Raw genomic sequence first — 115,343 nt, forward strand, 5'->3', positions numbered from 1 at the left:
ACCTGTTCGGGTTCAAGGATGGAACGCGCAACATCAAGGCCGAGGAGGACGCCTCGGTCAACCAGTTCGTCTGGGTGGACCCGGCCGACGACCAGTCCTGGATGGGCGGCGGCTCCTACCTGGTGGCCCGGCGCATCCGAATGCTGATCGAGTCGTGGGACCGCACCGTGCTGACCGAACAGGAGCGGGTCATCGGCCGCGCCAAGGGCAGTGGCGCTCCGCTCGGACAGCAGGACGAGTTCGACGAGCTCGACCTCGACTCGAAGGGCCCGAAGGGCCCGCTCGTGGACGAGGCCGCGCACGTGCGCCTGGCATCGAAGGAGGAACTCGGCGGCATCGAAATCCTGCGCCGCGGATACAACTTCACCGACGGCTCCGACGGTTTCGGCCACCTCGACGCGGGACTGTTCTTCATCGCCTACTGCCGGGATCCGCAGAAGCAGTTCGTGCCGATGCAGCAGAACCTGGCCCGCAACGACGCGATGAACGAGTACATCAAGCACGTCGGCTCCGCAGTGTTCGCGGTGCCGCCGGGCGTCGAGGGCGACGCGTTCTGGGGGTCCTCGCTGTTCGGCGGCTCCCTCGCCCAGAACGGTCAGGCGGAGAAGTGAGCGGTCAGTAGGCGCCCTCGGCGCGGAACACGGCGGCGGCGGTCTTCCACAGGATCATCACGTCGAGCGCTATCGACCAGTTCTCGACGTACCGCAGGTCCATCCGTACCGATTCCTCCCAGGAGAGGTCGCTACGGCCGCTGACCTGCCACAGGCCCGTCAGACCGGGTTTGACGAGCATCCGCCTGCGCACACCGCCGTCGTCGTACTTCTCGACCTCGGCGATCAGCGGCGGCCGGGGGCCGACGAGGGACATGTGCCCGGCGACGACGTTGAACAACTGCGGCAGCTCGTCGATCGAGTACCGCCGGATGAAGTGACCGACCTTGGTCACGCGTGGATCGTCGCGGATCTTGAACAGGACACCGGCTCCCTCGTTGGCACGGGCCAGCTCGGCCAAGCGTGCGTCGGCGTTCCGAAACATGCTCCGAAACTTGATCATTTCGAATGTCGTGCCTGCACGTCCGACCCGGGTCTGCCGGTAGAACACGGGACCGGGACTGGTCAGCCGGACCGCACAGCCCACCGAGACCAGCAACGGCGACAGCGCGACCAGCAGTGCCAACGCCAGAACGCGATCCAGAACCGACTTGACCACCCACGCGGGTCCGGTGAAACGCGGCGCACTCAACTGCAGCAGCGGCGTGCCCGCCACCGGGCTGATGTGCAGCCGCGGCCCGACGATGTCCATGAGCGCGGGAGCGATGAGCAAATCCGCCCCCGTGCCCTCGAGGTCCCACGCGAGCCGCTGAGTGCGCGACTGCGACCACCCGATCGACGGCAACAGGGCCACGGCCGCGTAGCCGTGCAGGGTGACGATCCCGACGATGTCCCGTTCGGTGCCGACGACGGGAACCCCGGCGACGTCGACTGGCAGGTTCTCGGGCACAGCACCTCCGAGGCAGACCGCCTCGACGTTCCATCCGGCGTGCGCCGCCCCCTTGGTTCGGTGGATCAACTCCCGAACCGACGTCTCGTCACCCGCAGCGACCACCGACCGCAGGTACGCACCCGACCTGCGCCGGTGATGGAGCCATTTGCGCAGCAGGTAGCGGCCGACCAGCGACGACATCGCAGCGAGCGGCAGTGCCCCGAACACCCAGGAGTGTCCGCCCGAGGTCTCGGCGGCATACCCGACGACCGCCATCAGCGCGATCACCGTCACGAATGCCGACGCGACGCGGCGGAATTCGTCGGGACCACAGCCGAGGACCCGTGGATCCCATGCGTGATTGAGCGCCAGCGCCGACAGTGCCAGTGACGGAACCGCGAGCGCAACAGCGAGATTGGCCGGGAGGTCGAGGACCGACAGGTCGTGATAAATCGTGGACACGAACGCGTCCGCAGCCAGCAGGCTCAGCGCGTCGATGCCGAACGCCATCCTGCCGTATCGAGCTTCCCAACCCGGCCGTGCCGGTGCCGGGAGCGGTAACGGAAGTCGCCAGGCTCCGGATGCGCGGGCGGGTTCCACGAACGGCCGTCCACACACTGGACACACGAGGCTCGCCGTGTCTCGTGTGGTCGGCTTGGTCCCCGAACCGACCGTTGTGTTGCATTCGCACATCTGGAATGCCCAACCTGTTGCAATCCGCCCCAACAAACTTGGGCTAAAACATACTCCAAGTTGGTTCATGTGCTCAAGTGATACTCTTCCCCTTGTTTTAGAAGGTTCGCTAGACGTTGAGACTAGGGGGCGTGGGTAGAGACGCCGCCACCGGAATCCACCCGGTGCGGAGCAGGTCGCCGCAGCGTTCCACCGTCATGGGTGGGCTGAGCAGGTAACCCTGAGCACGGTTGCAGCCCAACCCCAGCAGCACTTTCGCGGCCGTCTCGGTCTCCACCCCTTCGGCCACCAGGTCGAGATCGAACGACTTGGCCAGTCCCACAATGGACTTGACGATCGCGAGGTCACCCGGAGAATTGCCCAGGTCGCGCACGAACTCGCGGTCGACCTTCAGCACGTTGAATCGTAGCTGTTTGAGTTGGGCCAGCGAGCTGTACCCGGTCCCGAAGTCGTCGATCGCCACCCGCACCCCGAGGTCGGCCAGCCCCTGGAGCGCGACACGGGTGCGATCGAGGTCGCCGACGACCGCATTCTCGGTGATCTCAAGGCACATCCGATCCCCTGTCACACCGTACTCGTCGAGGATCCGCGAGACGACGTCGAGGAACTCGAGCCCCACCAGTTGCGCCGGAGACACGTTCACCCGAAGCGTGACGTCGAGCCCAGGAATCTCCGCACGCCACCGCGCGTAGTCACTGCACGCCCGACGCAGCACCCACGCCCCCAGCTCACCCGCGAGATTGGTCGACTCGGCAACCGAGATGAACGACTGCGGCAAGAGCAGCCCCAGCGCCGGATGGTCCCACCGCGCCAGCGCTTCGACCGCAAGGATCTCACCGGTCCGCAGATCGACCTCCGGCTGGTACACGAGGTGGAGCCGGTCCTCGTCGATCGACGACCTGAGGCTCAGTTCGATGATGCTCCGAACCTCGATCTCCGCGCGCATGTCCTCAGTGAACGCAGCTATCGCGTTGCCGCCCCGCGCTTTCGCCGCAATAACGGCCTGGTCGGCTTGCCACAACAGGTCGACGGCCGTGCATTCGCCTGGCGTCCCCACGGCGATCCCGATACTCACACTGCGACCGAAAGACACGTTGCCTAGCGTGACCCGCTCGTTGACGAACTCACTGATCCGTTCCGCCTCGTCTCGCGCCTCATCCACGCCCGCATCTGCGCCGAGGACCACTACGAACTCGTCCCCACCCAACCGCGCCACCAGGTCATCGGGAGCGCATCTGCCCGCCAACCGGGCACCGATCTCGATGATGAACCGGTCGCCCGCGGTGTGGCCGAGGAAGTCGTTGAGGGTCTTCAGCCGATCCAGATCGAGGAACAGCATCGCCACCGGACCCCGCCCTCCGGACGCCATCCGGCGATCGAGCTGTTCGACGAGCGAGCGTCGGTTGGCCAACCCGGTCAGCGCGTCGTTGTGCGCCCAGTAGAGCAGCAGGCTCTCGGCACGCACCCGTTCCTGCACCTGGGTGAGAAGTGCGGCGATCGCCTTGAGCACATTGATTTCAGCCGAGGTCCAGTCCCGGTCACCGAATCGAACGAAACCCAACGTCCCGGTCGTCACGTCACCGGACAGCAACGGTATCGCCGCCAGTGTCACCGCCGGTATGCCCGAGCCCGCAGTCACGCGATCCTGATAGCCGGTGTCCTCCCCTCCTGGCCGGATGAAGCCGACCTCCTTGAGGTGCTCGGCTCTGGCAAATTCCGGGTCGGCATTCTCGAAGTAGACAACCGCGAGGGGATCCGGGTCGGGAACGTCCGTTCGGTGCGGCCATTCCGCGACGAGGACCGTCGCACGGATGTCGTGGTCGTTACGCCGCAGGAAACACGCGTCCAGTTCGAAGTAGTCGACCAGGTCGTGCAGAACCTCCTCGGCACTGTTCACCCAAGTCCGGGCGGTGGTCGCGGTCAAACGGGAGGCGACGCCGGTGACGAGCTCCTCGAGTGTGTGTGCTGACATGGCGAGCTCCTCAGGACGTGAACGCAGCCGGAGGGTCGGTGGAGGGCCGTCGGCGGCGACTCTGGACCGACGCGGATGCGCAGTGACTCAGACGCAGCACCAACGCGAGGGCGGAATCCCCATCGACCTCGAACAACTCGCGCCATGCTGCACTCCCCACGGCCAGTTCCGCCGTGTACGCGGGGGCCAACCCCGCCAGTTCATCCTCCTCCAGTCCATAGAGGAACACCGGCGAGATCGGTTGCACCGACAAGCCGTGAGCCTCGGCAGCGATCCACACGGACTCCACCGCGCACCCGCCTCGAACGAAATCCGCCGGATCTGTTCCGCTCACCACGACGGCCGCCAGGGCGGTGCTGGACCTGATCCGGTCCCGGCTGGCCGCGCCCAGCGACTGTCCCAGCCCCCAGTCGGCCAGCACCTCCATCGCGTCGGCCCGGCACAGCACCCGCAGAGCCGAGAGGTCGGCGTCGTCAAGTTCGAGCGATCGCACGTCGATGCCGGTGTCCATTCGATCCACACCGGGCCAACGCAATTCACCGATCATCTCGGCATGCAGCCGCGGGTCGAGAAACCGGATCCGCTCTGCGGAGGCGAACACCCTCGCCGCCGAGTCGATGGCAGACCGCTCGGTGACGACAGCCAGGCGCGCACCTTCGGCTCTCGCGGCTCCCGCCAGCGCCTCACGTACCTCACCGGGAAACGGTCGGCGTGAGCCTGCCCGCCGGTTGGTCCCTCGCCGAACCACGCCGTCGAAACGGCGGGCCAGCTCCGGGTCCGTGCCGGAGCCGAAGGTCATCGTCGCTACCAGGGCGGGCGTGGTGACGTCGCCGAACAGTTCGACCGGCCCGAGCAGTCCCTGGGTGGCGGCGGCGACTCGCGCGTTGAAGAGCGCCGCGCCGATCGCCACGTGGCTCCCGCGGTACTGCACATCCATCGCCGTCGACCGGCTGGGGTCGAGGTACAGCCGCAACTCGTCCGGCGTCACCACGACCCGCCACGGCTGGGCATTGCCTCCCGACGGGGCAAGGCAGGCGGCCCGCGCAACCGCGGTCGGACCGTCCGTCGGCAGGACCTCGACAGCCTGGTCCGAGACTGCGTCGCCGCCGGCCTCGACGATCGGGGCGCGCACGTCGTCGAGTCGCTCGTCGAGGTCGACCCGAACCCTCCCTGACTGCAGTGGACGCCCCAGACCGATCCGACGGACGGCCGCAGCCACGCTGGCGCCGCCGAGGAGGACGTCGCCGCCGAGCTGCGGCCAGGTGGAGATCGTGCTGCCGACCTCGATGAGGGAGGCAACCATCCTGGTCGACAGGTCCGCCGCGCCGAGGATTCGCAGGATGTGCGGGATCTTGTCCCGTGCCGACAGCCCGGACAGCTCCGCGCTGTCGCGTTCACCGAGCAGACCGTGGAACAGTGCGCGGCCAGGCTCCAGGTCGTATCGCTCGACATCGATCAGGCCCCGGTCGCTGGTCTCCATCAGAACCGGCAGGCGACGACGACGGGCCTCCTCCCGCACCGCCACCTTCACATCGAGCGAATCGCATTCCTCGACGACGAGGTCGAGACCGTCGAAGAAGGCACCGACCGTGTCCGCGGTGACCCCGTCCGGCCAGACGGACACCTGCAGGTACGGGTCGATCTCCGCGATCCGGCGCGCGGCTGCGATCGCCTTGTTCACGCCGAGATCGAACACCGTGGCGGGCACCCGGTTCAGGTTGGACAGCTCGAGGGTGTCGAAGTCCGCGAGCCGAATCGCGCCGACCGAGGACTCCAGGGCGAGGGCAAGGGCGACGGCGTGCCCGACGCTGAGCCCGACTATGCCGACGTGCAGCTCGGCCAGGCGCAACTGCTCGTCGTCGGTGATCTTGTTCCGGTTCCGGTCGAGCCGCAGCAGCCGGTAGCCGGTCGGGCCGAGGATCCGTACCGCCGCGCGCCGCCATGGGTAGTAGGCCCACCGGGCCGACTCGTCGAGAATCGACGGGTGCGGCTCCGGTACGAGTGCCCGGAGCGCTGCGCGCTGGGCCTCGAGCTCGTCGTGCCATCGCACCCCATCGCCCTCACGCAGCTCCACGATGTACGAGGAATCGGCAGGCGACCCCTCGTCGAGAAGCGTTGCCGTGTAGTCATCCTCATGCTCATGCACTGGCATCGCAGTCCTCGCCGGCCTGCCGGACCGCCCCGGACCGGCCCGGTTCGTGCACCGCCCACAGGCGGGCGAACTGCTGCGCCACCGCTCGGATACGGCGGCTGTCACGGTCCCACCACATCATTTGCGTGCGGTAGCGGTCGTCCGGATAGGCCGCCGGAGGAATCCGGGTGGCCACCACTCCCCCCGACGACGCCCACAGGTCCAGCACGTGATCGGCGGCCGATGCCATCAGGAACTGAACGTCGAGCAACTCGAGCGCGCACACCCCGACGGAGGCCAACGACTGGGTGAGGGCCCGCCGATTCGGTGCCCCGTCGCGAACCCAGGCCGCTTTCATCTCCACCACGCCGAATGGAATGCGGTCTGCGATCATCTCGCGCGCGGCACCCTCCCCGACCTGGTTCGACCATTCCTCCATCACGTGGGACTGTTCCGGAGCGTCGTACGGCCCCTGCGCCCGCAGGCCGCCGTTCACGGTGCCGTCCGCCGCGACTGCGACGAAGAACAGCGTGGTCGTCCTGCCGTCGCGGATGCGGTCGTACTCCAGTGCCTCGACCACACCGTGCTTCGAGTAACTCTCGAACGCACCGGCGAGATATGCCGACCACAACTCGGGTTCCTCGTCCGGTCGCGCCGCGACGAATCGACATTCCGACCTCGGATCCCACACACTGGTCTCTTCGAATTTCTTCTCGGCCCCCCGAATTGCACAGAAAAGTGCACGGGCCATCACTGCCTCCAGTTTCGGATTGTTCGAGTTCGGATTCGTACCGGAAACCCGACCATCCGCGGAGCGTGCGCCTAGGTCAGCGAGATGAAGAGTTCGAACCCGTTCGGCGCGCGGGTGATCTCGATTTCCTCGGCGAGGGCACGGTCGATCATCCCTTCCTTTGCCGCAACCTCCACCTGGTTCCACACATCGGCTATCGGATCGTCGACAGGTCCGTCCGGGACGAATCGCGCGAAGTAGCCGGCCGGAACCCGCACCATCACATCGCCTTCGACGAGGTGCTCCACACTGTCGCACCTGTACCCGACGACCGCGATCGAGTCGCCTTCCTTGTTCGGGGTGTACACCGTCACGATCTCGGTGATGCCGCGTTCACGTATGCGTTCGCGGGTGAATTCCATCAGCCCGCCCGCGCCCGACCGCTCCCCCGACGCTGGATCCACATTCGGCAGGACCAGTCCTCCGACGTCGACGACGCCGCACTTGACGATCTCAAAGCTCATGACCGGATCTCCGGGACGGGGCGTCGACCGCGATGTAGAGATCGATCCGGTACGCGTGCGGGTAGCACTCGTAAGCGCCGGCGGCGACCCTGCCGATCCGCCCCGCATCCTCCGCCTCCCGCACCTGCTGCCACAGGTTGCTCACTACGTCGGGGAATTCGCCGGTCGACACGAACCGGGCATACCGTCCGCCCGGAATCCTGGCCATGACATGACCGCGCATCACGTCCTCGATCGACTCGCAGCGGTAACCCACGACCTGGGTGTAGAAGGATCCGGCCTCGGCGGAATGATCCGTGTAGATCGACGCCAGCGGCCCTGGGGGATTCTGCTTGAGCACCGAGGACCAGGCTCGCTCGAGATTCGGATCCCGCAGCATCCCCAACGGACGCTTGGGACTTCGCACCGGCAGTCCCCCCACGAACGTCTGGCCGAGTTCGACGACTTCAATCTCCCCGGACCGCAATTCCACCACGCTCCCTCCCCGGAACGGGTTTCCCTTTGCTCGCAACGACACCCGGTCCGGTCACCGCAGATCCACCATAACCGCGAATTCGTGGCGTTGGGGAGACATGACCTGATGACGAAATCCCTATTCCCGCCAAACCATTCGAGCACCAAACTCGACGATTCAAAAGTCGGATATAAACAAACTTCAAGTACTTTATTGCCCTTGAAAGCGGGTGCAAAGTGTGGTTAGTTGGACGCAGTCCACCACTCGAAGGTCCGCACGAGGGGAAGACAGACCAATGCGGTGCAGACTGTGCGACTCGGACCGCCTCCTGAGCGTTCTCGACCTCGGCGCGACACCGCCGTGCGAGCGATTCCTCACCGCCGCTCAGTTGGACGCCCCTGAGCCGACGTATCCCCTACACCTACGCCTGTGCGAGGACTGCCTGCTCCTCCAAATCCCCGCATTGATCAGGCCCGAGGACACCTTCACCGAGTACGCCTACTTCGCGTCCTACTCCGACAGTTGGGTGGAGCACGCCCGGCGATTCGTCGAGGAGACCGTGCACCGTCTCGGACTCGACGCCCGCTCACGGGTGGTGGAAGTCGCGAGCAACGACGGCTACCTGCTCCAGCACGTCGTAGGCGCCGGCATTCCCTGTCTCGGGATCGAGCCGTCGATCAATGTGGGCGCCGCAGCCGTGCAGCGCGGCGTCCCGACTCGCTCGGCCTTCCTCGACATCGAGACAGCGGCCGCCGTGCGACACGAGTTCGGGCCAGCTGACCTGGTCGTTGCGAACAACGTGTACGCGCACGTCCCCGACCTGCTCGGATTCACCCAGTCGCTCCGCGCGCTGATGGCGGACACGGGGTGGCTCAGCATCGAGGTCCATCACGCGCTGAATCTCGTCGGACTCGGCCAGTTCGACACGGTCTATCACGAGCATTTCCAGTACTACACCGTGCTGTCGGCGGCCCGTGCGCTCTCGACCGCCGGGCTCGCCGTCGTCGACGTCGAGTTGCTCTCCACCCATGGCGGGTCCCTCCGGATCTGGGCGCGACCCGAACGGGTGGCCGAGTCGGCAAGCACACGAGTCCACGAGGTGCTCGCGAGTGAGGCAGCGGCGGGCCTGCACGAGGTGGACGGGTATCTCCACCTCGCCGACCAGGCACGGTCCGTCCGCCACCAGCTGCTGCGTTTCCTCCTCGACCGCCGGATGGAGGGCCGCTCCGTCGTCGGTTACGGCGCACCGGGCAAGGGCAACACCCTGCTGAACTACTGCGGCATCCGCCCCGACCTGCTCGAGTACACGGTGGACCGAAACCCGTACAAGCACGGACGGTTCACACCGGGGACCCGGATTCCGATCCTCGAGCCGGCCCAGATCGTCAAGGACCGACCGGACGTGGTGCTCGCGCTGCCGTGGAACCTCGAACCGGAGCTCACCACGCAACTTCGCTACATCAAGGAATGGGGTGGCGAGCTCGTATTTCCACTCCCCCGTCTGCACAAGGCCGCGGCGTGATCGCCCGGGTGGGCTCGCAAGGAGGGCGGACACCATGAAAGTCGTGCTGTTCTGCGGCGGTTACGGGATGCGCATGAGAAACACCCGTGACGACGAGATCCCCAAACCGATGCAAATGGTGGGCCCGAGACCGTTGCTGTGGCACATCATGCGCTACTACGCCCACTTCGGACACACCGAGTTCATCCTCTGCCTCGGATACGGCGCCGCCAAGATCAAGGACTACTTCCTCGACTATCACGAGGAGCAATCCAACGACTTCGTTCTCCACGGCAACCAGGTCGAGTTGCTGCACACCGACATCAGTGACTGGTCGATCACCTTCGCCGACACCGGACTCGAATCTCCGATAGGCGAACGGCTGCGCCGCGTCCGGCGGTATCTGAACGGGGATCGGTGCTTCCTGGCCAACTACGCGGATGTCCTCACCGACGCCCCGCTCGACCTCGTGATCGAGCGTTTCCACCAGTCGGGCGCGGTCGCCTCGCTGCTCGTGGTTCCGCCGCAGTCGTCCTTCCACTGCGTCGATGTGGCCGAGAACGGTGAGATCAAACAGTTGACGCCGATCGGGCAGTTCCCGATCTGGGAGAACGGCGGCTACTTCGTGCTCACGCAGGAGATCTTCGATCTGCTTCCCCCTGGTGGCGATCTCGTCGCGGACGTCTGTGGAACCCTCGCCGGCGAGGGCCGCCTGTTCGGCTACCGACACGAGGGCTTCTGGAAACCCGCCGACACGTTCAAAGAGCGGGCCGAGTTGGACGCCGGCTTCGCCCGCGGCGAGCACCCGTGGATGCTGTGGGCCGACGAGGAAGCGACGACGACCTCATGATCGACCTCCGCCCCACCCGCATCGACGAGGTGGCAGTCCTGGGAGCGCACTGCGACGACATCGCGATCGGTGCAGGCGGCACACTGCTCACCCTCGCCACCTCGCATCCTGGGCTGCGCGTACGCGCCCTGACGCTGTCCGGAACCGATACGGGTCGCGAGATCGAGGAACGGCATGCGCTGGCCGCACTCTGCCCCGACGCCGATCTCGAGGTGACGGTCCTCGATGTCCCCGACGGTCACGCGCCGGCCTACTGGGACCCGATCAAGCATGCTCTCGAGGCCTTTCGCGGCGCAGTCAGCCCGGACGTGGTGTTCGCTCCGCACCGAGGCGACGCGCACCAGGATCACCGGTTGCTCGCCGAGTTGGTCCCGACCGTGTTCCGTGACCACCTGGTGCTCGGATACGAGATCCTCAAGTGGGAGACCGACGCGCCCACCCCCACGGTGTTCCACCCGCTCCCGGTGAAGATCGCCGAGGAGAAGGCCCGAATCCTCCTCAAGCACTACCCGTCACAGGCCGACCACGACTGGTTCGACGAGCGCGCCTTCCTCGGACTGTCGCGGCTACGGGGTGTCCAGTGCCACCATCCGCACGCGGAGGCGTTCGTGGTGGAGAAGGCAACGTTGACGTTCAAGGGGGAATGACATGCGTGTCCTCGTCACGGGTCATCAGGGCTACCTGGGGACGGTCATGGTGCCGGTACTGCGTGCCAGAGGGCACGACGTGGTCGGGCTGGATTCCGGGTTGTTCGCGGACTGCATTCTCGGTCCACCACCGGACGACCCGCCGACGGTCGCCGTTGATCTGCGTGATGTGACGATGTCTCACCTGACGGGGTACGACGCCGTGATCCACCTGGCCGCCCTGTCGAACGACCCGCTCGGATCTCTCGCACCGCAGATCACCTACGACATCAACCATCTCGCATCGGTACGACTGGCGCGCCTGGCGAAGGATGCTGGTGTGCAACGGTTTCTGTACGCCTCCACCTGTTCGGTGTACGGGTCGGCCGGCGACGATCTCGTCACCGAGCAGGCGCCCTTACGCCCACTGACTCCCTATGCCGAGAGCAAGGTTCGGGTCGAGGACGACGTGATGGCGCTCGCCGATTCCGATTTCTCGCCGGTGTTTCTGCGCAACGCCACAGCCTTCGGGTTCTCACCCCGACTCCGTGCGGACATCGTGCTCAACAATCTGGTCGGGCTCGCACTGTTGACCGGCGAGGTGCGCGTCCTGTCCGACGGAACACCGTGGAGACCCCTCGTCCACGCGCGGGACATCGCGGCCGCGTTCGCCGCCGCACTCGAAGCCCCATCCCACCGAATTCACTGCGCCGCATACAATGTCGGAACAGAAGCGAACAACCTCACGGTCGCTCAGATTGCCGACGCAGTTGCCGGCGCAGTCCCCGGTTCCCGTGTCGTGATCACAGGGCAATCCGGGCCGGATACCCGTTCGTACCGCGTCGACTTCTCCGCAATCCGAACCATGCTGGGCGGATTCGAGGCCCGGTGGAGCGTTGCGGATGGAGCTGTCGAGTTGTTCGAGCAGTACACCCGGTGGGGCCTGAACGAGGCCGACTTCAATTCCAGGTTCACCAGACTCGCCCGCCTCGAGCTGCTTCGGAACAGCGGCGGCCTGGACGAGACGATGCGACCCCAGGCGATCGGGGCCGGGAATGGGTGAAGGCAAGTACTCAGAGCCGACCAATCAGATCGGCCCACGCGCCGGCACCGGCATCACGGGCGCTGACGACCGTCACAGGCAGCGGCCACGCGATGCCGAGGTCGGGGTCGTCGTACGCAACCGCGATGTCCTCATCCGGGTCGTGCTCGCGATCGATCCGGTAGCAGACGTCCGCGACCCGCGTCAGCGCCTGGAATCCGTGGAGGAAGCCGGGCGGAACGTAGAGATGCGCGAAGTCGACATCATCGAGGGTGAACGCCTGCTGCTCGCCGAAGGTTGGAGACTGTTTCCTGACGTCGACGAGCACGTCGTGAACCGCCCCGTGGGCACAACGCACCAGCTTCGCCTCACCGCGACCCGAACGGCCGTGCATTCCCCGGATCACGCCGAGCACCGACCGCGACTGGGAGTCCTGAACGAAATCCGCTGCCCGGATCCCCAACTGCTCTCCAACACGCGCGTCGAATGTCCGGGTGAACAGACCGCGCTCGTCCCGGTACGGTTCAGGCCGGAATACCAGAACGTCCTTCAGGTCGGTGGTCTCGACGCGCATGACGTCATCCTGCTCCGTCCCGGCACCGGAATCCACCGATTCGATGCCGCGGGGGTCGCGTGATGAAATGCCGGGGTTGCGGCGACACCAGCACCGAGCGGGTCCTCGACCTCGGTCGGGTGCCGGCCGCGGACCACTTCCCTCCCGCGTCGACGCCGGTGTCCGCGGACGAGACCTCCCATCCCCTCGCGATGGAACTGTGCCGCCGCTGCGGGCTGGCGCAGCTCGCCGAGGACGACACCACCGTGCAGGAGCCGCGGGGGGTCGAGCCACAGGTACTCAAAGAACAAGCAGCAGAGGCCGTTCGAATCCTCGACGGCGCCGGGTGGCTGCGCGGCGGAACAGCGATCGAGTTCGGCAGCCCACACGGGGGCAGCTGGCTCCCCCTCCTCGACGACCGTGGCTATCGGGCCCCCCGTACGGGAACACCGGCGTCGCTGGTCCTGGACTGCTTCGGCATCATGCACGAGCCGGACCAACGCCTCGCCTTCCAGGAGCGCGCGAAGGCCACAGCCGACGACGGCGTGCTACTCATCCAGTTCCATTCACTGGCCGCCATTCTCGAGCAGGGTCAGTGGAACGCCCTGCGCCACGGCCACTTCGCCTACTACTCGCTGACCGCACTGACGCGGCTGCTAACGAGCGTCGGGATGGCAATCAGCGACGCGTGGGAGTTCCCTCTGTACGGCGGAACGGTCCTGGTTTCCGCCCGTCACGGACGGGGTGCCTCCCAGTCGGGCACCGCCGAACGGATCCTGCAGAAAGAGCGGACTTTCGGCGCGACCGACCCGTCAGAGGTCCGGCAGTTGCAGCAATGCTGCGACAGGCAGGCCGCATCGCTTCGAGATTGGCTCGAGGCTATGGCCGCCGACGGACGACGTGTCTTCGCGTACAGCGCCGCATCACGTGCCGTGGCCTTGTTCGCCCGCGCCGGGATCGACCGCCACCTCGTCGCCGCCGTCGCCGATGCATCGAAGGCCAAGTGGGGCCGACGCATGCCAGGTACCGATGTCCCCATCGTCTCTCCACGACAACTGCTAGAAGCCGACCCCGATCGAGTGCTGGTCACCGTTCCCGACCTGCTCCCGGAACTATGGCACCGATACCCCGACCTTTCCGACAGGTGGATCGTCGAGATACCGGGTGCGAGCCGAGGGACGAAACACATCGGAACCGCGAGGGTGCCCCGACCACCCTGGCCCCGAATGGTCGTCGATCAGATTCCAGTGGATCTGCTCGATCGCGAGTCGGCCATCGAACTCATCTTCGATGCACTCGAGGCTGCCGGATCGCTGGCCGTGGCTTCCGCGAACTTGGACCACATTCACCACTTCGGTACGGACGCCTCCTGGGCGAATCACCCCCCGGCGATTTCGCAGGACGGTGCGATCGCCGAAGAACAGAGATGGCTCACCCTCCTCGACGGAGTCCCGCTGGTCCGCAAGGCGAAGACCGAGACCGGACGCACCTGGCCGAAGCTGTCCGGAAGCGACCTCCTCGAGCCGATTCTCGCGCGCTCGGCAGCCGACGGCGTCCGTGTCGGGTTCCTCGGCGGGTCCCCTACGACGCATCGCCATTTGCTCACGGCGATGGCGGAGCGGTTTCCGACGCTCGAGACGGTCGGCGCCTGGGCACCTGAGCGGTCCGTGTTGACCAATTCGGCCGCCTCGATGCGGCTCGCGCTCGAGATCCGTGAAGCGCGCGTCGAGATACTCGTGGTTTCGCTGGGAAAACCACTTCAGGAGAACTGGATTTCCGAATTCGGGCCCGTCACCGGAGCGCGGGCGCTTCTTGCATTCGGCGCTGCGGTGGACTTCCTCGCCGGACGGGTTCGCCGAGCACCGCAGTGGGTGGCGGACGCAGGGCTCGAATGGGCGTGGCGCCTGAGCCGAGAACCGCGGCGACTCGCGCACCGCTATCTGGTGGAAGCGCCGCCCTCGCTGTTACGCCTCGAGTGTCGGTCGCGGGCGACAGCGGCCGTCCCACCGAGGTCCGACCGAGTCGACGCGGCACAAGGAAGATTCGTCGCGCCCGGCGATCAGGCCGAGGTGGCTGTGGTAGTGGTGACGTACAACAGCGAGTCCGACCTACCGGGACTGATCGAAGGCTTGCGCGTGACCGCTGCCGACCGTGCGGTCCGAGTGATCGTCGCTGACAACCAGTCATACGACGGTACGGTCACGTTCATCGAGAATCAGCCGGATATCGAAGTAGTCCGAACCGGCGGGAACCTCGGGTACGCCGGCGGCATCAATGCCGCCCTTCCCTTGACGGAACCGAGCACTGCGGTTCTGATCCTCAACCCGGACATTCTGTTGCACTGCGGCGCGGTGACACATCTTCTTGCAGCACTGGACGATCCGCATGTCGGTGCAGTCGTGCCGCTGATCCTCGACAGCGACGGCGCTGTCTATCATTCCGTGCGGCGCGAGCCCTCCGTCTCCCGAACCGTCGGCGATGCACTGTTCGGCCGTAGGATGCGCAGGCGCCCCGCAGTCCTCTCCGAAATCGACCACTGCTCCACGCACTACTTGCGTTCACACGACATCGATTGGGCCACCGGCGCAGCCGTTCTCGTCCGGTCGTCGCTGATCCGTCACGTGGGTGACTGGAATGAGGAGTTCTTCCTCTATTCGGAGGAGACCGACTACTTCCGCAGGATCAGGGATGCAGGATACCGAGTGAGGTTCGAACCCACTGCTGTGGTGACACATCGTGGCGGTGGATCTGGAAGCTCGTCCGAGCTCACCACCCTTATGTCGGTGAATCGAGTCCGCTACTCAGCGCGATTCCACAGCGCCCCGTATTCGGCCCTGTTACGCGGAAGCGTTGCGCTGTCCGAGTTGCTGCGTTCGTACGACGCCGACCATCGCCGGACGCTGGCCGTGCTCTTGAATCGGAAGCGATGGGCGGATCTTCCTGCACCCTCGAAATCGGTACCTGACGACTATGATTCGGCAAGAAGGGGTAGAGGCGCAGTCATCGTACCCGCATATAACGAGGCGGACGTGATCGAACGCACCCTCGCTCCGCTGAGCGGAGCCGCGACACGCGGCGTCCTCGAACTGGTGGTCGTGTGCAACGGTTGCCGCGACAGAACTGCCGAGATCGCCCGTGCCGTGCAGGGAACGACCGTGCTCGAATTGGGCCGCGGGTCGAAGCCTGCCGCGCTGGATGCGGGAGACAAGGCTGCAACGTGGTGGCCGCGGATCTATCTGGATGCCGACATCCAGATCTCGGCCGCAGCGGTACTCCAAGTGCTGGATCGACTGGCAGAAGGGGATGTGCTCGCGGCCCGTCCGGTGTCTCGCTACGACCACCGGTGCGCCAGCACCCTCGTGCGCAGCTACTTCCGCGCACGGGAGCGCATTCCGGAGTTCCGGACTGCGATGTGGGGCGCCGGTGTGTACGGACTCAACGAGTCGGGTCACCAACGCGTGGGCCGCTTCAGCGACCACGTAGCCGATGACCTGTTCGTCGATGCGCAGTTCACGGCCGACGAGAAGACCGTGGTCCCAACCCCACCGTCGGTGGTCACCACACCCACCGACGCCAAGAACCTGCTCCGGATCCTGCGTCGCTGGCACCGCGGCACCATCCACGAGGATCGGCTGCTGGGCCGAACGAGTGGGGGCACCGTCCGCACATTGCTTCACACGATTCGTGGACCCGGATCCGCCGCGGATGCGGTGGTATACGCAGGAATGGCCCTTGCAGCACGCTGGAATCCCGGCACCTCGGGACCCCCGCCCTGGGAACGGGATGCGAGCAGTCGGTCCGGCCGGATGCGCCCGAGGAGGGATTCGCCGCCATGAGTGCAGATCCGAGAGTAGCCGCGCGACCTCCCACACATCGCCCGCATCCAGCCCGCGGCGCCACCGCCGGAGGATCTCGCTACAGCCACGTCGACGCGATGCGTGCGCTGGCTGTGATGCTCGTCGTGATAGGGCACGCCGGGTTGGGTGGCATCGTTCCCGGCGGCAGCGGCGTCACGATCTTCTTCGGCATATCGGGGTTCCTGATCACATATCTCCTTCTCCGCGAGCGAGACCGGACAGGCGCCTTCGGCATCGGCAGGTTCTACTCCCGTCGGCTGTTGAAGATCGGGCCGCCGTTGTTAGCGATCATCGTCCTCCCCACACTGGTGTTCGCGATCTGGAACAGGGTGGACTGGTCCGCATTCTCGGCCCAGACGTTCTTCTATTACAACTGGTTCAAGGCCGAGGGGCGGATGGCCGGCGTTCTTCCGGGCAGTGGCGTCGTGTGGAGCCTGTCCATCGAGGAACAGTTCTACGTCGTCGTCGCGGTTGTCTGGCTGTTGGTCGCGAGGATGAGATCGGCCCTGAAATGGCTGACGGCGCTGGCCGTCACGATGGTCGCGGTCAGCACGGCGGCTCGTGTCGTGATCGCGACGTCCGCCTCCGTTTCTGAGGCGGATCGCATCTACTACGGGTCCGACACCAGATTCGACGCCATCGGATGGGGAGTCCTCACCGCGGTCGTCTACTTCTCGTGGGGTCACCAACGACTGTCGTACCTGCAACGTCTGTTCGGTCGGACCTGGATTCCTCTGACAGCACTCGCGGCCTATCTCACATCACTGGTCATCCGAGATCCGTGGTTCCGAGACACCTTCCGGTTCAGCATTCAGAGCATCGCTACGTGCGCGATCATTCTCTACGGGTTCGCCGCCACCCAAACCACTTTCAAACACGTTTTCGACTCCGTGGTGGGCGTTCGCCTTGTTCAGGTTATCGGACTCGCGAGCTACAGCATCTACCTCGTGCACTACGGAATGGACGAGCTGGTCGACATGGGCGTCGGGGGTTGGACCAGCGCGGGGGTGGTTGGCGCAGCGGTGATTCTGGTCAAGGTACTGGTGTCAGTCCTGGCCGGAGTCGTCCTGTACTACCTGATCGAGAAGCCCTTCGAGAAGGTACGGGCCAGGCTTCGGTAGCCGTCCTCGCCCACTACTTCGTGTCCGGACCGGACTCGCCTACCGCAAACCGCAGGTGTCGCCGCCGTGGACCCGATATATGTGGACCGCGTTGCCGTCGGCGAAGTCGTCGCGAAAGACCCCGTCCGAGACCGGGATCGACCTGTTCTCGTCGACCACCTCGACACTCGTGGCTCCGCCGCACGAGAGAGTGACAACGGCGTCCGTGTCCTCTGCCCGTTTCGATCCGGCCATCAGATAGAAGCTGCCGTCGAACATTTTGGCGGACAGGTCGATCGGCGCATCGGTACGCGCAAACCCATCGACAAACGGTGCATTGAGCACCGGTGCAAGTCGCCGGATCTGGGCGTTCACCGAGATGACATCTCCGCGCACCGCGTCCCCGCACGTATCCCGCAGCACATTGTACGAGAGGCACGGTCCACCGAAATTGTGGTTGAAGTAGACGATTCCCCGTGCACCGTTGATGATGCTGCTCCACACGGCGGCGCGAATCTCGGGTCCCGTCACGGCGCGATCGGCGCCCTCGGCGAACGGGTGCCCAACTTCGACGAAGTTCCACACCGGGACCGCGGCCTTCGGTTGAACGAGGGAACGGATGTACTTCGTGGTGACGCCGTAGTTCGAAGCGAGGCGGCATTCCGAGTTCGACAGCGACCGTGCCCCGTTCGTCAGCAATGCCCCGCCCTCGTCGGCGCGGCAGATACTCGGGTCGGTGAACCAATAGTTGTCGGCCGAGACAACGTTCTGGAAGTCGTTCACGAACTGCGCGGCAGCGTCCCTGGGCTCCCAGAAGGTGACGCCTTTGCCGTAGTTCGCGTAGACCATCACGCCAGGCGGTACCGTTCGACGCATTGTCGACATCACTGTGTACCCGCACCCCGCCTCGGCCGGGGCACAAATGGGACTGTCGGGCGGACTGCGCCCGGTCCACGCAGCATCTCCCGCCCCGGCCCACATATCGGCTTCGTCGGCTGTCAGCCGGCCGGCCGCGCGCGGATCGCCGTGACTCGGAATCGCGAACATCCCACTGTCGGCGATGAGACCGATGTTGCTCTGCTCGGTGAGCTCGACATAAGTGTTGAGACCCATCGCGCGATCGGCCGCCACATCCGGAGCGGACTCAGTGTTGGTGAACCAGACCCCGATCGGAAAGAAGTCCTCCGCTACGGGGAGCGAGCTGGTGAACGCGTCGTAATACCCTGTGCCGCCATCGATTGGGCGCAGCGTAGGGCCGGTCGGTGTGAACAACACGTCGACGTAGTAGTTCACTCCGGCGCTCCGATTGTTCGGAAACCCGCTGCCGCGGGCGTAGACGCCCCCTCGAGCCGTCAACCAGCCGCTGGTCACGGTATGCCCCAGAACGAACGTATGACTATCGGTTGGATAGCCGCCTCGCGGGGCGTTGTACGAAACCACATAGTCCTCATTGGCCTTCACCGGCACAGGCTTCTCGAAGGGGATCTCACGCCATCCGGCCGGGCCCTCGGGAACCGGCACGGTCGCCAACGCGGTACCCTCCGACGTCCATAGGGTCGCACTGTCTACTTTCATGTCCTCGCTTCCCTGATAGAAGCGCACCGCGGAGATTTCGCCCTCACTCACCGGAGAAAACTCGGTTCCGACCGCGGCCGGACCGGTGTCCGGTTCGACCGGAACCGGCGGAACGACCGCGTCCGACCAGATCGTGCCGTTGGTAGAGACGGCCGTGTCAGGGAAAGGACTCGTCGACACGCATGACCCGCAGACGATCGCCATCGCCGCGAGTACCGCCATTGCGGGGCTGCGAATCTGTCGGCGCTGGCAGCCTCTATGGACCGTGAACATCGCGACGCCAGGCGGACCACAAGAGACTGAATAGCAGAAAGTACACGAATGTCGCCTGCTGATAGGTGAACAGATCGAATGTGAAGGTCGATGCAATGATCCCGATCAGCGCGGACCCGATTGCGTATGTCTGATCACGCTCCCGCGGTGACCTCGCCGCCCGCAGCGACGTGACCATTCCGGCCACAGCGCCCGTCATCACAAGCAACATCGCCACCAATCCAACAGCGCCTCCCTGCACTATCGCCTGCAGCCACTCGTTGTCCAGGAATCCGTACACGGTCGGCGGATTTCCGCCGAGGCCGAGCCCGAACCACGGATGCTCATGAAATGTGCGCGATACGGTGCTGTAGTCGGCCAGGCGGCTGAGCACGCTTCCGTCCTCCTTTGCCATGACCACTGTGAGCCAGAGGGCATAGGCGGAATCGGGAGCAGCTGCCACATAAGCCAAGCCAACTCCGATTCCGATCAGAATCCCATTGGCGAGCTGACGAACGGTGAACGCGAACATGTACGTGAGGAGGGCAGCCACGAGCGCAACCACTCCGGCCCGTGAGCCCGCCGCAGGCATGGCGAATCCGGCGACCAGACAGCCTCCGGCCGCGCACCGCCGGTAGAGCGGCCTATTGGCAAACCGCGCGAGGTGAAGCGTCAATGGAACCGCCACCGCGGCCAGAACCGCGAACTCGATGGGGTGCTGTGAGGTACCGACGACACGAAAGGCTCCATTCCGCTCGGCAATGCCGGCGACCTCCAGATTCAGCACGAATCCCGGCGGTTGGAACAGAAGTCGCAGATCGATTCCCGTGAAATTCTGCAGCAATGCAACCAAACACGCGAAGGTGATTCCGGTGGCTAGCAGACCCATGACGATCGATCTCTGTCGAACTGTCCTGACCGTGTGGAGTACGTACAGCGCCACACCCGCATTCGCAATGAGCCCGATGGCCATCCGCGTCTTCGTCGCCTCTACGACGGAACCGTCCAGATGCAGGATCCCGACCCCGTAGATCAGAAGCTGGAGAAGGAAGTAGACGACAATGAGGATGACACCCGGGTTCACCACCTGACGACCGCCTCGGCGCCTCGCCAGGACGAAGCCCGTCACGGCAAGTGCGAAGAACGCGACAGCCATCATTCGTGCGGGTGATCCGTTGCTTTTGAGCGGGCCGGGGAAAACGGAGATCGTCGGTAACGCGGGAACGAGTAGACAGAAGAACCCGACCACCCATGGTGTCGGCTCGCCGACCGGTCGACTCGGCGCCGACACATCGGTCCTGACCGGCGCGGTCACCGGGGCGGGAGCAGACATCAGTCGACCGAATCCGCGCTACGACCCGTCTTTCCCACCACACCGTCCATCACTGGCGCCCGCGGATCGGCGCCGTTGGATTCACTCGCACGCTCCGAACCAGGCGGCGTCTTCTCCCGACGCCGCAGCATCACAAGGTCGACTAGGACTGCGGCAAGCACGGCAAGTCCCATACCTGCGAGAAGTATTGCTACCGTCGATCGTATCCTGCTGGGCATTGCCGGCACCGGATCGCTCGGTGCCTGCACCGGATACACCGCAACCATCCGGTCCTCGGGCACTCCGGCATTTCGCTGCAGAGTTCGCAGCGTCACGTCAGCCTGTGCCGCAACCAACTCGAGTGTCTTCGTGACAGCGGCTGGGTCGGGGTTCGTGACCTCAACCATGACCAGGGGCAACTGACCGACTGGGGGCGGAAGTTCCATCACCTTGGAGAAGTACCCGGGCTGCCCGCCCGCGGCGACGACCTGCTGAACCACAGCGGGACTCCGCAACCCGATCGCCAGCAGGTTGGCGATGAGTGGTGCCCCTCCGGCGTCCACCAGACCGTTGCTCCGCACCTCACCGACATCGGGCGGCACCACACTGGGGGGAGCGAAACCGATTGCGACATTCGCATAGTAGGTGGGCTTCACACCCGAGTACAAGGAATAACCGAACCACCCGACAATCAGCATCAGCGGGACGAAGACGTACCAGCGTCGGGCACAGGATCGTCCGACGTCGAAGAGGTCCACGCCAACTCCCACTCGCCGTCGAATCGGCGGAGGCCATCCGCTTCTTCGAATTGAATCCGTCTCTAAGTCTTGTTGACCGGCGCGCGAATCGAATGGGTTCCATGGTACCAACTTCACCCTTCCTTGCACCCACACAAACCGCTTCCGTTCAGACGGCTCACACCGCTACAACCCCGGTGACGGGTGTGCACCACTGCCTCGCCGCACCTCGACTGGTTCACCACCCAGCAGCAAGCCATCCACCCATGATGAAGCTCGAGACTGGCGGGTCGGCGGCAAAGCAGGGCTCCGATAGGGCTCCCAGACCTCGCCGACTCGCAAATACGGCACCGCCCAGCAGGTCACCGTTTGTCGTTTGACCACTCCGATGAGCAACTTCAGCAGCGGTGAAGGGAGCGGTAGCCTGGAGGCACCGAGGGGCCAAGGAGCTCAGACAGCACTCTCAATTCCATTCCCTGCACGGCATTGGCAAGAACGCTTGACGATGGCCGGGCGTGCTGGGACGACGTCAGCGAAGCCGGAGGCACCGTGGGCGAAGCCGGAGGCACCGTGGGCGAAGCCGGAGGCACCGTGGGCGAAGCCGGAGGCACCGTGGGCGAAGCCGGATACACCGCGACAGTGGCGGGCAAAAGTCGTGTCGGCGCCCGCCGATGGGTGGTTGTCATCAGCCTGCTGATTGCAGCAATGACGGCTGGTGGGGTGCCCGTATATGTACACCCACAGATCGATCCCCTTCGACCGGCCGACGCTGTGATCGTTCTGGGTGGCGCTGACTGGAGCCGATACCCGTACGGAATCGAGCTCGCACAGAACGGGTGGGCGCCGCAGGTCATCTTCTCGAATCCTGCTGGGGTAAGTGATAACTGGATGGCAAAGGCGTGCGCGGAGCCCCACCCCGATTTCGAGCTGCTCTGCTTTGTTCCTGATCCGCCGACGACTCGAGGGGAAGCGAAGGAACTGAACCGCTTGGCCGAGCAGTACCACTGGAATCACGTCATCGTCGTGACATTTACGCCGCACATTTCGCGCGCCCGGTTCATCCTGGAGCGCTGCTTCGACGGGGAACTGACGATGGTGGCAAGCCCAGGCGAAATATCATCTCCCCGATGGTTTTACGAGTACGCCTACCAATCGGTGGGCTATCTGAAGGCGGTCCTGCAGCCGGGATGCTGACAATCGGTCTCAACGTGCGATGGTGCTAGTATCTGGCTCGACACGGTGCGAGCGCGGGCGCTGCCTGTTCTTGCGAATGCGGAATGCCGTTCGCCGCGGTCACCTCGATGGGCTGACCGGGCCTGGCCTAGGAGTGCATCGACAATGTCGCGGCCCATGCTCCCACCAACTACCCTCGGCCTGCGTGCGGGCGACCTGGTGGAGGTCCGCAGTGCCGACGAGATCCTCTCCAGCCTCGACGAACGGGGCGAATTCGAAAATCTCCCGTTCATGCCCGAGATGCTTGCATTCTGCGGAAAACAGCTGACGGTTCGCAAGGTGGCTCACAAACTCTGCGACACGATTGGTGGCAGCGGGATGCACCGAATGGAGAACACCGTGCACCTCACCGGGTCCAGATGTGACGGTGCCTCACACGGAGGCTGCCAGACCGCTTGCTCACTGTATTGGAAAGAAGTCTGGCTCAAGCGGATCGAGCCCGGGACGCGATCGACGTCGAGCAACCGAAGGGTCGAACTGCCGCTCTTGGAGGCCAACGCGCACAAGGAGCCTGGCCCGGACGGCGAGGACCGATACTCCTGCCAGGCAACAGAGTTGCTGCGGGCCGCACCCACCTGCCTGCCATTTCGCGACCTCCGCCAATTCAGAACGGATGTCACGAGCGGCAACGTGACGCCGACCCAGTCGCTAAGGGCGTTCGGCGTCGCACTCTTCAACCGTCTGCAAGACGTCAGTACTCGGACACTGCCTCGCAGGCTGCGGTTTCGAGACGGCCAGCGCTGGGGATTCGTTGTCGGAAGGCTGATGGGCAGAACTCCAACGGAGCATCTCGACTTGCGGCCAGGCGAGATGGTCCGAATCAAGACCAAGGAGCAGATAATGGCCACCCTCAACGAAGGCCGACTCAACCGCGGCATGGGCTTCGACGAGGAGATGTCCCGCTACTGCGGCCGGACCGCGCGAGTGCACTCGCGCGTGACCAGATGCCTGGACGAGAAGACCGGCAGGCTCCTTGTCATGAAGAACCCTTGTATCGTCCTGGAAGGCATCGTCTGCGCCGGCGTGTACAACGCCAACTGTCCGCGCGAGTTCGTATCGTTCTGGCGCGAGATCTGGCTCGAACGCGTCTGACCAACCCTGATGCGTGGGGACAACGCATCCGACCTCACTCGAGATCTTGCGGCGAACACACCTGACAGCGAGCCGTGCACGATCGCGCTGCGTAGAATTCGAGTCGTGCAGCGAGGATCGTCGGCCACAACGGAAACGGACGTCGTCTTCACATTCGGAATGGAGATGTTCGACGACGCGGTAGGTCGGGAGTTCTGCCGACCTACCGACCAGACTCTGCTTGCGCTGGCCGGTAGCGACCGCGTGGGGCTCCTGCTGGTCGCCGACGCATGGCGCTCCTACATCGCGTCTGCCGTGCGCCGCCGGCCCGTCCGGCTGGACGATCCGGTGACGATCGCCGATCGGACCGCCACCCGGGTTCGGCCACACCGGCTCAGGACTGTGGAATCGACCGGCCTCAACGCGGTCGAACGCTCCTACCGTCGGTACGGCGCTCTGCTCGGTCGCGCGCTGGCGCGTGCCCGCGGCGAACAGGCGGCCCAACCGGCATCCGCCGCGCTGGTCACGTACCACCCGTTCGTCGCTGCGTTCTGCGATGCGTCCTGGATCAGCAACATCGTGTATGTCGGCCAGGATGATTGGGCGAGCGGCGACGCGCTGGCTCAGTGGTGGGACTTGTTCCGGGTGGCCTATCAACGCATCGACGAGCGCGCGGGGGCAATCTTCGCAGTATCCGAAGAGCTTGCCCGGCGGTTGTCTCCGCGCACCAGCGTCGTTCCGAACGGCGTAATCGGCGAAGTCTGGCGCCGGCGTTTCCCGGAGCCGGATCGTATTGCCGCCCTGCCCAGACCGCGCGCCGTGTACACGGGCACCATTGACGACCGCCTCGAGCCAGCTCTGGTGAAGGTGACCGCGGACCGGGTCGGGTCTTTGGTGATGGTCGGTTACCCGGGCGACCCCAGCACGATCGAGTACCTGCGCTCGCTGGACAACGTTCATCTCTTCGGCCCCGTCAGCCAGCGTGAACTAGCCGCAACGGTGCAGGCGTGCGACATCGGAATAATCCCGCACCGTGACCACGCCTGTATCCGCGCGATGTCTCCGCTGAAGTTGTACGAGTACCTCGCGGCCGGGCTCCCCGTACTGTCGGTCGACCTGCCGCCGATCCACGGAGTTGACGACGAACGCGTGCACATCAGCAAACGAGCGGATTGGGCCGACGGACTCGCGCGAGCACTCGCCATGGGGCACACCTCCGAAGCTCGGAGGCTGAGTTTCGTCGCCGAGGTCTCGTGGGAGCGACGCATGCATCCGGTGGTGCTGGCAGCGACCCGTCAACCCTAGACATGTCAGGCGCGAGTGGCGGGGGCCTCCGCGCGGTACTCGTCTCGCTCACCCGTCCCCAAGATCCGCTTGACCATGTACACCAGTTCACCGAGCAGGGCCCTGTGGACCAGCCGCATCACTCCGATGCCGGCCGCTGCCCCCGCCAGTCCGCCGAGCAGTAGGACCACCAGCTCGCGTCCAGGGATGGCGACCGAGACTGCAAGGTAGGCCGCAGCGACCCAGGCCGCCACGTGAGCGCCGGGGACCAGTGACGCGACCTGGCTGCGCAGCGTCATGTGGAGCAGGCTGCCGCGGATGAACCACTCGACGGGGAGCAACATGCCGGTGGCCGCGCTGTAGCCTATAGCGACTTCCAGGGGACCGAAGGGCAGGCCGGACACGATGCCCACTGTGGTGACGATCGTGGTGAGCCAGGCAAACCGAAGATTGAGCCTCGCATGCCCCAGTCCCAGCACCAGGGGCATCGTCGACGGTTGATAGATCGCCTGCACGGCACCCGCCATTGCGAGGACTTGAACGATCGGGATGGCCGGCGCCCACTGTTTTCCGAACAGCAGTAGCACCAACTGCGGCGCAGCCGCAGCGACAAGCGCCATGACCGGCAGGGCCAGGGCCGCGAGGGCCCGCGTCGCCCGGGTCATGTCGATACGTAGTGACTCGAGATTGTCCGCAAGACGCGAGAACGCCGGAAACAACACTGTTCCCACCGTCGTGGTAGCCAACTGGACCGGAAGTAGCAGCAGGCGATAAGCCAGGCCGTAGTACGCCAACGCCTGAGGCCCCTGGAACCGGCCGACCAGCAGGTTGTCGATGTTCCGAGACACCGAGTTGATCAGGAGTCCGGCAGCGAAGGCCCGCCACGAGAACGATGCGATCTCTCGCAGCCGCTGCCACCGCAGGTTCGGCCTCCTTCCGGCCCCGACCGCCAGCAATAGCAGCAACAGAACCACATCGGTGCAGACAACTTGGACGACCAGCGCCCAATAGCTCGCACCCGCAAGCGCCACCGCCACCCCGAGCGCACCTCCGGTCATCGCCGCCACGACGTCCGCGATTCCGATCGTGCGAAACTCCATGCGGCGCTGCAGCAACGCGCGGGGGGTGATCGACGCAGCCCGCACGAGCAGGCTCGGCGAGAGTGCGACAAGAACCAGCGCTAGTTCCGGTGTCGACATGAAGGCGGCCCAGGCCGGGGCGATCACGATGGTCACGACCATCAAAGACGCCCCGACGGCGAGATTCACCGTGACCACGACGCCTGGCATGTCGGCCTCGACTGTGGGTCGTTGGATCAACGCGCTCGAAAATCCCTGGTCGAGCAGAAGGGCAACGATCCCGATGTAGACGGCGCCCAAGGCGACGATGCCGAAAGCCTCGGGCCCGACGAGTCTGGCCAGAATGATCGTGAACACCGTTCGGGAGACTTCCCGACCGATCACGGAAAGACCGCTCCATCGCATTCCCGACGACAAACTGCCGTCAGCCATGATGACCCCACATGGTCGTTCTCATCAGGCCTACCGCCTGTGCACTACCCGGATCAACCCACCAGCTCTGTCCGTTGCCCGAGACCGGAGCCAGTCGCTTCGACCGCCCGAGGTGAACGACCGGACACTCGTCCCCGCCACCAACAGCATCGGTGCGATCCTTCCGTCGCAGCCAACGGCCATTCGATGTTATCAGCGGCATCAGCGAACACGGAGATCCTCCTTGTTCGATTCGGACCCGTGGTGTGTCGACTCGATGGAGTTCGAGGTCAATGTGGACCATGGATCGCTGTTCGGAATCTACCTCTCCCGCATTAGATCTCGAGTGATTGCATGTCGCCGAAGTTGCGAGTGGCCCGGCGAGTGAAGTGTCAACTGACCGGACGGGGGCGGTGATAACATCAATGGTCGTTGTCCCGATCTCGGGTCACAGTCGAGTGGATGTCGGGCACATCCTGGCGGGTGCGCCTCGGTCTCGCTTGCCGCCCGCTCGGTATCGACGCGAAGTGTGCGCATCGAACCTGTCCCGATCGGCCCTTTCTGATGGATCGCGATGGGCGACCCGCGTCCGACGACTACGAGGAGCGCTGATGGTGCGCAAGGGCGACATCCTCGTCTCGGTCGGGCTACCGGTACGAGACGGTGCCGGGCGGATGAGCGACGTGGTCGAATCGGTACTTGCTCAGGACCACGCGAACCTCGAGCTGGTGATCTCTGACAACGCATCGTCCGACGGCACCGAGGACCTGTGCCGGAGTCTGGCCGCACACGACAGCCGCGTCGTCTATCGTCGCAACCCGGTCAATGTGGGAATCCTCAACAACTTCACCAACACCCTCAGGCTGGCCACAGGCACCTATTTCCGCTGGGTGAGCGACGACGATTGGCTACATCCGCACTGCATATCGCGAGCTCTCGACATCTTTACGGCCGACGACCGACTGGTCCTGGTGACCAACGAGATCGAGTACCGCGGTGAGGACGGCGTCCCGAGGATTGCCGCTTACAACGGGGCGGCCCTCGGTTCCAGCGATCCGGTCGCACGGTTCGCCGAGTATCTTCGTCTCCTCACCGACGAAAACCTACAGATCGACCCCCTCTACGGCACGCTCCGGCGCGAGTCCGTCCTGCACATCGGACGTCGCAACATGCTGCGAGAGGACGAGGTGTACGCCACCAAACTCGCGCTCGCTGGACCCTGGGGTCACGTGCCCGAGGTGCTCACGAGGCGAATCTGGAAGTACGAGAACATGTCAGTGCTGGCCCGCAGACTGGACGTGCCACCGTGGCAGGCACATTTCGCAACACTGTTGCAGTGCAGGGAGATGCTGCAATGGCTGACGCAGTGCGACCTCACCGAACAACAGCGCCGCACAGCCAGGCTTGCGGTGGCGCAAATGTACACACGCCGTCAGCGGATCTCGGCGGCTCGCCGCGGCCGCAAAGTCGTTCGCGTGGCGCGGGACCTGGTGCCACCCCTGTTGACAGCTCGGGGGACGCACCAAAGCCCACACGGGTGATCAGTTGAGCTCAGTCGGCTCGATGGACATTCGGCCCGTGGAGAAGTTTCTTCACCGTCTGCTTTGCCATACCCGACGCGCTCTTCAGCGCCATCAACCTCTGTTTGACATTCTCTTCGGGCCGAGGCTTGAACACGGTGGAATGCGATTCGCCGTCCCAATTGGCCGGTGGTTCCAGGGTGTAGTAGTAGCCCGCGAAGGAGCGACGAACGGCATCGGTGGGGCACGTCACCGCAGCGACCCCGTGAAAGCTGATCTCGCTGGTCTCGAAAACCACGCAGCGATTGAATATCGGATCGAACGAATGGATCCGTTCAGATACGTCGCGGTTCCACAGTTCGAGTTGACCTCCCCACTTCGACGACCAACCCTCGTTGAAGTAGACGAGAATGTTCAATCTACGGTGTAGTTTTCGGGCCTCGATGTAGTTGAAGTCGATGTGAACGTCGAGACGGCCCCGCCGTCCGGTTTGATGCAGGCCGCCCCCCACCAACTCGCTGTCCGCGAGCAGATGCGGAATGGTGAAGATCGACGATACCGCCGACAGGAACTCGGGCGTGGCGAGTGCATCGTTCAGCACCTTCAAGGCCGGCGGAAACTTCTCACTGTCCGTCACCTGGACCTTGTTCTTCTCGTTGATCGAACGGAACCGCTTCCCAGCCTTCTCGGCCTCTGCGTAACTCGGCCATGAGCGCAAGACCTCGTAAGCAAAGTCGGTGGTGAGAAAATCATCGATCACGACGTGCGGAAACGGAGTCGCAGCGAGCGCCTGCTGATGCAGGAGGTCACGATCGATCGCGCGGATCACTCCACTCGATGAACCCATGTCTCGTCCTCAGTTCGATGAAACTGCCTGAAGAATCGTCTGTCGTAGCCCCTAACCGTCGCGCCAGAGAACCGGCACCTCGACGAGGGACCAATCTCGAAGGGCCGCTTCATGAAATCCTCGAGGATCGAAATGTGATCATCGGTCCGGGACACTAACCGACGGCGATCGCGGGCGGGCAGGTTTCACAGTGGTCTTTCCGCTCCACGGCCGGAACAGGATCCAGGGCCGGAACAGGATCCAGGCTCCGACAGCCAGGAGGAACAAGCCGACCGAAACGTACGCGGTACCGGCGAGCGCCACAAGCGGATTGCGACTGCCGTCATCCCACAAGGAGCCGGCGGGCCCCAGTATGGACGTCGGACGAATTGCTCCCGGCGCAGATTCCTGCGGCCATGTCAGAAATACGACCAGCGGTGCCAGCAGAGCCCCTGCAAGTACCGGTCTCGTGGGGCTGAGCCGTATGGCAGTGGCGCCGAGCCAGACTCCCACCGGAACCATCCAGATCCAATGCTCGTGCCAACTGACGGGCGAGATCAGTAGACCGGTGATCGCGCATGCGAGCATTCCCGCCACGGGATCACCGCACCGATCCGCTCGAACCGCGACAGCGAGGCCACCGATGCCGATCGCCAGAGCAAGAACGAGCCAGACCGCCCCTCCGCTGTCGTCGAAGAATCTGATCACGGTCCCGTTGATCGACTGATTGGAGACGTCACCGACCGGAACGGGACCCAATAAATGAGCGGTATCTGCGAGCATTCCATCGAACCAGTACTTCACTGATTCCGCCGGAGCAACGAGGAAGCCGAGCCCCATCAGAATCAAAAACGTAACAACCGCATTGAGCGCAGCGCGAAATCGTCGCGTCAGCAGAAGATACAGAATGAATATCGCGGGTGTGATCTTTATCGCCGCGGCAACGCCAATGAGAATCCCAGCGAACCGCGGAAACCGCCCTCCGATCGCAAAGTCGGCCACCACCAGGAACATCAGCAGAATGTTGATGTTCCCCACATCGAGGGTGCCGTTCACGGGTTGGAGCCACAAGGCGCAACCAGTGACCCCGAGCGACGCCCCGGCAAGTCCTGCGTTCGGCCGGAAATCGAGCATTCGAAACGTCATCCAGACTACGGCCCACAAGGCGGCAATACCCAGCGCGAAGAGAAGTACCTCGACCGCGCCGAATGGGAGGGCAGACAGGGGACCGAACACCACAAGCGTGACTGGCGGGTAAATGAAGTAGGCCCCCGTGCCATGTAGTTGAACGTCGTAGACAGGAAGTCCGTGCTCGAAATTCCCTCCCCCCATCAGATACACAGCGAGGTCGTAAGAATCGAATCCGACAGCCCGTTTGAGAAACAAGAACGCTGCCAGTGCTACCACGAAGAGAATTGCGCCAGGAACAATCACCGCCGATGGCAGGACCCTCGCCGGCAAGGTTGGATGTGACATTTCAACCTCCGCGTGACCGTCCACGGGGCCGGGCGCCATCCGATCGCCATGCCGTTGCGGACGCAACAGGTTTCGTTGCCCCGCCCCAGGCAGTCAACTGCAGGCTCGGGCCGGGCGCACACTCGTCAACGTTGGGAATCGACAAGTTGCCTTCCAGCGTTCCAAGGATACAGCTGCTTGCCCAGTCCGTCACAGGCACAGATCCGCCCGGAATCGGGAAGCTTGCCCCCGGGGGCCCTGATGACCTGCCATCGGAATGGATCTCGGGCACCGTCAGCGAGTATCGGCTGATGCTCGTGAGGGTGATAGCATCTGTGGTCAGCGCCATACTGGGCGGCCGCGGCTGCTTCGATGCACCTATTCGAGCGCAACCGAGGGACGCCGACTCGCGTGTTCGACATGCGCACGGCCGGAGGGGTTATGCCCCACACAGTCCCACCTCATACAGATTTCACCTCATCGCTGGCGCGCCGACGAGAACCGGCGATCCAAGCGCTGCGGGGCGTCGCGGTGCTCCTCGTCGTGGCGGGGCATGTGATCGGTGCGACGGCCAGCCAAGGACTTCTCGCAGCGGACGATACGCCATGGCGGTACGCCTATCTCGCTCTCGCCGACATCCGCTTGCCACTGTTCACCGTGATCTCCGGGTACGTGTACGCCATGCGCCCGGTCGAGCATTGGCGAAATTTGCCGGGACTCGTCGCGGGAAAGTCGCGGCGCCTGTTGATCCCGCTGATCACTGTCGGCACGTTGCTCTACGTCGCGCTGGAGACGGTGCCGGACACAAATTCGAAGCCGAGTGGTGTTGCACTATGGCACACATACGTTTTCGGATTCGAGCACCTGTGGTTTCTCCAGTCGATCTTTCTCATCTTCCTGATCGTCGGACTTCTCGACAGCTGTGGCGCACTCGCCTCGCGACCATCGTGGGCCGTCATGACAATCGCCGCGTCTGTCGCCTTCGTAGTCGTTCACATCCCTCCGACTGCCGATGTCTTCACCATCAGCGGAGCTGTGCGACTGCTTCCATTCTTCCTGCTCGGTTACGGGTTGCGTCGGCACGCATTGTTCGATCTGCGTGGCAACCAAGCCCTGCTCGCGGTCGCAGCGTTCGCCGCCGTGTATTCCGTGCGCCTGCTCGTTGTCTTCAGGGTGTACCGCATCGACGCGCACTCCGACCGGGCGCTCACGATCGCCGTCGGGGCAATCGCAGTCGTCTTGATCTACTCAGCCCGCCACCTGGCGAATGCCCGGGTGCTGGTGTGGATCGGTGGATTCTCGTTCGGCATCTACCTTTTCCACGTCTTCGCGACGGCGGCCTCACGCATTGCCCTCGAGCATCTCGGTCTGCACGCACGGCCTGAGCTGTTCGTCGTGGGACTGGTGGCCGGTATCGCCGCACCTATCGCATTGCAACTAGCCGTGCGGAGGACGCGCGTTCTTCACACGCTGCTGTTCGGGGAAAAGACGCGGACCCGGGGCAACCCCCAGCCTGCTCCTGTGACGATGCCGCGCATTCGAAGACCCTGGACGTGGACCATCGGCCAAACGTGAGGGTATCCGCAACGGGTCGAGCTCGGCAAGCAGCCTCGCCCTGGTGGCCTGCTCGATCACCTTCTCCGCCAACGCAAGAGCCGGCTGCGCCATCGCGATCCAGTCCCGACAGCTGGGCGCCTTCTCCGCCGCCTTCACGACCTCCCAAACCCGCTCCTGCTCGGCAACATCGATCGGCCGATGTGACCGTTGGCCAGATGGGACTGGGCCGTGACAGTGTGGTCACCACAGTGCGTGCGACGCCCTCGGCTGCGAAAAGGTCAGTGGCCGACGCCTGCGCAATCCGCGAATGGAACAGCACCTGCAGCACCAGATCATCCAGCTCCTCACGGAGTCGACCGGATCGCCCTCCTCCATCGCGTCGAGCAGCTCGTAGGTCTCCTCGAGCAGGTACCGGCGCAGCGAGTCGTGGGTCTGGGTGACCTCCCAGCCGCCGTACGATCACAGCCGGTCCATTACCTCGGCGGCCTCGACGAGACCGTCCCCGAGCCGACCTCGGCGCTACGCGGGTGTCCCCACCACGTCCCCGCTCCATCGTCTGGGAGTAACGCTTCAGCTACCACCTCGGATACTTACTGGAAAGTAGGAACAATGTCCGGGGGGACCAATGAAGCTCGTCATTCGCGCCGGCCGCTCCATCACGGCCACCGCGCTCGCCGCCGCGGTCACCACGACCGTCGCGCTGGTCGCACCCGCGGCGCAGGCCGACAACCTCGACAACTACCTCGACCTGCCGCTGGTCAACCGAGACGCCTCGGTCTCACCGGGCGGCGTAAATCCCGCTCTGCCCAATGACCCCGATGTGCTGCGCGGGTTCCTCGACCAGGCCCGCGCCACGGGGGTCGCGCCAACCAGCTATGCGGCCCTGCTGCACCAGTACTGGCTCACCGACGTCACCCGCACTGCCGGTATCGACCTCGCGTCGTGGGATCCGCGGGCCGGAGTGAAGGCCAACCGGGACAACCTGATCCGCTCGTACCGCTACTACGAGGACCTGCAACTCGACCACCGCGAGCTGCAGTGGGCCGGGATGGGCGGCCAGGTCGGTGCCGACTTCGGTGGCGGTCTCGCCGACTTCGACCTCCTCACCGACGCCTACGACCTGCCCGGGCTGAGCCGACTGTCGCGGGCCGTCGTCACCACCGTCGCCGACGCCGCGGGCCCGCAGGCCGTGGCCCAGCTCCCAGAGGGGCTGCGTGCCCTCGCCTCGGCGGGCGAGACGATCACTGCCGAGGACCTGCGCTACATCCTGGGCATGATCCTGGTGATGCAGAAGAACATCTTCTCCGACCTGATGCCGATGCACCGCGCATACGTGACCGGCGGCCGGCCAGCGCTCGAGGAGATGCACCGCGCCGGCCTGTTCGGCGACGACATCCTCGACGCCTGGTACGACATCGCGTCGAACGATGCCGAGCGTGTCGCCCGGGGCAACGGGACGCTGCTGCGCCGCGAACAGGGCGTCATCATCAAGGATCAGTGGGACGCTGTGCGCAGCTACAAGGGCGATGTCGGCGAGGCGATCACCTACCTGTCGACCGTTGCCGCCTCGCCGTCGGTCGCGGGAGTGACGCCGCCGCGGTCCGTCCGCCCGATCCAGGTGAGCGTCACGCTGCCCAACGGTCGTGCCACTACGGTGACGACACCGCTGCCCTCGTGGAACTGGTCGGTCTTCGAGGATCGTTGGGACTACATCAACGCGGAGCTGTTGCCGCGCTACAAGTTCCAGGTCGAAAACAACTGGCCGATGCTCGAGGCGCAACTGCAGGTACCCTACGAGACCCAGTTCAAGTCGAAGCGTCCCCTGCTGACGTTGCCGCAGTTCTTCGACTCCGCCCTGCGCAACACGAAGGTCGAGGTGTCCTGATGCGGATCGCTCCCCTGGTCCCCACCGCTGCGCTGGCGGCGGTGGCCGCACTCGCCTGCGCCGCACCGGCGTCCGCCGATCCCGCCGCGCCGCCGGTGTCCACGCCCGCCATCGGCGAGGTCGTCACCGGCTTCTCGCTGGAGGCGCTCGAGCAGGGACGTTTCGCGACCCGCGCCGAGTTCGACGCGGGCCTGGCCGCCGACGACCCGTTCTACGCCGAGCCGGCGCTGACGGGCTCCGAACGTCCCGGCACCCTGCTCAAGGAGAAGAAGGTCGACGTCCAGTTCGCCGCCTATCGACCGGCGAACCTCGATGCATGGAAGATCATGTACGTCACGTCGGATCTCGATGGCAGCCCCACCATCAGCACCGGCATCGTGATGATTCCGGTGGACGGCACCCCGAACTCCGAACGTCAGGTGATCTCCTACCAGCAGGCCAACGACAGCATCGGCGCGAAGTGCCATCCGAGCTCGCAGTGGACGGGCGCCAACCCGCTCGACGGATCGTCGTGGTCCGCGCTCGGCCCGCTGGCACAGATGTTCAACCGGGGCCAGGCCGTGGTGATCAGTGACGTCGGCAACGACGCGGATCCGAACCCGCACGGCGTGTTCGCGGGCCGCTTCGGAGGCAAGGCACAACTGGACGCGATCCGCGCGGCGCTCACCCTCGACGAGGCCGGGCTGAACCCGAAGGCACCGATCGGACTGTTCGGCATCGCCGGTGGCGGCGTCGGGGCGGCCTTCGCCGCCGAGTACCACGACACCTATGCGCCGGAGCTCGACATCCGCGCGACGGTGCTCGAGGGGATGGTGGTCGACCAGCGGAACTTCATCCGGATGGCGGACGGGTCGGTCGGCGCGGGATTCGCCTTCGCCACGTTGCTCGGCCTCGAACCCCGTTACCCGGAGATGCGTATCGACGAGAAGCTGACCCCACTCGGCAAGGAAGTCGCGGACTGGTACCGCACACAGTGCCAGACCCCCGCCTACTTCACGTTGCCGTTCGCACCGCTGAATGCACTGTTCATCGGCGGCGCCTCCCCCGCCGACATCCCGGACTTTCAGCACGTCTACGCCGACAACGAACTCGGCCGCGGTGCCGCGCCCCGGTCGAAGGTGCTGATCACCTCGTGCCGCGCCGATGACTCCCCGATGTCGCTGGTACCGGCGCAGGATTCGCGAGATCTCACCGACCGGTACCGGGCCGGCGGCACCGATGTCACCTATGCGGGCACCGATTGCAGCACGGAGCGTTTCGTCGGGAACATGTACGGCTGGGGAACCGACCTGTTCGGCATGCAGACGATCGACTGGCTGACGAAGACCGTGCGGGAGGGCTGACCCGCTCCGATCGGGTCTGCCCTTCGTCGGCGACCGCCGGGAGCCACTCATGGGGTTCCAGGCGGTCGCCGACGGTCTAGGCGGCCTCGGAGAGGAACCGAGCCATGTCCTCCGGGATCGGGACGTGCGTCGTGAGTCCCACGGCCGTACGTCCGGTGTTGCCGGAGGGATATCGCCGCAGGGCGGCGGCGGGCGCGGCCACGACAATCCGCAGGAGCTGCCCGGCGGCCTCACGCCAATCCCGTTGCCGCAGAGCAAGGGCGAGCATCGCGAGATGGTTGCGGGTGTGCAGCCACGCGTGGTGCTGAGACAGGATGTGAGCCTGCTCGAGGTGCGTCCACTTCTGTGCTTCGTCGTACGCAGTGCGGGCGTCGTACATCTCGGCGGAGTACGCGGCGCGAACACGCGCGGGCATCGTCATCGACAGTTCCTTCGGCTCGGTGTCGACCACCCTTAGCTGCTGAACTGGCTCAGGACGCCGCCGAGCAGGCTCTGCGTGCCTACGGCGGCCAGGCGGCGTCCGGTACGAGTAGCCATGAATGTTGTCCCTTCGGCCTCGCCTCGACGATCGTCGCGAACGATGCTGGTCAGCCCGTCACAAGCGGGTGGCGGCAGGTGTGGTGCGCTGTGCGCGAATTCATCCTGACCCAGGAATACTTAGGGGACGCTGAGTAGCGCTACAGACGGTCCGGGCGGCACGGTTACTGTCGGAGCCGTGCTACCCCGAATCCCGGCGTGGGCGAGCCGGGCCCGGCGGCGGGCGAAACCGGTCCGCATCCGCCTGACGCTGCTGGCCACCCTGTTGGTTGCGGTCACGCTGACCGCCGCCGCCGCGGTGGTGCTCGTCGCCATCCACAACTCGTCACGGCACTCCGCCGACGTGGCCACCACTGCGAGAGCCAGGCAGATCGCGGCGGTCGCCGAGTCCGAGGGACTCGGCGCTCTCGACGCGTCGCTGCTGACCGCAAGCCGGTATGTCGACATCATCCAGGTCGTCGACGGTTCCGGGCGGGTCGTCTTCAGCGACGTGCGCTACCCGACCGGACCGCTCAGCCCCGGTCTGGCGCCTGGCGAGGAGACGCGGGTCGGCGGCCTCAGGACGACGCCCGACGGTCCGGGATTCCGAGCCGCGCTGGTCGGCGTGACCACCCCCGACGACGGTCCGGTCACGGTCGAGGTGGGCGCATCCGAAGGACGCCTCGACTCGCTCGTCCACCTCGTCGCCAAGCTGGGCGCCGTCGTGATCCCGCTCATCGTGCTCGGGACGGCGCTGCTGACCTACTGGTTCGTCGCGCGCACCCTGAAACCGGTCGACGACATCCGCAAACGGGTGGACGACATCTCGGGCGGAAACCTCGATCAGCGTGTCCCCGTACCGGACACCGGCGACGAGATCGCGACGCTGGCCAGCACCATGAACGCGATGCTCGACCGCATCGACACCGCCCGGACCCAGCAGATGCGGTTCGTGAACGATGCGTCACACGAGCTGAACAGCCCGCTCACCACGCTGGTCGGCCTGCTCGATCTGTCCCGAACGAAGCAGCTGCCCATCGATCCCGAGACCGTCGAGACGGTCATGCTGCCCGAAGCCCTCCGCCTCCAGGGCATGGTCTCGGATCTGTTGTTCCTGGCACGCGCCGACGAAAAGGGCGTCCCGCTGCGAGTCGCCGATGTGGACCTCGACGACGTGGTCAGCGCGGAGGTCGCCCGCCTCGAGGCACTCGGTCGCCACACGATCACGGCGAGCATCGTGGCGGCCCGAGTGCGAGGCGACGGGGAGAAACTGGCCCGCGCCCTGCGAAACATCGCGGACAACGCTGCCCGCCACACCCGTGACCGCCTCGACTTCGCCATCACCGTCGACGCCGATCGCGGCCACGTGTGCGTGACCGTCTCCGACAACGGGCCCGGCATCGCCGACGCCGACAAGGAACGTGTCCTGCAACGGTTCGTCCGCCTCGACACCGCCCGCGAACGGGGTAGCGGCGGTTCGGGGCTCGGTCTGGCGATCGTCAGCGAGATCGTGCATGCACACCACGGACAGGTGGTCGTCGCCGACGGACGAGACGGTGCCACCGTCGGATTCACCCTGCCGTTGCCGGATGGCTAGCCGCCGCCGTCGGCGGCAAGCCGATACCCGACACCGCGGACCGTCTCGATCGCCTTGCACCCGAACGGCGCGTCGATCCGCTTTCGGAGGTAGCTGACGTAGACCTCCACGACGTTCTCGTCACCGCGATAGTTGACGTCCCACACGGACTCGAGGATCCCGGCCTTCGTCACAACTTCACCCTTGTGCCGCATCAGGTACTCGAGCATTCCGAATTCCCTTGGTGTCAAGGTCAGTTCGACATCGCCTCGCCTGGCGACATGAGCCGCCGGGTCGACGGTGAGAGATCCTGCGGTCAGCACCGCCGGTCGCACCGGTGCACCACGGCGCACCAGCGCCCGCAGCCGCGCGATCAGCACGACGAACGAGAAGGGTTTCGTCAGGTAGTCGTCGGCACCGAAATCGAACGCATCGGCCTGGTCGTACTCGCCGTCCTTTGCGGTCAGCATCAGCACGGGCGTCCACACACCTTCGTGCCGCATCTGCCGCACCACCTCGTACCCGTTGAGGCCGGGCATCATGATGTCGAGGACCACGACGTCGAAATGCTCTGTGCTCGCCTTCTCCAGGCCCTCGCGACCGTCGTGGACCACGTCGACGACCCAACTCTCGGCCACGAGCATGCGGCGCACCGTCTCCGCGACGTTGCGGTCATCCTCCACCACGAGTATTCGCACGGCCTTCACTATCCCCCGTCACGCCCGGTCGTAGTGAGGTCACCTCGGAGAACTTCGTCACCACGTGACGCGTGCAGGAGGCACCCGCACGCTACACACCGTCCCGCGGTCGGACCGTCGGCTCGCCGTCACCAGACCTGCGACCAGGTCGCGGGTGCGATCGCCCCGGAGTCCGGCCCGGCCCTGCGCGCCGCCTGCTCGGCCGCCCGGATCCGCGCAGCGAAGGCCAGGACGGCCTTGCGAAGCATGTCCTCGGCGTTCTCGCCCACGACGATCCGCACGACCCGCAACTCCTCGGGCACCAGCTCGGCAGGCAGCCCCGCCCTGGTGGCCCGCTCGATCACCTTCTCCGCCAACGCAAGAGCCGGCTGCGCCATCGCGATCCCGTCCAGACAGGAGGCGCGCGCCTTCTCCGCCGCCTTCGCGACCTCCCACGCCCGCTCCTGCTCGGCGACATCGATCGGGCCGGTGTGACCGTTGGTCAGATGCGGGCTGCGCAGGGCGAGCTTGGTGACCAGCCCCCGTGCCACGTCGTCGACGGTGAACGGGTCGGTGGCCGACTCCTGTGCGATCCGGGAATGGAACAGCACCTGCAGCAGCAGATCGCCCAGCTCCTCGCGCAGACCGACCGGGTCGCCCTCCTCGATCGCGTCGAGCAGCTCGTAGGTCTCCTCTAGCAGGTACCGGCGCAGCGAGTCGTGGGTCTGGGTGACCTCCCAGCCGCCGTACGACCACAGCCGGTCCATCACCTCGGCGGCCTCGACGAGACCGTCCCCGAGTCGACCGCCCTCGTCGCTCACGCGGGCGCCCCCACCGGGACGGACACGTCCACGGCTCCCGCGGCCTTGCCGTCCATCGCCAGCAGGAAGTCCGCGATGTACTGCAACAGCTGCACATCCCGCACCCGGTCGGAACCGACACCCCCGGTCCGCGGCAACGGCATCTGCACCATGCCGGTGGTCGCCCGGTACTGCGCCGCCGAGTACAACCTCTTGAGCCGCAACTGCTTCGAGTCCGGCAGCTGCATCGGCGAGATCTTCAGCTGGGTACCGGTGACGGCCACCTCCTCGATCCCGTACTCACGGCACAGCAACCGCAGCTTCGCCACCGACACCAACCGGCCGACCTCCTCCGGCAGCGCACCGTAACGGTCGACGAGTTCGTCGATGACAGCGGTGATCTCGTCGTCGTTGCCCGCGGCCGCCAGCTTGCGATACGCCTCGAGCCGCAACCGGTCGCTGGTGACGTAGTCCGGGGGGATGTGCGCGTCCACCGGCAGGTCGATCCGCACCTCCTTCGGTGCCTCGTCGGTGGTGATCGGCCGGCCGTCCGCGACGGCGCGGTACGCCTCCACCGCCTCACCGACCAGGCGCACGTACAGATCGAAACCGACACCGGCGACGTGCCCGGACTGCTCGGCACCCAACACGTTTCCGGCGCCACGGATCTCGAGGTCCTTCATCGCGACGGCCATGCCGGCACCGAGGTCCGAGTTCTGCGAGATGGTCGCGAGCCGGTCGTACGCGGTCTCGGTGAGCGGCTTCTCCGGCGGATACAGGAAGTAGGCGTACCCACGTTCCCGGCTGCGCCCGACCCGACCGCGCAGCTGGTGCAGCTGCGAGAGACCGAGCGAATCTGCCCGCTCGACGATCAGGGTGTTGGCGTTGGAGATGTCGAGCCCGGTCTCGATGATCGTGGTGCACACCAGCACGTCGAACTCGCGCTCCCAGAAGCCCTGCACGGTCTTCTCCAGGGTCTCCTCGTTCATCTGACCGTGCGCGACCACCACCCGAGCCTCCGGAACCAGGTCACGAATCCGCTTGGCAGCCTTGTCGATCGAGCTGACCCGGTTGTGCACGTAGAACACCTGGCCATCGCGGAGCAGCTCACGCCGGATCGCGGCAGCGACCTGCTTGTCGGCGTAGGCACCGACGTACGTGAGGATCGGGTGCCGTTCCTCCGGCGGAGTGAGAATCGTCGACATCTCCCGGATGCCGGCCATGCTCATCTCCAGCGTGCGCGGAATCGGGGTGGCCGACATCGTGAGCACGTCGACGTGGGTCCGCAGCGCCTTGATGTGCTCCTTGTGTTCGACGCCGAACCGCTGCTCCTCGTCGACGACGACGAGACCGAGGTCCTTCCACCGCACCCCGGTCTGCAGCAGCCGGTGGGTCCCGACCACCACGTCGATCTCGCCGTCGGCCAGCTGCGCGATGATCTCCTTCGACTCACCGGGATCGGTGAACCGGGACAGCCCCCGCACCTTGACAGGGAAGCTGGCCATCCGCTCGGTGAAGGTCTGCAGATGCTGTTGCGCGAGGAGGGTGGTCGGCACCAGCACCGCGACCTGCTTGCCGTCCTGGACGGCCTTGAAGGCGGCCCGCACCGCGACCTCGGTCTTGCCGTAGCCGACGTCGCCGATGACGACCCGGTCCATCGGGACCGGCTTCTCCATATCCGCCTTGACCTCGTCGATGACGGTCAGCTGGTCCTGGGTCTCGGTGAACGCGAAGGCGTCCTCCATCTCCTTCTGCCACGGGGTGTCCGGGCCGAAGGCGTGACCGGGCGCCGCCTGCCGGGCGGCGTACAGCTGGACGAGCTCGCCGGCAATCTCCCGAACCGCCTTGCGTGCCTTGCGTTTCGTGTTGGCCCAGTCTGATCCGCCGAGCTTGCTCAGCGCGGGCATCTCGCCGCCGACGTAGCGGGAGAGTTGGTCGAGGGATTCCATCGGGACGAACAGCCGGTCGCCGGGGTGGCCGCGTTTGCTCGCCGCGTACTCGATCACCAGGTACTCGCGGCGGGCGCCGCCGACGGTGCGCTCGACCATCTCGACGAATCGGCCGATGCCGTGCTGGTCGTGCACCACCATGTCGCCGGCGGTCAGTGCCAGCGGGTCCACCTGGTTGCGCCGCTTCGGCGGCAGCTTCCGGCCGTCACCGGCCGCGGCGACCCGGTTGCCGGTCAGATCCGACTCGGAGACCAGCACCAGCCCGACGTCGGGGCGCTGCGCCGGAAGGATCAGTCCGCTCTGCAGGGTGCCGCACAGCACGGACACCTGCCCGCGTGCCGGTTCGGCGCCCGGCGCCAGCAGTGCCGCGGGCACCTCGGCGTCCCACAGGCGTTCGAGTACCCGCTGCGCGGTGCCCGATCCGGCGACGACGATCGCGGCGCGGCCGCCGGTGGTGACGTGGGCCCGCAGCATCACGAACAACTCGGCGAGCAGTTCGTCCGATCCGCGGACCTCGGGTGCGGCCTGGAGGTCGAGCACCAGTTCGGTGTCGCTGCCCGACGCCAGCGGGCTGACCGTCCACCAGGGTCGCCCCTGCTCCACCGCGCTCTCGTGCACCTGCCGCAGCGTCCGGTACGCCGACGCCGCCAGGTCCACACCGGACACCCCGACGCTGGAGGTGTCGAGAGTCGAGGTGTCCAGCGGTGCCTCCGCGCCGATCGAGGCCGCGGTCCATGAGGCCTCCAGGAACTCCTGGCCGGTGCGCACCAGATCGGTTGCGCGGGTGCGGATTTTCTCCGGGTCGCACAGCAGGACGTGGGTTCCGGCAGGCAGCGCCTCGGTCAGCAGCACCAGCTCCCCGTTCTGCAGCACGGGCAGCAGCGCCTCCATGCCGTCGACGGGGATACCGGCGGAGAGCTTGTCGAGCATTTCAACCAGGGCCGCGTCGGCCTGGTTGTCCTGCGCCAGGGCCGACGCGCGGTCCCGGACCTTCTCTGTGAGCAACAGCTCCCGGCACGGCGGCGCGATCAGGGTGGTCACGGTCAGCTCCGGCAGCGAGCGCTGGTCCGCGACCGAGAAGGACCTCAGCTCGGTGACCTCGTCGCCCCAGAACTCCACACGCACAGGGTGATCAGCGGTCGGCGAGAAGATGTCGAGGATGCCGCCGCGGACGGCGAACTCGCCGCGCTTACCGACCATGTCGACCCGCGTGTACGCCATCTCGACGAGCCGCGTGATCAGTTCCTCGAACGGGACCTCGCTCCCGACCCGCAGGTTGACCGGTTCGATCTCGCCGAGGCCCGGAGCCATCGGCTGCACCAACGAACGCACGGTGGTGACGACGATCCGAAGCGGCGGACCGTAGTCGGCGTTCTCGGGGTGTGCCAGCCGACGCAGCACCTCGAGCCGGCGACCGACGGTGTCGGCTCCGGGCGAGAGCCGCTCGTGCGGCAGGGTCTCCCACGAGGGGAACTGGGCGACCGCGTCACCGAGAATCTCCCGGAGTTCCGTCGTGAGGTCGTCGGCCTCGCGTCCGGTCGCGGTGACCAGCAGCAGCTGACTGTGCTCGGCGATCGCCGTCGCGAGGAAGGGCCGGACGGGGTTCGGTGCGACAAGCGCGAGTTCCGCACGACCGAGGGCGTCCCGGACCGCGTCGAAGGCCGCACCTGCGAGCGCGACCCGGGCAATGCCCGCGAGCGGAAGATGCGCCTGACCGGAATCCGGGTTGGCCGTGGACAGCGTCGATGGCATGTGAATGTGACCGCCCCTGGATCGCCGAACGAGTACGGCCGCCGTGTCGACGACCACGGTCGATTCTAGGCCGGGTGACCGACCGTCCCGGACCCCGGCCACCGCCGGGTCGGGCCCGTGTCATGGCCGGGAACGGCGCGATGTCACCGCCGCGAGCGGCGGTGGGCGAACTGCCGGAAGTACTCGACCTTCGACGGCTCGACCAGGGCGGGCAGCATGAAGTGCCAGGCCCGCTCCAGGCGGGCGGACACCTGGTCGAGCGTTCCCGTCGCGTGCGCGACCACCCGCACGCCGAACAGCGTCTCGAAGATGAAGGTCCCGACCTCGTCGGGGTCGGCGGCGGGGTCGACGTCCCCCTCCTCCTGGGCCCGGCGCGCCAGCGCGACCTGGTACTGCTGCCAGGTGGCGACGACATTGTCGCCGGTCCCCCGGTGGTCGCCGATCTCGTGGTGGAGGCGGAACATCGCGGCGACGACCGGATCGGCTGCCGCGACGTCGGTCACCAGGTAGGACAGCCCGATCATGACTTCGAGGGCCGGGTCGCGCAGGTCCGTCAGCGGCGCGCCTGCGGCCTCGACCTTGCGCGTGCCCTCGTCGATCACCCCGCGCGCGAGGTCTTCCTTGGACGCGAAATGGAAGTACAGTGAGCCCTTGGTGACCCCGGACTTGGTGATGATGTCGCTGAGGTTCGCCGCCGCGTAGCCGTCGCGGGCGAAGATCTCCGCGGCCGCCGACAGGACGGCGTTCCTGGTCGCCTCGGCGCGTTCCTGCCTGACCATGACCGCCCTCGTGGTGAACGCCGCGTGAAGCACCACGCTCCACGTCAAGTGTGTACGAAACGTAACACGCAACTGGTCAGCACTCGTACATTCGAACCAGAAGTTGTATTCGGGCGGGTCGGACGAACTCGGCGGCGGACCCTCTCACTCGCCGAGTTGCGGATCCGCTTCCAGGTTCGTCAGTCCGTTCCAGCAGAGGTTCACCAGGTGCGCGGCCACGACCTCTTTGGACGGGGTGCGCTCGTCGAGCCACCACGTCGCGGTCGTCGCGACCATCCCCACCAGCGCCTGCGCGTACAGCTGTGCCAGCTCGGGATCGAAGCCGCGCCGCGAGAAGTCGCCCGCCAGGATGTGCCCGACCCGAGAGACCGCCTCGTTGAGCAGGCTCGAATAGGTCCCCTCCTCGGCGGAGACGGGTGAGTCGCGGACCAGGATGCGGAAGCCTTCGGTCCGTTCCTCGACGTACGTGAGCAGTGCCAGCGCCGCACGCTCGACCCTGACCCGGGACCGGTTCTGTTCCAGGGAACTGGTCACCATCTCCAAGAGCACGGACATCTCGCGATCGACGACCACAGCGTAGAGGCCTTCCTTGCCGCCGAAGTGCTCGTAGACGACCGGCTTGGACACATTGGCGCGAGCGGAGATCTCCTCGATCGAGGTGGCGTCGTAACCGCGCTCGGCGAACACGCTGCGCCCGATCTCGATCAGCTGCTCGCGGCGCTGCGTTCCGGTCATCCGGGTCCGGGGCGGTTTGTCGGCGGGAGCCTGCTTGCCGGCGGGGGCCTGCGGTGGTCGCGACATGCCGTCAGCGTATCGGCAGGTCTCGCCGAACCGGCCGAGGCGCCCTCGGAAGAATTTCCGGCGAGGCGGTTGGCAAGGACGCCAGTCGTCATGCGAGGATCTAGGGCGCACAGCGGACCGCCGAAGCCGGGGTTTCGATCCCTGGATGTTCTGCGAATCCGCAGGCAATCCGCCGTAGTGTAATGGCAGCACCTCTGATTTTGGTTCAGATAGTTCAGGTTCGAGTCCTGGCGGCGGAGCGAGGCTTGCGGAGTTGACGCATGCGCGCGCATTCACGAAGAAGACAACGACGCAGGGCCACAAAACTGCAGGTGCACGACCCTGCAGATGCAGAACACTGTCGATTCCGAGGGAGCTTCATGCCGATCGAGACCGCCGTGATCGTCCTTGCCGCGGGTGCGGGGACACGGATGCGGTCGAAGACCCCGAAGGTCTTGCACACCCTCTCCGGCCGCTCGATGCTCGCGCACTCGCTGCACGCGGCAGCGGAGCTGGACCCGGCACACCTGGTGGTCGTCGTCGGACACGAGCGGGACGCGGTCGGCGCCGCGGTCGCGGAGGTGGCCGCGGAACTGGGCCGCGAGATCGTCACCACCGTCCAGGAGGAGCAGAACGGCACCGGCCACGCCGTCGAGTGCGGCCTGTCCGCGTTGGCGGAGGACTTCACCGGGACGGTCGTCGTCACCTCGGCCGATGTGCCGCTGCTCGACGGCCACACCCTCCGAGGGCTGCTCGACGAGCATCTCGCGGAGCCGACGCAGGCGGGTGCGACGGTCCTGACCTTCGTCCCCACAGACGCCAACGGATACGGCCGGATCGTGCGGGACGCCAACGGGGAGGTGTCGGAGATCGTCGAACACGCGGACGCCACGCCGGAACAGGTCGCGATCACCGAGGTCAACTCCGGTGTGTACGCCTTCGACGCCCAGGTGCTCAGGGACGCCGTGTCGCGGCTGGATTCGAGCAACGCACAGCACGAGTTCTATCTCACCGACGTGGTGAAGATCGCCCGGCAGTCGGGCCGGGACGTGTACGCCGCGCAGCTGGCCGACTCGGGCAAGGTGGCCGGCGCCAACGACCGGGTGCAGCTGTCCGCGCTCGCGCGGGACATGAACCGGCGGATCCTCGAGGCCCACATGCGGGCCGGGGTGACCATCGTCGATCCGGCGACCACCTGGATCGACGTCGAGGTGACCATCGAACGGGACGCGACGATCCGGCCCGGCGTCCAACTGCACGGTCGCACGTGGATCGGTGAGGACGCGGTGGTCGGTCCCGACTGCACCCTCACCGACGTGAAGGTCGGAGCCCGCGCGTCGGTGGTACGAACGCACGGCGACGACGCGGTGATCGGCGCGGGTGCCACGGTCGGCCCGTTCACCTACCTGCGCCCGGGCACCGTGCTCGGAGAGTCCGGCAAACTGGGCGCATTCGTCGAGGTCAAGAACTCCGACATCGGCGATCACACGAAGGTGCCGCACCTCACGTACGTCGGCGACGCGAGCATCGGCTCGCACAGCAACATCGGGGCGTCGAGCGTCTTCGTCAATTACGACGGCGTCAACAAGACCCGTACCGTGGTGGGGTCGCACGTGCGGACCGGGTCGGACACGATGTTCGTCGCCCCGGTCCGAGTGGGCGACGGCGCGTACACCGGGGCGGGCACCGTCCTGCGCGAGGACGTGCCGCCGGGGGCGCTGGCCGTCTCCGGAGGCAAGCAGCGCAATATTGAAGGCTGGGTCGAGCGCAATCGTCCCGGCACGGCGGCCGCCGAGGCGGCCGCTTCCGCACAGCAGCAGCACAACGAGAACACGAGCAAGGACGGCGAAGAGTAGTGACCGCGAATTGGATCGACAACCAGAAGAACCTGATGCTCTTCTCCGGTCGCGCACACCCGGAACTGGCAGAACAGGTCGCCAAGGAGCTGGACATCCAGGTCACCCCGCAGACCGCCACCGACTTCGCCAACGGTGAGATCTTCGTCCGGTTCGAGGAGTCGGTGCGCGGCTCCGACGCGTTCGTGCTGCAGAGCCACCCGGCGCCGCTGAACCAGTGGGTGATGGAGCAGCTGATCATGATCGACGCGCTCAAGCGGGGCTCCGCCAAGCGCATCACCGCGATCCTGCCGTTCTACCCGTACGCCCGCCAGGACAAGAAGCACCGCGGCCGTGAGCCGATCTCGGCCCGCCTGATCGCGGACCTGCTCAAGACCGCAGGTGCGGACCGGATCATCACCGTCGACCTGCACACCGACCAGATCCAGGGCTTCTTCGACGGACCGGTCGACCACATGCACGCCCTCGGCCAGCTCGCCCAGTACGTGCGCGAGAACTACGGCACCGACAACGTCTGCGTGGTCTCCCCCGACGCCGGTCGCGTCAAGGTCGCAGAGAAGTGGGCCGACGCCCTCGACGGCGCGCCGCTGGCATTCGTGCACAAGACCCGCGACCCGCTGGTCCCGAACCAGGTCAAGTCGAACCGCGTCGTCGGTGACGTCAAGGGCCGTACCTGCGTGCTGATCGACGACATGATCGACACCGGCGGCACGATCGCCGGTGCGGTGAAGGTACTCAAGGACGCCGGCGCCGGTGACGTCGTCATCGCCACCACGCACGGCGTGTTCTCCGATCCCGCCGCCGAGCGCCTCGCCACCTGCGGCGCCAAGGAGGTCATCGCGACCAACACGCTGCCGATCCCGGAGGAGAAGCGCTTCCCCACCCTGACGGTGCTGTCCATCGCCCCGCTGCTCGCACGCACCATCAAGGAGGTCTTCGAGAACGGCTCGGTGACCTCGCTGTTCAACGGCGTCGCGTAGAGGCCACCTGGAGGGATGTCCGATGCCGGCGCACGGAGCCCGCGACCTGCGGGGCCTCCGTGTGCTGGTCACCGGATCCGCCGGATTCATCGGCCGCTCGGTCACCCGTGCGTTCACCGCATCGGGCGCCGACGTGCATGGTGTCCTCCGGTCTAGACCCCCACACGGCGACGGGGTACGCCGGTATTACGCCGATCTGACCGATCCGGACGCGACAACGGACATCCTGCGGTCGTTACGACCCGAGATCGTCATCCATCTTGCGAGTCACGTCTCGGGCAACCGATCACTGGAACTCGTCGCAACGACGCTGCGTGACAACCTCATATCCACCGTCAATGTCCTCACCACCGCCTGCAACCTGGGCACCCCCCTTGTGATGCTGACCGGGTCGATGGACGTCACCGATCCGCCGTCCGTGCCAAGTTCGCCCTACGCCGCTGCCAAGTCGTCGGCCGCGACATACGCCGACATGTTCCGCTCGCTATACGGTCTGCCTGTCGTCACGCTGCGTCCGTTCATGGTCTACGGTCCCGGCCAGACCGATGAGACGATGCTCGTGCCTTATGTCATCAGAACACTGCTGGCAGGCGAGTCCCCGCAGTTGAGCCGCGGTTCCCGCGAAGTCGACTGGGTGTATGTCGACGATGTCGCGGCCGCATTCGTGGCCGCCGCCAAGGCTGCCGACGAACGAATCCTCGGACGCACCTTTGATATCGGCACAGGAGTGACTACCAGTGTCCGGCGGGTCGTCGAACGCATCGCTGCCATGGTCGCCGACGGCGACGATACCGATCGTCGGGCAGAACCCGAGTTCGGTGCGCTGCCCGATCGACCATTGGAGTTCGGCCGGATCGCCGATCCGCGCCCAGCCTTCGAGACTTTCGGCTGGTCGCCGACGACGCCACTGGACGAGGGACTTGCGCGAACCGTCGCGTGGTACCGGCAACATCCCTGAGCCTTGTGCCGGTGCCTGATTCGCTTCAGCTCTCACCAGTCCACTGGGGTGGTCGAGCAGTCGACTCGTACTCGATCGCCACGTCTTCGGCGATACGGTCGAGGTCCCGCGCCCGCAGGAAGTCCCGTAGGGACGTGCCAGTGCATTCGGAGTCGAGGTTCGGCGCCTCCCGACACGCGATCACGTCGTCGAGATTCACAGTCCTGAAGTCGATGCTGAACCTCGTCCTTCCCGAGCCGTTCGGCACTGTCGAGTGCAGTTGGTTTCCGGAGAACAACATCACGCCGCCCGGCTCGGTGACCACTCGGACCTGGGGATCGAGCTCGATCGGCTCCTCGGGTCTGGGCTGGTCCCGGGTATCGGAGTGGATGTGCTCGGCTGCGGTGGACCGGCTCGATCGGTTCCACTCGTAATAGTCGTATCGGCGAGAACCGTTGCGCACTCCCGTCGTCCAGTACCGCGGATGGAACGCCATCACGTTTTCGGGAACCACCGGATAGATGGGGATCCACCAGTTGATCTGGCAGAAGGGTGCGGAATACCACGTGTCCCGATGCGGATGAAAGGCATAGGAAATCCCCGATGTCAGGTAGTCATCCGCGGTAGAGGTGCGCAGCCGAGGAACATCGAAATAGGTCCTGTCGAGATCGCATCCGAACTCGTCGAGCATGGTCCGGATCAGGGTCTTCGACGTCGGGTGGTGAATGAACCTCGGTTTGAGGTCCGCGAGCAACGCGGAAAACTCCTCGACAGGCATCCGATACTGCGCTGTTTCCGGATCCAGTTCCCCGAATGCGGCGACGATCAGCGCACGGGCATGCTCGGCGAGGGCTGCAGGGCCCGGACCCGCAGGGTAGGCAAACACATCACCCCCGTAGAGGCGCCCTCGCCGGGTGTCATCGTCCATCTGTGGATTGGTAAAAATGGTCGTCACGGACCCACCTCCCGAAGTGGCGCGGGCGGCCTGAAACCATCCGGTCGCTCTCGCGACGCATCTCGCCAAGCATGCCCCGTGTCTCGTTTCCCGGTCAATGCTCGGAGATCGTGTGCGCCGCCTCGTACGACGCGCGTGCTCTTGCGAAACGGGCGATTCTGTGCCCGTACACCGGCTAGTGCCGACTACCCTCGATTCTGTGTCCGGTCGCCGGCTCCGCGTTGCCTTACTCGGGATCAACTACGAACCCGAGTCGACCGGAATCGCCCCGTACACGACCGGCCTGGCTGCCGGCCTCACTGCCCGCGGCCACGAAGTCGAGGTACTGACCGGGTATCCGCACTACCCGCAGTGGCGGGTCGCCGACGGCTACCACGGGTTCCGCACGCACGAGTATCACGACGGGGTGCACGTGCGCCGGTTTCGGCATCCGGTACCGCGCCGCCATTCCGGAATCGGACGAGCCTCGATGGAGCTCGCCTTCGGGATGCAACTGCTGTCCGCCCGGTGGGGTCGGCCGGACGTCGTCGTATGTGTGAGTCCGCCATTGCTCGCCACCGCGCTGGCCGCGGCCCGTGTTCACCTGACACCCAATCGACCGGCCCTCGGCATCGTCGTGCACGACCAATACAGCCGCGGTGTGGTCGAGACCGGGATGCTGTCGGGCAATGCGGTGCGGGCCGTACGGGCTGTCGAGTCCGCTGCCGCCCGGTCCGCGGACGGTGTCGCCGTCATCCACCCCGGGTTCTGCGCCGATCTGGTGGACCGACTCGGTGTCGATCCCGGCCGGATCCGCGTCATCCGAAACTGGACCCATGTCAAGCGCCCCGACCCCGGCGCGGCCGCCGCATTTCGCGCGGCGCGGGGCTGGTCCCCCGACGACACCATCGTCGTGCACGCCGGCAACATGGGCGCGAAGCAAGGCCTGGAGAACGTGATCGCCGCCGCCCGCCTTGCCGGCCCGGACCCGTCTCGGGTGCGGTTCGTCCTCCTCGGCGATGGCCACCAGCGGCCCCGACTGGAGGTGGCGGGCGCCGGACTGCCCAACCTCGAATTCCTGTCCCCGGTTCCCGAGGACGACTTCCCCTCCGCACTCGGTGCCGCGGACGTCCTACTGGTCAACGAACTTCCGGGTGTCGCGCAGATGGCCGTACCGAGCAAGCTGACTTCGTATTTCGCCGCCGGCCGCCCGGTCCTCGCCGCCACCGATCCCGGCGGATTCACCGCCGGCGAGATCGACGAGTCCGGCGCCGGCGTCTGCGTACCCGCCGGACGGCCGGAACTACTTCTGCGGGAGGCGGTTCGGCTGGGGAGGGACCGCAGCCTGGCAGACCGGTTGGGAGCGGCCGGCCGCCGCTACGTGACCGAGCGACTGTCCCCGGTCGCGGCGCTGGATCGTTACGAACGGTGGGTCGGGGAACTCGCCACCTCCCGGCGGGTTCGGACGCAGGAGGAGGCACCTCGATGACCCGACGCGCGCTTATCACCGGGATCACCGGCCAAGACGGCTCCTACCTTGCCGAGTTCCTCCTTGCAAAGGACTACGAAGTGCACGGAATCATCCGCCGCGCATCGACCTTCAACACCGGCCGGATCGAGCACCTGTACGTCGACCCGCACACTCCCGACGCCCGCCTGCACCTCCACTACGGCGACCTCCTGGATGGATCGCGCCTGGTCACGCTGTTGGCCGAGATCGCCCCCGACGAGGTGTACAACCTCGGTGCGCAGTCGCACGTCCGGGTCAGCTTCGACGAACCCGAACTGACGTCGGAATCGACCGCACTCGGCACCGTTCGCCTGCTCGAGGCGATCCGGCACGTGGGTCTGAACTGCCGCTTCTACCAGGCGTCGAGTTCCGAGATGTTCGGATCCTCACCGCCTCCGCAGAACGAGAACACCGCACTTCATCCCCGGTCCCCCTATGGCACGGCCAAGCTGTTCTCGTACTGGTCGACCCGGAACTACCGGGAGGCATACGGGATGTTCACCGTCAACGGCATCCTGTTCAATCACGAATCACCCCGCCGCGGAGAGACATTCGTGAGCCGGAAGATCACCCGCGCGGTCGCCCGGATCCGGGCCGGACTGGACGAGCATGTGTACCTGGGCAACATCGATGCGGTACGGGACTGGGGATACGCCCCCGAGTACGTCGACGGGATGTGGCGGATGCTCCAGGCGGACGCACCCGACGAGTATGTTCTGGCCACAGGAACCGGCTACTCGGTGCGGGAATTCCTCACTGTGGCCTTCGATCTCGTCGGTCTCGACTGGGAGCGATACGTGCGGTTCGACGATCGGTACCGGCGACCGGCCGAGGTCGACATAGTCATCGGGGACGCCGCCAAGGCCCACGCGGTCCTGGGATGGAAGCCTCAAGTTCTCATGCCCGAACTGGTGAAGATCATGGTCGAAGCGGACATCCGCGCCCTGGAATCCGGAGGTGCCGCCCACGTCGACCGTCCGGTGATACCGGGGTGGCCGCGCGGCACCGAGATGCGTCACCTCCGATAGTCGTCCCGATGGTCGAGGAACCACTCGTACATCGACTTCACACCGTCACCCAGCGGGATCCTCGCCCGCCACCCGAGATCGGTCAGTCGGCTCACATCGAGGAGCTTGCGTGGTGTGCCGTCCGGTTTGGTCAGGTCCCAGGCAATCTCGCCGTCGAAGCCGACAACCTCGGCAACCAGCTGCGCAAGCTCGGCGATCGTCAGATCCACCCCGCTACCGACATTGAGCGGGAGTGAGTCGTCGTAGGTGGCGAGCAGGAAGTGACATGCCGAGGCCAGATCGTCCACGTGCAGGAATTCGCGTCGTGGTTGCCCGCTGCCCCAACAGGTCACCGATGGCGCCCCGCCGCGGGCCGCGTCGTGAAAGCGGCGGATCATGGCGGGGAGGACGTGGCTGGCGTGCGCCGCGAAATTGTCACCGGGCCCGTACACGCTCGCAGGCATCACCGAGATGTACGGCAGTCCGTACTGGGCGCGGATCGCCCTGACCTGGGCGACTCCGGCCAGCTTCGCGATCGCATATGCCTCGTTGGTCTCCTCGAGGCGGCCGGTGAGCAGCGCCTCCTCCCGAATGGGCTGCTCGGCGAACTTCGGATAGATGCAGCTCGATCCGAGAAACAGAAACCGCGGCACGCCCGCCGTGACAGCGCCGTCGAGCAGGTTGAGCTGGATCCGCAGGTTGTCCGACAGGAATTCCGTCGGCCGGGCATCGTTGGCGGCGATACCGCCCACACGCGCGGCGGCATCGATCACCACATCGGGCCGCACGTCATCGAGGAATGCGATCGTGGCACGGGGGTCGCGAAGGTCCAGCTCCTCGGACGTGCGGCCGATCAGGTTGACGAAGCCGGCCTCGGTGAAATGCCGCCACAGCCCGGCCCCGACCAGTCCCCGGTGGCCGGCGATGTAGATGCGGGTGTCCCGCGCCAGCATCTCGAGCGCCATGGAGCCATTGTTCCAGCACACGGCCCGCGCGCCACCCTAGAATCGGGCGATGAGCTCTGGCGGGCGGCGGATGTTCCTGCTCCGGCTGGCACGCGTCTGGGCCGCCCCGCTGTGGTGGTCGATCGGGCGCGCCGGCGCCGCCGAGTTGGTGCGCGCGGACGTCGCCTGGTGGATCGAGTGCATCGACGACGCCGGTCTCACCGAGCTCGACGAATACTCACGATTCGCCTATCTGGCCGGCGCTCTCGGGGAGTTTCGCAGCCTCGTCCATTTTCGGCTCCGCGCGGCCCCTGCGGGCGCCCGAGCGGTACTGCGCAGGCTGTACCGTCCGGAGCGCACACTGACCCTCGACGCAGGCCGAATCGGCCCCGCGCTGTTCATCCAACACGGTGTGGCGACGATCGTCACCGCGGAATCGATCGGTAGCCATTGCTGGATCAATCAGCAGGTCACGATCGGCCACAATGCCCGGGGCCGTCCGACGATCGGGGACCGGGTCCGGGTGGGCGCCGGTGCCGTGGTGGTGGGTCCCGTCATCCTGCACGACGGCGCCACCGTGGGTGCGAACGCCACGGTCGTCCACGACGTCGCGGCCGGGGACACGGTCGTGGCGCCGCTGGCGCAACGACTACCCCGCGACGGACAGACCTAGATCTGTGGATCGGCGGGCCGCCGGCGTACCAGCGTGGGCACCCACAGCAGATCCGGAACAACCTGTGCCGCACCGACGCCGAGCGCCGCGGCGCACACCACTCCGACGGCACCCCAGGGCCCGGCCAACGCACCGCCCACGGCGAGGCTGATTGCGGCCATGGCCGCGACGCAGCACGCCTGCCACCGCGCCTCCCGAGGCCGGGTCAGCAGGACACTCGCGGGCAGGTGCAATGCCTGCACCAGAAGCAGAGCACCGAACGACAATGCCAGGCCGGTCGTCACGACGATGCTCCCGCCCGAGAGGATCGAAGCCGTCCACGGACCCACCGCCGCGAGACCGGCGGCAGCAACGACCGCGGCAGCACCGAAGGCGGCGGTCACGCGCCACCACATCCGCACCGTCTCCCCCCTGGCGCCGCGCCGCTTGACGAACACCGGCCAGTACGCCATCCCCGCTGTCGAGAGCACCGCCCAGCAGGCGCCGTACATCTGCGCAACCAGCGCATACCTCGACAGTTCGTCCGCCGTCGACAGGTGGGAGAGCAGGATCCGTCCGGTCTGCAGTCCCACCGGAAGCCCGACCCCGACGAGGAACAGCCACAGGCTGCCCTCGAGCAACCGGGTCCCGGTCCCCCGGATGCGCGCGAACGCGGACCAGCCCAGACCGGACATCCGCAGCGCCGCCACGGTACCGAGCAGGTGCCCGATCAGTACGCCCGCGAGCGGCGACAGCGCATACCAGATGCCCTGGACTCCCGAAGCGGACAGCGCCACCGTCACACACAGGGTGAACGCGGCGTTGCTCATCATGAGCAGGGTGGCCAGCTGGTTCCGGTCCATCCCGATCAGAATTCGCACCCCGAGACCCGCTGGAATCGTCAACGCGAAAAGCACTGCAGCACAGGTGATCGCCCATCGATCGTCAGGGCCGGTCGTCATGCCGACGAGAGCACCCCACCCGTCAATCGCCATCACGACGCACGCGAGAACAGCCAACCCGGCCGCGACTGAGAACAGCACGCGGTATGCGCGGCGGATGACGTCGGCTGCGGGATCTCGGCCCGAGCCGCTCAGTCGTGCGCTCGCGCTCAGCACCACCGCACCGATCCCCAGATCTGCGAACGGGAACAGGAGGGTGACCGTGGCCACGAGCGACACCAACCCGTACACCGCCTCGCCGGTATGCCGGATGACGACCGCCGTGTTCGCCAGACCCAGGACCGCGACCACGGGCGTGCCCAGAATCCGGTACAGAGTGCCCCGAACGAGGGCACGATGCTCCGCGGGTGCGAGGTGCCCGGACGCAACCGTCATGCGCGACGCGCCTTGAGCAGCACGATCCGGACGGCGTTGAGACCTGCATACGCGAGCGCCCACGGCCCCGGTCGACCATCGCGAAACGCGGCTACGACGGCACGCTGCAGACCGGCGAGCGATCGGGCCGAGACGGCTGCACTGACCGGACTCGTGCACAGGTAGTCGCCGCGGATTCGCGGAGGCTGATCGCGCAGGTGGCGCCGCCCCCAGTCCACGTACTCGTCGGTGCGGTCACGCGCGCTGCGCGAGAGGGATTCACCACCCGAGTGATAGGTACACAGCGGCTGGGGCAGTTGTTCGATGGGCACGTCCGGCAGCGCCGCCCGCACACGGAGAAGCCAGCTCGGCTCGTCGTGCGGTGGATCCCCGGCATCGTCCCACCGCACCTTGCGTGCGAGGTCAACGGGAAAGCACAGTGTCGATGTCGTGATCATGGCACCGCCGGATGTCAGATCGCTTCGGCGGAAGAGGTATTCGGCGACAGACTGGTGGCTTCGAATCGGGTGGCGCGGCCAGATCCTGCACTTGCCCGCCCCCTCGACAACCGCACGGGACGACGCAACCCAGAGACCGTCGGCGCGATGTGCGACGGCGTCCAGCTGCCGCCGCAGTTTGTCCGGGCGCCACTCGTCGTCGTCGTCCAGCAGTGCGATCACCGAACCCGTCGCCCTGTCGATGCCGCGTTGCCGGTGCGCTCCCGATCCGGAACCCGGCCGCGTCCGCACTTCGATGATCCGCCCGTCATACAGCGGCGGCAACGGCAGTGGCACCGCCACATCGGCGACGACGAGAATCTCGGCGACGGGATAGGTCTGGTCCAGCACCGACCGCACCGCGCGTCCGAGCGTCGCGCGGCCCACCGTCGGGATCACGACACTGACCTGCGGTGACCACGGCCCATCCGGCGGCCGGGTCATGGCGGAGGGTGGCTGAGCGAGCGACCGGAGAAGTGCCCGGCCAGGAAGAACAGGGCGATGCACGCATACACCGGGAGGCTGTTGTAGTTCCACGGCTCGTAGATCAGGTCCCAGACACCCTGTACCGAGACGACGACCACGAGAGGCATCCATCGCCCGTAGCGCTCGCAGTTCCACACCAGCGCGAGGCACGCGACGAGCAACCACACGGGGAGCAGGACGGCGAGGATGCCGCCCTCGGCCCAGGAACCGAGCACGACCGAATGCAGAGCCGAGTACTCCTGCGGCGGTAGACGCCAGTACTCGTCGAAGGGAAAGGTCGGCGAGAACCCCATCCGGACCGCCAGGTGCTCGGCTGCGGTGTACACGTCCGAAGTGAGCCTCTGCGCGCTGCCCCACCCCAAGACCGGTCGATCCAGGATGGCGGTGAGCAGCATCGGCGACTCGGTTCGGCCCGCGAGGAGTAGGTGCAACCCCGTGGCCTGTTGCTCGGTGGTCTTGTGCTGCAGTGCCGGACCGAACCAGCCGAGGCGGCCGGCGAACGGCATCGCGTATGCAAAGACGAACCCGAAGACTGCGATCCCCGCGAACTGCCAGCCGCGCGAGACCCTGGAGCCCAGGATCGCCCGCGTACCGAGGATGGCTCCGGAGAGCAGACACACCAGAGCATGGGCGCGGAAGTTCAACGCGAGACTGCACAAACCGAGGACAACGAGTACGACCGGAATGATCAGACGTGACGTTCTGCGGGACTTGATGATTCCGAACAAGAGCAGAATCGTCACGGCTTGGGCGATACCGTACTTCCACATGTCGAGGAAGCTCCCGGTCCGGGTCAGTTCGATGCCCCGGACCAGGAAGAAGATCACCGTTCCCGTGGCGATCCCGGCCAACGCACCGGCGATCGCGTCCACCGCGCGACCGGTGATCACGGCCAGGCCAATCAAATACAGCGAGAAAGCTGCGGGTGCAATGGAATTCGGCCACAGTAGGCTGACGTGGTTGACGATGCCCGATGCGATGAACGAGAGCCACCCGAGCGCGGCCAACACCAGCGGCACCAGGTCGGCGCCGCGGTGGGTCATGAGCAGGAACGCCGGCACCAGCGCGAGGCAGATCAATGACAGCCCCGTTACGGTGAAGTTCGCGATCGGCACAGCCGAAGTCGCGCCCAACGCGAACACCGACACCTGCGCTGCGCTCGTTCGGCGGGACTGCGGCAGTTCCGCCTGGGTCTTGTGTCCGGTGTAACCCATCGCCTCATCCCCTTCACGGCGTCACGGGCGATCCGAGCGGGGCTGACCTCACACGATAGCGTTCCTTGACACACCCGGGGCCGGATCTCGTACCGTGGATTGCTGAACCGGCTGCTCGGCGGCGGGGAGGTGCGCATGACCGAGGCGCGATCGACGAGATCGTTGGCTGCCCTGCGCGGACGTTCCTACGACAAGGGCCGAGGGCCCCTCTCGCAGGTGCTCTGGGTCGCGGCCTCGACCCTGCTGTTCACCCAGGTGTGGTGCCCGAATCGAACGCGGTGCATCCTGCTGCGCGCGTTCGGCGCGCACGTCGGAACCGGGGTCTTGATCAAACACCGGGTGAATGTGCAATGGCCGTGGAAACTTTCGATCGGCAACGACTCGTGGATCGGGACCGGCGTGGACCTGTACGACGTCGATCGGATCGTGATCGGTTCGAACGTGTGCATCTCTCCGCACGCCTATCTGTGCACCGGAAGTCACGACCGGCGGTCACCGGTGTTCGAGTACGACAACGCGCCGATCGTGATCGAGGACGGTGCGTGGCTGTGCGCTCGGTCGGTGGTTCTGCGCGGAGTGACGGTGGGCGCCAATTCGGTGGTCGGGGCGACCGCGGTGGTGTCGACGGACGTTCCACCGGACAGCCTGGTCCGGCCGCCGCAATCGAGCGTCGCACCGGGCTGAGTGCCATGCGCATCCTGCAGGTGGTCACCCTGGTAAGTCCCGACGGCGCATACGGCGGACCGGCCAAGGTCGCCCTCAACCAGACAGCGGGATTGCGACGGTCCGGCACGGAGGCACTCGTCGCGGCTGCGACGCGTGGCTACCGAACGGTTCCGTCCGAGGTGGCCGGCGTACCGGTGCGGCTCTTCCGATCCCGGACGATCGTGCCCGGAACCGGATTCGCCGGCCTCGTTGCGCCCGGTCTTTACGGTTGGTTCCGCAGGCACCGTGCCGAATTCGACGTCATCCACATCCACTTCGGGCGCGATCTCGTCGTCCTCCCGATCGCCGCGGCGGCGCGGAGACATCGGGTCCCCTACACGCTGCAGACGCACGGCATGGTCGAGCCGAGCGACCATCCGCTCGCCCGGCCGCTGGACTCGATGTGGACGCGCAAGCTCCTCCGGGACGCCAGCGCGGTCTTCTACCTCACACCCGACGAACGGGACCAGCTCGTCGCGGTGGGGGGCGATGGGCTGAGGCTCACCCACCTCCACAACGGCGTTCCGTCCTGTCCGCACGGCCACACCGCCCGGCAGCGCGCACCCGACACGGCCACCCCTGAGGTGCTGTTCGCGGCGCGCCTGCACCCCCGCAAGGGTCCGGTCACCTTCGTGCGACTGGCCCGGATGCTCCTGGACGAGGGCGTGCAGGCGCGGTTCGCCCTGGTCGGCCCCGACCAGGGCGAGGGCCCCGCGGTGCGCGCGGCCATCGGCGAGGAGCGCCGGGTCGTGTGGGAGGGGCCGCTCGACTCGACCGAGGTTCTCGCACGGATGGCGGCGGCGAGTGTGTTCGTCCTGCCTTCCGTGCGCGAGCCGTACCCGATGGGTGTCCTCGAAGCCATGTCGGTCGGACTCCCGGTCGTCGTGTCGGACGACTGCGGGCTGGCCGCGACGATCACCCGCGCCGGGTGTGGCATCGTCGCCGCCCCCACCGTCGAGGCGATGGCCGCCGCGGTACGCGCACTGCTCGCGGACCAGCGCCGTGCCTGGGAAATGGGCGAGCGCGGACGGTCGATCTCGGGTGCCGAATTCGGAATGGACGGTGTCGTGGCGCAGTTGTCGACGACATACTCGGATCTGGTCGGGGCGCGGCAGTGACGGCGCGCCGGTCGAGAATCGTCGCAGCGGCGGCCGCTGCGACAGGACTGGTTCTGGTCAGCGCCCTCGTAACGGCCGCGCTCGTCAGTGAGCACGGCCGCGCATCGGCCGTTCCGGACAGACTACGGGTCGCGGTGGTCGGCGACAGCTACTCGGCGGGCGTCCAGAACCGGGTGGTGTGGCCGACGCTGATGGCCGAACACACCGGATGGGAGGTGTCGAATTTCGCGCTGCCCGGCACCGGATACGTGGCCGACGGCGCCGGCGGGCAGGCGTTCACCTATCAGGTGGACCGCGCGAGGGCCGCTGCACCCGATGTGATCGTGATATTCGGGGGTTTGGAGGACGCCGGACTCCCGGAGACCGAGTCGATCGGTGTCGGCGCCGTCGACGCGATCAACAAGATCACGCTCGGCGGTGAACGGGCGTTGATCATTGGTCCGCCGTGGTACCAGTCCCCCGCACCGGACGCGGTGACCAGGGTGTCCGATGCGGTCGGTGAGGTCGCTCGGACGGCCGGCGCACCGTACCTGGACGCTTCGAATCCGCCGTTGCTCACCACCGATCTGATGCAGGCCGACCTCAGCTGGCCCTCCGACGACGGGCAGGCCGCACTGGCGGACCGGATCGCGGCGTGGATCCGATCGAAGGTCGGCCGATGATCCGCCGACGGGACCTTCTGCTCGCCGCGGTTGCCCTGCCCGCGGTGGTCGGCGCGGTGATCGTTCTCGCCCCGAACGGCGCACCGGACGACGTCGCGAAGGAGACGGTCGTGACCGGCATCGACTCGGTCACGACCTCCCACACTCGGAGCGGTGCGCCGGTGTCCGCCCTGTTCATCGGCGACTCCTACACCGTGAGCAGCAACTTCGTCGAGCTGTCGTACGCGTGCCGTGCCGCGGTGCAGATGCGATGGACGTGTGACGTGTCGGCCATCCCCGGATCCGGCTACATCAGCGGTGGTGCGGCGAACCGGTTTCCGCTGGTCGGGGAGCCCGGATCCTCGACCTCCATCCCGGAACGTATTCCTTCTCTCGCCGTGGAGTACGACCCCGACGTGGTCGTCCTCGACGGCGGCCGAAACGACCTCTTCCCACCTGCCGAGGACGTGGGCAAGGCAATGGCGTACGCGCTGGACGAGGCCCGCCGCGCCTGGCCCGACGCAACCCTCGTCTTCCTCCGTCCCCGCTACCTCATGAACCCGGGCGACGACCTGGGGTTCGACGACGAGTTCATGGCGCGGCTCGAAGCCGACCCCGCCGCCGCGGGTGTGGTGTTCCTCGACCCGATCGCAGCCTCGTTTCCGGCCGGTCAGGACACGTCGGTCCTGCTCGGACCGGACGGGCGGCACCCGAATGTCACGGGGGAACAGCAACTCGCCGATGCTCTGGTTGCTGCCTTCCGGGCCGGCGGTATCGGAGCGTCGTCGTGACCGGGACCGTGCGCGCATATGCGGGCATACTGCGCGAGCGATGGCGGTTCGTGGCGGCCGGCGCTCTGGGCGCGCTTGCCGTCGCCGCCATCGTCCTGTTGCTGTTCCCTCCGGTGTACCGGTCCGGGTTCACCGTATTCGTCCGGACACCCGGCGAGATCAGCCATGTGGAGGATGGCGGCGACAGCTACGCCCGGAGCCGCGCCCAGTCCTACGTCGAGCTTGCCCGCGGCCCGGACCTCGCGGCACGCGTGGTGCGAAACCTCGGACTCGACACGAGCCCCGAACGATTCGCCAGCCGCGTCACTGCGACCACCCGGCCGGGAACGGTGCTGATCGATGTCACCGTGGCGGCCTCTACAGCCCGCGACGCGAACGTGGCGGCGGCGGCATTCGCCGGCGAGTTCGCGGCGACCGTGAAATCCCTCGAATCGGTACCCGGATCCATCCTGCCCCGCGCCGAGCTTGTCGTCGTCGATCCCCCCGGGCGGCCCACCCGGGTGACTGTGTGGGGTCCGCCGCCGTCCTACCTTCTGATCGGCGCGCTGCTGGCCGGCGCCCTCCTGGGTGCGTCGGCGGCCGTGCTGCGGTCGATCCACGCTCCGTCCCTCCGGGACCCGCGCGCCGCGTCCCGCGTGACCGGGCTGCCAGTGCTGGGCACGGTCGGGCTCCCGACGGGTCACACCGCACCAGCGGACGCCCGCCTGACATGGCGACGATTGGTTTCCCTGCTCGGCGATCCCGATCACGGCGTCATCGCCGTGACCGACTCCGGCCACGGAAGATGCGCCGCAGCAACGGCTCTCGAACTCGCCGCAGCAGCACACACGCGGAGGAGCAGCGCACTCCTCGTCGATCTCGACCTCGACTCCCCGGAACTGACGCGACGTCTCGGCGGCGGCGACCGTCCCGGGGTCGCCGAGGTCCTGCTCGGCGACGCCAGCGTGTCCACTGCGGTGTCGGAGGGCCCGTGGGGACCGACACTCACCGCCGGGTCGGCTGCCGGACGATCCGCCGCTCCGCTCCAGGTCTCGAAGCCGGGTGACCTGATCGACCGCCTGCGGGCAGACCATCAGTGGGTGATCCTCGTCGTCCCACCGATTCGTTCGGGCGCTCGCGCATGCGACGTCCTGGAGGATTGCGATGCAATCGTCCTGACCATTCGGTACGGGGTCACGACCGAAGCGGAACTGCAGGAGTCCGCGCTGCTGCGGCCGCCCCGGCCGGCGGCAGGCCTTGTCGTGTGTTCGAAGCGCGAGCGCGGTGTGTCCGCATCCGGCGACGCGGAGATCCAGGAAAGGATGCGTGCGACGTGACTGCGGCAAAGTTTTTCGGTGAGGTGCGACGTCACTGGGTGTTGTTCGGTGCGGTCGTCGTGGCCTGCGTCGGGATCGGAGTTGGCGTGTCTCTCCTGACCCCGACTCGGTACGTCTCGACCACGCAGCTACTGGTGTCGTCCCATGCCTCCATCACCGCAACCACCTACGACGAATCCGCTGTGGTGTGGGACCGCGTCAACTCGTACGTCGCATTGCTCACCAGTGACGTGGTCGGTCAGCGGGTGGTCGATGCGCTCGGGTTGCCGATGTCGGCAAAGGAGTTCACGGCCGACATCAACCCCACGATCGTCCCGCCGCGGACCTCGGTGATCGATGTTGCGGTGGCCGCCGACTCGCCGGAGGAGGCACGACAACGGGCCGATGCCGTGGCCAGAGAGTTCGTGTCCTACACCAAGGCACTCGAAGCGCCCGCCGGAGTCGACGCTCAACACATCGAGACCACGGTTGTGTCCACGGCGAGCGACCCACACCGGAGCCTGCCGGGGACGTGGGCGTTCGCACTGCTCGGACTGCTCACCGGCCTGGTCCTCGGCGGCATCGCGGTGTGGGTCCGAAGCCGCATCGACCCGGTCGTCCGGACCACGGACCGGGCCACGGAGATCTCGGGCCTGCCGGTTGTCGGAACTGTCGCCCCAGACCCCACCACCGGGGAGGACGACGAGGGATACTTCCGGCTCCGGACACGACTGCGCACCGTGCCCGGCCGCACCGGCACCCATGCCGAGGATCGGATGTGGCTGATCACCTGCGCGGCCGGAGAGGCCGGCGAGGCGTCTGACGTGGCGACGAGCCTGGGACGTGCCCTCGCCAGGTACGGCGACGACGTCCTGCTCATCCGGACGGCCGACTCCGGCCCGGGCGACGGACCGGGACTGTCCGACGTCCTGACCGGCTCGACTCCGATCGACCAGTCGATTCGTGTCGAGGCCGCCGGCCTTCCGGACCTGTTGCCCGCCGGGTCGGAGCCGGACATGCACGAGCTGCTGGCCGGGACCGGCATGCGTGACCTCGTCGCGCAGCTGCGCGGCCGCTACCGGCACCTGGTGGTGGATGCGGAACCGGTGCTGTCGACGCCGGCCACGGAGGTACTGAGCGAGTATGCCGACGGCGTACTGATCGTGGTGGCCACCGGCACCACCACCCGCCGTGACCTGGTCGCGGCCGTCGATAGACTGCGAGCGGTCGATGCCCCGCTGACCGGAATCGTGACCTGCGAGCCGCCGGTGACCGGTCCTCCCGAGGTTCTCCCGCCGGACGCGACCGACTCGGACCGGGGCGTCCCCAATAGACTCCAGGTATGACTGCGTTCGCCGGATTCCCAGTCGCCGCGCTGGACTTCTACGAGGATCTCGAGTCGGACAACAGCAAGAGCTTCTGGACCGCCCACAAGCCGGTCTACGACGCATCGGTGCGCGCACCGATGCTGGCCCTGCTGGAGGCGCTCGAACCGGAGTTCGGGTCCGGCAAGATCTTTCGCCCCTACCGCGATGTGCGGTTCGCCAAGGACAAGTCGCCCTACAAGACGCATCAGGGCGGCTACGTGGAGGCGTGCCCGGGCGCCGGGTTCTATGTACAGATCGACGCGCGGGGCCTGTTCGTCGCCGGTGGGCACTGGGCCCACACCCCGGAGCGGGTCGCGCGCTACCGGTCCGCGGTCGATGCCGACCTGCGCGGCGGGCAGCTCGAGAAGATCACCGGAGATCTCGAAGCGGCGGGGTTCGAGATCGGCGGCGAGACGCTCAAGACCGCGCCGCGTGGCTACACCGCGGATCATCCGCGGATCGAGTTGCTTCGGCACAAGTCGCTGACCGCGGGGCGGCTGTTCACCTCCCCCGGCTGGATCGACAGCAAGCGCACGCTGAAAGAAGTCCGCTCCTCCTGGGACGCGATGCGCCCGCTCGTCGACTGGTTCGCCGACGTCCTCGGCTGAAACCCCTCGACGGCCGATGCCGCCGCCGACGCACACTGTGACGCAAACCGCTTGCGCGACAACTGTTTGCCTGTTCACGGCCGGACGGGGAACGCAAGCGAACATGAGATTGATCACGGCCGGAGGCAGAACCCCAGGTGCAGTGCCGAGCCGGTGTGAAGGGTCGCGAAGGTCTGCTTTATTGTCATGCGTCGTGATTGACGCGCAGACTCTCGATGTTCCGGCCGTAACCACGAAGATGCAGACGGGCCGACGTTGGGTTCCCGGAGCGTGCGTCTGGTGCGGAGACGAAGATGCGGTCGACATGTACCGCAACGAGCCGCGGTGCGGCACCTGCCGCGAGAAGGAAGAGATCATCGAGGGCGCGCGCCGGTTCCTCGGCATGTACGGTCTGCGTCCGCTCGGTGGCACCTTGCAGTCGGACGACGAGGAAGAGCGTGAGTGGCGCGTCAATGCCCGCGACGCCCGTCAGGTGCTCAATCAGATCAAGCTCGCGACGCCGCCCGACCCGGCCCTGGTCCGCAAGGCGCTGCGTCCCCGCGCCGCGGCCGTCGTCGCCGAGTCCCCCACTGCCGCACCCCGCTCCGCGTCCGCGAGCGGTTCGGCTTCCCCGGCCCGCAGCACCCGCACGGCGGCCACTCCGCCGCCGGCTCCGGTCCGCTCCGATGCCGTGGACCTCGAGGAGATCCAGTCGCGGGCCCTGGCCCTGTTGGACCAGATGACCCAGGTCGACGCCCAGCTGGCGCAGGTGGCGGATCAGGCCGGTCTGGCGGCGCGGGCGCGGCGCAGCGACCTGGAGAAGCAGAAGGCGACCATCATGCGCACCCTCGGCGCGCTGGAGAAGGCGCGACTGAGCGCCCAACGCTAGGGCACGATGGAACGGTGACCATCGAGATCCGCGACGCCCGCGACGAGGACCTGCCCGGCATCCTGGAGATCCACAACGAGGCAGTCCGCAACACCACCGCCATCTGGGACGAGGAGACCGTCGACGTCGCCGACCGCCGGGCCTGGCTCGAGGACCGGCGCAGGCAGGCGTTCCCCGTGATCGTCGCGATCTCGGGGGGCCGGGTCGCCGGCTACGCCTCGTACGGGGTGTGGCGGGCCAAGAGCGGCTACCGGCACACGGTCGAGAACTCCGTGTACGTGCATCCGGACCATCACCGGCGCGGGATCGCGTCCGCGCTGATGACCGAGCTGATCTCGCGCGCCCGCGCCGGCCGGATCCACGTCATGGTCGCCAGCATCGAGTCCGGCAACACCGTCTCGATCGCCCTGCACGAGCGATTCGGCTTCACGGTGGTCGGCGTCATGCCCGAGGTGGGGGTCAAGTTCGGCCGCTGGCTGGACATGACCTACATGCAGATGATCCTGTAGTTCACCGCCGCGGCAGGCCGCGAATTCACCGCCGCGGCAGGCCGCGAATTCACCGCCGCGGCAGGCCGCGAATTCAACGCCGCGGCCTGCCGCGATCGAACTCGGTTCCGCCCCACACCCCGGACTGCGCGGTGGCGACGGCGAAGTGAGCACACTGCAATCGGATCGGACATCCGGCGCAGACAGTGCGGGCGTGCACGAAGTCGTCGGCGGGGTACGGGAACCAGCTCTCGGGGTTCGGATCGTCGCGGCAGGCGGCATCGCGCCACCGGGTGGGGTCGTCGAGGGACAGCGCCGTTGTCACGGCTGCTCCTTTCGTGTCCGAATGTGGCTCAGACGGCGGCCAGGCGGCGCCAGATCCGGTCCTGCGCCTTGTCGATGTGGTTGGGCACCTTGGGTTCCCACAGCAGGGACATCCCGGCCTCTTCGGGAGTCCGGTCGGCCTTGCGCTGATTGCACGGGTGGCAGCAGGCGACGAGGTTCGACCAGCTGTTGGCACCACCGCGACTGCGCGGTAGCACGTGGTCGATGGTCGTGGCAGCCGGGCTGGCGCAGTAGGCGCAGCTGTGCCGGTCGCGCCGGAACACGCCCGCGTAGGTCGCACGACTGTGGTCGGTGACGGTGTGGACATGCGGTACGTATACGTACTCGAGCAGCCGGATCGTCGCGGGGAGTGGTATCACGGTGTGCTGAGAACGGATCGGGACGGCCGGGTCGTGGTCGGCAACGGATTCGGCCGCACCGACGGCGAGGAGCGTGACGGCGCGTTCGGCGGGAACCTCGCACAGGGCCTGGTAGGTGGCGTTGAGCACGAGGACGCGGGTTCGGTGCCAGGTACTGGTGTCGACGGTGGTCGGTGGGGTGCGCATCGGAACTCTCGTCACTGTTCTCGGGTCGGGGTGCGGCGCCGGGAACCGTGCGGGTTCGGGCGCGTCAGGTGGTTCGGGAGCGATTCGAGTGGAATCCGGAGTACATCTGTCGCCGAATCAGGTGTGACCACAAGAGTGGCGAGTAACTACCGTGACGGGCGTGCATCTGCCGGTTCCTTTCCGTGACCGAGGTCTGGCGGGGACGCCGGCGTTCTTCGGAAGGACGCTCAGCGTGGGGGACGCCCACGGTGGCACGTTGCCGTTGGAGGTCGCATCTGATTTACCCGCACCATTCCCGGCCCGGACCGAGGACCGGGCCGCCCGAAGTCCCCGACCCCGTACTCGCGATATCCAGCGAGTCTCGGTGAGTGGGACTCGATTTCGGCGGGCTCGGTGGTCGGTTCGCGTCCCTCCGTGCGCGGACCGACCACCGGCATCGACGACACGAACTCCCAGGTCACACTGCCCTGAAGCAACGAGATCTAACCGTTACCCAGGCTCAACACCTCCAACCTGGGCCTTCTCAGATATTGATACGCATTGTTATGAAGTTGTTTACCTTGTGGTACGAATATCTCGGCGCTGAGACCTGCGTCACTACCCCCTCGAAACACAGGAGTAACAACATGGGATCTGTCGACGCCGACACCCTGGCCACCATCAAGCTGATCCAGCCGGTCGTTAGCGGCCTGGGCACCGTCGTTGTCGGCGCCGGTGCGGCCCTCGGCCTCGTGGGCGCCGTCGCAGGACTCGCGGCCCTCAGCTGATCCGGCCGGCCGACGACTCGTCGGCCATAGCTTGATTCTGTTCACGCCCAACCGGATCCGTCGTCGCCCCCCTCAATGTTGACGGATCCGGTTTCGGCGTCTCACCCCAATCGGTCGGCGAGGATGAGCGCGAAGCGCTCCCCGGAATCGGTCCACACCCGATCGCTGCCGAAACCCGCGGCGTCGAGCTCCTTGCAGATGCCCTCGACCCGGAACTTCGCGGAGATCTCGGTCCGCATCTGCTCCCCCTCCGCGAAGGCCACGTGAAGGTCGAGCGCCGGAATCCGAACCTTGACCGGTTCGACCGCCTCCACCCGCATCTCGATCCACTCGTTGCGTGAATCCCACAGGGCCACATGCCGGAAACTCGACAGGTCGAAGTTCGCTCCCAGTCGCTCGTTCAGCACCGACAGCACGTTCAGGTTGAATTCCGCAGTCACCCCGGCCGCGTCGTCGTACGCCGGCACCATGACCGAAGGATCGGTCACCAGACCGACACCGAGCAGCAGCTGCTCCCCCTCCTCGAGCACCTCGGCGACGGACCCCAGGAATTCCGCCCGGTCGTCGGGCACCAGATTCCCCAGCGTCCCACCGAGAAACGCGATCATCCGCCGCCCGCCGCGCGGAAGGTTGTGCAGGGTGTCGGTGAAGTCGCTGACGATCCCGTGCACCGTCAACGACGGAAACTCCCGGGCCAGATCGTGCACCGAGGAATCCAGTGCGGCCACCGACACGTCCTGCGGCACGTACCTTTCCAGCGTCCCACGGGCAGCGAGGGCATCGAGCAGCAGCCGGGTCTTCTCCGACGAACCGGAACCCAATTCGACCAGGATCTCGGCCGACGTCGCCTCGGCGATGTGCCCGGCACTGGCTCTCAGCAGTTCCCGCTCGGTCCGGGTCGGGTAGTACTCGGGCAGCCGGGTGATCTGCTCGAACAGCCGGCTGCCGCGGGCGTCGTAGAACCATTTCGGCGGCAGCCACTTCGGCACCGAGGTCAGCCCGATCCGGGCATCGACTCGCAGGTTCTCGTCCAGCTGTTCCGGCGACAGGTGTACCTCGATCGTCGGTTCGATCATGACCGCTTCTCCCCTTCCGTGCCCACCGTGGCCAGTTCCGTGATCCGCAGATGCCCGGGCCGGGCCTCCACTGCGTGCAGGTCCGGCACCGTCACCCAGCCGTCGTGGTCGTCGATCGGCTCCGAGGCCACCAGCGCGCTCGCTTCCTCCACCCGCACCGACAGCGCATGATCGACCGCGGTCGCCCACACCCCGACGCCGTCGCTGAGCAACAGGTTCAGCCGCGACCGCGGTGCCGCCTCCAGCACCTCCGCGACCACCTCACGCAGCGCGTCGGCCGGCGCCGACACGGCGAGTCGCCGGCGCACCAGCGTCCACAGCAATGCCGAGTCCGTCAGCGCGGGCATCCTGAGCAGCTCCACCGCGGGGAGCCACTCGGCGAGGGCAGCAACCGAATCCGGCCAGCCATCGATTCTGCCGTTGTGGCTGAACGCCCACCGCTCGTGGGTGAACGGCGCACACGCCTCGGCGACGATGGGCATACCCTCCGTCGCAGACCTGACGGCTCCCATCACGCCCGACGACGCGACCTGGGTCAGGACACCGGCGACCGCGGGGTCCGACCAGATCGGCCTCGCGTTTCGATACGCGGTCGCGCCGGCGCCACTCTCGGGCCACCACGCGACACCGAATCCATCGGCGTTGATCGTGCCGCCGCCGCGCATGTCGGTCGGCGCCCAGGACTGCGTCACCAGGCTGTGAGACCCCGCGGCGAGAACGTCTGCGACGGAACGCCGTGGTCCCAGGTACGCGATGTGTCTACACATCCGCGGCGACGTCTCGTGCGCAGCGGAACCCGGCAAAGATCTGCCTGCGGATCGGGTGATCCCAGTTCCGGAAGGTCCCGCGGCACGCCACCGGGTCGGTGCCGAACGACCCTCCGCGCAGCACCTTGTAGTCGCCGCCGAAGAACACCTCCGAGTACTCCCGGTACGGGAAGGCCGAAAACCCCGGGTACGGAAGAAAATCCGAACTCGTCCACTCCCACACGTCGCCGATCAGCTGATGGATGCCGAGCGGAGACGCCCCGGCCGGGTAGGCGCCGACCTCGGCCGGCTCGAGGTGCCGCTGCCCCAGGTTCGCGTTCGCCTCGGTGGGTTCCGAATCGCCCCACGGAAACCGCCGTGACCGCTGCGTCGCCGGATCCCACCGGGCGGCCCGCTCCCATTCCACCTCGGTGGGCAGGCGCCGGCCCGCCCACCGCGCGAACGCCTGCGCCTCGAAGAAGCACACGTGCACCACCGGTTGCAGCGGGTTCAGCGGGGTCATCACCCCGAACGCCCGACGCCACCAGGTGCCGGACGAGTCCTGCTCCCAGAACTGCGGCGCCTCCAGCCCCACCGACTGCCGGTGCGACCAGCCGCGCTCGCTCCACAGCTCGGGTCGCTCGTATCCGCCGTCCGCGACGAACTCCAGGTACCGGCCGTTGGTCACCGGCGCGGTGTCGATCGCGAAGGCCGCCGTCGTCACGCGGTGTGCGGGACGCTCGTTGTCCAGCGCCCACGGGTCGGTCGAGGTGCCCATCTCGAACCCGCCGCCGGGCACCACCACCTCCTCCGGGAGCGCCACGGCCCGTCGCGGCGCAACCGGGGCGGTCAGCACCGGCGGCCCGCTGCGCAACTGGTGGGTGGCGAGCATCGTCTCGTCGTGCTGCTGCTCGTGCTGGGCGATCATCGCGAACGCGAACCCGTCCTGTTCGAGTCGCCTGCCCCGCAGCGTCGAGCGATCCAGGACCTCCCAGGACTTCTCCCGCACCTGCGCCACATATCGGCGCGCCTCACTCGGATTCAACAGCGGCAGAGCAGGTCTCGTGGATCTTGCATGCCGGAACGCGTCGTACAGATCGTCGATGTCGTTGCGCACCGGCTCACGTCCACCGACGTCGCGCACCAGCCACAACTCCTCCTGGTTGCCGATGTGCGCGAGGTCCCACACCAGTGGTGACATCAGCGGCGAGTGCTGCGCGACCAGATCGCCGTCGTCGACGGAGTCGGTCAACGTGCGACTGCGGTCACGCGCCCGGGTCAGGTGCGCCGCGAGGATCTCGCGGGTCGCCTCGCTCATCGGTCCGTGTCCTCGGTGACGGTGCGGCCCCGACGACATCGCCGGGCGGCGAGGCCGAGGTCGTCGGCGTAGCATGCGGATCCGGACGCCGCGAGGTCGAGCAGATCTGCTGCGGCGGCACGTAATTCGTAGTCCCGCAGGCCACATTCGGCGGCGTCGCGCCAGCGTCCCGCGGTGCCCGCTGCCAGCGCAGTCGCCTCCGCGATCGTCGCCGGGTCGCCGAGAAGCGCGCCGATCGCCGCGATCGGAACCCGCCACGATCCGCCCGGCTGTGCGTCGAGATACCGGACCTCCAGATGACCTGCGGCGCGGACGGGCGGGAAGAGGGTGGTCAGGTGGTAGTCCAGGTCGTCCCGGCCGGGTCGCCGACCGATCTCCGAATCGAGTTCGCCGGAAAGCCAATCCGCGAAACTCGCGTCCCCTGCGACCGACCAGTCGTCCGGCCGGTCGTGGCACCCCCCGCGTACGCACAGCAGTGGTGCGTCCAACGCCCAACGCGCGTAATCGCCGATCGGATCGGCCAGCGGCGGCGGATCGGTGCGTCCGCGATCGAGTTCGAGCCACGACCGCATCCGCTGGGAGGACCAGGTCCCGGCCGGGATGCCCCGCAGCCGGGGCGAACAGGCGAACGCTGCCAGCAGCGCCGGACCGACCGCGTACAACGCCGTCCAGCGGGCCGCGACCTCGCCGGTGTCGGTGCCTGCATCGACACTGACCTGGGTGGCGGTGGTGTTGCACATCATCAACCGCCCGAACGGACCGATCCGGTCGAAACGCCTTTGCATCGCCGCGTATCTGGGTGCGGGGAGGATCCGCTCGGCCGGGCGGTCGACGTCCGCGGCCGCATCGCAGGTGGCGATCCCGGCGCCGGCGAGCAATCGGTGGAGGTGCTCGGTGTCCGAGCCAAGCCCCCTGCACAGGTCGTCGACCGTGGTCAATGGCGGACTGGAGAGTTCGATCTGTCCGCCGGGCTCGAGGGTGACACGACTGCCGCCGGGCAGCGGGTCGGCCGGCGAGGTGGGGTCGATCGCGGTCGGGGCGTGTGATCCGAGTGCGTCCGTGAAATCCGAGGGGCGCGGGCGCCCGCCGTCGCGGGCGAAGGTCAGCCATTCCAGTTCTGCGCCGATCAGCGCGGGCGGGCCGAGTTTGAAACAGACCCCACCGACGTACGCCTCCGCCGCGGCCCTGGTGGTGAGCCGGGCCGATCCCGTGTGTGTGGCCATGGTCATCGCCGTGCTCCGATCCTCGGACGGCACTCGTGCGGCATGTACGGATCACAGAACGTGACCGAGGGTAGACCGGTTCCGCCGTCCGTGTCACCCGTGCGGAAGCCGACGCGCGGGTAGCGTCGACGCCAGCCGTCGACCACCGCGGGAGGACCCGATGCTCGATCAGGACCGTGTCCGAGCCGACACACCCGGCTGCGTGGATCGCGTCTTCCTCGACAGTGCCGGGTCGTCGCTGCCACCCGCACCGGTCCTGGACGAGGTGATAGCCCACCTGCGCCGGGAGGCCGAGATCGGCGGCTACCTCGCGGCGGCGGAACGCGCCGACGACCTGGCCGAGGTCAAGGTCGCGCTTGCACAACTTCTCGGCGCCCAGCCCACCGACCTGGCTCTGGTCGAGAGCGCCACCCGCGCCTGGGCCGACTTCTTCTACGCGGTCCCCCTGTCGGCCGGTGACCGGATCCTGATCACCGAGGTCGAGTACGCGAGCAACGCCATCGCCGCGCTGCAACGCGCCCGGTCGACCGGGGCGATCGTCGAGGTGGTGCCGTCCACGCCTGCCGGCGAGATCGACCTCGACGCCCTCCACCGGATGCTCGACGAACGGGTGCGGATCGTCTCCCTGGTGCACGCCCCGACCAACGGCGGCCTGCTCAACCCCGTGCGGGAGGTGGTCGACCTCGCACACGGGGTCGGCGCGCTGGTGCTGCTCGACGCCTGCCAGTCGGTCGGGCAGGTACCGATCGACGTCCACGACCTGGGCGTCGACGCCCTGTCCGCCACCGGGCGCAAGTGGTTGCGCGCTCCCCGCGGCACCGGCTTCCTCTACCTGCGCCCCGAACTGGCCCGGACGATGGAACCTGCGACCCTCGACCTGCACGGCGCACAGTGGGCGGAGGAATCCGGGTACCGGCTCGCGCCGGACGCCTCCCGATTCGAGTTCTGGGAATGCTCGGTCGCGGGCCGCCTCGGTCTCGGTGCCGCGGTCCGCTACCTCCTCGACCTCGGGGTCGACGAGGTCGAGGCCGCGGTGTCGGCGAGAGCGGAGTTCGCCCGCACCGAGCTCGCGGCACTGCCCGGGGTCACCGTTCGCGACCTCGGCGGTCACCGCACCGGCATCGTCTCGTTCACCGTCGACGGCCTCGACCCCAACAGCGCACGAGAAGCGCTGGCGGACAGGAAGATCACCGTCACGGTGAGCGGCCGCGGTTCGACGTTCGTCGACATGACCCGCCGAGGGCTCGACGGCGTGCTGCGCGCGTCCCCGCACTACTTCAACACCTTCGACGACCTCGAGCGCCTGGTCGCGGCGGTCGCGGGACTGTGATCGGCCGCGATCCACACCCTCCGTCCGGCGCTCCGGACGCTAGCGTTGAGGTGTGCCGAGCACGGTGACACTGTTCCTCGCCGGGGACGTGATGACCGGACGGGGTGTCGATCAGATCCTGCCGCATCCGGGCAACCCACAGCTGCGCGAAGGACTGGTGCGGGACGCACGAGACTACGTCGCACTGGCCGAACGGAGGAACGGACCGATCCCACACCCGGTCGGATTCGACCACCCATGGGGTGTCGCGCTGTCCGTGCTCGACGGCGCCGAGCCGGACGCACGGATCGTGAACCTCGAGACATCGGTGACCACGTCGCGGAACTACGCGCCGGGCAAGGGCATTCACTATCGGATGCACCCGGAGAACATCGGGGTGCTCGACATCGCGCGGATCGACGTGTGCGCGTTGGCGAACAATCACGTCCTCGACTTCGGCAGGCGCGGACTGCTCGAGACAGTGGACGTGCTGGAGTCTGCGGGTCTGCGGCCCGCCGGGGCGGGCCGCGACGACCGCCGGGCCTGGGCGCCGGCGACGATCCCAGTTGGTTCCGGTCGGGTGCTGGTGTGGTCGACGGGATCGGCGTCCAGCGGAATCTCCCGCCGGTCCGCGGCCGCTCCGGGGCGTCCCGGGGTGGCAATGCTGCCGAACCTGTCGGACGCGACCGCTGCCCATGTGCTCGACCGGATCGACACGATCCGTGGCCCCACCGACCTCGTGGTGGTCTCGGTGCACTGGGGATCGAACTGGGGATACGACGTTCCCGGCGACCAGGTTCGGTTCGCGCACCGACTCGTCGACGGCGGTGTCGACGTCGTGTACGGCCACTCGTCGCACCACCCGCGGCCGGTCGAGATTCATCACGGGCGCCCGGTGCTGTACGGCTGCGGTGACCTGATCAACGACTATGAGGGCATCGGCGGGTACGAGCGGTTCCGGGACGACCTGCGGCTGCTGTACCTGCCGGTCTTCGCCGCGGACACGCGGGAACTGCGGGAGCTGCGGATGGTGCCGGTGCGGGCCCGGCGCATGCGGCTCGAGCACGCAACCCGGGAGGAGGCTCGGTGGTTGAGGGAGACGCTCGGGGTGGGCGACGCGAGCCGTCACGGGGTGTGGATCACCCCGTGACGGCTCGTCGGCATGTTTCGGTCCGCGCCCGCACCCCGGGCTCGACGCGGAAGCGGGTCAGCTCAGGTGGTGGACTTCCTGCATCCCGTAGACCGGGGTCGGGATCCCCTCGTAGCGGGCCTTGAGCTGGAGTGCCAGGTACAGCGAGTAGTGCCGGGACTGGTGCAGGTTGCCGCCGTGGAACCAGAGCGCCTCCTGCTGGGTGGGCTTCCACATGTTGCGCTGCTCGCCCTCCCACGGCCCCGGATCCTTGGTGGTGTCCGACCCGAGACCCCAGCACTTGCCGACCCTGTCGGCGATCTCCTGGCCCATCAGGTCGGCGGCCCAGCCGTTCATCGATCCGTAGCCGGTCGCGTAGACCACCACGTCCGCTTCGAGTTCGGTCCCGTCCTCGAGGATCACGGACGTCTCGGTGAGTTCACGAACGTTGCCGTGTGCGAGCTTGATGTCGCCGTTCGCGACCAGTTCGGCGGCGCCGACGTCGATGTAGTAGCCCGACCCGCGGCGCAGGTACTTCATGAACAGGCCGGACCCGTCGTCCCCCCAGTCGTGTTCGAAGCCGACCGACTCGAGACGGTCGTAGAAGTCCTTGTCCCGCTGCCGGATCGCGTCGTAGACCGGGATCTGGAACTCGTGCATGATCCGGTACGGCATCGACGCGAACGTCAGATCCGCCTTGTGCGTGGTCATTCCGGCAGCCAGGGCCCGCTCGGAGTACAGGTCGCCGAGCCCGAGTTCCATCAGCGAATCGGACTTGACGATGTGCGTCGAGGACCGCTGCACCATCGTCACATCCGCGCCGTGCTCCCACAGTGCGCCGCAGATGTCGTGGGCGGAGTTGTTGGCGCCGATCACCACGGCCTTCTTGCCCGCGTAGGCGTCCGGGCCGGGATGCGCGCTGGAGTGGTGCTGGTCGCCCGTGAATTTCTCCATGCCGGGGAAGGACGGCACGTTTGCCTTGCCGGACATGCCGGTCGCCAGCACCAGCTGCCTGGGCCGCAACGTGATCGGCTCACCGTCCCGCTCCACCTCGACCGTCCACACCCCGAGCTTCTCGTCGTAGGACGCGGACGTGCAGCTGGTCTTCGACCAGTACGGCACCTCCATCACCTTCGTGTACATCTCGAGCCAGTCGCCGATCTTGTCCTTCGGCGCGAACACCGGCCAGTTGGCGGGGAACGGCAGGTACGGAAGGTGGTCGTACCAGACCGGGTCGTGCAGGCACAGCGACTTGTAGCGCCCCCGCCACTGGTCGCCGGGACGGTCGTGCTTGTCCAGCACCAGGGTCGGCACCCCGAGCTGACGCATGCGGGCGCCGAGAGCGATGCCGCCCTGACCACCGCCGACGATCACCACGTACGGCTGGGTCGTGTACCCGAGCTCGCGTTCCTCGATCTCCCGTCGCTCGGACCAGGTCACCCGGTCCCGGTCGGCGCCGTGCTCGGCACCCTTCGGCCGGCGCACGCCCAGCCCCTCCTCGTGGCCCTTGAGCTCCTGAAGCGTGGTCAGCAGCGTCCACGCCCCCTCGTCGCCGAGTCGCAGGTGGCCCTCGCCGCGCCCGGTTGCGGTCTCGAACGCGATCCACGCGGTCACCACACCGTCCGCCTCGGTCGGCACCTCGATCGTGTGGAAACCGGACGGGTCGGTGTCGTCGAGGCGGTCGCGGAGCATGTCCGTGACGCCGTCCCGGCCCTCGACCGTCGTGATGTTCCACGTGAACGAGACCAGGTCACGCCAGAAGCTGTCGGTGGCGAAGAGACCGGCCGCGGCATCGACATCGCGGGCCGCGAGCGCGGACTCGAACGCCGCCAGCCAGGCGTCGACCCGCTGCTGGGGGGTACCGGTGCCGTATCGAGTCGCCACCACGCTCCCCGTCGCTTCGCTCGTGACCGGTTCGAGTGTCTGAGTCATGGCGCAATCCCTTCCGTTTGCCGTGTGATGCAGAGCACACCGCGTCCCGGGCCGGGCAACAAGCGTTGCAGCGCGTTGCATCACACGGCCGGGGGCTGTGACACCCGCCACAGCACGGCCTATGCTCGCGGGACCAGCAACGAAAGTGGAGGTCGTGGGCAATTTCAGTGCCACGGGTTACGGGGCGATCGAGCCGGGTACGGACCTGTCCCGGCACGCCCGTGACCTGGTCCGCATGCACGAGGCGGTGATCGGCGGGGGCCGCTCCGCGCTGCAACCGCGCGCGGTGGTGCAGCGGTCGTGGAGTCGGGTTCTCGGCTCCGGACTCGTCCCGGACGGCGCCAACACCCGCTCGCTACTCCCCCTCGACGAGATCGAAGGGCGCCGTAGGCGCTCCGCGTTGGCAGAGGTGATCGCCGATCTGGACCAGGTGATCTCCACGGTCGCCGAGGTATCGCACATGCTCATGGTCGTGGCCGACGCCGACGGCGTGATCCTCTGGCGCTCGGGTTCGGCGAAGGTGCGCAGTCGCGCCGACTCACTCGGGTTCCGGGAGGGCGCCGACTGGACCGAGACCACCGTCGGCACCAACGCGATCGGCACGGCACTGACGGAAGCCGCTCCGGTGCAACTGTTCTCCGGGGAACACTTCGAGCAGTCACAGCATCCCTGGTACTGCACCGCCGCCCCGATCCACGACCCTCGCACCGGCGAACTGCTCGGTGTCGTCGACGTCAGCGGTCCCGCGCTGACGCTGCACCCCGCCGTCACCGCCCTCGTCGAGACCGCCGTGCGACTGGCGGAAGCACAACTGTGGCGGCACCACCAGTCGAACCTGGAACGCCTGCGTTCGGTGGCCGCGCCACTGCTGGCGTCGACGTCCGGGCCGGTCCTCCTCGTCGACGAGCACGGCTGGGTCGCGCAATCCTCCGGAGTCGCGGCCACCAAACGGATCGCCGCACCCCGGACCGACCGCACCCTGACCGTCCCCGGCCTGGGCGTGTGTACCCCCGAACGCATCGGCGACGGCTGGCTGGTGCGACCGGACGGCCCCGGCACCCGCATCGCGATGGAACTCGACCTGTCCGGACCGCCGGTCGTGGTCGTGACCGGCTCCGAGTCCACCTGGCGCGCCCCTCTGCCGCGACGTCACGCGGAGATCCTGCTGCTGCTGCACCACAGCGGCCCTCGGGGTCTGTCCGTCACCGAACTGAGCTCCGGCATCTACGGCGACCCGGACCACGCGGTCGCGGTGCGAGCGGAGATCTCCCGACTGCGCCGCGCACTCGGATCCGTGGTCGACGGACGTCCGTACCGGCTCGCAGACTCCGTGCAGTTGCGACTGGTCCTCGGGGACGCGGAACGCCTCGCAGACTGCGCATTCGTCCTGCAGTCCACCAGTCCCGGCATCCGTGCGCTCACCGGCGGATAGCGGGGAATCCCCTCGTCGGGTATGCTGTCCTGCGTTGTCTCGGCGAGGGTGAACCCGCATGCGCAGGCTCACCGTGATCGACGCGGCCATGGCTACTCCTTCGAGCAGTGCTCCGGGGCCGTGCGCGTCCGTCTGCCCCCGTCGAGCCGGCACCCCAAGCAAATTCTGATGTGATCCGTAGGAGCCATTCCCCATGTCGACCGACGTCAACAACCTCAAGGCCGCCGTCCGCACCGAGTTCGGCAAGGGTGCTGCCCGCCGTGCCCGCCGCGACGGCAACGTTCCCGCCGTGCTGTACGGCCACGGCACCGAGCCGCAGCACCTGAGCGTGAACGCCCGTGAGTTCGCCGCCATCCTGCGCGCGCACGGCACCAACGCCGTCGTCACCCTGGACATCGAGGGCACCGAGCAGCTCGCGCTGACCAAGTCGGTCGTCGTGCACCCGATCCGCCGCCACATCGAGCACGCCGACCTGCTCGTCGTGAAGAAGGGCGAGAAGGTCACCGTCGAGGTTCCCGTCGTCCTCACCGGTGAGGCCGCTTCCGGCGCCCTGGTCACCCAGGACGTCACCACCATCAAGCTCGAGGCCGAGGCCCTGCACATCCCCGAGCAGATCGAGATCTCCATCGAGGGCGCCGAGGCCGGCACCCAGATCCTGGCCGGCGGCGTCGAGCTGCCCGCCGGTGCGGCCCTGCAGGACGACGCCGAGCTGCTGCTCGTCAACATCGTCGAGGCCCCGTCCGCCGAGTCCCTCGAGGGCGAGGGTGCAGGCGAGGAGGGCGCCGAGGCCGCTGCCGAGGGCGAGTCGGAGGCTTAGTCTCCCAACCTCGGAACACATCAGTTGACGTCGACGACGCGTCGCCCACTCCGGGCGGCGCGTCGTCGCGTTTCATCAGGACAGGAACTTGAGCGTTGAGCGAGCCGAACGACACCGCACTCGTCGTCGGGCTGGGCAACCCCGGACCCCAGTACGAGAAGACCCGGCACAACATCGGATTCATGGTCGTCGAGACCCTGGCGGACCGGGAGCGGTCCCGCTTCGGCGTCCACAAGAAGTCCGGCGCCGACGCCGTCACCGTCCGCATCGCGGGCCGTCAGGTGATCCTCGCGAAGCCCCGGTCGTACATGAACCTGTCCGGTAAGCCGGTCGCCGCGCTCGCCCGCTTCTTCTCCGTCGACCCCGGCAACATCGTCGTCGTGCACGACGAACTCGACCTCGATTTCGGCACCCTGCGCCTGAAACTCGGGGGCGGAGAAGGCGGCCACAACGGCCTGCGGTCCATCTCGCAGGCCCTCGGCACCAAGGACTACCTGCGCACCCGCGTCGGCATCGGACGCCCGCCCGGCCGCATGGACCCCGCCGACTACGTGCTCAAGCCGTTCTCGTCGGTGGAGCGCAAGGAACTGGACCTCGTCCGCGAGGAGGCCGCCGACGCCGTCGAACTGCTGCTGCGCGTCGGACTGGAGGCGGCGCAGAACCAGCTGCACTGACACCTGATCGCGTAGCCGACTACGCGTGTGCCGCTCCTCGGTGGGCCGGACGATGAAGTTCCTTCGCCCCACGACTCGGGACAACTCCCGAGGCCAGGGACACCACCCACGAGGAAGGGACACGTCATGAAACTCTTCGCGCCTCTCGCAATCGGGGCGGTCCTCGCGCTGCCCCAGTTCGCGGTCGCACCGGCCGCGACCGCCCAGAACCAGGGACCCGACGTCCCCGCGATCTGGCTGACCACCTATCGGCAGTCCATCGTGTGCGGCGACGGCGTCTGTGCCCCGGTGGGTGACGGCGTCGCCCGGGTGAGGATCAACGGCGACCATTTCACCGTGAAGAGCCCGGTCGACCTCGCCGTCCGGCGGTCCGACGGCACGGCCTCCACGTTCACCACGACGACCCGGACCCTGCCCGGATTCGTCGCCGGCGCATTCAGCTACGAGTCCTCGGTGCTCGACGACTGCGACGGAAACACCGACGCCTACGTCCGGGCCCGCGACATCGCGTCCAACCGCTGGTCCGCCGAGGTTCCCGTCAGCGACGCCTGCGCCATCTCGTGATCGCTCGGCTCGTCACGTTCCTCGGCACGAATCCGAGCCACACCGCACCTCGCCCGCTGCGCCCGCCGAGTGCTCGAGGGCGGGCGACGAGCGCTTCCACAGCCCTTCTCGCAGCTCCAATCACCTACGCGGGCACCGTTGCAGGTGTGCTCATCCACGCAGCTTGCGCCGCAACAGCTTCCCCGTCGCCGACCGGGGCAGGGCTCCGACCAGCTCCACTTCGCGCGGGTACTTGTAGGCCGCCAACCGCTCCCGGCAATAGTCGACGAGGTCGCCCTCGGTGACCGTGCTCCCGGGGCGCGTCACGACGAAGGCCTTGGCCGACTCGCCCCGGTAGTCGTCGGGGATACCGACGACCGCGGCCTCCGCAACGTCGGGATGCCCCGCGAGCACCAACTCGACCTCGTGCGGCCAGATCTTGTATCCGGCGGCGTTGATGACGTCCTTGCTGCGGTCGACGACGTAGAACCAGCCGTCGGCGTCCATGAACCCGATGTCGCCGGTACGCAACTCGCCACCGGTCAGCGCCGCCGCGGTCGCCTCCGGGTCGTCCCAGTACGAACCGATCACCTGCGGACCGCTCGTGACCAGCTCGCCGATCTCACCGACGGGGAGATCGCGACCGTCGTCGTCGACAACCCGGACCATGGTGTTCGACACCGGCACCCCGACCGACAGCACCCCGGTCTCCGGATCGACGGGTGCACGCGACTCGGGCGGCACGATGTGCGTCGGCGACGTCGTCTCGGTCTGTCCGTACACGTTGCGGATGTAGCCACCGAGCGCGGCCTCGAGCCGGTCCGCGACGACGGGATCGACCGGCGCGCCGCCCGAATAGCGCAGCCGGAGTGACGTCATCTCGGCCGCGGTGATGTCGGATTCGTCGGCGAGCGCGATGTAGGCGGTGATCGCCGCGACCGCGAACACGGGGCGATGTTCCCGGATCGCGTCGGCGATCACCCCCGGATGAATGCGATGGGTCAGCACGACAGGCGATCTCAGCAGCATCGCGAGCGTGACGGCACCGACGAGGCCGGTCACGTGGAACACCGGTGCCAGCGCCAGGATCGGTTCCCCCGGACCCACTCCCGTCCAGGCGCGGTACAGCTGGGTGCTGAACGTCAGGTTCGCGTGGCTGATCCGCGCGCCCTTCGGGAACCCCGTCGTTCCCGAAGTGCCCAGCAACACGGCCACATCGCCGGGTCCGACCGGACGCCGCTGCACGACCGCGCCGTCGTGCCCGGCGATCAGCGCGGCGAGGTCGATCGTGTCGGGTGGCCGGAGCCGCTCGACGCCCGCGAACACTCGCGGGTCGGTGCGGGACTGGCCGTCCAGCCCGGACACCGTGACCACGACGGGGACCGCGAGGTCGGGATCGGTTGCCAGGACCGGGCGGACCACCTCGACGTACAGGTCGTCGAGCGCCAGCAATGCCGTGGGCCGGTAACGGCGCAGGAACCACTCGAGTTCGCCGGCCTTGCTCATCGGGCTGATTGCGACCGGAACACCCCCGACCTTCCAGGCGGCGACCAATCCGATCACGAACGCCGGGTCGTTCTGCACGTACAGCGCACACCGGTCCCCGGGCCGGAACCCGCGCGCCGCGAGCAGCGCGGCGAGCGCATCCGACGCCCGATCCAGTTCAGCCCATGAGATCGTGCCGTCGAAGTACAGCACGGCCGGATCGTCCGAGGCCGCCGCGACCGCCGCGTCGAACATGTCCATCGCGGTACCGAATTCGACGCGCAGATGCGACGGCCGATCACCGTAGTGTGCGAGCCACGGCCGGTCGTCGTATGCGCTCACCCGACCCCCAACTCCGTCACTCGTCCGTCCGGCCGCCGGTCCCCGGCGCGATCGGACCCACGCTACCGTGTTCAGCATGGCCGAACAGAACTCGACCGGGCCCGCCGTGCGTCGGGCCCGACAGCAGTCCGGCATGACCCTGCGCGCCCTCGCCTCGGCGGTCGGCGTGAGCGTCGGGACCATGAGCGCGATCGAGAACGGGAAGGTGGCGCTGACGATCGACCGCCTGCACGAGATCGCCAGACACCTCGGCGTCCCCTCCGCCCGCCTACTCAGCCCACCCCCGGACCGGCCACCGATCGGAGGACCGGCGACTCCCAGCGACACGGACTGGCGACGCTTCTCCGCACTCGACCTCGACCCGGCGCTCCGGGCGGCCGTCGAGGTGTTCACGGACCTCGGCTACCACGGCGCCACGATGCGCCTGGTGGCGACCGCCGCAGACAGCAGCGTGGCCGGCATCTACCACTATCACCGCAGCAAGCAGCACCTTCTTGCGACGTTGGTGACGCGGACGATGGAGGACATCGAGTGGCGTGTCGCGGCCGCCGATGCCGAGGGGCGGGCCCCGGCCGAGAAGTTCGCCCTCATGGTCGAAGCGCTCGCCCTGTGCCATGCGGTCCGCCGGGACCTGGCCTTCATCACCGCCACCGAGATGCGGAGCCTCGAGGAGCCCGTCCGCGGCACCGTCGCGGACGCGCGCCGACGCCTGCAGGCACGGCTCGACGCCGCGGCGGTCGCCGCCACCGCCGACGGGACCTTCACGACACCCGACCCGCGCGGCACGGCCCGGGCCGTGACGACCCTGTGCATGGCACTGACCTACTGGTACTCCCCCACCGGACCGATGACCCCGACCGAGGTCGCCCGCGACTACGCCGGTCACGCGCTGGCGATGATGCAGGTTCAGCCTCACTGAACATCGAGATCCGCTGACCGCCAATCATTTTCGCGTTCCGCCACCCCCTTGACGGCGGCTCGATTCGGTGTGATCCTGATCTCACTGAACCGTTCGAACGATCGATCGGATAGTTCAGTTCCGCAGGATCGACTCACTGAAGAGGTGCCGATGTCCACCACGCCCGATCTCACCGAACTTCTCGCCGACTCCCCGTCCAACTGGGGCAAATGGGGCGCCGACGACGAGGTCGGCAGCCTGAACTACCTGACCGCCGAACAGGTTCTGAGCGGCGTCGGCCTCATCCGGAAGGGCGCCCTGTTCACCCTCCAGCGCCTCATCGGGGATCCCAACGGCGACCCGGTGTGGCCCGGCCGCAGCCCGGCGACCCGGGAGATGATCCTCGACGAGTCCGACTGGGACGAGGGCGGCGAGGGCCCCGAGTTCCCCGGCGGGTTGCACTACGCCGACGACAAGATCAACGCATTCCTGCAGGGCAGCACACAGTACGACGCACTCGGTCACGTCTGGTACGACGGCCGGATCTACAACGGGTACGACGCCCGCACCACCGTCGGCGGCCTGGACAAGGCCAGCGTCGAGCCGATCGCCCAGCGCGGTGTCGCCGGCCGTGCGGTACTGCTGGACATGGCCCGCTTCCGGGGTGTGGAGCATCTGGGCGCGGGGGAGACATTCGACCACACCGACCTCGAAAAATGTGCCGCCGCACAGGGAATCGAGATCAAGCCGCGCGACATCATACTGATCCGCACCAATCACCTCGAGCTGTTCTTCCAGGATGCGGATGCCTTCTACGGCGATTTCTGCGAGCCCGGCCTGGTCTACTCCCCCGAGCTGGTGCAGTGGTTCCAGGACAAGGAGATCCCGAACCTCGTCACCGACACGATCGCCAACGAAATCACCACCGACCCGCACAACGGCGTCGCCCTCGTGCTGCACAACGCACTCATGCGCAACCTGGGAATCGCGTTCACCGAGATCTGCGACCTGGAGAAGCTCGCCGAGGACTGCGCCGCTGACGGTGTCTACGAGTTCTTCTACGTCGCAGCACCGTTGAAGATCCACCGCGCCAGCGGTGCCCCGGTGAACCCGGTGGTGATCAAGTGACCTACACCGACCGGCCGTGGCTGGCCCGGTATCCGGAGGGCATCCCCTCCGACATCGAGGCCGAGCACGCCACCGCGCTCGAGGTCTTCGACGCGGCGGTGGCGTCGGACCCCGATCGGCCCTTCCTGCACTACTTCGACGCGACGCTGACCTTCGCCGACGTCGACCGGGCCGCGAACGCGCTCGCCGCAGCACTGGTCGCGGACGGGTTCGCCGCGGGGGAGCGACTCGCGGTGTACGTGCAGAACAACCCCTCCTATGCGATCGGCCTCGTCGCGGCCTGGAAGGCGGGCGGCGTCGCGGTCGCGATCAACCCGATGAACCGCCAGCGGGAACTGACGTACATGCTGATCGATTCCGGGGCAACGGCTCTCCTCACCCTCGACGACCTGTACCGCGACGTCGCCGCAACGGTGCTCGAGACCGGGAAGACTTCGGTGCGGACGGTGTACACGACGTCCGCGCTCGACTTCCAGACACGGAACGATCCGCGCCTGTTCGATTCGGCCGAACGGCATCGCAGCGAGGGCACCGGCGACCTCGTCGAGACCGTCGCGTCGTACGACGGCACCCCACCGCCCGCACCAGCACTGACGTCCGACGACGTCGCCGTGCTCACCTACACCTCGGGGACGACCGGAGAACCCAAGGGCGCCATGAACACCCACGGAAACCTGGCGTTCAACGCGCAGACCTACCGGGACTGGACCGGGCTCGCCCCCGGCGAGGGGGTACTCGGCATCGCCCCGCTGTTCCACATCACCGGGCTCGTCGGGCACATCATGGTCGCGATGTCGGCGCGGGCACCGCTGACGCTCACGCACCGGTTCACCCCGGAGGTGGCACTCGACGCGATCCGCGAATGGAAGCCGGCGTTCTCCGTCGCGGCGATCACCGCGTACAACGCACTGTCCACCGCCCCCGGTGTCACACCCGCGGACTTCCAGAGTCTGCGCGTGCTCTACTCGGGCGGCGCCCCGATCGCGCCCGCCATGGCGGACCGGCTCGAGAAGGCGTTCGGCGCCTACATCCACAACATCTACGGCCTCACCGAGACATCGTCGCCCTCCCACGGCGTCCCGCTCGGTGTCCGCGCCCCCGTCGACCCGACCTCGGGCGCCCTGTCGGTCGGCGTCCCCGTGTTCAACACGGTCGTGCGGGTCGTCGGTGAGGACGGCGAGGACGTCCCGGTCGGCGAGGTCGGCGAGTTCGTCACCTCCGGACCCCAGGTGGTGAAGGGGTACTGGAACAAGCCCGACAAGACCGCCGAGTCGATCCCGAACGGCGAACTGAAGACCGGCGACGTCGGATTCATGGACGCCGACGGGTGGTTCTACGTCGTCGATCGCAAGAAGGACATGATCAACGCCTCGGGGTACAAGGTGTGGCCGCGGGAGGTCGAGGACGTGCTCTACGCACATCCCGCTGTCCGGGAGGCCGCCGTCGTCGGTGTGCCGGACGACTACCGCGGCGAAACGGTCAAGGCCTACGTCTCCCTCCAGCCCGGCGCGTCGGTGGAACCGGACGAGATCATCGCGTACTGCAAGGAACAGATGGCCGCCTACAAGTATCCGCGCCAGGTGGAGTTCGTCGGCGAACTGCCGAAGACGGTCACCGGCAAGATCCTGCGACGGGAACTGCGGGACGTGCGCTGATCCCGCTGCCGGGTGTGGGGTTGGCCGGCGGAGGGCGCACCCCACACCCGCGCGGTGTCAGCGCAGCAGCGCCGCCGAGTGGGTGCGGCGCAGCTTTCCGGACGAGGTCTTCGGGATGCTGCCGGGGCCGAGGACCGCGACCGTGCGCGGCCGCACCCCGACCTCTGTGAACACCGCGTGCGCCACGGCGTGTTCGATGCGGTGCACCTCGACCGGGTCGTCGATCGCGTTGGTCTCGACAGCGACAGCGAACGACTCTCGTTTCTGCCCGGCCTCGAGCCGGACCGCGACCGCGTTGCCGGGCCGGACGCCCCGGACCGTGAGCGCGGCCCGTTCGATGTCGGTCGGGTAGATGTTGCGGCCGCCCATGATGATAACGTCCTTGACCCTGCCGCACACCACCACGAGCCCGTCCTCGGTGAAGTAACCGACGTCGCCGGTGTCGAGCCAGCCGTCCTCGTCCTGCGCGGGACGAGGTCCGTCGACGGTGAGGTAGCCGGGCGTGACGGGCTTGCCGCGGACCTCGATGACCCCGACGTTGCGGGCGCTGAGTTCCCGGCGTTCCTCGTCGACCACGCGTCCCTCGAGGTCGGGCACCATCTTGCCGAGGGTGACCATCTTGCGCGCATTGTGCTTGGTGGACGGCACGGCATGCTGCATCGCCTCGAGCAGGTCCGGATCGACCAGATCGAGAACCAGCCCCCGGCCGGGTGAGGGCAACGACACCGCAAGCGTCACCTCCGCCATCCCGTAGGTCGGCGCGAGGGCCGCCTGGTCGAGGCCGAACCGCTTTCCCGCCGCCGCGAGTGCGAGCATCGTGTCGGCGTCGATGGGTTCGGCACCGTTGATCAGGCACCGCATCGTCGACAGGTCGTATGCCCCGTCCGGCGCCTGCTCGAGCCGACGGGCCAGCAGCGAGTACGCGAAATTCGGTGCGGCGGTGACAGTTCCGCGATACTTGTCCATCAACTCTGCCCACAGCAGCGGGTTGTGCAGGAAGTCGAGTGGAGTGACGCAGACGATCTCGGCGCCCATCTGCATGGGCAGCGTCAGGAACCCGACCATCCCCATGTCGTGGAACAGCGGTAGCCAACTGATCATCACGTCGGTGGTGACATCGATCTTGAGCCGGTTGAGCATCGCGTTGGCGTTGGAGTAGAAATTCGCGTGCGTGATCCGCACGGCCTTCGGCGACCCGGTGGAGCCGGAAGTCAACTGCTGCAAGGCAATATCGGATTCGATGGCGTCCAGCGGATCCACCGCGGAGCCACCTCGCAACTCGTCGACCGTCACGACGGTGATGCCACGCGCCGCGAGCAGAGGAGCAGCGGCTCCGAACGGCTCCCCGAGCACCACGGCGTGCGCGCCGATCATCGCCACCACGACCTCGGTGTCGCGGGCCCACGCCTCGAAGTCGGTCCGCGGGGTCGGCTGGTGCAGCATCGTCAGCGCGGCACGGCGCATCCAGACGGCCTGGCACGTCGGCGCGACGTCGACGGGCAACCCCGCCAGCACTCCGACCGAGTCACCGGGACCGACCCCGACGGCGGCGAGTCCGCCCGCGATGCGGCGGGCGATGTCGTGGATCTGGTCCCAGGTCTGCCGCAGCGGCACCCCAGGTTCGCCGGTGACCACCCCTCGAATGCTGGTCGCGGACGCCTCGTACATCTCGTCGGTGAATCTGCTCATCGCGTTCTCCTCACCGGGCCGCTATACGTAATATCCCTCGATTGCCGCCGTTGTGTTACGCGCCACACCTGTCGTGGTGTTACACGCAAAGCATGCGCCCGCGGTTCGGAGGAGCGTGTCGAATCGGGCGATCCCGCGGCGGGTAATCTGGACTACCGGCGTATCGCCACTGCTCCCACGCCTGGTGAGCAGACCGAAGTCCGTCAGCAAAGGAAACTCCCCGGTGACCACCGATCCCGCATCGACGACCGCCGCCACCGACCCCGAAGTCGGCACCGCCGACGTCCCCGAGGTCGGCACCGCCGACAAGTCGGTCCGGGCACTCGCCGGGGAGGCCGGGAGACGGCGCACCTTCGCCGTCATCTCCCACCCCGACGCGGGCAAGTCGACGCTCACCGAGGCGCTCGCGCTGCACGCGAAGATGATCGCGGAGGCCGGCGCCGTGCACGGCAAGGCCGGCCGCAAGTCGACGGTGTCCGACTGGATGGAGATGGAGAAGGCCCGTGGCATCTCCGTCAGCTCCACCGCGCTGCAGTTCAACTACAAGTCCCCGGAGACCGATCCGGACGAGGAACCGAACGTCGTAAACCTCGTCGACACCCCCGGTCACTCCGACTTCTCCGAGGACACCTACCGGGTCCTCACCGCCGTCGACGCCGCGGTCATGCTGATCGACGCGGCGAAGGGCCTCGAGCCGCAGACCCTGAAGCTGTTCCAGGTGTGCCGCCACCGCGGCATCCCGGTGGTGACGGTCATCAACAAGTGGGACCGGCCCGGCCAGTCGCCGCTGGAACTGCTCGACGAGATCCAGGAGCGGATCGGCCTGACCCCGACGCCGCTGTACTGGCCGGTGGGCATCGCCGGTGACTTCCGTGGCCTGCTGCGCCGCGGCGAGGACGGCGCCCCCCGCGAATACGTCCGCTTCACCCGTACGGCCGGCGGCGCGAAGATCGCGCCCGAGGAGATCCTCGACGCCGACGGGGCCGCAGAACGAGACGGGGACGCCTGGGAGACGGCGGTCGAGGAGAGCGAACTGCTCTCGGCGTCCGGCCAGGACCACGACCAGGAGATGTTCCTCGCCGGACAGACGTCTCCGGTGATCTTCGCGTCCGCGATGCTGAACTTCGGCGTCCGGCAGATCCTCGACACCCTGGTCGCGCTCGCGCCGCCGCCGGGTGCGCGCGACGACGTGGCAGGCGCCGCGCGCGCGGTGACCGACCCGTTCAGCGCGGTCGTGTTCAAGGTGCAGGCCGGAATGGACACCGCACACCGCGACCGGCTGGCGTTCATGCGCGTCGTCTCCGGGGTCTTCGAACGCGGCATGGTCGTCACGCACGCACAGACCGGGAAGCCGTTCGCGACGAAGTACGCGCAGACCGTGTTCGGCCGGGAACGCTCGACCGTGGACAGCGCCTACCCCGGTGACGTCGTCGGCCTCGTCAACGCGACCGCCCTGGCGCCCGGCCACACCCTGTTCTCCGACAAGAAGGTCGAGTTCCCGCCGATCCCGTCGTTCGCACCCGAACACTTCTCGGTGCTGCGCGCGGAGAGCGCGAGCAAGTACAAGCAGTTCCGGCGCGCGGTCGAACAGCTCGACTCCGAGGGCGTCGTGCAGATCCTGCGCAACGACATCCGCGGCGATGCGTCGCCGGTGATGGCGGCGGTCGGCCCGATGCAGTTCGAGGTCGTCGCGGCCCGGATGAAGGCCGAGTTCAACGTCGAGGCGCGGATGGAGGGCCTGCCGTACCAGCTCGCGCGGCGCACCGACTCCGAGTCCGCCACCGAGCTCGGCCGCCAGCGCGGCGTCGAGGTCTTCACCCGCTCCGACGGTGTGATGCTGGCCCTCGTCAGCGACAAGTGGCGACTGCAGTACATCCAGAAGGAGCACCCGGAGCTGACCCTGGAACCGCTCGTCGCGACCGCCGACTGACCCCCGGGATCCGGGAGAGCTGCACGTATGAGCCCGCTGCAGGCCCTGTTCGACGCCGAACTGCACATCGGGGACGCCACCATCCTGTGGCGCGAGATCATCGGCAACGGGTTCGGGATCGCGTCCGCGATCGGCGGCATGAAGCGCGTGGTGTGGGCGTGGCCCGTCGGCATCGCGGGAAATGCACTGCTGTTCACGGTGTTCATGGGTGCGCTGTTCCACACCCCGCAGGAGCTGAACCTGTACGGACAGGCCGGACGGCAGCTGATGTTCATCTCCGTCAGCGTGTACGGCTGGACCCAGTGGTTGCGGTCCCGGCATGCGTCCGGCGAGGCGGTGCTGCCGCACTGGGCGCCGCGCCGCGACCGGTTTCTTCTGGTCGCGGCGATGATCTGCGGCACCGTCGTCTTCGCGCAGATCTTCGAACGCATCGGGTCCTACGGGCCTTGGCCGGAGGCGTGGATCTTCACCGGGTCGCTGCTCGCCACCTACGGCATGGCGCGCGGGTGGACCGAGTTCTGGCTGATCTGGATCGCCGTCGACGCCGTCGGGGTGCCGCAGCTGTTCGTGGCCGGGTACTACCCGTCCGCGCTCCTCTACCTCGTGTACGGCGCCTTCGTGCTGTGGGGGTTCGCGGTGTGGCTGCGGGTCCAGCGCCGCGCGGGGGTCGCCCGGTCCGCGCCCTGACCGACGCTCAGATCCCGGCGCGGCGGACGAGGGAGTCCGCGAACGTGGGCGACACCGCACCGAGGTGGCGCAGCAGTTCGGCGTAGCCGGGCAGCAGTTCCACCGGGCGGGTCCGGACCGCCTCGACCAGCCAGCCGGCCGCCCGTTCAGGGGTCAGGGCAGGCATCGCGTCGTAGTCCCTGGTCGGGGTGATCATCGGGGTGCGGATCAGCGGGAAGTGCACCGTGGTGACCGCAACACCGCGCCCGGCGATCTCGGCGCCCAGATCGCGGCCGAACGCCCCGATGGCCGCCTTCGACGCGTGGTAGGCGGCGAACTTCGGCATCACCCCGCCGGGCACACCCCACGTCGCGACATTGACGATGTGCCCGCACCCGCGGTCGAGCATTCCGGGTAGCACCGCCAGCGTCAGCCGCACCGGGCCGAAGTAGTTGAGCGCCATCGTCCGCTCGTAGTCGTGGAATCGGTCCACGGTGTCGACGACGGGGCGGCGGATGGAGCGTCCGGCGTTGTTGATCAGCACGTCGAGCGGTCCGTGGTCGGCGGCGACGGTCGCCACCAGTGCCGCGACGGCGTCCGGGTCGGTGAGGTCACACGCGATGCTGTGTGCGACCCCGCCGTCGGCCCGGATCCGGTCGCGAACCACGGCGAGGTCGCCGGCGCCGCGGGCCACCAGGATCACCTCGGCCCCCAGCGCGGCGAACGCCGTCGCGGCCGCCTCCCCGACCCCGGAGGACGCGCCGGTGATCAGGACCGTGCGGCCGCTGACACGGTCCGGCCCCGGCCGGACGCGGGCGCGGACGGACCGCAACGACGGCAGCGGGTTGAGGGCGGCGCGGGCAACCAACTCACGGATCATGGCGTCGAGTGTGCACCCACCGGCGCGTCGACCGGGTGGGGATGGAGGCAGGTGGGCAGTCGGCGGATCAGGCGGACGACTCGGCCTCGGGTTGTGGGGTGATCGCCATCGCCCACCGGTTCGAGATCAACTGCAGGCTCGGCAGGTCGGACAAGGACACCACGATCTCGTACGTCCGCTCGTACCCGGTGTGCGCGATCCGCCACTGGCCGCCGTCGTCGCGTGCGTATCGGTCGTGGTAGAAAGCCGCACCACGCAACAGCATTCCGTCCTCGGGGAAGATGACCGTGTCCGCGAGAACCCACGTCCCGGTCGCACTGTCCCCGGTGATGTCGATTTCCGGTTGGCCGCAGAGGTGTTCGGACAGTACGTGCGGGCCGAGCGTGATCTCCATGAACGAGCACAACGCGTCCCGGTCCTCGAATCGGAGGTGCTCGCCGTACGTGGCGGTCGCGTCGGGCAGCAGGGTCTCGCGGAACAGTGCCCAATCCTTGGTGTCCAGCGCGCGCGTGTAGCGATGTTTGAGCTTCGTTATCTCAGCGAGAGCCTCGAGATCCATCGCGCGAGCCTTCCATGACAGGGACCATGAAACGACAAGACCGATCTTTCAGGCAGCCTAGTCGCCTTCCCGCCCCGCCGGGCGGTGAACACGTCACGGTGTCAGGCACGCGAGACCGATCACTCGAGGTCGGCGGCCAGCTCCATCCAGCGCTCCTCCGCGGTCTCCTTCTCCGCCACCACCGTCCGCAGTTCCGCGTCGAGCTTCTGCAGCTCCTGCGGATCGGTGGCCGCGGCGGCGAGCGCCTCGTGCAGGACGGCCTCCCGATCGGACAGCTTGGCGACCTGCCGTTCGATGCGGCTCAGCTCCTTGCGGGCGGCCCGGTCCGCGGCACCGTCGCGGACGGCGACGGGCTCGCCGACACTCGCGGCCGCAGGCCCGCTCACCGGGGCGGGGCCGGGCGTGGCCGCAGCGGCGACCGCCTCGCGACGCCTCAGGTATTCCTCGATCCCACCCGGCAGGTTCGTCAGCTTGCCGTCCCCGAACAGCGCCCAGGTGCTGTCGCAGATCCGCTCGACCAGGTAGCGGTCGTGGCTGATCACCACCAGCGTTCCCGCCCAGCCGTCGAGGATGTCCTCGAGCTGCTGCAGCGTGTCGATGTCGAGGTCGTTGGTCGGCTCGTCGAGCAGCAGCACGTTCGGCTCGCTCATCAGCACCCGGGTCAGCTGCAGCCGACGCCGCTCACCGCCGGAAAGATCGCCGACCGGGGTGCGCTGGCGGGCCGGGGTGAAGCCGAGTCGCTCGGCGAGCTGACCGGCGGACATCTCCTTGTCCCCCAGCATGATTCGCTCCGCGACGTCCTTGACCGCCTCGAGCACCCGCATGTCCGTCGGCAGGTCGTCGAGTTCCTGGCGCAGCCACCCGATCTTGACGGTCTGCCCCTGGATGCGCCGACCCGTGGCGGGTTCGAGCTCGCCGGCGAGGGTACGCAGCAGCGTCGTCTTGCCCGAACCGTTCACACCGACCAGACCCACCCGCTCGCCCGGCGCGAGCCGCCAGGTCAGGTCGTGGACGAGTTCCCGGCCGTCGGGCGTTTCGAGGCGGACGTCCTCGAGTTCGATGACGACGCGGCCGAGCCGCCGCTTGGCGAACGACGCCAGCGCGACGGAGTCCCGCGGCGGTGGGACGTTCGCGATCAGGGCCTCCGCCGCCTCGACCCGGTAGCGGGGCTTCGAGGTGCGGGCCTGAGGGCCGCGACGCAGCCACGCGAGCTCCTTGCGGGCCAGGTTCTGCCTGCGTTCCTCGGCGGCGTCGGCCTGCCGGGCCCGCTCGGCGCGCGCGAAGATCCAGTCGTTGTAGCCGCCGTCGTAGCTCTCGACCTTGCCGCCGACGACCTCCCAGGTGCGGGTGGCGACGGTGTCGAGGAACCAGCGGTCGTGGGTGACGACCACCAGCGCGCTGCGCCGGCCCAGCAGGTGTTCGGCCAGCCACTGCACGCCCTCGACGTCAAGGTGGTTGGTGGGCTCGTCGAGGACCAGCAGGTCCAGGTCCTGCACCAGCGCCGCCGCCAGGGCGACGCGCCGCCGCTCCCCGCCGGAGAGGCCCTCGACGCCGCGGTCGAGGCCGACGGAGTCGATGCCGATACCGGCGAGGATGGAACGGATCCGCGCATCACCCGCCCACTCGTGCTCGGCCAGCCCGAGCGGGGCGAGCACCACGTCGGAGACAGTGGCACCGGCCGGGAGGACACCCCGCTGGGTGACCACGGCCATGCGCAGGCCACCGACCCGGCTGACCCGGCCGGAGTCGGGTTCCTCGAGGCCGGCGAGCACCTCGAGCATCGTGGTCTTGCCGCCGCCGTTGAGGCCGACGACACCGATCCGTTCGCCCTCCTGCACGCCGAGGGACACGGAGTCGAGCAGCGGCTTGATGCCGAACGACTTCGACACCTGCTCCAGGTTGATCAGATTGGCCATCAGCGTTCCGTTCCCCGGTGATCGTTCTCGACGTCGACAATGTGCGCACCCGGCACCGGGCCGTGGGCCACCCGCACGGTGCGGCACACGCCCGCCCCGGCCAGTTCCGCCCCGACGGCGACCGCCGAGTCGGAGTCGGCGCACAGGAATGCACAGGTCGGTCCGGACCCCGAGACGATGCCGGCCAACGCCCCTGCCGTGGTCCCCGCACGCAGGGTGCGCCGCAGTTCCGGTTTGAGGGAGAGCGCGGCGGGCTGCAGGTCGTTGCCGAGCAGCGGTGCGAGCTGATTGGCGTCACCCGAGGCGAGCGCCTGGATCAGGCCCTCCGCGCCGCCGATCCGCGGCGGGCTGCCCGCGGCGCGGAGACGGTCGAGTTCACGGAACACCGCCGGAGTGCTCAGTCCACCCTTTGCGAGCGCGAGAACCCAGTGAAAGCTGTTGCGGGACAGGACCGGAAGCAACTTCTCCCCACGTCCGGTCCCGAGCGCGGTCATACCGTGCAGAGTGAACGGGACGTCGCTGCCGAGCTCCGCGCCGAGCGTGAACAGCTCGTCGCGGCCGAGGCCGAGCCGCCACAGCTCGTTGAGTCCGACGAGGGTGGCCGCCGCGTCGGCACTGCCGCCCGCCATGCCGCCGGCCACCGGCACACCCTTGACGATGGTGATCGCGACGTCCGCGGCCCGGCCCGCACGCTCGGCGAGCAGTTCCGCCGCCCGCCACACGAGGTTCGTCCGATCGGTCGGCACCGACGCGGCGTCCTCGCCCCGCACCTGCACCGACAGCCCGTCGGCGTCGGCGAGCACGACGTCGTCACTGAGCGACAGCGCCTGGAACACCGAGGTCAGCTCGTGATAGCCGTCCTCGCGCAGGTCACCGACTCCCAGGTGGAGGTTCACCTTCGACGGCGCCCGGACGGTCACCGGGCGCGGAACTACGGACAGCACGGGGAATCAGCCTAGTGGAGGCGCCACGGGTGGCGAACTCCCGGACGCGCACCCGGCGGCCTCTACCGGCGCGGGCGGTCCTCGAACATCGCCTCGATCCTGGCCTTGATCTCGGCGGTGCTCATGGCCGAGCGGTGCGCGAGAGGTGTCGCCGCCCGCATCCCCGGGCCCGCCACTCGCTCGTCGGCCGCGCCGACCTCGGATGAATTCATCTGTGCAGCAATCCCTTTCTGATTCACAGACCCACCACTCGCTCGAGCGAGGCGAGCTCGTCGTCGAGATGGCCGAGCATCGGCGCCAACTCCGGCAGGCTGCGCCGGCAGCTGGTGAGACCGAACGCGATCTCCTCGTCCGTACTCGTGCAGGTGATGTTCAGCGCCTGGCCGTCCACCGGGATGGACAGCGGAAAGAGCGCGGTCATCCGCGCCCCGTTCCAGTACAGCGGCGCACGCGGGCCCGGCACGTTGGAGATCATCACGTTCGCCGACCGGATCGGAAGGCCCCGCCCGAGCACGATCCCCATCGCCAGCGGTGCAACCCCCAGCGCACTCATCGCACGGATCTGGGTGGCGCTCCGGGCCCGCATCGTCTCCTTGCCCTCGCGCATCGAGGTGCGCACGGCGTCGAGCCGGTCGCCGGCGTCGGACAGGTTCGTGCCGAGATTGCAGGTCAGCAGGCCGATTTCGTTCCCCTCGCCGCCGGTCCGCCGCTCATCGCGCAGCGAGACCGGGACCATCGCCAGCAGCGGCTCGAGGGGCAGGGCATCCACCCCCGCGAGGAACGTGCGCAGCGCACCCGAGCACATGGCGAGCACCACGTCGTTGATCGTCGCGTCGGCGCACTTGGCCACCAGCCGGAGGCGTTCGAGCTGCCACGAGCCCGCCGCGAAGCGGCGCGCACCCCCGATCGGCACGTTGAGCAGCGACGACGGCGCGGCCAACGACAACGCGCCACCGCGACCGTGCAGCGCGCGGTCGACCGTGTCGGCCAATGCAGGCACCAGTCCTGCCACTTCCCCGACCGCGTCCCGCGCCGCCCGGACCGCGGCACCGGCGATGTCCGACACGCCGCCGGTCGACGCGGGTTCTGCCGATCCGAGGCGCGGCGCACCCGGCTCCCACGGCGCGGACATCTCCCGAGCCTCGGGATCCTCGCTGAGCGCCCGTCGCAGCATGCGCATCGCGGACACACCGTCGGCCAGGGCGTGGTGGATCTTCATGTACACGGCGAACCTGCCGTCGGCGAGCCCCTCGATCAGGTGCATCTCCCACAGCGGACGACTGCGGTCCAGCAGGCCGGCATGCAGGCGAGACACCAGATCCATCAGCTCCCGCATGCCACCCGGACGCGGCAGCGCGTCGTGTTGCACGTGGTGCGCGAGGTCGAGGTCGTCGTCGGTCTCCCACCCCCACTGCCCGAGAGTGGTCACCGAGCGCCGGGGGCGGCGCCGCAGCCGCGGGGCGACCAGGTTGCGTTCGAGGGCGGCGTCGAGCATCGCGCGCACGTCCCCGGCATCACCGCCCTCGGGAGGCTCGAGGAGCACGAGCCCCCCGACGTGCATCGGGTGTTCGCGGGATTCGGCTAGCAGGAACATCGAGTCGGTGGGCGACATCGGAAGCAGCATGTTCTGACCTATCAAGTCTCGGGGCACCGGATCGCGGGATCGAGCAAGGGTGATGTGCGTCACCTTTGGTCACAAACGGATGTGAGAATGGTCACGACCGAATCGGGATGTAGATGTTCTACCCCATCGAGAGTTGCGTCACCACCTGGGCAAACGTCCAGGCATCGATCGTCACGCGGGCCGATGCCCCGAATGTCCGGACCGGCCATTCCGCCTCGCCGGCCGGTCGCGTCGCTCACCTGCACGGACGCGACGCGTTCGCCACACCTCGCTACGCGCGGTCACAGCAAGTCCACGGAGCGGGATCCGATCGGCCGGCAAATGCCTACTGACCAGTACGCGTAAAGCTACTCGAAAGTAGCCTGCCGACACGATACAAAGGATCGATTCCTACACGAATCGCGTTGCGGCAAAACGACGTTGGGCGACTCTGTAACGACATGACAGAGCCGCCGAAATAATGGATGCTGGCATACCGGTAGCGCCGATCAACGCACCGGAGGAAGACCGGAATTCTCCGGTCGACAGTCGCCTCGCGACGACCCTCCGACCGCTCGGTGTTCCGGTGATCAAGCGGCCGTCCGTCCTGTCACGGACAGTCGAGCGGCCCGCGCTCAGCCCCGAGTGGCTCGACGCGCCACGGCCTGTCCGTACCGGGTGCCCGCGCACACGTGTGGACGACAACTGTGAACAACGAGGTACGAGGAACGGTGGCCAACCAGATGTTCAGACGAATTGCAGTCGTCAACCGGGGCGAGGCGGCGGTCCGCCTGATCCGCGCCGTCCGGGAACTCAACGCCGAACGCGACCAGCCCCTCACCGTCATCGCCCTGCACACCGAGGCCGAGCGCCGCGCCATGTTCGTCAGGCAGGCCGACGAGGGCGTCACACTGCGCCCCTCGACCACCGCGGCCACGCCCTACCTCGACCACGCCGAACTCGAGCGCGCCCTGATCGAGGCGCGCGCCGACGCCGTCTGGGTCGGCTGGGGCTTCGTCGCCGAGGACCCGGCCTTCGCCGACGTCTGCGCCCGCCTCGGCATCACCTTCATCGGCCCCTCCGCCGAGGCGATGCGGCTGCTCGGCGACAAGGTCGAGGCGAAACTGCTCGCCGAGAAGGTCGGTGTCCCCGTCGCCCCGTGGTCCGGCGGACCCGTCGAGACCCGCGCCGACGCCCGCAGGCACGCCCAGGCCATCGGCTACCCGCTCATCATCAAGGCGCGCTCCGGCGGCGGCGGCCGAGGCATCCGCAAGGTCTACTCCGAGGACGAGCTCGAACTCGCCCTCGAGCGCACCCAGGGCGAGGCCGAGCGCTCCTTCGGCGACCCCGTCGTGTTCATCGAGCGCCTCGTCACCGAGGCCCGCCACGTCGAGGTCCAGGTCATCGCCGACGCGCACGGCAACGTGTGGGCGCCCGGCGTGCGCGACTGCTCGATCCAGCGCAAGAACCAGAAGGTCATCGAGGAGTCCGCTTCCCCGCTGCTGACGGCCGAGCAGTCCGCGCAGCTGCGGAAGGTGTCCGCGGAACTGGTCAAGGCCGCCGGGTACTGCGGCGCCGCCACCGTCGAGTACCTCTACCAGCCGTCGCAGCAGGTGTTCACCTTCCTCGAGGTCAACACCCGCCTGCAGGTCGAGCACCCGATCACCGAGTTCACCACCGGACTCGACCTGGTCAAGCTGCAGATCCACGTCGCGAGCGGCGAGCCGCTGGTCGGCGAGTGCCCGACCGAGTTCGGTCACGCCGTCGAGGCCCGCCTCAACGCCGAGGACGCCGACAACGGGTTCGCGCCCGCCCCCGGCACCGTCCAGCTGCTGAAGTTCCCGCTCGGCTCCGGCCTGCGCGTCGACACCGGCATCGCCCAGGGCGACGTCATCCCGCCCGACTACGACTCTATGGTCGCGAAGGTCATCGCCTGGGGCCGGGACCGCTCCGAGGCCCTCGCCCGGCTGCGCACCGCGCTGCGGGAGACCACCGTCGTCCTCGACGGCGGCACCACCACCAAGTCGTTCCTGCTCGACCTGCTCGACCGCGAGGAGGTCATCACCGCCTCCGCCGACACCGGATGGCTCGACCGGACCGGCGCCGGGACCGCGAACGGCCCCACCCCCGCCGCGGCCGTCGCCCTGCTCGCCACCGCGATCGAGGTCTACGAGACCGAGGAGGCGCACGAGCGCAGCGCGTTCCTCGCCGCCGCCCGCGGCGGACGGCCCCGCACCAAGAACACCGTCGGGCGCGGCGTCGAGCTGAGCTACCAGGGGCAGGCGTACCAGTTCGAGGTCGGCCAGATCGGCCCGCACCGCTACCGCATCGACGGCGACAGCGGCGAGGTCGAAGTCGACGTGGACCGGCTCAGCGAGTACGAGCGCCGGATCGTCGTCGGCGGACGGCGCCACCATGTCGTCTCCGTCACCGGCCCCGCCCACCACCTCGTCGAGGTCGACGGGGTCAGCCACCAGATCAGCCAGGACGAGGCCGGCGTCGTCCGCGCACCCTCCCCCGCCGTCGTCGTGGCGCTGCCCGTCGCGGTCGGCGACGAGGTCGAGGCCGGCGACACCCTCGTGGTGCTCGAGGCGATGAAGATGGAGACCGCGATCCGCGCGCAGAACGCGGGCACCGTCCGGGAAGTCCTCGCCATCGTCAATGCGCAAGTCGACGCCGGCGCCGCACTGCTGCGGGTGGACCCGGTGGCCGAGGAGACCGTCACCACCCAGGCCCCGCGGGTCGAGTTCACGGCCCCCGAGACCAGCGACCGCGACGACCTGACCGAGGCACTCGCCCGGCTCGACGCGCTGACCGCGATGATCACCGGATTCGACGTCGACGACACCCGCGCCACCGCACTGCGCACCGAGTACACGACCCTGCGCGACCGGCTGCCCGAATCCGACCCCACCCTGGCTCGCGCGGAACTGGCGCTGCTGACCACGTTCGCCGACCTGTGCGAGCTGTCGCGCAACCGGCCCGCCGGCGGCGACGACAACGACGAGCGGGTGCACTCCCCCCGCGAGCACTTCCATTCCTTCCTGCGTTCGCTCGACGTCGAGCTGGAGGGCCTGCCGGAGTCGTTCCGCGCCAAGCTGTCCCGCTCGCTGCGCCACTACGACGTGACCGAGCTGGATCGCACCCCGGAGCTCGAGGAGGCCGTGCACCGGCTGTTCGTCGCCCTGCAGCGGCTCGAGGCGCAGGTCCCGACCGTCGCAGGCCTGCTCGCGCACTGGCAGCGGGAGTGCCCGATCGGCGAGGAGCTCGCCGGCGAGTTCGAGGAGGTCCTCAACCGGCTGATCGTCGCCACCCAGCTGCGCTACCCGCTGATCGGCGACATGGCCCGCGGCCTGCACTTCCGCATCTTCGACGAGCCGGTGGTCCGCAAGTCGCGCGAGCAGATCTACGACGGCGTCCGCGGCAGCCTGCAGTACCTGGCGGAGCAGCCCGGCGCCACCGATCGCGCCGCCCGCATCGACGCGATGGTCGACACCCCGGAGCCGCTCGTCGGCCTTCTCGCCGAGCCGTGGTCCGCTCCCGCCGACCTGCTCGAGGTGGTCACCCGGCAGTACTACAAGATCCGCGGACTCTCCGACGTCAAGGCCATCGACGGCCACGGACTGCCCTGCGTCACCGGCACTTTCGAACTCTCCGGTGAGCAGCTGCGCCTGGTGTCGGTCGCCGCGGACCAGGGGCAGCTGACCGAGGCGCTCCGCGTCGTGGACGCGGTCGCCGGCCCGTCGCCCGTGAACCTGGTCGCCGACCTGTACGTCACGTGGCCGGACGCGCCCGCCGACGACGACGCACTCGCCGAGTCGCTGCGGTCGGAGCTGTTGTCGCACAACACGTCCGTGCCGTGGCGACGCGTCACCGTGACCGTCACCGTGCCCGGCGCGATGACGACTCAGCGTCAGGCCACCTTCCGTCCCGCCGAGTCCGGCGGGCTGGACGAGGACCGCATCATCCGCGGTATGCACCCGTTGACCGCGCAGCGCCTGGACATGTGGCGCCTGAAGAACTTCAACGGCACACGCCTGCCCGCCCCGGCCGACACCTACGTGTATCACCTTGCGGCCAAGGACAACCCGGCCGACCAGCGCCTGATCGCGATGGCTCAGGTGCGCGACCTCACGCTGCAGTTCGACGAGGCCGGCGAGATCGAGGCCGCCCCGGCGATCGAGCGGGCCCTCGCGTCCTGCCTCGCCGGCATCCGCAGCGCCCAGGCCGAGCGCGGTCGCAAGCGTCTCGACAACAACCGCGTCGTGCTCTACGTGTGGCCGCGGCTCGACGTCGCCGCCGACCGGTTGTCCGCGATCGCCAGCCACGTCGCACCGCTCACCGTCGGCGCGGGCATCGAGCAGATCACCCTGATCTGCCGCATGCAGGAATCGCCGACGGCGAAGCCGCGCCAGGTCGCCATCCGGTTCTCGTACCGCTCCGGCGCAGGCCTGCAGGTCGCGGTCACCGAACCGCCGACCCAGCCGCTCAAGCCGCTCGACGAGTACACCCAGAAGGTGCAGCGGTCGCGGGCACGCGGCACCGTCTACCCGTACGAGCTGATCCCCGCGCTGAGCGCGGGCGGCAGCTTCGTCGAGTACGACCTCGACGACACCGGCGCGCTGGTGCCCGTCGACCGCCCCTACGGCCGCAACAAGGCCGGTGTCATCGTCGGCCTGGTCACCACGCCCACCGAGCGCTACCCCGAGGGCATGACCCGGGTCGCATTGTTCGGCGACCCGACGAAGGCTCTCGGCACCGTCGCCGAGGCGGAGTGCTCGCGCATCGTCGCGGCCATCGACCTCGCGGAGTCGCTCGGCGCCCCGGTGGAATGGTTCGCGCTCTCCTCCGGCGCCACCATCTCCATGGAGTCCGGCACCGAGAACATGGACTGGGTCTCGCGCGGCCTGCGCCGGATCATCACGTTCACCCAGAACGGCGGCGAGATCAACGTCATCGTCGCGGGCATCAACGTCGGCGCCCAGCCGTACTGGAACGCCGAGGCCACGATGCTGATGCACACCAAGGGCATCCTGGTGATGACCCCGGAGTCGGCGATGGTGCTCACCGGCAAGCAGTCCCTGGACTACTCCGGTGGCGTCTCGGCGGAGGACAACTTCGGTATCGGCGGCTACGACCGAGTGATGGGCCCGAACGGCCAGGCGCAGTACTGGGCACCGGACCTGACCGCCGCGATCGGCGTCCTGTTCGCGCACTATGAGCACGCGTACCTCGCTGTCGGGGAACGTTTCCCGCGCAAGGCGGAGTCGTCGGACCCGATCGACCGTGACGTGCGCTCGTTCCCGCACGTGCACCCGTCGAGCGAGTTCACCACGGTCGGTGAGATCTTCTCCGCCGAGACGAACCCGGACCGCAAGAAGCCGTTCGACATCCGCACGGTGATGCACGCCGTGGTCGACCAGGACCACGCCGTGCTCGAACGCTGGGCCGACATGGCCGACGCCGACACGTCGGTGGTGTTCGACGCGCACCTCGGCGGCAACGCCGTCACCGTCGTCGGCATCGAGTCCCGGGCCATCGCCCGCAAGGGCTGGTTCCCGACCGACGGCCCGGACCAGTGGACCTCGGGCACGCTGTTCCCGCGTTCGTCGAAGAAGACGGCTCGCGCGATCAACGCGGCGTCCGGAAACCGTCCGGTCGTGGTGCTGGCGAACCTGTCCGGATTCGACGGCTCCCCGGAGTCGCTGAGGAACCTGCAGCTCGAATACGGCGCCGAGATCGGCCGCGCGATCGTCAACTTCGACGGCCCGATCGTGTTCGTCGTGATCTCGCGCTACCACGGCGGCGCGTTCGTGGTGTTCTCCGGCGCCCTGAACGAGAACATGGAGGTGCTCGCGGTCGAGGGCTCGTTCGCCTCGGTGCTCGGTGGCGCCCCTGCCGCGGCCGTCGTGTTCACCCGCGAGGTCAACGCCCGCACCGACGCCGACCCGGCGGTGCGCGACCTCGAGGCCCGGCTCGCCGCCAGCGACGACGACGCCGAGCGCGCCACGCTGCGCGTCGAGCTCGCCGCCGAGCGGGTCGCCGTCCGCAACGCCAAGCTCGGCGAGGTGGCCGCGGAGTTCGAGGGCATCCACAACATCGAACGCGCCCGCGAGGTCGGCTCCGTGCACGACATCGTGGCCGCCGCGGACCTGCGGCCGCGTCTGGTCTCCGCTGTCGAGCGCGGCATGGGCAAGGTTCTCGCCGCCCAGTAAGCACGATCAGCCAACGCAGTGGGCGCCGCCGGAGGGATTCCGGCGGCGCCCACTGATTTCACCACCGAACGGCGCCATCGGAGCGAACTCCGTTGGCGCCGTCCGCTATTGGGACACGTCCCGCAGCTCCCGCGGACGTGGACGGATCCAGGCGTGCAGCGCCGCGAGCAGACATCCGCCCGCGCACCGCAACACCGCCCGCAGCCGCGGATCGTCGAGCACCTCGACGGGCCTCATCGGACCGGCACCGTCTCGGCGGCCCGGGCCGGGCGGAGCGTCACGGCCGCCAGTGCCGCGCCGACGAGAGCGATCACCGCGGCCGTGAGGAACGCGGCCGAGAACCCGTCGGTCAGGGCCGCGTGATCACCCACCCGCCCCGCTCCTGCGACCGCCGCGACCGCGGTGGCGGCGGCGAGGCCCAGCGCCGAACCCAACTGGTAGCTGGTGTTGACGATGCCCGAGGCGAGACCACCCTCCTCGGGGCGGGCACTGGAGATGGCGGTGCCGAGCGACGGGATGAAGGCGAGGGCCATCCCCAGCGCGGAGATCAGCGAGGCGGGCAGGACGTCCACCCAGAAGCTGCCGTCCGGACGCACCAGTGAGAGCCAGCCCAGGCCCGCCGCGAGCAGCAGCAGCCCGGCCACCACCGCAGGCTTCGGCCCGAACCGTGCGATCAGACGTGGCGCGAGCACGATCATCCCGACCATGATCAGTGCCGTCATCGGGATCAGCGCGGCACCGCTCGGGAACGCCGAGAGGCCGAGCACCTGCTGCAGGTACAGGTTCAGGAAGAACCACATCGGGATCCACGCGGCGCCGAGCAGGAACTGGGCGAGGTTCGCGGCACCCAGGTTGGGGGTGCGGAAGATCGCCAACCGGACGAGCGGCTCGCGCCGCATCGCCTGGATCACCAGGAATCCCGCGAGCAACGCGGCCGCGGCGAGCAGGACACCCCAGGTCTGCACGGACAGCCAGCCCACCTCGGGCGCCCGGACGATCGCGTAGACCGCCGTACCGATGCCGAGCGTCACGGTGACCGCGCCGAGCAGGTCGACGCCACCCGTTCCGGTGCCGCGCCCGCCCGGCAGCAGCGCCGGCGCCGCGACCAGGGCGAGGACCGCGACCGGGATGTTGACGAAGAACACCCATGGCCACGAGGCGTACTCGGTGAGCAGCCCGCCGAGGAACACGCCCGCGGTCCCACCGGCCGGCGCCGCGGCGCCGTACACGGCGAGCGCCCTGGTCAGGTCGCGCGGGTTCGACCCGAACAGCATCATCAGCAGTGTCAGCGCGGCCGGCGCGATGAGGGCCGCGCCGACCCCCTGGACGGCGCGGCCGACGAGTTCGGCGGGGACGTTCGCGGCCAGCCCGGCCACCAGGGAGCCGACCAGCAGGATCAGCCACCCCAGGCCGAACATGCGACGAGCGCCGAACAGGTCGGACAGCCTGCCGCCGAGCAGAAGTAGCCCGCCGAACACCACCACGTAGGCGTTGAAAACCCAGGTGAGGTTCTCCTGTGTGAAGCCGAGATCCTCGCCCATCTGTGGCAGCGCGACGCCGATGATCGACGTGTCCATGATGACCATGAACTGCGCGAGCGCAATCAATCCGAGCGCCAACCACTTTCGCGATTGCACCCGGCCCGTTTCCTGATTCATCTCGATCCCTCCCTGCATCGGTGAGCGATGACCGTGGTTCGACCGTCGCCGTTCGGTTTATACCCCCCATGGGTATCTGACACAATCCCCACCAGAGGGTTGCGTCACATGCCCTCGGGGGGTATGTTTCGACTCGTTGGCCATATACCCCCAGTGGGTATGCGAAGCAGACGAAGGAGAACGTCATGGAGATCGCGAACTACACCGTCACCGGGATGACCTGCGGGCATTGCGCGGGCTCGGTCCGCGAGGAGGTCGCCAAGCTCGACGGGGTCACCGAGATCACCGTCGACGTCCCCACCGGGCTGCTGACCGTCACCTCGATCGACCCCGTCGACCCCGCCGCGGTTCGCGCCGCGGTGGAAGAGGCCGGCTACACCGCACAGTCATGAACACCGCCACCAAGCTGGCCGCCTACACCGGGGGCCTCGCCGTGATCTTCGCGGCGGCCCTCGGTGTCGGGGCGGCCGTGGGGAGCCCGACCGACATGTCCACCACCACGCACGACACCCACACCGAGGAACCCACCGCCACAACGGAGACCGGGATTCCAGCCGGCCTGCAGGTCAGCGAACAGGGATACACGCTCTCGGAGATCTCGGCGCCGGGTACGGCCCGCACCCCGGGCGCACTGACCTTCCGGATCACCGGGCCGTCCGGCGACCCCGTCACCGCGTTCACCGACCAGCACGAGAAGCAGCTGCACCTGATCGTCGTCCGCGCCGACACCAGCGAGTTCCGGCACGTGCACCCGACCCTGGCCGCCGACGGCACCTGGTCGATCGACTGGACCTGGCCGACCGGTGGCACCTACCGCGTGTTCGCGGACTTCCAGCCCGTCGACGGGCCCGCACTGACGCTGGGCCGCAACGTCGACGTCGCCGGCGACCTGACCCCGGTCCCGCTGCCTGCACCTTCGCGGACCGCGGAGGTCGACGGATACCGGGTCGAACTGTCCGGCGATCTGACCACCGCCGGTGGCGCGCTCACCCTGGCGGTCACCCGCGACGGCGGCCCGGTCACCGACCTGCAGCCCTACCTCGGCGCCTACGGACATCTGGTCGCGCTGCGCACCGGCGACCTCGCCTACCTGCACGTGCACCCGCAGGGCGCGCCCGGCGACGGCGTCACCGCGCCCGGACCCGACGTGGTGTTCCACGCGCAGGCTCCGAGCCCCGGCACCTATCGACTGTTCCTCGACTTCCAGCACGAGAACACCGTCCGCACAGCCGAATTCACCGTCGAAGCCGACGCAGACACCGCACCCGCCGCGCCTGCCGCACCGGCCGGCCACGGGCACTGACACACCACCCGGAGAGGAGTCACGATGAACCCCGTCGCACCCGCGCCGACCGAGGGACAGGTCGAACTGCTGATCGGTGGCATGACCTGCGCGTCCTGCGCGAACCGCATCGAGCGCAAGCTCAACAAGCTCGACGGGGTGACCGCCACCGTCAACTACGCCACCGAGAAGGCCCGCGTCGACTTCACCGGCGACATCACCCCCGACGACCTCGTCGCCGCCGTCGAGTCCGCCGGGTACACCGCCGCACTCCCGGCACCGCCGTCGACCGCCGACGACACCGATGCCGCCACCGCCGAGGACGATCCGACGGCCGGGCTCCGCCGACGACTGCTGATCTCGCTGGCACTGAGCGTGCCGGTGATCGCGATGGCGATGATCCCGGCACTGCAGTTCAGCAACTGGCAGTGGCTCTCGCTCACCCTCGCCGCCCCGGTCGTGGTGTGGGGCGCCTGGCCGTTTCACCAGGCCGCGTGGACCAACCTGAAGCACGGCACCGCCACGATGGACACCCTGGTGTCGATGGGCACACTCGCCGCGCTCGGCTGGTCGCTGTACGCGCTGTTCTGGGGCACCGCCGGGGTCGCCGGCATGACACACCCGTTCGAGTTCACCATCGCGCGCACCGACGGCACCGGAAACATCTACCTCGAGGCCGCCGCCGGCGTGACGACGTTCATCCTGGCCGGCCGCTATTTCGAGGCCCGCGCCAAGCGTCGCTCCGGGGCCGCCCTGCGCGCGCTGCTCGAGATGGGCGCCAAGGAGGTGTCGGTGCTTCGCGGCGGCGTCGAGCAGCGGATCGGCGTCGACCAGCTCGCGGTCGGTGACGAGTTCGTGGTCCGGCCCGGCGAGAAGATCGCCACCGACGGCGAGGTGATCGAGGGGGCATCGGCCGTCGACGCGTCGATGCTGACCGGCGAGTCGGTACCGGTCGAGGTCGGCCCGGGCGATGCGGTCGTCGGCGCCACCGTCAACGTCGGCGGACGGATCGTGGTGCGCGCCGCCCGAATCGGATCCGACACCCAGCTCGCGCAGATGGCGAAGCTGGTCGAGGACGCGCAGACGGGGAAGGCGCAGGCCCAGCGGCTCGCCGACCGCATCTCCGGCATCTTCGTGCCCGTCGTCATCGCACTGGCCGTCGCGACACTCGGATTCTGGCTCGGCACCGGAGGTTCCGTCGCCGCGGCCTTCACCGCCGCGGTCGCGGTGCTCATCATCGCCTGCCCCTGCGCCCTGGGTCTGGCCACCCCGACCGCGCTCATGGTCGGCACCGGCCGGGGTGCCCAACTGGGAATCCTGATCAAGGGACCCGAGGTGCTCGAGTCGACCCGCCGCGTCGACACGGTCGTGCTGGACAAGACCGGCACCGTCACCACCGGAACCATGACGCTGCTCGAGGTGCACGCGGCGGAAGGCGAATCCACCGACGACGTGCTGCGTCTGGCCGGTGCACTCGAGCACTCCTCCGAGCACCCGATCGCGCGGGCGATCTCGACTGCGGCCGCCGGTGCCGGGGCACTGCCGACCGTCGCGGAGTTCGCGAACGTGGAGGGTCTCGGCGTGCAGGGCGTCGTCGACGGGCACGCGGTGATCGTCGGCCGGCCACGGCTGCTGGAGGACTGGGCACAGGCCCTCACACCCGACCTCGAAGCGGCGCTGCAGACGGCCCAATCCGCGGGTCGGACCGCGGTCGCGGTCGGCTGGGACGGCAGGGCCCGCGGCGTACTCGTGGTCGCGGATGCCGTCAAACCGACGTCGGCGGAGGCGATCTCGCAGCTGAAGGCGCTCGGCCTGACCCCGATCATGCTGACCGGCGACAACGCCGCCGCCGCCCGCGCGGTCGCCGACCAGGTCGGCATCGACGAGGTGATCGCCGAGGTGCTGCCGCAGGACAAGGTCGAGGCCGTCAAACGCCTGCAGGCGGAGGGCAAGGTGGTCGCGATGGTCGGTGACGGCGTCAACGACGCCGCCGCGCTGGCCCAGGCCGATCTCGGTCTGTCGATGGGCACCGGCACCGACGTCGCGATCGAGGCCAGCGACCTGACCCTGGTGCGCGGTGATCTGAGGGCCGCGGCGGACGCGATCCGCCTGTCCCGCAAGACCTTGCGCACCATCAAGGGCAACCTGTTCTGGGCGTTCGCCTACAACGTCGCCGCCCTGCCGCTGGCCGCCGCCGGCCTGCTCAACCCGATGCTCGCGGGCGCCGCAATGGCGTTCTCCAGTGTCTTCGTGGTCAGCAACAGCCTGCGGCTGCGACGCTTCAGGTAGGCGGCCGCGCCACCTGTGCGCGAGTTCGGTAGCTGGACTACCGAACTCGCGCACAGGCGGCTATTCGCCGCCGGGCATGTCCCAGCTTCCGAAGTTGGCGCCCGCGATGACTCCGCCCGTCAGGATCACCATGATCGTCTTGGCCGGGTTGGCAATCGCGAGCTCGGCGAGATCACTGCCCACGTCCGCCGAGCCGACCGGCGCGTAGAGGATGTTCCGGATCACCGCGCTCCCGGTGTCCAGCGGGCTCTCCGCCGATGCGGTGCCTGCACCAGCCGCGAGCCCACCGGTCAGCAGGGCCGCTGCGGTGACGGTCGATGCGATACGCCGCCTCGTCGAACGAGACATACCAACTCCAATCACTGTGGGACCGACGCCAAGGAAAGCGCCGGCCGCCGGGACGCGCCGACCCGACGCCCCGCCGGACCCTACCGACAATTGACCGCACGCGAGGCGGATCACCGGATCAGTGTTCTCGCCGTCCTGTTGTGAAAAGAGCCGCGGCCTTGGGCGAGAGACACGCCTCGCCATTGCGACGGAAGAGCTCGGCCGGCCTGCCCGCGCCGGTGGACACCAGTTCCTCCGTCGGCTCCAGCGCCGCGATCACGTGCCGCCGGAAGGAGTCCTTCTGGAGCTTGTCGAGCCCGAACACGACCCGGTAGAGCTCGTTGAGCGCGAGCATCGTGAACTTCTCCCCCAACAGGCCGTCCGGGTCGACCCGCTGTGCGTAGCGGCCCCGGAGGTCGTCGACCGCCAGCCGCACCATGTCGGCGTGGTCGAACAGCAGGTCCTCCGAGGTCTCCCCGTCGGCCACCGCAACGAGGACGGCGTCGGCGGGCAGCGTCTTCGCCGGCAGGACTGCGGTGTGGGCCATCGAGATCACCCACCCGCGGTCGTCGCGCCGCGGATCGTCGAACATCGCCAGTTGTCGGAAGGCAGCACCGGCCAGCCCGGCCTTGTCGCGCAGTGCCCGCTCCGCGGCGTCGGCGAGCCGCTCCCCCGAATGCAGGAACGTCCCCGGAAGCGCCCGGCCCCCGAGTTTCTCGTGCTCGACCACCAGAACCCGGAGCACACCGTCACGGTAGGTCAGGACGGCGACATCCACCGCAACCGACGGGCGGTCGTAGTCGGAGAACGCCTTGCTGCGTGATTTCGGGCGGTCAGGCACCCCGGCATGATAACTCACTACTGATCTATTGTTGCCCCGGCCGCGCCACTCGCCGTGCCCTGCACTACGACAGAACGGAGAAGCAGGTCACCGCCCCATGCCCGGCACCACAGATATGGCCGTCGCGCTCGGATCGCTCATCGGCGTGAAGTCCTGCACTAGGACTCGACCGACCCACCGGTAGTGCACGCCATCTCATGTCCCGGCGCTTCGCCACAACGGGAGACGATTCCCCACGCATATCCGACCTCACTGAGAAGCCGCAGCGCGTCATTGAACGGATCCCCACCGTAGTCCGGCATGTCGGGATCCGGAACCGCCGATCCGGTGAGGTAGAGGATTTCGACAAATCCGTCGGATGACCCCTCGGCGGCCCCGGCGGTGCCGGCACCGGCCGCGACGCCACCGGCCACGACGGCCGCTGCCACAACAGCGGACGCGATACGACGTCCTGCGAAACGAGACATGCTGTACCCCTCAGCAACGGTGCGCGAGCCCCTGCGCACGCTGGCGGCGTCGGGTCCGACGCCGCCGTCACCGTACCGGAGCGAGTCACACCACACGGACAGATTCAATCACCAAGCAGCACTTTCCAATTCGTTCAACACAAACGAGTCACGCGGGCTGGACGTTCACCAGCCGCACGCACGCGGCCGCGTCCAGGACCTCGCACCCGTGCGGAGGGTTCGATGCCCACCGCGACCAGACTTTGCTCCGCCTCCGCGGGCGATCCCGCCCACGTCGCCAGGGCTGGAACTACCAGTTGTCGTTCGCTCCGTATCCGCAGGGGTTCCCCTCATCGATCAGGCTCCCGCAGATGACCGCGCTTCCAGCCATGAAGAAGACACCGGGAACCAAAGACGCCGCAGCGAGGAAGAGACTCACGGGATCTTCCGTAGACCCCAGAGACTCGTCGGTCAACGATCCAGCGGCCGAAGCACTTCCCACACCCGCAGCGAGACCCCCGGCCAACACAGCCACCGTGACAACGACGGACGCGATACGACGTCCCACAGAACGAGACATTACGAACCCCCTTGGACAGCGGTGTGCGCTCCACCTGCGCACGCTGGCGGCGCCGGATCAGACGCCGCCGACACCGTACCGGAGCGAGACATACCACGGGGACAGTTCAAATCACCAAGCAGCACTTGTTAATTCGTTCAACACAAACGAATCAGGCAGACGGCTCGACGTTCGCCAGGCGCACGAAGGCTGCCGCGTCGAGAACCTCGCCGCGTGCGGAGGGTTCGATGCCCGCCGCGACCAGGCGTCGCTCCGCCTCGGCGGGCGATCCTGCCCACGTCGCCAGGGCTGCACGCAGCGTCTTGCGACGCTGCGCGAATGCGGCATCGACGACAGCGAACACACGCTTGCGATGTTCCTCGTCCATCGACCACGGCGCGTCCTCGTACCGGTCGATGCGGACCAGCCCGGACTCGATCTTCGGTTCCGGCCAGAAGACCTGTCGCCCAACGGAGCCCGCGCGCCGTACCTGCCCGAAGAAGCACGCCTTCACGCTCGGCACGCCGTAGATCTTGTTGCCGGGTCGCGCGGCGAGCCGATCGGCGACCTCCGCCTGCACCATGACCAACGCGGTCCGGAGCGACGGGAACTCGGCGAACAGGTGCAGCAGCACCGGCACCGCGACGTTGTACGGCAGGTTCGCGACGAGGGCGGTCGGCTCGGCCGGGACCTGCGACGGCATCACCCGCATGGCGTCCTCGAGCACCACGTCCAGCCGGTTCGACAGCTCCGGGGCACGTTCGGCGACGGTCGTGGGCAGCCGGGCCGCCAGCTTCGGATCGATCTCGACGGCGACGACCTTCTCCACCACGTCGAGAAGCGCCAGGGTCAGCGAGCCGAGACCGGGTCCCACCTCGAGGACCACGTCGTCACGGGCGACACCGGAGACCGCGACGATCTTGCGGACGGTGTTGCCGTCGTGCACGAAGTTCTGCCCGAGCTGCTTGGTCGGGCGGATGTCGAACTCCGCCGCGAGCGCACGCACCTCGGCGGGGCCGAGCAGGGCGGCTTGGCCGCGGGGCTGTGAATCCGACACGGATCGAACTTAGCGGGCAGGTGTCACGGCGGCGAAATTCACCGTACGCCGAGCCGGGACGAGCAGGACGGCCACGCGCCCCACCCCTGCGTCTGCTGCGTCTTCATGGCGATCGCGATCTGCTCCTCGCGGGTGGCGAGGTCGGCGCGGGGCGCGTACTTCAGGCCGCCCTGCCGCTCCCAGGTGTTCTGGTCGAACTGCACGCCGCCGTAGAAGCCGTTGCCGCTGTTGATGTGCCAGTTGCCCGTCGCCTCGCACTGCGCGAGCGCGTCCCAGGTTGCGCCGTTGCTCACCGGCGGCACCTCCGTGCCCGGCTTGGCACCGACCCGCACCACCTTCGGCTGCGCCGGTGTCGTCACGTTCTCGGAGAACTCCTCACGACCGGTCTCGACACCGTTGACGGTGGTCACCGCGAACGTCACGTCCCGAACGCCGGGGGCGCCCGCGGATTCCTGGACGGTGCGGCTCATGTTCATCGTCGGGTCCTCGATCCGCTGCTCCGGCGGAGCCACCGGCTGGGTTTCGGTCCGACTCTCGGTGCGGATGCGGGTGACCTTCACCTCGAGACCCTCGGTGACCGGGGCGTCGGCGGCGGGCTCGACGGTGTCCTGCTGTTCGAGCGGCGCACCCTGCGCGGTGAGCAGGTCACCGACGGTCGGGGCGGCCAGTCGGATGTCGGCGGCCGCGGCGGCGCCGTCGAGCAGGCGCACCACCTTGGGGCTGATGACCTCGAGGTCCGTGCCGTCGAGGGGCAACCTCTCCGAGCGCGACGCCGACACGTGCACGTCGCCGGCGAGGCGTTCCTGTGCGAGCGCCTCGTCGACGGTCAGCGCGGTGGTCCACAGGGTGCGGGGCTCGCCGTCGACGGTCAGGGTCACCTCGCGGGCACGGCGCAACACGACGGTGTCACCGTCGGAAACCGAGGCGCCCTTCGACGGCGCCACGGCGTCCTTGTCCCCGATCGCGTAGCCGGCATCGGCGAGGACCGAGTCGACGTCGGTGGACATCGTGCTGAGCGAGATGGTCTCGCCGTCGACGTCGACGAGCACGGTCTTGTGTCGGCTGACCGCCAGCGCACCGCCGGCGATGAGGGTGAGGAGAAGTGCCCCGACGACGAGACGCAGCAGCGGCGAATTGGCCTTGTTGATCCGAGTGAGAGGTGACACGAAGAAGTCCTGTGCTGTCGGTTACCGGGATGTGATCCCGGCCTTAAGCGATCACAGTACGGTAACGAAAGGGCGGAGCTCCGGCAACCGCTGCCGTTCGTGAGCAGTAAAAAAGGGGTGAAGCTCACTAGGGTCGAGACCCAGGCACAACCAATGCACGGCGACCACGAAAGCTGGTTTGGATGAGCAGTTGGATGAACCTTCGGCAGTCCTCACGGGATCGACTCGGCCGCCGTCGGCGCCTGGTCACCGCCGCGGTCGTCGCCCTGGTCGGCCTGCTCGGCATGTTGCTCGGACAGGGCTCCGCCGCCGCGCAGTCGGGGTCCGGCAAGACCTATGTGATCGCCACCGACGTCACGTTCGCGCCGTTCGAGTTCCAGAACGAGCAGGGCAACTTCGTCGGCATCGACATGGATCTGTTATCCGCCATCGCGGCAGACCAGGGTTTCAGCTACGAGATCAAACCCCTCGGCTTCAACGCGGCCGTGCAGGCGCTGCAGTCGCGACAGGTGGACGGCGTCATCGCGGGCATGTCCATCACCGACGAACGCAAGATGGTCTTCGACTTCTCCGACCCCTACTTCGACTCCGGCGTCCAGATGGCCGTCGCGAAGAACGACGACTCGATCAAGTCCTACGAGGATCTGAGGGGCAAGCGGGTCGCGGTCAAGACCGGCACCGAGGGAGCCGCGTTCGCCGAGTCGATCCGCGACAAGTACGGCTTCACGATCGTCACCTTCGACGACTCGGCCAGCATGTACGACGACGTCAAGACCGGGAACTCCGTCGCGGTCTTCGACGACTACCCGGTACTGCTCTACGGCATCGCACAGGGCAACGGTCTCAAGACCGTCACGGGCAAGGAGGCGGGCAACTCGTACGGCTTCGCGGTCTCGAAGGGCCAGAACGCGGAACTGCTGTCGAAGTTCAACGCCGGCCTCGCCAACCTGCGGGCCAGTGGCGAGTACGACGAGATCCTGAACCGCTACCTCGGCGAACAGCCCGAGGTGCAGGGCGGCAACACCTTCTTCTCGCTGCTGAAGGACAACTTCTCGCTGCTGATGAAGGGTCTGTGGCTGACGCTCGTGCTCACTGTCGTCTCGCTGGCGATCGCGCTGGTGCTCGGCCTGATCTTCGGCTTCTTCCGGGTTTCGACCAGCAGGATCCTGCGCGGCATCGGCGTCACCTACGTCGACATCTTCCGCGGCACCCCACTGCTGGTGCAGGCGTTCTTCATCTACTTCGGCATCCCCGCCGCACTGGACTTCCAGATGCCCGCGATGACGGCGGGCATCATCACCCTGAGCCTGAACGCCGGTGCCTACATCACCGAGATCATCCGCGGCGGCATCCAGGCCGTCGACAAGGGACAGATGGAGGCCGCCCGCAGCCTCGGCATGAGTTACCTGCCCGCGATGCGCAAGGTGGTGCTGCCGCAAGCGGTGCGGACGATGATGCCGTCGTTCGTGAACCAGGCCGTCATCACGCTCAAGGACACCTCGATCCTGTCGGTGATCGGCATCGCCGAACTGACCCAGACCGGCAAGATCATCATCGCCAGGAATTTCGAGTCGTTCAACATGTGGCTGATCGTCGGCATCTTCTACTTCGTCATCATCATGGCCCTGACCAAGCTGTCCGCCCGGCTCGAGAAGAGGATCAACGCGTGAGCGAGTCCGTCACCACCGAAAGCAAGATCCGGGTCACCGGGCTGAAGAAGTCCTACGGCGACAACGAGGTCCTCAAGGGCATCGACGTCGACATCGCCGCAGGCGAGGTGGTGTGTGTGATCGGGCCGTCGGGCTCCGGCAAGAGCACCTTCCTGCGCTGCCTGAACCGGCTCGAGGACATCACCGAGGGCAGCGTCGTCGTCGACGGCGTCGACCTGACCGCCAAGAAGGTCGACATCGACAAGGTGCGCCAGCACATCGGGATGGTCTTCCAGCACTTCAACCTCTTCCCCCACATGACCGCCCTCGAGAACGTCATGCTCGCGCCGGTGCAGACGAAGAAGGCCACCAAGGACGAGGCCCGCGACATCGGGATCCGGCTCCTCGGGCAGGTCGGGCTCTCCGACAAGAAGGACGCCAAGCCCGCCAACCTCTCCGGCGGACAGAAGCAGCGCGTCGCGATCGCCCGGGCGCTGGCGATGAACCCCGACGTGATGCTCTTCGACGAGGCCACCAGCGCCCTGGACCCCGAGATGGTCGGCGAGGTGCTGCAGGTCCTGCGCGACCTCGCCGCCGAGGGCATGACCATGGTCGTCGTCACCCACGAGATGGGTTTCGCCCGCGAGGTCTCGGACCGGGTCATCTTCATGGCCGACGGCTACATCGTCGAGGAGGGCACACCCGAGGAGGTCTTCGGCAACCCACAGCAACCGCGCACCCAGGACTTCCTGCGGAAGGTGCTCTAGCGACGTCAGAGGCGGTAAACGCGCTCCGCGTTGGCGGTTGCGGCGGCGGCGAGCTCGAACGGGTCCTGACCGCGGGTCGCGGCCAGCGACCGGACCGTGTACGGCAGGCAGTACGGCTCGTTGGGGGCGCCGCGGAACGGGTGCGGGGTCAGGAACGGCGCGTCGGTCTCGACCAGCAGCTGGTCGTCCGGCACCAGTTTCGCCGCCTCGTGCAGCTCGCGGGCATTGCGGAAGCTGACCGTGCCGGAGAAGCTGAGCACGTATCCCGCCTCGACGCAGGCCAGCGCCATCGTCGCGTCCGACGAGAAGCAGTGGAAGATCACCGTCTCGGGCGCGCCCTCGTCGAGCAGCACGGTCAGCAGGTCGTGGTCGGCCTCACGGTTGTGGATCATCAGCGGCTTGCCCAGACGTTTGGCGAGGTCGATGTGCCAGCGGAATCCCTCGACCTGATCCTCGATTGCGGCGCAGCCGTCGAGCTTGCCGGGCCAGTAGTAGTCGAGCCCGGTCTCCCCGACCGCGACCGTGCGCGGGTGCGCGGCGAGCCGCTCGATCTCGGCCTTGGTCGCGTCGTCGAGGACGTTCGCGCGGGTGGGGTGGATGGCGACCGCGGCGTACACCCGCGGATCCCAGGTGGCGGCGTCGACCGCGAACCGCGCGGCGGCCAGGTCGTCGGCGACGGTGACCACCCGGCCGACGCCGACCTTCTCGGCGCGGTCGACGATCTCGCCGACCGACGCGGCGTCGTTCGCCCCGCACGCATCAAGGTGGGTGTGGGCGTCGATCAGCGGCGCTAGAGGCTCGGGCAGGTCCGGAGCCGGACGATCCTTGGGCACGCAGATAGAGTAAGGCCACCATGACTGCAGCGACCCGGCCCCCGTTCTTCATCACCACTGCGATCGCGTACCCCAACGGCGCCCCGCACATCGGGCACGCCTACGAGTACATCGCCTCGGACGCGCTCGCCCGCTTCAAGCGGCTCGACGGGTTCGACGTTTTCTTCATGACGGGCACGGACGAGCACGGACTGAAGATGCAGCAGACCGCGGCGAAGGAGGGCGTCGACGTCCGCGACCTCGCCACCCGCAACTCCGACGTGTTCCAGGCCATGGACAAGGTGCTGAACATCTCGTACGACCGGTTCATCCGCACCACCGACAGCGACCACACCACGGCCAGTCAGGCCATCTGGGAGCGGATGGTCGCGGCCGGCGACATCTACCTCGACACCTACGCCGGTTGGTACTCGGTGCGCGACGAGGCGTACTACACCGAGGCCGAGACGACGCTGCAGGAGGACGGCAGCCGGATCTCCACCGACACCGGCACACCGGTGGTGTGGACCGAGGAGTCGACCTACTTCTTCAAGCTGTCCGCCTACCAGGACCGATTGCTCGCCCTGTACGAGTCGCACCCCGAGTTCATCGCTCCCGCGACCCGCCGCAACGAGATCGTCAGCTTCGTCTCCGGCGGACTCAAGGACCTCTCGGTGTCCCGGACCACGTTCGACTGGGGTGTGCCGGTTCCGGGCGATCCCGACCACGTGATGTACGTGTGGGTGGACGCGCTGACCAACTACCTGACGGGTGTCGGCTTCCCGGACGTCGACTCCGAGTCGTTCGGGAAGTACTGGCCGGCGAACCTGCACATCATCGGCAAGGACATCAGCCGCTTCCACACCGTGTACTGGCCTGCGTTCCTGATGTCGGCCGGCATCGAACTGCCCGAGCGCGTGTTCGTACACGGGTTCCTCTACAACAAGGGCGAGAAGATGTCGAAGTCGGTCGGCAACGTCGTCGACCCGCTCGAGATGGTCGAGGAGTACGGGCTCGACGCCGTCCGCTACTTCCTGCTGCGGGAGATCTCGTTCGGCCAGGACGGCAGCTACAGCCACGAGGCGATCGTCACCCGGATGAACGCCGACCTGTCGAACGAACTGGGCAACCTCGCGCAGCGGTCGCTGTCGATGGTCGCGAAGAACTGCGACGGACAGGTACCGACTCCCGGCGAGTTCACCGACGCCGACACCGCGCTCCTCGTGCAGGCCGACGCGCTCCTGGAGAAGGTGCGGGCCGAGTTCGACGTGCAGGCCATCCATCTCGGCCTCGAGGCGATCTGGCACGTGCTCGCCGAGACCAACCGGTACTTCAGCGCCCAGGAGCCCTGGGTCCTGCGCAAGACCGACCCCGCGCGGATGGCGACCGTGCTGTACACGACGCTCGAGGTGGTGCGCATCGTCGGTATCCTGGTGCAGCCGGTGATGCCCGACGCCGCCGACAAGATCCTGGCGGTGCTCGGCCAGGCGTCGGAGAACCGTCAGTTCGCCGATCTCGGCACGCGGATCGTCGCCGGCACCCCCCTGCCCGCACCGGCCCCGGTCTTCCCCCGCTACGTCGAGCCCGAAGACGCCTGAAAATCACGCCGTGACCTGCGGCGAGAGAACTTGTCGTACCCCCGGGGCAGACTGCCCCCATGGGGACCAATCGAACAGGTATTCGAGACCGTGGGGATGCTGCCGAGGCCGGGACGCGTGACTGCCTCGGCGCCGAGGAGGCGCTGCGCCGCGCCTACGAGAACGGCTGGCAGCCGGGCGACGTCGTACACGTCGCCCGGCGGGGCCTGGCCTCCGTCGAGGTCGCGCCGGTCGCGCTGCTAATCCTGCGGGAGGCCAACCGCAGCGGGGCGTGGGCGCGTGCCCCACTGCACTGGGCGGACCAACTCAAGGTCCTCGCCCACACCTATCCGCGGCGGACCGACGAGCCACCACTGACCGTGTCCGCACTGCGCCTGTTGCGGCACCTGCAGCCACTGCGGCGACTGTGCCCACCGCCGTCCCTGTGGCCCGAAGTCCGGGCACCGCAACCCGGCGACGGAACGGACGCCGAGATCGCGGATGCCAAGGTGCTGAATCGGATTCGCGGCCTGCTGGCCAAGGCGGAGAGCACCGAGTTCACCGAGGAAGCCGAAACCCTCACGGCCAAGGCGCAGGAACTGATGACCCGCCACTCCGTGACGGCCACGCTGCTCGAGGCCGCGTCCGAACGGGGCATCACCGGTCGGGACATCACGGTGCATGCCCGGCGCATTCACCTGGACCGGCCCTACAGCAAACAGAAGGGCCTGCTCCTGACCACGGTCGGCGAGGCCAACCACATCCGCACCCTCTACAACGCCGTCGATGACATCGCGACGGTGCTGGGCACCCCGTCCGACCTCGAGAAGGTGGACCTGCTGTTCACCTCGCTGCTGGTGCAGGCGACGCGGGCGATGCACGCCGAACAGGCGCGCGGCGCGACATCGGCGGCCTTCCGGCGGGCATTCCTGTACGGCTTCGCCATCCGGATCGGGCAACGACTGACCGAAGCCGAGAAGGCGGCGACCGCGCAGGCGGTCGTCGACGCCCGCGCAGAGTTCGGCGACCTGCTGCCAATCCTCGCCCGG

General features: G+C 67.7%; 96 protein-coding genes, 1 tRNA gene and 4 pseudogenes (2 of these 101 running past the window's edge). 52 read left to right on the forward strand and 49 right to left on the reverse strand.

From position 1 onward, the window contains the following. A protein-coding gene (gene efeB / locus ACWEPG_RS06900; protein ID WP_450114131.1) for an iron uptake transporter deferrochelatase/peroxidase subunit crosses the window boundary here: on the forward strand, positions 1 to 611 show its final stretch. Its footprint begins 679 nt before the window's first position; 611 of the gene's 1,290 nt are visible here — the last part of the coding sequence; the start codon falls outside the window, past its left edge; the stop codon is at positions 609 to 611. A 4-nt stretch (positions 612 to 615) separates the two neighbouring features. On the opposite strand, the gene ACWEPG_RS06905 is transcribed toward efeB, so the two are convergent. The 6 genes from ACWEPG_RS06905 to ACWEPG_RS06930 form a co-directional block, all read right to left on the reverse strand. Beyond that, positions 616 to 1,992: a sugar transferase gene (locus tag ACWEPG_RS06905; protein ID WP_452594128.1), complete on the reverse strand. Its 1,377-nt coding sequence runs from the start codon at positions 1,990 to 1,992 to the stop codon at positions 616 to 618. Between the two features lie 292 nt (positions 1,993 to 2,284). After that, positions 2,285 to 4,147 carry a putative bifunctional diguanylate cyclase/phosphodiesterase gene (locus ACWEPG_RS06910; protein WP_452594129.1) on the reverse strand — a complete coding sequence of 621 codons (1,863 nt, stop codon included), beginning with the start codon at positions 4,145 to 4,147 and terminating at the stop codon, positions 2,285 to 2,287. 10 nt (positions 4,148 to 4,157) lie between these two features. Further along, positions 4,158 to 6,293: an Rv1355c family protein gene (locus ACWEPG_RS06915; protein ID WP_452594130.1), complete on the reverse strand. Its 2,136-nt coding sequence runs from the start codon at positions 6,291 to 6,293 to the stop codon at positions 4,158 to 4,160. Next, complete coding sequence (locus ACWEPG_RS06920) at positions 6,286 to 6,909, reverse strand: hypothetical protein (protein ID WP_450114127.1); 624 nt, start codon at positions 6,907 to 6,909, stop codon at positions 6,286 to 6,288. Before ACWEPG_RS06920 ends, ACWEPG_RS06915 begins: the two co-directional genes overlap by 8 nt. Positions 6,910 to 7,100: 191 nt before the next feature. Next, a complete protein-coding gene (locus ACWEPG_RS06925) occupies positions 7,101 to 7,532 on the reverse strand; it encodes a hypothetical protein (protein ID WP_452594131.1) in 432 nt (143 codons plus the stop codon). After that, positions 7,522 to 8,007, reverse strand: coding sequence for a GyrI-like domain-containing protein (locus tag ACWEPG_RS06930; RefSeq protein ID WP_450114125.1), 486 nt, complete (start codon positions 8,005 to 8,007; stop codon positions 7,522 to 7,524). Before ACWEPG_RS06930 ends, ACWEPG_RS06925 begins: the two co-directional genes overlap by 11 nt. Positions 8,008 to 8,281: 274 nt before the next feature. Here ACWEPG_RS06930 and ACWEPG_RS06935 point away from each other — a divergent pair, with 274 nt between their 5' ends. From ACWEPG_RS06935 to ACWEPG_RS06950, 4 genes are read left to right on the forward strand one after another with little or no spacing between them, the layout of a single operon-like run. Further along, on the forward strand, positions 8,282 to 9,508 hold the full coding sequence (locus tag ACWEPG_RS06935) for a class I SAM-dependent methyltransferase (RefSeq protein WP_450114124.1): 1,227 nt from the start codon (positions 8,282 to 8,284) through the stop codon (positions 9,506 to 9,508). A 34-nt stretch (positions 9,509 to 9,542) separates the two neighbouring features. Next, a complete protein-coding gene (locus ACWEPG_RS06940) occupies positions 9,543 to 10,337 on the forward strand; it encodes a glucose-1-phosphate cytidylyltransferase (protein WP_450114123.1) in 795 nt (264 codons plus the stop codon). Then, positions 10,334 to 10,984, forward strand: a complete 651-nt coding sequence (locus tag ACWEPG_RS06945) for a PIG-L deacetylase family protein (protein WP_450114122.1) — start codon at positions 10,334 to 10,336, stop codon at positions 10,982 to 10,984. Before ACWEPG_RS06940 ends, ACWEPG_RS06945 begins: the two co-directional genes overlap by 4 nt. A 1-nt stretch (position 10,985) precedes the next feature. Further along, complete coding sequence (locus ACWEPG_RS06950; RefSeq protein WP_450114121.1) at positions 10,986 to 12,026, forward strand: NAD-dependent epimerase/dehydratase family protein; 1,041 nt, start codon at positions 10,986 to 10,988, stop codon at positions 12,024 to 12,026. Positions 12,027 to 12,036: 10 nt separating this feature from the next. Here the strand turns inward: ACWEPG_RS06950 and rfbC are convergent, their stop codons facing one another. Next, a complete protein-coding gene (gene rfbC, locus ACWEPG_RS06955) occupies positions 12,037 to 12,579 on the reverse strand; it encodes a dTDP-4-dehydrorhamnose 3,5-epimerase (protein ID WP_452594132.1) in 543 nt (180 codons plus the stop codon). A gap of 62 nt (positions 12,580 to 12,641) precedes the next feature. On the opposite strand from rfbC, the pseudogene ACWEPG_RS06960 reads away from it, so the two are divergent. From ACWEPG_RS06960 to ACWEPG_RS06970, 3 genes and pseudogenes are all read left to right on the forward strand, one after another. Next, a pseudogene (locus tag ACWEPG_RS06960) lies at positions 12,642 to 13,763 on the forward strand (class I SAM-dependent methyltransferase); the annotation flags it as partial. Between the two features lie 237 nt (positions 13,764 to 14,000). Beyond that, positions 14,001 to 16,394, forward strand: a pseudogene (locus ACWEPG_RS06965) (WecB/TagA/CpsF family glycosyltransferase); the annotation flags it as partial. After that, complete coding sequence (locus ACWEPG_RS06970; protein WP_450114119.1) at positions 16,391 to 17,536, forward strand: acyltransferase family protein; 1,146 nt, start codon at positions 16,391 to 16,393, stop codon at positions 17,534 to 17,536. The pseudogene ACWEPG_RS06965 and the gene ACWEPG_RS06970, both read left to right, overlap by 4 nt. A gap of 39 nt (positions 17,537 to 17,575) precedes the next feature. Here ACWEPG_RS06970 and ACWEPG_RS06975 read toward each other — a convergent pair whose 3' ends face one another. The 3 genes from ACWEPG_RS06975 to ACWEPG_RS06985 are packed head-to-tail and all read right to left on the reverse strand — an operon-like array spanning position 17,576 to position 21,412. Then, a complete protein-coding gene (locus ACWEPG_RS06975) occupies positions 17,576 to 19,312 on the reverse strand; it encodes a DUF4082 domain-containing protein (RefSeq protein WP_450114118.1) in 1,737 nt (578 codons plus the stop codon). 34 nt (positions 19,313 to 19,346) lie between these two features. Next, on the reverse strand, positions 19,347 to 20,675 hold the full coding sequence (locus tag ACWEPG_RS06980; RefSeq protein WP_450114117.1) for an O-antigen ligase family protein: 1,329 nt from the start codon (positions 20,673 to 20,675) through the stop codon (positions 19,347 to 19,349). Further along, on the reverse strand, positions 20,675 to 21,412 hold the full coding sequence (locus ACWEPG_RS06985) for a hypothetical protein (protein WP_450114116.1): 738 nt from the start codon (positions 21,410 to 21,412) through the stop codon (positions 20,675 to 20,677). Before ACWEPG_RS06985 ends, ACWEPG_RS06980 begins: the two co-directional genes overlap by 1 nt. Before the next feature lie 528 nt (positions 21,413 to 21,940). Between ACWEPG_RS06985 and ACWEPG_RS06990 the strand changes: the two genes are divergently transcribed. The 3 genes from ACWEPG_RS06990 (at position 21,941) to ACWEPG_RS07000 (ending at position 25,000) form a co-directional block, all read left to right on the forward strand. Continuing rightward, positions 21,941 to 22,585 (forward strand): YdcF family protein, encoded by a 645-nt coding sequence (locus ACWEPG_RS06990; protein WP_452594133.1) that lies wholly within the window; start codon positions 21,941 to 21,943, stop codon positions 22,583 to 22,585. A gap of 144 nt (positions 22,586 to 22,729) precedes the next feature. Further along, positions 22,730 to 23,716 carry a hypothetical protein gene (locus ACWEPG_RS06995; protein ID WP_450114114.1) on the forward strand — a complete coding sequence of 329 codons (987 nt, stop codon included), beginning with the start codon at positions 22,730 to 22,732 and terminating at the stop codon, positions 23,714 to 23,716. A 105-nt stretch (positions 23,717 to 23,821) separates the two neighbouring features. Continuing rightward, positions 23,822 to 25,000, forward strand: a complete 1,179-nt coding sequence (locus tag ACWEPG_RS07000; RefSeq protein WP_450114113.1) for a glycosyltransferase — start codon at positions 23,822 to 23,824, stop codon at positions 24,998 to 25,000. A gap of 5 nt (positions 25,001 to 25,005) precedes the next feature. Here ACWEPG_RS07000 and ACWEPG_RS07005 read toward each other — a convergent pair whose 3' ends face one another. Then, complete coding sequence (locus ACWEPG_RS07005; protein WP_452594134.1) at positions 25,006 to 26,490, reverse strand: lipopolysaccharide biosynthesis protein; 1,485 nt, start codon at positions 26,488 to 26,490, stop codon at positions 25,006 to 25,008. 590 nt (positions 26,491 to 27,080) lie between these two features. Between ACWEPG_RS07005 and ACWEPG_RS07010 the strand changes: the two genes are divergently transcribed. Then, complete coding sequence (locus tag ACWEPG_RS07010) at positions 27,081 to 28,010, forward strand: glycosyltransferase family 2 protein (RefSeq protein WP_450114111.1); 930 nt, start codon at positions 27,081 to 27,083, stop codon at positions 28,008 to 28,010. A gap of 10 nt (positions 28,011 to 28,020) precedes the next feature. Here ACWEPG_RS07010 and ACWEPG_RS07015 read toward each other — a convergent pair whose 3' ends face one another. After that, positions 28,021 to 28,836, reverse strand: a complete 816-nt coding sequence (locus ACWEPG_RS07015) for a 2OG-Fe(II) oxygenase (protein WP_450114110.1) — start codon at positions 28,834 to 28,836, stop codon at positions 28,021 to 28,023. Between the two features lie 138 nt (positions 28,837 to 28,974). Continuing rightward, positions 28,975 to 30,291, reverse strand: coding sequence for a glycosyltransferase 87 family protein (locus tag ACWEPG_RS07020; protein WP_450114109.1), 1,317 nt, complete (start codon positions 30,289 to 30,291; stop codon positions 28,975 to 28,977). A 420-nt stretch (positions 30,292 to 30,711) separates the two neighbouring features. Between ACWEPG_RS07020 and ACWEPG_RS07025 the strand changes: the two genes are divergently transcribed. After that, entirely contained in the window at positions 30,712 to 31,845 is a 1,134-nt protein-coding gene (locus ACWEPG_RS07025) for an acyltransferase family protein (protein ID WP_452594256.1), read from the forward strand. Between the two features lie 222 nt (positions 31,846 to 32,067). Here ACWEPG_RS07025 and ACWEPG_RS07030 read toward each other — a convergent pair. Then, positions 32,068 to 32,250 (reverse strand): annotated as a pseudogene (locus ACWEPG_RS07030) (hypothetical protein); the annotation flags it as partial. A 202-nt stretch (positions 32,251 to 32,452) separates the two neighbouring features. Here ACWEPG_RS07030 and ACWEPG_RS07035 point away from each other — a divergent pair. Further along, on the forward strand, positions 32,453 to 33,712 hold the full coding sequence (locus ACWEPG_RS07035) for a hypothetical protein (RefSeq protein WP_452594135.1): 1,260 nt from the start codon (positions 32,453 to 32,455) through the stop codon (positions 33,710 to 33,712). Next, complete coding sequence (locus ACWEPG_RS07040) at positions 33,712 to 35,055, forward strand: lipase family protein (protein WP_452594136.1); 1,344 nt, start codon at positions 33,712 to 33,714, stop codon at positions 35,053 to 35,055. Before ACWEPG_RS07035 ends, ACWEPG_RS07040 begins: the two co-directional genes overlap by 1 nt. A gap of 76 nt (positions 35,056 to 35,131) precedes the next feature. Here ACWEPG_RS07040 and ACWEPG_RS07045 read toward each other — a convergent pair whose 3' ends face one another. After that, a complete protein-coding gene (locus ACWEPG_RS07045; protein ID WP_450114105.1) occupies positions 35,132 to 35,506 on the reverse strand; it encodes a DUF3703 domain-containing protein in 375 nt (124 codons plus the stop codon). A 264-nt stretch (positions 35,507 to 35,770) separates the two neighbouring features. Here ACWEPG_RS07045 and ACWEPG_RS07050 point away from each other — a divergent pair, with 264 nt between their 5' ends. Next, the gene (locus ACWEPG_RS07050; RefSeq protein WP_452594137.1) at positions 35,771 to 37,168 is read left to right on the forward strand and encodes an ATP-binding protein; all 1,398 of its coding nucleotides are present in this window, start codon (positions 35,771 to 35,773) and stop codon (positions 37,166 to 37,168) included. On the opposite strand, the gene ACWEPG_RS07055 is transcribed toward ACWEPG_RS07050, so the two are convergent. The 5 genes from ACWEPG_RS07055 to ACWEPG_RS07075 all read right to left on the reverse strand — a co-directional run bounded on the left by ACWEPG_RS07055 (position 37,165) and on the right by ACWEPG_RS07075 (position 43,839). Continuing rightward, a complete protein-coding gene (locus ACWEPG_RS07055) occupies positions 37,165 to 37,845 on the reverse strand; it encodes a response regulator transcription factor (RefSeq protein WP_450114103.1) in 681 nt (226 codons plus the stop codon). The genes ACWEPG_RS07050 and ACWEPG_RS07055 overlap by 4 nt on opposite strands. A gap of 128 nt (positions 37,846 to 37,973) precedes the next feature. Next, the gene (locus ACWEPG_RS07060; RefSeq protein WP_450114102.1) at positions 37,974 to 38,645 is read right to left on the reverse strand and encodes a MazG family protein; all 672 of its coding nucleotides are present in this window, start codon (positions 38,643 to 38,645) and stop codon (positions 37,974 to 37,976) included. Further along, positions 38,642 to 42,325: a transcription-repair coupling factor gene (gene mfd, locus ACWEPG_RS07065; protein WP_452594138.1), complete on the reverse strand. Its 3,684-nt coding sequence runs from the start codon at positions 42,323 to 42,325 to the stop codon at positions 38,642 to 38,644. The genes ACWEPG_RS07060 and mfd overlap by 4 nt, the downstream gene beginning before the upstream one ends. A gap of 143 nt (positions 42,326 to 42,468) precedes the next feature. Beyond that, a complete protein-coding gene (locus ACWEPG_RS07070) occupies positions 42,469 to 43,104 on the reverse strand; it encodes a ScbR family autoregulator-binding transcription factor (protein ID WP_452594139.1) in 636 nt (211 codons plus the stop codon). Positions 43,105 to 43,248: 144 nt separating this feature from the next. Continuing rightward, positions 43,249 to 43,839 carry a TetR/AcrR family transcriptional regulator gene (locus tag ACWEPG_RS07075; RefSeq protein WP_450114162.1) on the reverse strand — a complete coding sequence of 197 codons (591 nt, stop codon included), beginning with the start codon at positions 43,837 to 43,839 and terminating at the stop codon, positions 43,249 to 43,251. A 234-nt stretch (positions 43,840 to 44,073) separates the two neighbouring features. Between ACWEPG_RS07075 and ACWEPG_RS07080 the strand changes: the two genes are divergently transcribed. From ACWEPG_RS07080 to ACWEPG_RS07095, 4 genes are all read left to right on the forward strand, one after another. Continuing rightward, positions 44,074 to 44,144: transfer RNA gene (locus tag ACWEPG_RS07080), tRNA-Gln, on the forward strand. 120 nt (positions 44,145 to 44,264) lie between these two features. Next, complete coding sequence (gene glmU, locus ACWEPG_RS07085; RefSeq protein ID WP_450114099.1) at positions 44,265 to 45,740, forward strand: bifunctional UDP-N-acetylglucosamine diphosphorylase/glucosamine-1-phosphate N-acetyltransferase GlmU; 1,476 nt, start codon at positions 44,265 to 44,267, stop codon at positions 45,738 to 45,740. Further along, entirely contained in the window at positions 45,740 to 46,720 is a 981-nt protein-coding gene (locus ACWEPG_RS07090; RefSeq protein ID WP_450114098.1) for a ribose-phosphate diphosphokinase, read from the forward strand. The genes glmU and ACWEPG_RS07090 overlap by 1 nt, the downstream gene beginning before the upstream one ends. A gap of 61 nt (positions 46,721 to 46,781) precedes the next feature. Further along, positions 46,782 to 47,678 (forward strand): NAD-dependent epimerase/dehydratase family protein, encoded by an 897-nt coding sequence (locus ACWEPG_RS07095; protein WP_452594140.1) that lies wholly within the window; start codon positions 46,782 to 46,784, stop codon positions 47,676 to 47,678. Between the two features lie 25 nt (positions 47,679 to 47,703). On the opposite strand, the gene ACWEPG_RS07100 is transcribed toward ACWEPG_RS07095, so the two are convergent. Beyond that, positions 47,704 to 48,612, reverse strand: coding sequence for a hypothetical protein (locus ACWEPG_RS07100; RefSeq protein WP_450114096.1), 909 nt, complete (start codon positions 48,610 to 48,612; stop codon positions 47,704 to 47,706). A 199-nt stretch (positions 48,613 to 48,811) separates the two neighbouring features. Between ACWEPG_RS07100 and ACWEPG_RS07105 the strand changes: the two genes are divergently transcribed. Continuing rightward, complete coding sequence (locus ACWEPG_RS07105; RefSeq protein WP_452594141.1) at positions 48,812 to 50,080, forward strand: glycosyltransferase family 4 protein; 1,269 nt, start codon at positions 48,812 to 48,814, stop codon at positions 50,078 to 50,080. Next, positions 50,077 to 51,129: a GDP-mannose 4,6-dehydratase gene (gene gmd, locus ACWEPG_RS07110; protein WP_452594142.1), complete on the forward strand. Its 1,053-nt coding sequence runs from the start codon at positions 50,077 to 50,079 to the stop codon at positions 51,127 to 51,129. Before ACWEPG_RS07105 ends, gmd begins: the two co-directional genes overlap by 4 nt. Here the strand turns inward: gmd and ACWEPG_RS07115 are convergent. Continuing rightward, on the reverse strand, positions 51,117 to 52,073 hold the full coding sequence (locus tag ACWEPG_RS07115; protein ID WP_452594143.1) for a GDP-L-fucose synthase family protein: 957 nt from the start codon (positions 52,071 to 52,073) through the stop codon (positions 51,117 to 51,119). The genes gmd and ACWEPG_RS07115 overlap by 13 nt on opposite strands. A gap of 49 nt (positions 52,074 to 52,122) precedes the next feature. Here ACWEPG_RS07115 and ACWEPG_RS07120 point away from each other — a divergent pair, with 49 nt between their 5' ends. Continuing rightward, entirely contained in the window at positions 52,123 to 52,725 is a 603-nt protein-coding gene (locus ACWEPG_RS07120) for a serine acetyltransferase (protein ID WP_450114092.1), read from the forward strand. Here ACWEPG_RS07120 and ACWEPG_RS07125 read toward each other — a convergent pair. The 3 genes from ACWEPG_RS07125 to ACWEPG_RS07135 are packed head-to-tail and all read right to left on the reverse strand — an operon-like array spanning position 52,722 to position 56,217. Beyond that, positions 52,722 to 54,041, reverse strand: a complete 1,320-nt coding sequence (locus ACWEPG_RS07125; protein ID WP_450114091.1) for a lipopolysaccharide biosynthesis protein — start codon at positions 54,039 to 54,041, stop codon at positions 52,722 to 52,724. The genes ACWEPG_RS07120 and ACWEPG_RS07125 overlap by 4 nt on opposite strands. Then, positions 54,038 to 54,916, reverse strand: coding sequence for a glycosyltransferase family 2 protein (locus ACWEPG_RS07130; protein ID WP_452594144.1), 879 nt, complete (start codon positions 54,914 to 54,916; stop codon positions 54,038 to 54,040). The genes ACWEPG_RS07125 and ACWEPG_RS07130 overlap by 4 nt, the downstream gene beginning before the upstream one ends. Before the next feature lie 41 nt (positions 54,917 to 54,957). Next, entirely contained in the window at positions 54,958 to 56,217 is a 1,260-nt protein-coding gene (locus tag ACWEPG_RS07135) for a hypothetical protein (RefSeq protein WP_450114089.1), read from the reverse strand. 135 nt (positions 56,218 to 56,352) lie between these two features. On the opposite strand from ACWEPG_RS07135, the gene ACWEPG_RS07140 reads away from it, so the two are divergent. From ACWEPG_RS07140 to ACWEPG_RS07180, 9 genes are all read left to right on the forward strand, one after another. Further along, on the forward strand, positions 56,353 to 56,901 hold the full coding sequence (locus tag ACWEPG_RS07140; RefSeq protein WP_450114088.1) for a colanic acid biosynthesis acetyltransferase: 549 nt from the start codon (positions 56,353 to 56,355) through the stop codon (positions 56,899 to 56,901). A 5-nt stretch (positions 56,902 to 56,906) separates the two neighbouring features. Further along, on the forward strand, positions 56,907 to 58,040 hold the full coding sequence (locus ACWEPG_RS07145; protein WP_450114087.1) for a glycosyltransferase: 1,134 nt from the start codon (positions 56,907 to 56,909) through the stop codon (positions 58,038 to 58,040). Beyond that, positions 58,037 to 58,702 carry an SGNH/GDSL hydrolase family protein gene (locus ACWEPG_RS07150; RefSeq protein ID WP_452594145.1) on the forward strand — a complete coding sequence of 222 codons (666 nt, stop codon included), beginning with the start codon at positions 58,037 to 58,039 and terminating at the stop codon, positions 58,700 to 58,702. The genes ACWEPG_RS07145 and ACWEPG_RS07150 overlap by 4 nt, the downstream gene beginning before the upstream one ends. Next, positions 58,699 to 59,472: an SGNH/GDSL hydrolase family protein gene (locus ACWEPG_RS07155; RefSeq protein WP_452594146.1), complete on the forward strand. Its 774-nt coding sequence runs from the start codon at positions 58,699 to 58,701 to the stop codon at positions 59,470 to 59,472. Before ACWEPG_RS07150 ends, ACWEPG_RS07155 begins: the two co-directional genes overlap by 4 nt. Then, positions 59,469 to 60,788: a hypothetical protein gene (locus ACWEPG_RS07160; RefSeq protein ID WP_452594147.1), complete on the forward strand. Its 1,320-nt coding sequence runs from the start codon at positions 59,469 to 59,471 to the stop codon at positions 60,786 to 60,788. The genes ACWEPG_RS07155 and ACWEPG_RS07160 overlap by 4 nt, the downstream gene beginning before the upstream one ends. Before the next feature lie 23 nt (positions 60,789 to 60,811). Continuing rightward, positions 60,812 to 62,113: a Wzz/FepE/Etk N-terminal domain-containing protein gene (locus ACWEPG_RS07165; protein WP_452594257.1), complete on the forward strand. Its 1,302-nt coding sequence runs from the start codon at positions 60,812 to 60,814 to the stop codon at positions 62,111 to 62,113. Continuing rightward, positions 62,110 to 62,742 carry a DUF2461 domain-containing protein gene (locus tag ACWEPG_RS07170; RefSeq protein ID WP_452594148.1) on the forward strand — a complete coding sequence of 211 codons (633 nt, stop codon included), beginning with the start codon at positions 62,110 to 62,112 and terminating at the stop codon, positions 62,740 to 62,742. Before ACWEPG_RS07165 ends, ACWEPG_RS07170 begins: the two co-directional genes overlap by 4 nt. Before the next feature lie 193 nt (positions 62,743 to 62,935). Continuing rightward, a complete protein-coding gene (locus ACWEPG_RS07175) occupies positions 62,936 to 63,610 on the forward strand; it encodes a hypothetical protein (RefSeq protein ID WP_450114081.1) in 675 nt (224 codons plus the stop codon). Positions 63,611 to 63,630: 20 nt separating this feature from the next. After that, positions 63,631 to 64,119 carry an N-acetyltransferase family protein gene (locus tag ACWEPG_RS07180; protein ID WP_450114161.1) on the forward strand — a complete coding sequence of 163 codons (489 nt, stop codon included), beginning with the start codon at positions 63,631 to 63,633 and terminating at the stop codon, positions 64,117 to 64,119. A gap of 73 nt (positions 64,120 to 64,192) precedes the next feature. On the opposite strand, the gene ACWEPG_RS07185 is transcribed toward ACWEPG_RS07180, so the two are convergent. Next, a complete protein-coding gene (locus ACWEPG_RS07185) occupies positions 64,193 to 64,423 on the reverse strand; it encodes a WhiB family transcriptional regulator (RefSeq protein ID WP_452594149.1) in 231 nt (76 codons plus the stop codon). Positions 64,424 to 64,451: 28 nt separating this feature from the next. Further along, positions 64,452 to 64,988, reverse strand: a complete 537-nt coding sequence (locus ACWEPG_RS07190) for an HNH endonuclease (protein WP_450114079.1) — start codon at positions 64,986 to 64,988, stop codon at positions 64,452 to 64,454. A 626-nt stretch (positions 64,989 to 65,614) separates the two neighbouring features. Here ACWEPG_RS07190 and ACWEPG_RS07195 point away from each other — a divergent pair. Then, positions 65,615 to 65,755, forward strand: a complete 141-nt coding sequence (locus ACWEPG_RS07195) for a hypothetical protein (RefSeq protein ID WP_450114078.1) — start codon at positions 65,615 to 65,617, stop codon at positions 65,753 to 65,755. A gap of 101 nt (positions 65,756 to 65,856) precedes the next feature. On the opposite strand, the gene egtD is transcribed toward ACWEPG_RS07195, so the two are convergent. From egtD to egtA, 4 genes are read right to left on the reverse strand one after another with little or no spacing between them, the layout of a single operon-like run. After that, complete coding sequence (gene egtD, locus ACWEPG_RS07200) at positions 65,857 to 66,831, reverse strand: L-histidine N(alpha)-methyltransferase (RefSeq protein ID WP_452594150.1); 975 nt, start codon at positions 66,829 to 66,831, stop codon at positions 65,857 to 65,859. Further along, the gene (gene egtC / locus ACWEPG_RS07205) at positions 66,828 to 67,598 is read right to left on the reverse strand and encodes an ergothioneine biosynthesis protein EgtC (protein ID WP_452594151.1); all 771 of its coding nucleotides are present in this window, start codon (positions 67,596 to 67,598) and stop codon (positions 66,828 to 66,830) included. The genes egtD and egtC overlap by 4 nt, the downstream gene beginning before the upstream one ends. Then, positions 67,591 to 68,895, reverse strand: coding sequence for an ergothioneine biosynthesis protein EgtB (gene egtB, locus ACWEPG_RS07210; RefSeq protein ID WP_452594152.1), 1,305 nt, complete (start codon positions 68,893 to 68,895; stop codon positions 67,591 to 67,593). Before egtB ends, egtC begins: the two co-directional genes overlap by 8 nt. Beyond that, positions 68,892 to 70,124, reverse strand: coding sequence for an ergothioneine biosynthesis glutamate--cysteine ligase EgtA (gene egtA / locus ACWEPG_RS07215; protein ID WP_452594153.1), 1,233 nt, complete (start codon positions 70,122 to 70,124; stop codon positions 68,892 to 68,894). The genes egtB and egtA overlap by 4 nt, the downstream gene beginning before the upstream one ends. Positions 70,125 to 70,278: 154 nt before the next feature. On the opposite strand from egtA, the gene ACWEPG_RS07220 reads away from it, so the two are divergent. Then, positions 70,279 to 71,448: an aminotransferase class V-fold PLP-dependent enzyme gene (locus ACWEPG_RS07220; RefSeq protein WP_450132830.1), complete on the forward strand. Its 1,170-nt coding sequence runs from the start codon at positions 70,279 to 70,281 to the stop codon at positions 71,446 to 71,448. Positions 71,449 to 71,500: 52 nt separating this feature from the next. Then, entirely contained in the window at positions 71,501 to 72,577 is a 1,077-nt protein-coding gene (locus ACWEPG_RS07225) for a CapA family protein (protein ID WP_450132831.1), read from the forward strand. Positions 72,578 to 72,634: 57 nt separating this feature from the next. Here ACWEPG_RS07225 and ACWEPG_RS07230 read toward each other — a convergent pair whose 3' ends face one another. Further along, positions 72,635 to 74,488 carry an NAD(P)-binding domain-containing protein gene (locus ACWEPG_RS07230; protein ID WP_452594154.1) on the reverse strand — a complete coding sequence of 618 codons (1,854 nt, stop codon included), beginning with the start codon at positions 74,486 to 74,488 and terminating at the stop codon, positions 72,635 to 72,637. A gap of 154 nt (positions 74,489 to 74,642) precedes the next feature. Between ACWEPG_RS07230 and ACWEPG_RS07235 the strand changes: the two genes are divergently transcribed. From ACWEPG_RS07235 to ACWEPG_RS07250, 4 genes are all read left to right on the forward strand, one after another. After that, positions 74,643 to 75,920 (forward strand): GAF domain-containing protein, encoded by a 1,278-nt coding sequence (locus tag ACWEPG_RS07235; protein ID WP_452594155.1) that lies wholly within the window; start codon positions 74,643 to 74,645, stop codon positions 75,918 to 75,920. Positions 75,921 to 76,113: 193 nt separating this feature from the next. Further along, the gene (locus ACWEPG_RS07240; RefSeq protein ID WP_452594156.1) at positions 76,114 to 76,737 is read left to right on the forward strand and encodes a 50S ribosomal protein L25/general stress protein Ctc; all 624 of its coding nucleotides are present in this window, start codon (positions 76,114 to 76,116) and stop codon (positions 76,735 to 76,737) included. 95 nt (positions 76,738 to 76,832) lie between these two features. Beyond that, positions 76,833 to 77,411, forward strand: coding sequence for an aminoacyl-tRNA hydrolase (pth, locus tag ACWEPG_RS07245; RefSeq protein WP_450114069.1), 579 nt, complete (start codon positions 76,833 to 76,835; stop codon positions 77,409 to 77,411). Between the two features lie 126 nt (positions 77,412 to 77,537). Further along, positions 77,538 to 77,975: a hypothetical protein gene (locus tag ACWEPG_RS07250; protein ID WP_452594157.1), complete on the forward strand. Its 438-nt coding sequence runs from the start codon at positions 77,538 to 77,540 to the stop codon at positions 77,973 to 77,975. Between the two features lie 150 nt (positions 77,976 to 78,125). On the opposite strand, the gene ACWEPG_RS07255 is transcribed toward ACWEPG_RS07250, so the two are convergent. After that, the gene (locus tag ACWEPG_RS07255; RefSeq protein ID WP_452594158.1) at positions 78,126 to 79,781 is read right to left on the reverse strand and encodes a class I adenylate-forming enzyme family protein; all 1,656 of its coding nucleotides are present in this window, start codon (positions 79,779 to 79,781) and stop codon (positions 78,126 to 78,128) included. Positions 79,782 to 79,857: 76 nt separating this feature from the next. Here ACWEPG_RS07255 and ACWEPG_RS07260 point away from each other — a divergent pair, with 76 nt between their 5' ends. The 3 genes from ACWEPG_RS07260 (at position 79,858) to ACWEPG_RS07270 (ending at position 83,462) form a co-directional block, all read left to right on the forward strand. Then, on the forward strand, positions 79,858 to 80,700 hold the full coding sequence (locus tag ACWEPG_RS07260) for a TetR family transcriptional regulator (RefSeq protein WP_452594159.1): 843 nt from the start codon (positions 79,858 to 79,860) through the stop codon (positions 80,698 to 80,700). 150 nt (positions 80,701 to 80,850) lie between these two features. Continuing rightward, complete coding sequence (locus ACWEPG_RS07265) at positions 80,851 to 81,807, forward strand: cyclase family protein (protein WP_450114065.1); 957 nt, start codon at positions 80,851 to 80,853, stop codon at positions 81,805 to 81,807. After that, positions 81,804 to 83,462 carry an AMP-binding protein gene (locus tag ACWEPG_RS07270; protein WP_452594160.1) on the forward strand — a complete coding sequence of 553 codons (1,659 nt, stop codon included), beginning with the start codon at positions 81,804 to 81,806 and terminating at the stop codon, positions 83,460 to 83,462. The genes ACWEPG_RS07265 and ACWEPG_RS07270 overlap by 4 nt, the downstream gene beginning before the upstream one ends. 57 nt (positions 83,463 to 83,519) lie before the next feature. Here ACWEPG_RS07270 and ACWEPG_RS07275 read toward each other — a convergent pair whose 3' ends face one another. After that, complete coding sequence (locus ACWEPG_RS07275) at positions 83,520 to 85,151, reverse strand: fatty acyl-AMP ligase (RefSeq protein ID WP_452594161.1); 1,632 nt, start codon at positions 85,149 to 85,151, stop codon at positions 83,520 to 83,522. Between the two features lie 223 nt (positions 85,152 to 85,374). On the opposite strand from ACWEPG_RS07275, the gene ACWEPG_RS07280 reads away from it, so the two are divergent. Together ACWEPG_RS07280 and pnuC are read left to right on the forward strand one after the other, a co-directional pair. After that, positions 85,375 to 87,081 carry a peptide chain release factor 3 gene (locus tag ACWEPG_RS07280; RefSeq protein ID WP_450114062.1) on the forward strand — a complete coding sequence of 569 codons (1,707 nt, stop codon included), beginning with the start codon at positions 85,375 to 85,377 and terminating at the stop codon, positions 87,079 to 87,081. 27 nt (positions 87,082 to 87,108) lie between these two features. Next, a complete protein-coding gene (gene pnuC / locus ACWEPG_RS07285) occupies positions 87,109 to 87,768 on the forward strand; it encodes a nicotinamide riboside transporter PnuC (RefSeq protein WP_450114061.1) in 660 nt (219 codons plus the stop codon). Positions 87,769 to 87,775: 7 nt separating this feature from the next. On the opposite strand, the gene ACWEPG_RS07290 is transcribed toward pnuC, so the two are convergent. The 6 genes from ACWEPG_RS07290 to ACWEPG_RS07315 form a co-directional block, all read right to left on the reverse strand. Continuing rightward, positions 87,776 to 88,627: an SDR family oxidoreductase gene (locus ACWEPG_RS07290; RefSeq protein WP_450132840.1), complete on the reverse strand. Its 852-nt coding sequence runs from the start codon at positions 88,625 to 88,627 to the stop codon at positions 87,776 to 87,778. Between the two features lie 67 nt (positions 88,628 to 88,694). Continuing rightward, entirely contained in the window at positions 88,695 to 89,186 is a 492-nt protein-coding gene (locus tag ACWEPG_RS07295; RefSeq protein ID WP_450114059.1) for a nuclear transport factor 2 family protein, read from the reverse strand. Between the two features lie 119 nt (positions 89,187 to 89,305). Then, positions 89,306 to 91,102 carry an ABC-F family ATP-binding cassette domain-containing protein gene (locus tag ACWEPG_RS07300; protein WP_452594162.1) on the reverse strand — a complete coding sequence of 599 codons (1,797 nt, stop codon included), beginning with the start codon at positions 91,100 to 91,102 and terminating at the stop codon, positions 89,306 to 89,308. Then, positions 91,102 to 92,046: a 4-(cytidine 5'-diphospho)-2-C-methyl-D-erythritol kinase gene (locus ACWEPG_RS07305; protein WP_450114057.1), complete on the reverse strand. Its 945-nt coding sequence runs from the start codon at positions 92,044 to 92,046 to the stop codon at positions 91,102 to 91,104. Before ACWEPG_RS07305 ends, ACWEPG_RS07300 begins: the two co-directional genes overlap by 1 nt. Positions 92,047 to 92,108: 62 nt before the next feature. Continuing rightward, positions 92,109 to 92,258, reverse strand: coding sequence for a hypothetical protein (locus ACWEPG_RS07310; RefSeq protein WP_450114056.1), 150 nt, complete (start codon positions 92,256 to 92,258; stop codon positions 92,109 to 92,111). A gap of 23 nt (positions 92,259 to 92,281) precedes the next feature. After that, a complete protein-coding gene (locus tag ACWEPG_RS07315) occupies positions 92,282 to 93,670 on the reverse strand; it encodes a WS/DGAT/MGAT family O-acyltransferase (RefSeq protein WP_452594163.1) in 1,389 nt (462 codons plus the stop codon). Between the two features lie 722 nt (positions 93,671 to 94,392). On the opposite strand from ACWEPG_RS07315, the gene ACWEPG_RS07320 reads away from it, so the two are divergent. Further along, positions 94,393 to 99,864: an ATP-binding protein gene (locus ACWEPG_RS07320; protein WP_450114054.1), complete on the forward strand. Its 5,472-nt coding sequence runs from the start codon at positions 94,393 to 94,395 to the stop codon at positions 99,862 to 99,864. 105 nt (positions 99,865 to 99,969) lie between these two features. Here ACWEPG_RS07320 and ACWEPG_RS07325 read toward each other — a convergent pair whose 3' ends face one another. Next, positions 99,970 to 100,101, reverse strand: a complete 132-nt coding sequence (locus ACWEPG_RS07325) for a hypothetical protein (protein WP_450113219.1) — start codon at positions 100,099 to 100,101, stop codon at positions 99,970 to 99,972. Further along, positions 100,098 to 101,522: an MFS transporter gene (locus ACWEPG_RS07330; protein ID WP_450113220.1), complete on the reverse strand. Its 1,425-nt coding sequence runs from the start codon at positions 101,520 to 101,522 to the stop codon at positions 100,098 to 100,100. Before ACWEPG_RS07330 ends, ACWEPG_RS07325 begins: the two co-directional genes overlap by 4 nt. A gap of 185 nt (positions 101,523 to 101,707) precedes the next feature. Between ACWEPG_RS07330 and ACWEPG_RS07335 the strand changes: the two genes are divergently transcribed. The 3 genes from ACWEPG_RS07335 to ACWEPG_RS07345 are packed head-to-tail and all read left to right on the forward strand — an operon-like array spanning position 101,708 to position 105,093. Further along, positions 101,708 to 101,914: a heavy-metal-associated domain-containing protein gene (locus tag ACWEPG_RS07335; RefSeq protein ID WP_450113221.1), complete on the forward strand. Its 207-nt coding sequence runs from the start codon at positions 101,708 to 101,710 to the stop codon at positions 101,912 to 101,914. After that, entirely contained in the window at positions 101,911 to 102,825 is a 915-nt protein-coding gene (locus ACWEPG_RS07340; protein ID WP_452594164.1) for a hypothetical protein, read from the forward strand. The genes ACWEPG_RS07335 and ACWEPG_RS07340 overlap by 4 nt, the downstream gene beginning before the upstream one ends. Positions 102,826 to 102,849: 24 nt before the next feature. Next, positions 102,850 to 105,093, forward strand: a complete 2,244-nt coding sequence (locus tag ACWEPG_RS07345; RefSeq protein WP_452594165.1) for a heavy metal translocating P-type ATPase — start codon at positions 102,850 to 102,852, stop codon at positions 105,091 to 105,093. A 60-nt stretch (positions 105,094 to 105,153) separates the two neighbouring features. On the opposite strand, the gene ACWEPG_RS07350 is transcribed toward ACWEPG_RS07345, so the two are convergent. From ACWEPG_RS07350 to ACWEPG_RS07375, 6 genes and pseudogenes are all read right to left on the reverse strand, one after another. Continuing rightward, complete coding sequence (locus ACWEPG_RS07350) at positions 105,154 to 105,441, reverse strand: hypothetical protein (RefSeq protein ID WP_450113224.1); 288 nt, start codon at positions 105,439 to 105,441, stop codon at positions 105,154 to 105,156. Positions 105,442 to 105,559: 118 nt separating this feature from the next. After that, positions 105,560 to 106,261, reverse strand: coding sequence for an NUDIX hydrolase (locus tag ACWEPG_RS07355; protein WP_452594166.1), 702 nt, complete (start codon positions 106,259 to 106,261; stop codon positions 105,560 to 105,562). Positions 106,262 to 106,419: 158 nt separating this feature from the next. Beyond that, positions 106,420 to 106,728: a hypothetical protein gene (locus tag ACWEPG_RS07360; RefSeq protein WP_450113226.1), complete on the reverse strand. Its 309-nt coding sequence runs from the start codon at positions 106,726 to 106,728 to the stop codon at positions 106,420 to 106,422. Between the two features lie 148 nt (positions 106,729 to 106,876). Then, positions 106,877 to 107,015, reverse strand: a pseudogene (locus tag ACWEPG_RS07365) (16S rRNA (adenine(1518)-N(6)/adenine(1519)-N(6))-dimethyltransferase RsmA); the annotation flags it as partial. Positions 107,016 to 107,438: 423 nt separating this feature from the next. After that, positions 107,439 to 108,323, reverse strand: a complete 885-nt coding sequence (gene rsmA / locus ACWEPG_RS07370; protein ID WP_452594167.1) for a 16S rRNA (adenine(1518)-N(6)/adenine(1519)-N(6))-dimethyltransferase RsmA — start codon at positions 108,321 to 108,323, stop codon at positions 107,439 to 107,441. A 38-nt stretch (positions 108,324 to 108,361) separates the two neighbouring features. Continuing rightward, positions 108,362 to 109,489 carry a transglycosylase family protein gene (locus ACWEPG_RS07375; RefSeq protein ID WP_452594168.1) on the reverse strand — a complete coding sequence of 376 codons (1,128 nt, stop codon included), beginning with the start codon at positions 109,487 to 109,489 and terminating at the stop codon, positions 108,362 to 108,364. A gap of 182 nt (positions 109,490 to 109,671) precedes the next feature. Here ACWEPG_RS07375 and ACWEPG_RS07380 point away from each other — a divergent pair, with 182 nt between their 5' ends. After that, a complete protein-coding gene (locus ACWEPG_RS07380; RefSeq protein ID WP_450113229.1) occupies positions 109,672 to 111,159 on the forward strand; it encodes an amino acid ABC transporter substrate-binding protein/permease in 1,488 nt (495 codons plus the stop codon). After that, a complete protein-coding gene (locus tag ACWEPG_RS07385) occupies positions 111,156 to 111,905 on the forward strand; it encodes an amino acid ABC transporter ATP-binding protein (protein ID WP_450113230.1) in 750 nt (249 codons plus the stop codon). Before ACWEPG_RS07380 ends, ACWEPG_RS07385 begins: the two co-directional genes overlap by 4 nt. A 5-nt stretch (positions 111,906 to 111,910) precedes the next feature. Here the strand turns inward: ACWEPG_RS07385 and ACWEPG_RS07390 are convergent, their stop codons facing one another. Beyond that, a complete protein-coding gene (locus tag ACWEPG_RS07390) occupies positions 111,911 to 112,738 on the reverse strand; it encodes a TatD family hydrolase (RefSeq protein WP_450113231.1) in 828 nt (275 codons plus the stop codon). A 20-nt stretch (positions 112,739 to 112,758) separates the two neighbouring features. Here ACWEPG_RS07390 and metG point away from each other — a divergent pair, with 20 nt between their 5' ends. Both metG and ACWEPG_RS07400 read left to right on the forward strand, forming a co-directional pair. Then, the gene (gene metG / locus ACWEPG_RS07395; protein WP_452594169.1) at positions 112,759 to 114,315 is read left to right on the forward strand and encodes a methionine--tRNA ligase; all 1,557 of its coding nucleotides are present in this window, start codon (positions 112,759 to 112,761) and stop codon (positions 114,313 to 114,315) included. A 59-nt stretch (positions 114,316 to 114,374) separates the two neighbouring features. After that, positions 114,375 to 115,343, forward strand: the 5' portion of a protein-coding gene (locus ACWEPG_RS07400; RefSeq protein ID WP_450113233.1) for a DUF2786 domain-containing protein. 156 nt of this gene lie beyond the right edge of the window; 969 of the gene's 1,125 nt are visible here — the first part of the coding sequence; its start codon is at positions 114,375 to 114,377; the stop codon falls past the right edge of the window.

This window comes from Rhodococcus sp. NPDC004095, from assembly GCF_053604015.1.

What these genes read in the sequence shown, in the direction of transcription:
- mfd (WP_452594138.1), bottom strand. Translation starts at nt 42,325, where the DNA reads ATGCCATCGACGCTGTCCACGGCCAACCCGGATTCCGGTCAGGCGCAT.
- ACWEPG_RS07035 (WP_452594135.1), top strand. Translation starts at nt 32,453, where the DNA reads ATGAAGCTCGTCATTCGCGCCGGCCGCTCCATCACGGCCACCGCGCTC.
- ACWEPG_RS07330 (WP_450113220.1), bottom strand. Translation starts at nt 101,522, where the DNA reads ATGAATCAGGAAACGGGCCGGGTGCAATCGCGAAAGTGGTTGGCGCTC.
- ACWEPG_RS07265 (WP_450114065.1), top strand. Translation starts at nt 80,851, where the DNA reads ATGTCCACCACGCCCGATCTCACCGAACTTCTCGCCGACTCCCCGTCC.
- glmU (WP_450114099.1), top strand. Translation starts at nt 44,265, where the DNA reads ATGCCGATCGAGACCGCCGTGATCGTCCTTGCCGCGGGTGCGGGGACA.
- ACWEPG_RS07380 (WP_450113229.1), top strand. Translation starts at nt 109,672, where the DNA reads ATGAGCAGTTGGATGAACCTTCGGCAGTCCTCACGGGATCGACTCGGC.
- ACWEPG_RS07335 (WP_450113221.1), top strand. Translation starts at nt 101,708, where the DNA reads ATGGAGATCGCGAACTACACCGTCACCGGGATGACCTGCGGGCATTGC.
- ACWEPG_RS07320 (WP_450114054.1), top strand. Translation starts at nt 94,393, where the DNA reads ATGTTCAGACGAATTGCAGTCGTCAACCGGGGCGAGGCGGCGGTCCGC.
- ACWEPG_RS07345 (WP_452594165.1), top strand. Translation starts at nt 102,850, where the DNA reads ATGAACCCCGTCGCACCCGCGCCGACCGAGGGACAGGTCGAACTGCTG.
- ACWEPG_RS07125 (WP_450114091.1), bottom strand. Translation starts at nt 54,041, where the DNA reads ATGACGGTTGCGTCCGGGCACCTCGCACCCGCGGAGCATCGTGCCCTC.
- ACWEPG_RS07240 (WP_452594156.1), top strand. Translation starts at nt 76,114, where the DNA reads ATGTCGACCGACGTCAACAACCTCAAGGCCGCCGTCCGCACCGAGTTC.
- ACWEPG_RS07075 (WP_450114162.1), bottom strand. Translation starts at nt 43,839, where the DNA reads ATGACCGGAACGCAGCGCCGCGAGCAGCTGATCGAGATCGGGCGCAGC.
- ACWEPG_RS06970 (WP_450114119.1), top strand. Translation starts at nt 16,391, where the DNA reads ATGAGTGCAGATCCGAGAGTAGCCGCGCGACCTCCCACACATCGCCCG.
- ACWEPG_RS07025 (WP_452594256.1), top strand. Translation starts at nt 30,712, where the DNA reads ATGCCCCACACAGTCCCACCTCATACAGATTTCACCTCATCGCTGGCG.
- ACWEPG_RS06945 (WP_450114122.1), top strand. Translation starts at nt 10,334, where the DNA reads ATGATCGACCTCCGCCCCACCCGCATCGACGAGGTGGCAGTCCTGGGA.
- ACWEPG_RS07325 (WP_450113219.1), bottom strand. Translation starts at nt 100,101, where the DNA reads ATGAGGCCCGTCGAGGTGCTCGACGATCCGCGGCTGCGGGCGGTGTTG.
- ACWEPG_RS07295 (WP_450114059.1), bottom strand. Translation starts at nt 89,186, where the DNA reads ATGGATCTCGAGGCTCTCGCTGAGATAACGAAGCTCAAACATCGCTAC.
- ACWEPG_RS07310 (WP_450114056.1), bottom strand. Translation starts at nt 92,258, where the DNA reads ATGAATTCATCCGAGGTCGGCGCGGCCGACGAGCGAGTGGCGGGCCCG.
- ACWEPG_RS07360 (WP_450113226.1), bottom strand. Translation starts at nt 106,728, where the DNA reads ATGTCTCGTTTCGCAGGACGTCGTATCGCGTCCGCTGTTGTGGCAGCG.
- ACWEPG_RS07120 (WP_450114092.1), top strand. Translation starts at nt 52,123, where the DNA reads ATGAGCTCTGGCGGGCGGCGGATGTTCCTGCTCCGGCTGGCACGCGTC.
- gmd (WP_452594142.1), top strand. Translation starts at nt 50,077, where the DNA reads ATGACCCGACGCGCGCTTATCACCGGGATCACCGGCCAAGACGGCTCC.
- ACWEPG_RS06905 (WP_452594128.1), bottom strand. Translation starts at nt 1,992, where the DNA reads ATGGCGTTCGGCATCGACGCGCTGAGCCTGCTGGCTGCGGACGCGTTC.
- ACWEPG_RS07195 (WP_450114078.1), top strand. Translation starts at nt 65,615, where the DNA reads ATGGGATCTGTCGACGCCGACACCCTGGCCACCATCAAGCTGATCCAG.
- ACWEPG_RS07020 (WP_450114109.1), bottom strand. Translation starts at nt 30,291, where the DNA reads ATGTCACATCCAACCTTGCCGGCGAGGGTCCTGCCATCGGCGGTGATT.
- ACWEPG_RS06925 (WP_452594131.1), bottom strand. Translation starts at nt 7,532, where the DNA reads ATGAGCTTTGAGATCGTCAAGTGCGGCGTCGTCGACGTCGGAGGACTG.
- ACWEPG_RS07340 (WP_452594164.1), top strand. Translation starts at nt 101,911, where the DNA reads ATGAACACCGCCACCAAGCTGGCCGCCTACACCGGGGGCCTCGCCGTG.
- ACWEPG_RS07140 (WP_450114088.1), top strand. Translation starts at nt 56,353, where the DNA reads ATGACCGAGGCGCGATCGACGAGATCGTTGGCTGCCCTGCGCGGACGT.
- ACWEPG_RS07220 (WP_450132830.1), top strand. Translation starts at nt 70,279, where the DNA reads ATGCTCGATCAGGACCGTGTCCGAGCCGACACACCCGGCTGCGTGGAT.
- ACWEPG_RS07350 (WP_450113224.1), bottom strand. Translation starts at nt 105,441, where the DNA reads ATGTCTCGTTCGACGAGGCGGCGTATCGCATCGACCGTCACCGCAGCG.
- pnuC (WP_450114061.1), top strand. Translation starts at nt 87,109, where the DNA reads ATGAGCCCGCTGCAGGCCCTGTTCGACGCCGAACTGCACATCGGGGAC.
- ACWEPG_RS07040 (WP_452594136.1), top strand. Translation starts at nt 33,712, where the DNA reads ATGCGGATCGCTCCCCTGGTCCCCACCGCTGCGCTGGCGGCGGTGGCC.
- ACWEPG_RS07190 (WP_450114079.1), bottom strand. Translation starts at nt 64,988, where the DNA reads ATGCGCACCCCACCGACCACCGTCGACACCAGTACCTGGCACCGAACC.
- ACWEPG_RS06950 (WP_450114121.1), top strand. Translation starts at nt 10,986, where the DNA reads ATGCGTGTCCTCGTCACGGGTCATCAGGGCTACCTGGGGACGGTCATG.
- ACWEPG_RS07155 (WP_452594146.1), top strand. Translation starts at nt 58,699, where the DNA reads ATGATCCGCCGACGGGACCTTCTGCTCGCCGCGGTTGCCCTGCCCGCG.
- ACWEPG_RS07260 (WP_452594159.1), top strand. Translation starts at nt 79,858, where the DNA reads ATGGCCGAACAGAACTCGACCGGGCCCGCCGTGCGTCGGGCCCGACAG.
- ACWEPG_RS06975 (WP_450114118.1), bottom strand. Translation starts at nt 19,312, where the DNA reads ATGGCGGTACTCGCGGCGATGGCGATCGTCTGCGGGTCATGCGTGTCG.
- ACWEPG_RS07070 (WP_452594139.1), bottom strand. Translation starts at nt 43,104, where the DNA reads ATGGTCAGGCAGGAACGCGCCGAGGCGACCAGGAACGCCGTCCTGTCG.
- ACWEPG_RS06995 (WP_450114114.1), top strand. Translation starts at nt 22,730, where the DNA reads ATGTCGCGGCCCATGCTCCCACCAACTACCCTCGGCCTGCGTGCGGGC.
- ACWEPG_RS07115 (WP_452594143.1), bottom strand. Translation starts at nt 52,073, where the DNA reads ATGGCGCTCGAGATGCTGGCGCGGGACACCCGCATCTACATCGCCGGC.
- ACWEPG_RS07010 (WP_450114111.1), top strand. Translation starts at nt 27,081, where the DNA reads ATGGTGCGCAAGGGCGACATCCTCGTCTCGGTCGGGCTACCGGTACGA.
- ACWEPG_RS06980 (WP_450114117.1), bottom strand. Translation starts at nt 20,675, where the DNA reads ATGTCTGCTCCCGCCCCGGTGACCGCGCCGGTCAGGACCGATGTGTCG.
- ACWEPG_RS06910 (WP_452594129.1), bottom strand. Translation starts at nt 4,147, where the DNA reads ATGTCAGCACACACACTCGAGGAGCTCGTCACCGGCGTCGCCTCCCGT.
- ACWEPG_RS07145 (WP_450114087.1), top strand. Translation starts at nt 56,907, where the DNA reads ATGCGCATCCTGCAGGTGGTCACCCTGGTAAGTCCCGACGGCGCATAC.
- ACWEPG_RS07230 (WP_452594154.1), bottom strand. Translation starts at nt 74,488, where the DNA reads ATGACTCAGACACTCGAACCGGTCACGAGCGAAGCGACGGGGAGCGTG.
- egtA (WP_452594153.1), bottom strand. Translation starts at nt 70,124, where the DNA reads ATGACCATGGCCACACACACGGGATCGGCCCGGCTCACCACCAGGGCC.
- ACWEPG_RS07290 (WP_450132840.1), bottom strand. Translation starts at nt 88,627, where the DNA reads ATGATCCGTGAGTTGGTTGCCCGCGCCGCCCTCAACCCGCTGCCGTCG.
- rfbC (WP_452594132.1), bottom strand. Translation starts at nt 12,579, where the DNA reads ATGCGCGTCGAGACCACCGACCTGAAGGACGTTCTGGTATTCCGGCCT.
- ACWEPG_RS06935 (WP_450114124.1), top strand. Translation starts at nt 8,282, where the DNA reads ATGCGGTGCAGACTGTGCGACTCGGACCGCCTCCTGAGCGTTCTCGAC.
- ACWEPG_RS07015 (WP_450114110.1), bottom strand. Translation starts at nt 28,836, where the DNA reads ATGGGTTCATCGAGTGGAGTGATCCGCGCGATCGATCGTGACCTCCTG.
- ACWEPG_RS07135 (WP_450114089.1), bottom strand. Translation starts at nt 56,217, where the DNA reads ATGGGTTACACCGGACACAAGACCCAGGCGGAACTGCCGCAGTCCCGC.
- ACWEPG_RS07170 (WP_452594148.1), top strand. Translation starts at nt 62,110, where the DNA reads ATGACTGCGTTCGCCGGATTCCCAGTCGCCGCGCTGGACTTCTACGAG.
- ACWEPG_RS07300 (WP_452594162.1), bottom strand. Translation starts at nt 91,102, where the DNA reads ATGGCCAATCTGATCAACCTGGAGCAGGTGTCGAAGTCGTTCGGCATC.
- ACWEPG_RS07315 (WP_452594163.1), bottom strand. Translation starts at nt 93,670, where the DNA reads ATGCTGCTTCCGATGTCGCCCACCGACTCGATGTTCCTGCTAGCCGAA.
- egtD (WP_452594150.1), bottom strand. Translation starts at nt 66,831, where the DNA reads ATGATCGAACCGACGATCGAGGTACACCTGTCGCCGGAACAGCTGGAC.
- ACWEPG_RS06940 (WP_450114123.1), top strand. Translation starts at nt 9,543, where the DNA reads ATGAAAGTCGTGCTGTTCTGCGGCGGTTACGGGATGCGCATGAGAAAC.
- egtB (WP_452594152.1), bottom strand. Translation starts at nt 68,895, where the DNA reads ATGAGCGAGGCGACCCGCGAGATCCTCGCGGCGCACCTGACCCGGGCG.
- metG (WP_452594169.1), top strand. Translation starts at nt 112,759, where the DNA reads ATGACTGCAGCGACCCGGCCCCCGTTCTTCATCACCACTGCGATCGCG.
- ACWEPG_RS07275 (WP_452594161.1), bottom strand. Translation starts at nt 85,151, where the DNA reads ATGAGCAGATTCACCGACGAGATGTACGAGGCGTCCGCGACCAGCATT.
- egtC (WP_452594151.1), bottom strand. Translation starts at nt 67,598, where the DNA reads ATGTGTAGACACATCGCGTACCTGGGACCACGGCGTTCCGTCGCAGAC.
- ACWEPG_RS07005 (WP_452594134.1), bottom strand. Translation starts at nt 26,490, where the DNA reads ATGGCTGACGGCAGTTTGTCGTCGGGAATGCGATGGAGCGGTCTTTCC.
- ACWEPG_RS07250 (WP_452594157.1), top strand. Translation starts at nt 77,538, where the DNA reads ATGAAACTCTTCGCGCCTCTCGCAATCGGGGCGGTCCTCGCGCTGCCC.